Consider the following 114,656-nt stretch of genomic DNA (forward strand, 5'->3'; position numbering starts at 1 on the left):
TAGCGACAGCACAGGAGCCCGTACAACCGCACTGGAGCCCAGAGCACACGAAAGATGCTCTACGCCTCCGGGGAGTCGCTAACGACGCTCATATCGAAGCTCAGGAGCTGCCAACAAGTGATGTGGTTGCTCTGCCAGTGACGCGCGTTACCCGGCCCAAGAAAGTGACGATCAACAACATCGCCAAGCACGTCATGCTGGCAGACGTACAAGAAGAGTCGAGCAATGGCAGCCCCCAACAGAACTGGATTGAGGATTACGTTATGGGAGCGTGCTACACCGTCGCCGGCGCCAACAAGGGCAGGCTCAACGTGAACCCTACCCACGTCTTCGCAGCGGTCAAGATGGATGTGATCAGTACGGAGTCTGTACGCGCTGCATTCAGGAGTTCCAAGGGCGAACCACTCGGGAAAACTCAAGTGTCCCTGATCGCCCAATGCGCAAGGTTCGCCCTGACTGGGATGCAGATGCACCTTGATCGAAACCCTGCCCTGTACGACGCCTTACAGACCGAAGTGGACTTCATCACGGCATACTACGAGCCAAATCAGGCAGTTGCAGCATAACACTGTAACCTCCTGAGATCGCGTACAAGCCACGATAAGATAAAACCCACATCATGCCATACCCTCAGCACCTAAATCGCCTCCCTAGAGCCTACAGATGGCTTCCCACCCATGTCACACTTCACAGAAGAATAGAACTCAACGGAATATCGAAGATGTGGTCTAGGATGAAAATATTCTTCCAAAGCATGGTTGACAAATCAAGATTCCTGAGTATTTTAAAAAGCTCTTAATGGGTAAAAAAGGATTCTTATTAAGATCAAAAGCTTTTGATCTTGATCTTAAAGGCAGAAGCTCTTGATCCTATAAAATCAAAAGCTTGTTATTGAAGATCAAGATCAAAAGCTTTTGTGGGTGATTTCCAAATCCACAAACCCAGTGTATTTAAGATCTCAGAGATATTCCGGGACTATATAGAGACGGCAACGTCTCGGTAGTATCACAGTCGGCGTAGCCGATGGTTGAGCACGGTCAAGGCGGCAGCCTGATGGTATTACTCTTGAGATTTTGTCTTCGTTAGAAAAATAATAAAAATTACTGATAAATGTAGTTAGCAATTTATAATCTAGCACCTACCATCAAGCTTGCTTGACAATGTTATACCTATTGAACGTAGTTCAACGCTTAGCACGATGATGCAGAGCATCAGAAGCTTCATTTTAGATGTTATAGAATACTTTTAATAATTCTATTATTACTAACTAAAAATTGATCAACTTAAAGAGGTAACAGCTTACAGCTCACGCTGTAGTGTGCTAACGCCTGACTTCAGTCAGATGGGTGCTCAGCCGTGTCGGTGACGACACAGGTATATAACCTACTCAGACGCTAACAACCTGATTACAACCTGATCCCATCCAAGACAAACCCTTTCTCCATGGTAGCTTCCATGATGGAAATGCGCACCATCTGAGAAGTGAATCCCCGTATTCATTGGGCTTGAATGTCTTTGTGCTAAACCTGATGCGTTCACGCACACCAATAATCGTTTTTGTGCAAAATCGCATTTAATTGCATTCCCACTTGAAGCTACACCCTGAAACTTTTGATTCGTGCAACCACTTCTTCAATAAAGTGACGAAAAGCGTACTCAACGCAACCTTAACGATTCGTAGACGAACGTCAGCAATATGTTATGATGACCCAATCACGAACGATGACAGAGGGCGAACGATGAAACAGGTAGTGGCGTATGCACGGGTTAGCACAGACGATCAGTCACTTTCTGTTGCTGGTCAGTTTGCTGCTATCAAGATCGCCGCTGAGGCCAACGGATGGGAGATTGTTGCCGAGTTCACTGATCAAGGTGTATCAGGCAGCATCGACCCCCTAGAGCGTCCACAGTGCAAACTTGCCTTAGCCATGGCGAAAGGGCTGGGTTGTCCAATCATCGTTCACCGCCTCGACCGTCTTGGCCGTGACCACGCGCACTTCATCACCCTGCAAAAGAAATTCAAGTTCATCGAAGCCGAAGACGTACATGGCAGCGGTCTGGTGCGAAATATCAAATCTCTGCTAGCTGAAGAAGAACTGATGAAGATTCGCCAACGTACCAAGGATGGCCTTGCAGAGCTGAAGAAGGACGCGGCCAACGGCGATATTGAAGCTCAAGCCAAGATTGCACGCCGTGATGCCGGACGTGCAAAGGCATGGGCCATTGGTAACGGTGCTGCTGTGCAGGCTAAGGCAATCAACGCCAACAACCGTGCAAAGTCATTGGAATCTGAGCTGAAGGCTTGTTTGTACGATGGTCAACCAACATTCGCCGCCATCGCCAAATGCCTGAATGCCAAAGGCCTCACCACTGAACGGGGAAGCGTATTCCAACCCATGACAGTGAAGCGCCTGATGGAGCGATTGAACCTGTCTCTTGTATGATCCCAAGCCCATTCAGGAGGCTGTACATCGCTCGTGGTAGCGCGTTCACACCTACAGCAGTACGTCGCCTCATGCTCGCTTTCAACGTCTCCTCCTGAAGCTGTAGACGCCTCAGAGCCGACCAACTTATTTTGCTTTTCCGCAGGTTTCTATTTGAGCCAGTCGTGCAGTGTTAAGCACCTACCGTGCTCAACTTATTTTCCCCTGTCCTGTATCAGAACTCTCCGGAGCGAGTCACTTATTTTTGGCGGCGGATTTGGGAAATCGTATAGGAGTGCTTAGGCCGCTCCGGCGCCGGAGTTTGGTTTTGCGTGGAAAGAGTCAGAGCTTATTTTTCTGGCCGGAAACTCTGAACCGCTGGCGAAGCGCTACCCAAGATTTTACGGGCACTGGAAACTCGGCATGGAACGAGCCCACCCGGCATCTGGACAGTCATCACATCACACTGACACCATAAGGCCCCCTCACCCTTCAAGGATTGAATCTTGTCAGCCAAAAGAACTATCGGAATCGTGCTCGCGGTCGGCCTCGCCTACATTGTTATTAAAGGTGTGATCAATGCACCAACCAAACCTACAAGCTCGACCGGGGGCACCTACGCAGCTTCTGCTACCGTCACCGAGTACCCTGAAAGCACAGCAACTTACAACCAAGTGAACGCGGAAATAGGATGCAAAAGCACCTACAGCGATCAGAAGAAAGACGACATATTTAATGCGAAGTACAAAAATCACTGGATGACTTGGAAGGGAGAAGTCGTCTTGCTGGAATCTGAAGAGGCTTCCTTGAACGTGGATGGCGTAGGGACTCAAGACCTAAAGGTCGACTTCGCAGACAAGCAGGCCGGGTATGACCTCTCAAAAGGAAGCCAGCTCAAGGTGCGCTTCCTGATGAAGAGGGCTGGTGGGTGCTTCCTTCCTTTCAGCGGTCAAGATGCGACCGTGGTTCGATAGCCGCTCTTGATGATCAGGGTAATTCTACCCAAGCGTTTACCACCCAACTTGATAGTGGCAGAGTGACCACTTCTCAACCACGCAAGGAGCATAGGTAATGAAAGACATTGTTATCACCGTAGTGAATTTCTTCGCTTGGATTGGAATCATCGTTGCAACGGTCGTGGGTTACTTCGCAATGAAAGGTAACTATGAGTACATCGGTGCCCTGATTGGTTTCGCCGTTGGATGCCTAGGCTCTGGAGTGTGGTTTGTGCTATCTGCAATCCACCAGAATATCCAAACCATCCGAGATATAGCCGTCAAGCAGTCTCAAGCCTGAACAATACGGCGGCTAAAAAATCAGCCGCCAATCCCTCAGCCAGCCAGTGCAATTGCCCCAATCCATGCCTTCATGATGATTCTCTCGTCGTGTAGTGGCACGATGTTATCGGGCTCCGGGGCTTGATGCCAGTTAGCCTAACGTTCGCCTGCATTTACGCCAGCTATGATGTGATCGAAGGCACCGAAACAGCACGGTAGGTATTTGTAGCAGTAATTGAAGAAGTGTTGCTCCAGCTATCTGTAAAATTCCGCTTCTTTGTAGGAGCGAGCTTGCTCGCGAAGAACTAAAGGGCACCGCGTTTATCCAGGCTACGTGCGTTATCGTTAACGTCTTTCGCGAGCAAGCTCGCTCCTACAGGGACCACGCCATGGTTAGCCGGTTACTCGCGTATAGCTGCCTGCTCGCAGTGACCGTTGGCCTCTCGGGTTGCGCGTCCTGGTTCGCCGATGACACGCCGCCACCGCAGATCCATCTGGTCAAGGTCGAGTTGGTGCGCGCCAAGCTGCTGGAGCAGAAATTCAAACTGCACTTTCGTGTGGATAACCGCAGTGACTCGGACCTGACCGTGCGCGGCCTGATCTACAAGATCAGCCTGGCCGATGTGGAACTGACCGAAGGCGAGTCCAACGAATGGCTGACCATTGCGCCCCATGGCCGGGTTTTTTTCAAAGTCACGGTGCGCACCAACCTGTGGCCGCAGGTGCGGGAAATCGCCGACCTGCTGAAAAATCCGGATCGTCCCATCCCCTATCGCCTGGAAGGTGAGTTGAAAACCGGATTATTCATCGGTAACGACGTGCACGTGATGCGCAATGACGAGATAATCCCCGGCGATTTTATTCCGGAGCGACACCAATGACTCAGCAACCCCATGTCCATGGTCCTGACTGCAACCACGATCACGATCACCACGATCACGACCATGGTCATGTCCACGGCCCGAACTGCGGCCATGCCCACCAGGAACCCGTGCGCAATGCCCTGAAGGATGTGGGCCGCAACGACCCATGCCCATGCGGCAGCGCCAAGAAGTTCAAGAAGTGCCACGGCGTCTGATACGCCCCACGGAGCCGGCTTGCCGGCTCCTACAGTTCTATCGATAGACCCAAATATTTCATTGAATTTTCGGTAGTCGAACATTACCTATACCTACAGGCACATCATCGGGCGTCCTGCCCGTTCAAGCATCACCAATCCTGGAGAGCTTCATGATCGACCTGTATTACTGGACCACACCCAACGGTCACAAGATTTCGTTGTTCCTGGAAGAAGCCGGCCTGCCCTACGAGGTGCACCCGATCAACATTGGCCAGGGCGACCAGTTCAAGCCAGACTTCCTGAAGATCGCGCCCAACAACCGTATTCCCGCCATTGTCGATCAGCAGCCCAGCGACGGTGGTGCACCGATTTCCCTGTTTGAATCCGGTGCCATCCTGTTGTACCTCGCAGAAAAGACCGGCCAGTTCCTGCCCAGGGACCTGCGCGGTCGCCAGGAAGCCCTGCAATGGCTGTTCTGGCAAATGGGCGGCCTGGGCCCGATGGCCGGGCAGAATCACCATTTCAGCCAGTTCGCCCCGGAAAAAATCCCCTACGCCATCAAACGCTACGTCGATGAAACCGCCCGCCTCTATGGCGTACTGGACCGACGCCTGGCCGATCGCAGCTTCGTCGCCGGCGAGGCCTACAGCATTGCCGATATGGCGATCTACCCGTGGATCGTTTCCCACAAATGGCAGAGCCAGCGCCTGGAAGATTTTCCCCACCTGCATCGCTGGTTCAACCTGATCAAGGAGCGTCCGGCGACGGTGCGGGCCTATGATTTGGTGCAGAAGGTCAACCCGCCAAAATCCTGATTAGCGCAACTCCCTGTGGGAGCTGTCGAGCCCCAGCGAGGCTGCGATGACGGCGGCACAGGCGCCAGAGGGGTTGCCTGATCCACCGCTATCGCAGCCTCGCCAGGGTTCGACAGCTCCCACATTTGATCTTGGTCCAGGTCACGCGCGCCCTGACACGCCACCAACACCAACATTTACTCAATCAAATCCTGAAAATTAGCATCGCCTCCCGCTTGCGTCGGTTCGCCGCGCTCACTAACGTAGCGCCTTTACTGACGTTACCCCCCGCAGGAGCTTTGCCATGGCCTCGCCAGCCCTCTCACGTTTTCTTCCCCGGTTCGGCGTTGCCGCGGCAGTGGCCAGTGCCTTGGGCCTGGCCGGTTGCCAGTCACTGAACAGCCAGGACACCCTGCCTCCCGTTTCCGGCGTACAGCCGCTCAAGGGCCTGGCGCAAAATGTCTCCGTGCGGCGCAACAGCCAGGGTATGCCGCTGATTGAGAGCAGCACGTTCCACGATGCGCTGTTCACCCTCGGTTATGTGCACGCCAGCGACCGGATCAGCCAGATGGTCACCCTGCGCCTGCTGGCCCAGGGCCGCCTGGCGGAAATGTCCGGGCCGGATGTGCTGGATGTCGACCGTTTCATGCGTGCAGTCAACCTGAAGAAAAGCGCCAGCGAGCTGTACAACGCCTCGTCACCGCGCCTCAAGCGCTTCTTCGAAGTGTATGCACGCGGGGTCAACGCCTACCTGTTCCGCTACCGCGACAAGCTGCCGGCAGACCTGGCCCAGACCGGCTATAAGCCCGAATACTGGAAGCCGGAGGATTCGGCGCTGCTGTTCTGCCTGCTCAACTTCAGTGAGTCGGCCAACCTGCAGGAAGAACTGTCCGCCCTGGTACTGGCGCAAAAAATCGGCGCCGACAAACTCGCCTGGCTGACCCCAAGCTACCCAGATGAACCGCTGCCTACGGCGGAGTCCGACAAGCTCAAGGGCGTCAACCTCGGGCAGATTCCCGGTCTCGCCACGCTCACCAGCATCAATGAGCGCCTGGGCAGTCTCAACACCCTCGGGGTTTCCACCTCCAGCAACTGGGCCATCGCCCCGCAACGCAGCCGCAGTGGCCGCAGCCTGCTGGCGAACGACCTGTCGACGCCAATGCAGGCGCCGTCCTTGTGGACTTTCGTACAAATCCGCGCGCCGAAATACCAGGCGGCCGGGGTGTCGATGGCCGGGATTCCTACCCTGCTGTCGGGCTTCAACGGCAAGGTGGCCTGGAGCATGAGCCAGGTGTCCGGTGATACCCAGGACCTGTTCCTGGAGAAGGTCAAACGCCAGGGCAGCGCGCTGTACTACGAACACAATGGCAAATGGCTGCCGACCATCGTGCGCAACGAGACCTTCTTCGCCAAGGGCCAGCGACCGATTCGCGAGGCCGTGTACGAAACCCGTCACGGGCCGCTGCTCAACAGCGCCCAGTCGCTGACCAGCGGTTATGGCCTGGCCCTGCAAACCGCCGACTTCAAGGATGACAAGAGCCTGGATGCGTTTTTCGACCTGTCCCGGGCGCAGAACGTGGAAAAAGCCTCGGACGCCAGCCGCGAGATTCGTGCGATCCCCCTGAACATGGTGTTTGCCGACGCCAGCAATATCGGCTGGCAGGTCACCGGGCGCTTCCCCAACCGCCGCGAAGGCGAAGGCCTGCTGCCGTCGCCTGGCTGGGACGGGCGCTTTGACTGGGATGGCTACGCGGACGCGATGCTGCACCCCTATGACCAGGACCCGCCACAAGGTTGGGTCGGCACGGCCAGCCAGCGCACCGTACCCCACGGCTATGGCATGCAACTGTCCAACTCCTGGGCCGCGCCGGAGCGCAGCGAACGCCTGGCGCAACTGGCAGGCAACGGCAAGCACGACAGCCGTAGCGTAATCGCCATGCAGTACGACCAGACCACGCTGTTCGCTGCCAAGCTCAAAGGCATGTTCCAGGCGCCGGGTATGGCCCAGCCACTGAAACAGGCGATCGATGCCCTGCCTGCCGCCGATCGGGCCAAGGCGCAGGAGGCCCTGGGCCGCCTGATGGCGTTCGACGGGCGCCTGGCCGCCACGTCGAGCGATGCTGCGATCTACCAACTGTTCCTGCAGGAAAGCGCCAAGCAGATTTTCCTCGATGAACTGGGCCCGCAAACCAGTGCCACCTGGAAAGCCTTTGTGAGCAACGCCAACCTGTCCTACGCCGCCCAGGCTGATCATCTGTTGGGGCGCGAAGACAGCCCATTCTGGGACGACCTGCGCACTGCGCAAAAAGAAGACAAACCGGTGATCCTCGCCCGCAGCCTGGCCGCTGCGATCACCGCCGGCGACAGCCTGCTGGGCGCAGATCACAAGGCCTGGCAATGGGGCAAATTGCACAGCTACACCTGGAAGAACACCAGCAGCCAGACCCTGCGTGGTCCGGTGGCGGCAGGTGGCGATCACACCACCTTGAATGCATCGCCCTACAACTGGGGGCAGGACTTCGCCACCACTCAGGTCCAGGCCCTGCGCATGATTGTGGATTTCGGCCAGGTGGAACCGATGATGGGCCAGGGCGGTATCGGCCAATCCGGCAACCCCGCCAGCCCGAACTACGTCAATGGCATCGATCCGTGGCTCAAGGCGCAATACTTGAGTTTCCCGATGCAACCGCAGAACTTTGACAAGGTGTACGGCAAGACTCGATTGACTCTGGTCCCTGGGAAATAACCCCATATAGGAGCTGACGAGCCAGCTCCTGCAGTTCGTGACCCGCCTGCACTGCAATGGTGCTGAAGATCTGTAGCGCCCGATATCGGGCGCTTACCACGTTGCCCTTCGCGTAATCCTGCCAATTTAAAAGACTGTTCAGAACTATGGTGCAGAAATTGCTACCTGGGATACGTCTGACACCGTTCAGTAACAGTCCTAATCGCGCCACAAGCGCTTATCTTGGTTTCCAGGGATTACTTAATGAAAAAAGCATTGCTGACCCTTTCTGCACTCGCGCTGTGCATGGCCGCCGGTACCGCCTTGGCCAAGGAATACAAAGAATTGCGTTTTGGTGTGGACCCTTCCTACGCGCCGTTTGAATCCAAGGCCGCCGACGGCAGCCTGGTGGGTTTCGATATCGACCTGGGCAATGCCATTTGTGCGGAGCTGAAGGTCAAGTGCAAGTGGGTGGAAAGCGACTTCGACGGCATGATCCCAGGCCTGAAAGCCAAGAAGTTCGACGGTGTGATTTCCTCCATGACCGTGACCCCGGCCCGCGAAAAAGTCATCGACTTTTCCAATGAGCTGTTTTCCGGGCCCACCTCCTATGTCTTCAAAAAAGGTTCGGGCCTGAGCGAAGACACCGCATCCCTCAAAGGCAAGACGGTGGGGTATGAGCAAGGCACCATCCAGGAAGCCTACGCCAAGGCCGTGCTGGATAAGGCCGGGGTGAAAACCCAGGCCTATCAGAACCAGGACCAGGTCTATGCCGACCTGACTTCGGGCCGCCTCGATGCATCGATCCAGGACATGCTGCAAGCCGAACTGGGCTTTTTGAAGTCGCCACAAGGCGCGGACTACGAAGTCAGCAAGCCGGTGGACAGCGAACTGCTGCCCTCCAAGACCGCCGTGGGCATCGCAAAAGGTAACAAAGAGCTGAAAGCCCTTCTGGATAAAGGTATCAAAGCGTTACACGATGATGGCACCTACGCCACCATCCAGAAAAAGCACTTTGGCGATCTGAACCTGTTCAGCGGCAAGTAATGCTGCGGTGCCCGCTCCGGCAAGGAGCGGGCGCACGACCGATGGCCAAAGGCATACCCTATGTTTGAAGACCTGTTGCAGACCCTCGGGCTTGGCGCGTTCAGCCTGAAAGGGTTTGGCCCGCTGTTGCTGCAAGGTACCTGGATGACCATCAAGTTGTCGGTGCTGTCCCTGGCCGTCAGCGTCGTACTGGGGCTGATCGGTGCCAGCGCCAAGCTGTCCAGCCTGGCGTTATTGCGCATTCCAGCACAGCTCTACACCACCTTGATTCGCGGGGTGCCGGACCTGGTGCTGATGCTGCTGATTTTCTACAGCCTGCAAACCTGGCTGACCGGGTTCACCGACTACATGGAATGGGAGTACATCGAGATCAACCCGTTCGGCGCCGGGGTGATTACCCTGGGCTTTATCTACGGCGCCTATTTCACCGAGACCTTTCGTGGTGCGATCCTCGCCGTACCCCGTGGCCAGTTGGAAGCCGCCACCGCCTATGGCCTCAAGCGCGGGCAGCGCTTTCGCTACGTGACCTTCCCGCAAATGATGCGCTTCGCCCTGCCGGGCATCGGCAATAACTGGATGGTGATGCTCAAGGCCACGGCGCTGGTATCAATCATCGGCCTGGCCGACGTGGTCAAGGCCGCACAGGACGCCGGCAAGAGCACTTACCAACTGTTCTTTTTCCTGGTGGTCGCGGCCTTGATCTACCTGGTCATCACCAGCGTCTCCAACCTCGTCCTGCGCTGGCTGGAAAGCCGTTACTCCGCAGGCGTACGGGAGGCGGTGCGATGATCGAACTGCTGCAGGAATACTGGCGGCCCTTCCTCTACAGCGACGGTAGCCACATCACCGGCCTGGCCATGACGCTGTGGCTGCTCACGGCCTCGCTCGGCATTGGCTTCGTGGTGTCGATCCCGCTGTCCATCGCCCGCGTCTCGCCCAGCCGCTGGGTGCGCTGGCCGGTGCAGTTCTACACCTATCTGTTTCGCGGCACACCGCTCTATATCCAGTTGCTGATTTGCTACACCGGCATCTACAGCCTTGCCGCCATTCGCGCGCAACCGGTGCTGGATGCGTTCTTTCGCGACGCAATGAACTGCACCCTGCTCGCCTTCGCCCTCAACACCTGCTCCTACACCACCGAGATATTCGCCGGCGCCATTCGCAGCATGGCCCACGGCGAAGTCGAGGCGGCCAAAGCCTATGGCCTGAGCGGCTGGAAACTGTACGCCTACGTGATCATGCCCTCGGCCCTGCGCCGCTCATTGCCGTACTACAGTAATGAAGTGATCCTGATGCTGCACTCGACGACGGTAGCCTTTACCGCGACGATCCCGGACATTCTCAAAGTGGCCCGGGATGCCAACTCGGCTACCTTCCTGACCTTCCAATCGTTCGGTATCGCTGCGCTGATCTACCTGACCGTGACCTTTGCCCTGGTCGGTCTGTTTCGTCTGGCGGAGCGTCGCTGGCTGGCCTTTCTCGGGCCGAGCCATTAAGGAGCCCCTATGCGGCAACAGATTCATCCCCTCCTGGCGCCCGTGCCGGGCACGGCACGGCAGATCCACAGCTTCCATTTCGGGCCCGAGCAGGCCGAAGGCAAAATCTACATCCAATCCTCGCTGCACGCCGATGAACTGCCGGGCATGCTGGTGGCCTGGCACTTAAAGGCCCGTTTGGCAGAACTGGCAGCTGCCGGGCGCCTGCGCAGCGAAATCGTGCTGGTGCCCGTGGCCAACCCGGTGGGCCTGGAGCAGGTGCTGATGGATATTCCCCTGGGCCGCTACGAACTGGAGAGCGGGCAGAACTTCAATCGCCTGTTTATCGACCTCAGCGAAGAGGTCGGCAACCAGGTCGAAGGCCTGCTGGGGGATGATCCAAGGCTTAACGTCGCATTGATCCGCGACAGTCTGCGCCAGGCTCTCGACCGCCATGCACCGGTCACGCAACTGCAATCCCTGCGCCTGGTGCTGCAACGCCTGGCCTGTGATGCCGATATGGTGCTGGACCTGCATTGCGACTTCGAAGCCGTCGCCCATCTGTACACCACACCCGAGGCCTGGCCCCAGGTCGAGCCGTTGGCCCGTTACATCGGCGCCGAAGCCAGCCTGTTGGCCACCGACTCCGGCGGGCAATCCTTCGATGAGTGTTTCACCCTGCTCTGGTGGCAGTTGCAGCAACGTTTTGGCGAACGCTTCGAGATTCCCCTCGGCAGCTTTTCCGTGACCCTGGAGTTACGCGGCCAGGGCGATGTCAATCACGGCCTGGCCAGCCTCGACTGCCAGGCGATCATCGACTACCTGATCCGCTTTGGTGCCATCAGCGGCGAGCCTGCCCTCCTGCCAGACTTGCCCTACCCCGCCACGCCACTGGCCGCCGTCGAGCCGGTAGCCACCCCGGAGGGTGGCCTGCTGGTGTTCCACGCATTGCCAGGGGAATACCTGGAAGCCGGGCAGTTAGTCGCCGAGGTCATCGACCCCATTCACGACCGCGTCACCCCCATTCACAACCGCCACGCCGGCCTGATGTATGCCCGATCGTTGCGACGCATGGCCACGGCCGGCATGGTCATTGCCCATGTCGCCGGACTTACGCCCTATCGCAGCGGCTATTTACTATCGCCTTGAGGATGCACGCCCCATGTACAAACTGACCGTTGAAGGCCTGCACAAAAGCTATGGCGACCATGAAGTGCTCAAAGGTGTTTCGCTCAAGGCCAAAAGCGGTGATGTGATCAGCCTGATCGGCGCCAGCGGCTCGGGGAAAAGCACCTTCCTGCGTTGCATCAACTTCCTTGAACAACCCAATGACGGCGCCATGAGCCTCGACGGCCAGCCGATCCGCATGGTCAGCGACCGCAACGGCATGCGCGTGGCCGACGAAGACGAGCTGCAGCGCCTGCGCACCCGCCTGGCGATGGTGTTCCAGCACTTCAACCTGTGGAGCCATATGAGCGTGCTGGAAAACATCACCATGGCCCCGCGCCGGGTCTTGGGGTGCAGCAAAAAGGACGCCGAGGCGCGTGCCCGGCGCTATCTGGACAAGGTGGGGTTGGCCGCACGGGTGGCCGACCAGTATCCGGCGTTCCTCTCGGGTGGCCAGCAGCAGCGGGTGGCTATCGCCCGCGCCCTGGCAATGGAGCCGGAAGTGATGCTGTTCGACGAGCCGACCTCAGCCCTGGACCCGGAATTGGTCGGCGAAGTGCTGAAGGTGATCCAGGGCTTGGCTGAAGAGGGGCGGACCATGATCATGGTGACCCACGAGATGAGCTTTGCACGCAAGGTATCGAGCCAGGTGCTGTTTTTGCACCAGGGCCTGGTGGAGGAGCAAGGCGCACCGGAAGACGTGCTGGGCAACCCGAGAAGCGAGCGGCTGCAACAGTTCCTGACGGGACACGTGTAGGCGTCAGGCCACAGGCGCGGGAGGTGGCTCGTCCGGCAGGGTCGGGACGCCAGGCTCGGAGGGTTGTTCCGGGGTGTCGGGGTCTGGCTGGCCTGGAATGCCGCCGGCGGCGGGGTCGGCCATCAGGGACCAGGCCAGAACACCAATCTGATTGGGTTCCAGCCGGGCGAGTTCGGCGCTGATTCGCGGGTCGATCTTCATAGGGTACTCCTCAAGCGTGGCTCGGCGCGCTGTGCACGCGCCGAGGCAGTACACCCAATAGAGTGCCTGCCCGCTGACAAATTCCCTTGATCTGTAAGACGTTTCTATCAGGTGCGTGGCAGAGTGACGCCGCGCTGGCCCTGGTACTTGCCGCCACGGTCCTTATAGGACACTTCGCACTCTTCATCGGATTCGAAGAACAGCATCTGCGCCACACCTTCATTGGCGTAGATCTTGGCGGGCAAGGTGGTGGTGTTGGAGAACTCCAGGGTCACATGACCTTCCCACTCCGGCTCAAGCGGGGTCACGTTGACGATGATGCCGCAGCGCGCGTAGGTGCTCTTGCCCAGGCAGATGGTCAGGACGTTGCGCGGAATACGGAAGAACTCGACGGTGCGCGCCAGGGCAAAGGAGTTTGGCGGGATGATGCACACGTCGCTCTTCACATCGACGAAGCTCTTCTCGTCGAAGTTTTTCGGATCGACGGTGGCCGAGTTGATGTTGGTGAAGACCTTGAACTCATCGGCGCAACGCACATCGTAGCCGTAGCTGGAAACCCCGAACGAGATCAGGCGCTCGGTGCCTTCACCGCGCATCTGGCGCTCGACGAAGGGTTCGATCATGCCGTGCTCTTGCGCCATGCGGCGAATCCACTTGTCCGATTTGATGCTCATGGCGGGTGTCCTGAATAGCGAGGTGGAAAATTCTGTTGGGCATCTTACCGGGGCTGGCCTCGCGGTTCAAAGGACGCGGGGGTTTTTCTTGATTAAGTTGCGCCCGGTCACTGTCAGCCGTGTAGACCGGGCCCTGGCCCTGAATTGACGGCACGCGGGCCTGTAAAGGGCACCGCCAGTCACGAAAATAGAGAAACCTTCGGAAATACCATTGGCACGTTCCGGAAAAAGGGTTAAGGTGGCGCCACTGTGCTGCTTGTGTCACTGAGAATCTCTACACGATGTTGAATTTCGATCCAACCATCTCCAAGAATTTTTCCTGCTCTTTGCACTCAGTCTCGGCCAGGGCTTTTCCTGAGTCGCAGTTAACTTTGTCCAAGGAGATACACCATGTCTAATCGCCAAACTGGTACCGTTAAGTGGTTCAACGATGAAAAAGGCTTCGGCTTCATCACTCCACAATCCGGTGACGACCTGTTCGTTCACTTCAAAGCTATCCAATCCGACGGCTTCAAAAGCCTGAAAGAAGGCCAACAGGTTTCTTTCATCGCTACCCGCGGTCAGAAAGGCATGCAAGCTGAAGAAGTTCAAGTTATCTAACTTGTACTGACTTAGTCGAAAGAACCCCGCCCTTAAAAGCGGGGTTTTTTTATGCCTGTCATTCGACCGTTATGGTCGAGCATAAAAAATGTGGGAGCGGGCTTGCTCGCGAATGCGCTGGATCAGTCGGTACATCTGTCGACTGATACGCCGCGTTCGCGAGCAAGCCCGCTCCCACATTGGGTCAAGCGTCGTTATTGAAACAACGACTCACTCGACAAGCCATTCTTCTCCAGGATCTCCCGCAAGCGCTTGAGACCCTCCACCTGGATCTGCCGCACCCGCTCACGGGTCAGGCCGATTTCCAGGCCAACATCTTCCAGGGTACTGCTTTCATGGCCGCGCAACCCGAAGCGGCGAATCACCACCTCACGCTGCTTGTCCGTCAGCTCTGAAAGCCACTGGTCGATACTTTGCGACAGATCATCGTCCTGCAACAGCTCACATGGATCTGTTGGACGATCATCCGTCAGGGTGTCCAGCAGGGTTTTATCCGAATCCGGACCCAGCGAGACATCGACCGAAGACACACGCTCATTGAGACCCAGCATGCGCTTGACCTCGCCCACTGGTTTTTCCAGCAGGTTGGCGATCTCTTCAGGCGAAGGTTCATGATCAAGTTTCTGGGTAAGCTCACGCGCTGCCCGCAGGTAGACGTTAAGCTCCTTGACGACATGAATCGGCAACCGGATGGTCCGGGTCTGATTCATGATTGCCCGTTCGATGGTCTGGCGAATCCACCACGTCGCGTAGGTCGAGAAGCGGAAACCCCGCTCAGGGTCGAACTTCTCGACTGCCCGGATCAAGCCGAGGTTGCCCTCTTCGATCAGGTCCAACAGGGAAAGCCCACGATTGACGTAGCGTCGGGCGATTTTCACCACCAGCCGCAAGTTGCTTTCAATCATGCGCTTGCGCCCAGCCGGATCGCCCTTCTGCGACAAGCGCGCAAAAAAGACTTCTTCTTCGGGAGTGAGCAAGGGGGAAAAGCCGATTTCATTGAGGTACAACTGGGTCGCATCAAGCGCCCGGGTGTAGTCAATATACTTATGCTGTTTTAACGCTGTGGAGTTTTTGGACTTGGTGCGAACTGAAGGTACAGCGGGTCCCTCATTCGACATCGATTCCGTCCCGATGCCGGTCTCCATAAGGAGAACCTCATCGTCGATGTCAAACTCCGGCGCTTCTTTACTGAGAGCCATTGTTATAGTCCTTTGGTGAGTTCGACCTCAAGCTCAAGCGACGCCTTTATCCTTGGCAACGCTGGAGCCTGTTCCTTCTACGTGAGGGAACAGGCTGGCAACACATCAACGACGGGGTAGGAATTGCAGCGGATCTACAGGTTTCCCTTGGCGGCGAATCTCAAAGTGCAGTTTCACCCGGTCTGTACCAGTTGACCCCATTTCGGCAATTGTCTGTCCGACTTTGACCTGCTGCCCCTCCCGAACCAACAACCTGCGGTTATGACCGTAGGCACTGACGTAGGTATCGCTGTGTTTGATGATGACTAATTCGCCGTAGCCCCGTAAACCACTCCCGGCGTATACAACCGTCCCATCAGACGCAGCTAAAACAGGCTGTCCCAAATCCCCGGCGATATCAATGCCTTTATTCAAACTACCGTTTGAGGAGAATTTCCCAATAAGGATGCCATTTGAGGGCCATCCCCAACCCTTCGGTGCAGGCCCTGCAGGTGGCAACGGCGCGGGTGCTGGCTTGCTCGCAGCGGCCGGCGCAGCAGTGCCGGCGGGCCGTGTAAAGACCGTGGTCTTGCTCGAGGAAGAGGGCGAGGAACCGGATTTTGTCACAACTGCCGTGGGTGCCGAACCCGTGCGACCATCGAAGCGAATGGTCTGCCCAGGATGTATCGTATAAGGCACAGGAATGTTGTTACGTGCGGCGAGCGCCTTGTAGTCCCAGCCATACCGGAAGGCGATCGAGAACATCGTATCGCCCTTGCGCACCACGTATTGCCCGGTGGTCACTGTAGGCCGCTGCGGTGCCGCATTATTGCGGTCGACGACCCGAGCCCCGCTGCCCGTGCTGGAGCAGGCGGCCAACAAGGAACTCAAGACAAGGCCAATCACCAGTCGCTGAAAGCTCGTTTTACTCATACGCTGCGCAATGACTGTGAGACTCACCCGCCGCTCCCTTTGTGGTGGCTGAAACATGAACGCCTGTATCAGGCTTGAAATATGTTGCAAGTATAACTGGCTGCCGGACTTTAACCGGCAACAAGGTAGAAACGAAAAATTCATCCCGTTTAATAACTACCCAACTTGATGTTGACTCAATGAACCCCGCTGTAAGACACATACCCGAGGATAGAATTCAGTATGCCGTCATAAATGATCAGGCCAAGGGGCCATTGAGTAACGGAACGAAACGCACCGCCCCCAGAACATGCCGGGAAAAACCTTCTTCTTCACGCACGATCAACATCAACTGTTGCACTTCGCCCGACCCCACCGGAATCACCAGGCGCCCGCCCGGAGCCAATTGGTCGAGGAGCGCCTGGGGTACATCGGTGGCTACGGCCGTCACGATAATACCGTTGTAAGGCGCCAATGCCGGCCAGCCTTCCCAGCCGTCACCCCAGCGAAAGACCACATTGCGCAGGTTCAGCTCCACCAGGCGCTCCTTGGCCCGATCCTGCAGAACCTTGATCCGCTCGACGGAAAACACCCGCTCGACCAATTGCGAGAGCACGGCGGTCTGGTAGCCGGAGCCCGTACCAATCTCCAGCACTTTGTCCAATGGACCCGCGGCCAACAGCAGCTCGCTCATCCGCGCCACCATATAGGGCTGGGAGATGGTCTGGTTATGGCCAATGGGCAACGCGGTGTCTTCGTAGGCACGATGGGCCAGGGCCTCATCGACAAACAGATGGCGCGGGGTTCGACGGATGACTTCCAATACCTGGGCGTTGGACAGGCCCTCTTCGTAGAGCCGCTGGATCAAGCGTTCACGGGTGCGTTGGGAGGTCATGCCGATACCCCGGCGCAACAGGTCGTCCTGTTCACGAGCCATCAGCGCAGCCCCTCCAGCCAAGGGTCGAGACCACCGAAGGCATCATTGAAGGTGCGATCAAGTTGTAACGGGGTAATCGAAACATAACCTTGCATCACCGCATGAAAGTCCGTGCCCGGCCCACCATCCTCGGCGTCGCCCGCTGCGGCAATCCAGTAGCCCTCCCTGCCACGGGGATCGACCACCTTCAACGGTGCCGCCGCGCGCGCGCGATGGCCCAGGCGGGTCAACTGGATGCCGCGAATATGGTCTAGGGGCAGATTGGGGATATTGACGTTGAGCACCGTACGCGGCGGCAACACCAGAGTGCCGTGGGCCTCGACCAGCTTGCGCGCGAAATACGCAGCCGTCGCCAGGTTATCCACCTGCCGCGACGCCAGCGAAAAGGCGAATGCCGTGCGTCCCAGGAAGCGCCCTTCAAGGGCCGCCGCCACGGTGCCGGAATACAGCACGTCATCGCCCAGGTTGGCGCCCAGGTTGATCCCGGAAACCACCAGGTCCGGCTCATCGGCCAGCAAGCTGTTGATCGCCAGGTGCACGCAATCGGTCGGCGTGCCATTAACGCTGATAAAGCCGTTGGCCAGCGTCTGCGGGTGCAAAGGACGGTCGAGCGTCAGCGAGCTGCTGGCGCCGCTTTTGTCCTGGTCGGGGGCAACCACCACGCACTCGGCGTAATCCGCCAGCGCAGCATGAAGCGCGGCAAGGCCGGGTGCGGTGACCCCGTCGTCGTTAGATATCAGAATACGCATGGGCTGTCCGTCTGCCCCACCGGCACCAGATCAACAAGCTCGCGCACCAAGACAGTGGCGAAGCATCCGGCCGGCAGGACGAATTCCAATTGCAGAATGTCCAGCGAGGGATAATGCCACGTCAACCCGCCAATGGGCAGCCGCAGAATGCGACGTTCCTGGCTCATGCCGGCTTTGGCCAGCCAATCGCACAGGTCCGCCTCGCTCGCGGCGACGGCTTGCTCCAGTTCATGGGTGGCGCCAGTGGCGGGCGAAGCGCCTTCACCCCATTGCGGGCCGGTGGGATGCAGGTCGAGGATCGCCAGGCGTGGATCGCTGCACTCCGCCTCTGCGGCCGGGAAGAAACTGCGGCTGTCGGTGAATGCCAGCAGGTCACCGACCTGGGCCCGCTGCCACGAACCATCGGCAACCCGCGCCGCCAGCACTTTATTGAACACAAAACTGCGCGCCGTCGACAGCAGGCGCGAACGCACATTGCGCTGCTCCGGCAAGGCCTTGCGGGCCGCCCAGTCGCGGGCATCGACGACGTTGCCGCCGTTGTGGCCAAAGCGCTGGGAGCCGAAATAGTTGGGGATACCGTGCTTGGCGATCAATTGCAGGCGCGCATCAATCGCGGCCTGGTCGCCCGACAGTTGGGTCAGGCGCAGGGTAAAACCATTGGCCGAATGCGCACCGCGCTGCAACTTGCGCTTGTGGCGGGCGATCTTGAGGATCTTCAGGGTGTCGTTTTCCGCACCACTGAGGTCTGGATCGGCCTTGCCCGGCAGTTGCACGCTGAACCACTGGCGCGTCAGCGCCTGGCGATCCTTGAGGCCGGCATAGCTCACCGTGCGCAAAGGCACGCCGGCAGCCTTGGCAATGCGTCGCGCAGCCTCTTCGGTGTTCAGGCCACGCTTTTCCACCCATAACCACAGGTGTTCACCCTCGCCGGTCAGCGGGATATCCAGCACTTCATCCACCTGGAAGTCTTCGGCCGTTGCCTTGAGCACCGCACTGCCCAGTGCCTCGCCATAGGCCCGCGGGCCCAACAGTTGCGTCTCGTTCATGCGCGCAGCAACAAGGCGACGGAGTGCACCGCAATGCCCTCTTCACGACCGGTAAACCCGAGCTTTTCGGTAGTGGTGGCTTTCACGTTGACTTGATCCAGTTCTATTTGCAGGTCAGCGGCAATCAGTGCGCGCATCGATTCGATATGCGGGGCCATTTTCGGCGCCTGGGCAACAATGGTGTTATCGACATTGCCGACCTTCCAGCCCTTGGCATGGATCAGGCCGACCACATGGCGCAGCAGCACGCGGCTGTCCGCCCCCTTGAAAGTGGGGTCAGTGTCCGGAAAGTGTTTGCCGATATCCCCCAACGCCGCTGCGCCAAGCAAGGCATCGCTCAAGGCATGCAGCACAACGTCGCCGTCGGAATGAGCCAGCAACCCATGGTGGTGTGCAATACGCACGCCGCCCAGGGTGATGAAGTCGCCTTCGGCGAAACGGTGCACATCATAGCCGTGGCCAATACGCATAAAAAAACGCCCCGATTTAATTCAGGGCGTGATTCTACCTACTTTTGCCGGACATTAACCGAGCAAAGCACGTCCATGATGACGCAAGTGGTCCTCGATGAAGCTGGCGATAAAGAAGTAGCTGTGGTCATAGCCCGGTTGCAGGCGCAACTCCAGCGGGTGGCCCGCCGTCTTGGCGGCCTGCAGCAAGGCCTCGGGCTTGAGCTGGTTGGCCAGGAAGTCGTCGCGATCGCCCTGGTCCACCAGCAATGGCAGTTTTTCCGAGGCTTCGCTGATCAACACACAGGCGTCCCATTCGCGCCACTTGGAGCGCTCTTCGCCCAGGTAGCGAGAAAAGGCTTTTTGGCCCCAAGGGCAATCCATCGGGTTATTGATCGGCGAAAATGCCGACACCGACTGATAACGCCCCGGGTTGCGCAAGGCACACACCAGTGCGCCATGGCCGCCCATGGAGTGGCCACTGATACCACGCTTGTCGGAAGCCGGGAAATGCGCCTCAACCAATGCCGGCAATTCCTGCACTACATAATCATGCATCCGATAATGCTTGCTCCAAGGTTCCTGCGTGGCATTCAGGTAGAACCCGGCACCCAGGCCAAAATCCCAGGCGTTGTCCGGGTCACCCGGCACACCCGGCCCACGAGGGCTGGTATCCGGCGCGACGATGATCAACCCCAGTTCGGCAGCCATGCGCTGCGCGCCGGCCTTCTGCATGAAGTTCTCATCGGTGCAGGTCAGCCCCGACAGCCAGTACAACACCGGCAGCTTGCCGCCCTGCTCCGCCTGGGGCGGCAGGTAGACGGCGAAGGTCATGTCGCAGTCCAGCACCTCGGAATGATGCTTGTAACGCTTGTGCCAGCCGCCGAAGCTCTTCTGGCATGACAGATTTTCCAGACTCATGGCCGACCTCAGAAATGAATGACGGTACGAATGCTCTTGCCTTCATGCATCAGGTCGAACGCCTTATTGATATCTTCCAGGCCCATGGTGTGGGTGATGAAGGTATCCAACGGGATTTCGCCGGTCTGGGCCATCGCCACGTAGCTTGGCAACTCGCTGCGGCCACGCACGCCACCGAATGCCGAACCACGCCAGACGCGGCCGGTTACCAGTTGGAACGGACGGGTGGCAATTTCCTGGCCGGCCCCGGCGACACCAATGATCACCGACTCGCCCCAGCCCTTGTGGCAGCACTCAAGCGCTGCGCGCATCAGTTGCACATTGCCGATGCACTCGAAGGAAAAGTCCACGCCGCCGTCGGTCAAATCGACAATCACATCCTGGATCGGACGATCGTAGTCTTTCGGGTTGATGCAGTCGGTGGCACCCAGTTGCCTGGCGATCTCGAACTTGGCCGGGTTGATATCGATGGCGATGATACGACCGGCCTTGGCTTTCACCGCACCGATCACAGCCGACAAGCCAATCCCGCCCAGGCCGAAGATAGCCACGGTATCGCCCGGCTTGACCTTGGCGGTGTTGATCACTGCACCGATCCCGGTGGTGACGCCACAGCCCAGCAGGCAGACTTTTTCCAGCGGCGCTTCTTTAGGAATCTTGGCCACGGAGATTTCCGGCAGCACGGTGTACTCGGAAAAGGTCGAAGTCCCCATGTAGTGGAAAATCGGCTGCCCCTTGTAGGAGAAACGTGTGGTGCCGTCTGGCATCAGGCCTTTGCCCTGGGTCGCACGAATGGCCTGGCACAGGTTGGTCTTGCCCGACAGGCAGAATTTGCACTTGCCGCATTCCGGGGTGTACAGCGGGATCACGTGGTCACCCACCGCTACCGAGGTCACACCCTCGCCAATCGCTTCGACCACTGCGCCGCCTTCATGACCGAGGATCGACGGGAAGATGCCTTCCGGATCCGCACCCGACAGGGTGTAGGCATCGGTATGGCAAACCCCGGAAGCGACCACCCGCAGCAGGACTTCGCCAGCCTTGGGCATGGCGACATCCACTTCCACGATCTCCAGCGGTTTCTTGGCTTCAAAGGCGACAGCAGCGCGTGACTTGATCATCCGGGTTTCTCCAGGGGCTTGAAAAGTGAGAGAGGCAGTGTAAAACATGGCCCATTGATTAATAATCCAGGCAAAAGCAAAACATTATTGCCGTACAGGGATAATCAACATGCTGGAGAACCGCTGGGAAGGCATCGATGAATTCGTCGCCGTGGCCGAATGCAGCCAATTCACCGCCGCTGCCGAGCGCCTTGGGGTGTCCTCATCCCATATCAGCCGCCAGGTGGCACGCCTGGAAGAACGCCTGCAAACCCGCTTGCTCTATCGCAGTACCCGGCGCGTGACGCTGACCGAGGCCGGGCAAACCTTCCTGCAGCATTGCCAACGCCTGCAAGACGGGCGCGAAGAAGCCCTGCGCGCCGTGGGCGACCTGACCAGCGAACCCAAAGGCATGTTGCGCATGACCTGCGCCGTGGCTTATGGCGAACGCTTCATCGTGCCGCTGGTCACCCGCTTCATGGGGTTGTATCCGCAATTGCGGGTGGACATCGAACTGAGCAATCGCCCGCTCGACCTGGTGCATGAAGGCCTGGACCTGGCGATTCGCCTGGGCCGCCTGCAGGATTCGCGGATGGTCGCCAGCCGCCTGGCACCCCGGCGCATGTATCTGTGCGCGTCGCCGTCCTACCTGGAGCGGTATGGACGCCCACATAGCTTGTCGGAGCTAAGCCGGCATAACTGCCTGATCGGCAGCTCGGACATTTGGCAGTTGGCCCAGGATGGGCGCGAGTTTTCCCAAAGGGTGCAGGGAAACTGGCGCTGCAACAGTGGGCAGGCGGTGTTGGATGCGGCGTTGCAGGGGGTGGGGTTGTGCCAGCTGCCGGATTATTACGTGCTGGAACACTTGCACAATGGGGCACTGGTTTCACTGCTTGAGGCCCATCAACCGCCGAATACGGCGGTGTGGGCACTGTATCCGCAGCAGCGGCATTTGTCGCCGAAGGTGCGCAAGTTGGTGGATTACCTGAAGGAAGGGTTGGCTGGACGACCGGAGTATGGCGGGTGATCTGGGGTGTCAGGCCCGGCCTCATCGCAGGCAAGCCAGCTCCCACAAGTGTGGGAGCTGGCTTGCCTGCGATAGAGTCAACTCGGTGTAACTGACTAGCGACGATTCGCCCACCGCAACCTGAGCCACTCCAGATCTTCCGGCCGGGTCACCTTGATATTGTCCGCTCGCCCTTCAATCAGACGTGGCGCCTGGCCGGACCATTCCATGGCCGAGGCTTCGTCGGTGATGACCGCATCGGCCACGAGGCTATCGGCCAAGGCACGGTGCAAGGCCCCAAGGCGAAACATCTGCGGCGTATAGGCTTGCCAGATCAGGCTGCGGTCAATGGTTTCCACGACCCGCCCGAGCTTGTCGACACGCTTGAGGGTGTCGCGGGCCGGTACGGCCAGCAAACCACCGACTGGATCGTCCGCCAGCTCCGCCAGCAACTTGTCGAGATCCTCGCGACTCAGGTTCGGCCGTGCAGCATCATGCACCAACACCCAGTCGTCATCGCTGGCGCCCAGGGCATTAAGTTGCAGCAACGCATTGAGTACCGAGCCTGAACGCTGCGAACCACCGTCTGCGCGCTGGATACGCGGGTCGCCAGCACATGCCAGGCTTGGCCAGTAAGGGTCATCGACAGCCAGGCTGACTACCAGGCCCTTGAGGCTCGGATGGTCGAGAAAACAGCCAAGGCTGTGTTCGAGAATAGTGCGCCCGCCCAGTTGCAGATATTGCTTGGGACGGTCAGCAGCCATACGGGCACCAACGCCCGCGGCAGGAATCACGGCCCAGAAGGCCGGCAAACAGAAACTCATTGGGCCAACTGGTAGAGGGTTTCGCCCTCCTTGACCATGCCCAATTCATGACGAGCCCGTTCTTCAACGGTCTCCATGCCTTTTTTCAACTCAAGCACTTCGGCATCGAGCACACGGTTGCGCTCCAGCAACACCTCGTTCTCGGCGTGCTGCGCGGCAATTTGCTGGGTCAGGTCGGTTACCTGCGCCAGGCTGCCATTGCCCACCCAAAGGCGGTACTGCAGGCCAGCCAACAGCAAGAGCAAGACGAGGAACAACCAATTGGGACTGCGCATCGAATATCGGGTATCCAGTGAAAAAAGACAGCCATGCAAAACTTTTGAAACAACTGATAGCACGAAGCCTGGAAGAACCAGGCTTGTGCTTGATAGGCATCAGATTAGTGCGCAAATTCACTCTACAGTGAGTTTTGCGACACAATCTGTTGTCTTTTTACCATCAACTACTCAGCCGCGAAACTCACCGCGACCGTTGTATTTGGCTTTACCGCCCAATTGCTCTTCGATACGCAGCAGTTGGTTGTACTTGGAAACGCGGTCGGAACGGCACAGCGAACCGGTTTTGATCTGGCCCGCCGAGGTGCCCACGGCCAGGTCGGCAATGGTCGAATCTTCGGTTTCGCCGGAGCGGTGCGAGATCACAGCCGTGTAGCCGGCAGCCTTGGCCATCTGGATGGCTTCCAGGGTTTCGGTCAGGGTGCCGATCTGGTTGAACTTGATCAGGATCGAGTTGGCGATCTTCTTGTCGATGCCTTCTTTCAGGATCTTGGTGTTGGTCACGAACAGGTCGTCGCCCACCAGTTGGACTTTCTCGCCGATCTTGTCGGTGAGGATCTTCCAGCCGTCCCAGTCGGACTCGTCCAGGCCATCTTCAATGGAGATGATCGGGTAACGTTCGCTCAAGCCTTTGAGGTAGTCAGCAAAACCTTCGGCGGTGAACACCTGGCCTTCGCCGGACAGGTTGTACTTGCCATCTTCGTAGAACTCGCTGGCCGCGCAGTCCAGGGCCAGGGTCACGTCGGTGCCCAGCTTGTAGCCAGCGTTGGCCACGGCTTCGGAGATCACTTTCAGTGCATCTTCGTTGGACGCCAGGTTCGGTGCGAAACCACCTTCGTCGCCTACGGCAGTGCTCAGGCCACGGGCCTTCAGCACAGCTTTCAAGTGATGGAAAATCTCGGTGCCCATGCGCAGGCCTTCGGAGAAGGTCTTGGCGCCAACCGGCTGTACCATGAATTCCTGGATATCGACGTTGTTATCCGCATGCTCGCCACCGTTGATGATGTTCATCATCGGGACCGGCATCGAGTAGACACCCGGAGTACCGTTCAGGTTGGCAATGTGCGCGTACAACGGCAGGTCCTGATCCTGTGCAGCCGCCTTGGCAGCCGCCAGGGACACAGCAAGGATCGCATTGGCGCCGAGGCTGCCTTTGTTTTCAGTGCCGTCGAGCTTGATCATCGCGTGGTCCAGGGCTTTCTGGTCCAGCGGGTCCTTGCCCAGCAACAGGTCGCGGATCGGACCGTTGATGTTGGCTACTGCCTTGAGGACACCCTTGCCCAGGTAACGGCTCTTGTCGCCATCACGCAGTTCCAGCGCTTCGCGCGAACCTGTGGAAGCACCGGACGGCGCGCAGGCGCTGCCGATGATGCCGTTATCGAGAAGCACGTCGGCTTCGACGGTGGGGTTGCCACGGGAGTCGAGAACTTCACGACCTTTGATGTCGACGATTTTTGCCATTGTTGTAAACACTCCAAAGTTGACGAAAACGACGCAGCTGAAGGAAATCTTTTGACCGACCGCAAGGGTGGAACAACGGGGCAGGCTTGCAGGCGACAAGGCCCAGGCCCTGGGACCTGAGCATAAAGCGCGGAAAGTTTACCGGAGAAACGCGGGTTACGCGGTTTCTACTGTCGGAAAACTCTTGACCAGTTCGTCCAACTGCTTGAGCTGGGCCAGGAATGGCTCAAGCTTGTCCAGGCGCAGGGCGCATGGGCCGTCGCATTTGGCGTTGTCCGGGTCCGGGTGGGCTTCCAGGAACAGGCCGGCCAGGGACTGGCTGATGCCGGCCTTGGCCAGGTCCAGCACCTGGGCACGTCGCCCACCGGCAGAATCTGCGCGACCACCGGGCATTTGCAGCGCGTGGGTCACGTCGAAGAATACCGGGTACTCGAACTGTTTCATGATGCCGAAACCGAGCATGTCCACCACGAGGTTGTTGTAGCCGAAGCTCGAACCACGTTCGCAGAGGATCAACTGGTCGTTACCCGCTTCCACGCACTTATTCAGGATGTGTTTCATTTCCTGGGGCGCGAGGAACTGGGCTTTCTTGATATTGATCACAGCGCCGGTCTTGGCCATCGCGACCACCAGGTCGGTCTGGCGCGACAGAAAGGCCGGCAACTGGATGATGTCGCACACCTCGGCGACCACGGCCGCCTGCTCAGGCTCGTGGACGTCGGTGATGATCGGCACGCCGAAGGCTTGCTTGATGTCCTGGAAGATCCGCATGCCTTCTTCAAGGCCCGGGCCGCGATAGGAGGTCACGGACGAACGGTTGGCCTTGTCGAAGCTGGCCTTGAATACGTAGGGGATACCCAGTTTCTCGGTAACCTTGACGTACTCTTCACAGACCTGCATCGCCATGTCGCGGCTTTCCAGCACGTTCATGCCGCCAAACAGCACCATGGGCTTGTCGTTGGCAATCTCGATGTCGCCTACGCGAATGATCTTCTGGGCCATCAGGTTTACGCCTTCTTCTGATGTTGCGTCAGTGCAGCCTTGACGAAGCCGCTGAACAACGGGTGACCGTCGCGTGGAGTCGAGGTGAACTCAGGGTGGAACTGGCACGCGACGAACCATGGATGATCCGGTGCCTCGACCACTTCAACCAGCTTGCCATCACCGGAGCGACCGGAGATTTTCAGGCCGGCTTCCTTGATCTGCGGCAGCAGGTTGTTGTTCACCTCATAACGGTGACGGTGACGCTCGACGATCACATCCTTGCCATAGCAGTCGTGCACCAGCGAACCGGACTCCAGCAGGCAATCCTGTGCTCCCAGGCGCATGGTGCCGCCCAGGTCGGAGGTTTCGGTACGGGTTTCAACAGCGCCGGTGGCATCTTCCCACTCGGTGATCAGGCCCACGACCGGGTGGCCGCTGGTGTGATCGAACTCGGTGGAGTTGGCGTCTTTCCAGCCCAGCACGTTACGGGCGAACTCGATAACGGCCACTTGCATGCCCAGGCAGATACCCAGGTACGGCACTTTGTTCTCGCGAGCGTACTGCACGGCGGTGATCTTGCCTTCCACGCCACGCAGGCCGAAACCGCCTGGAACGAGGATCGCGTCAACGCCTTCGAGCAGCGCGGTGCCCTGGTTCTCGATATCTTCAGAATCGATGTAGCGCAGGTTGACCTTGGTCCGGTTGCTGATGCCGGCGTGGCTCATCGCTTCGATCAGCGACTTGTACGCGTCCAGCAGTTCCATGTACTTGCCGACCATGGCGATGGTCACTTCGTGCTCAGGGTTGAGCTTGGCGTCAACCACCGCTTCCCACTCGGACAGGTCCGCGCCATTGCACTGCAAGCCGAAACGCTCGACCACAAAATCATCCAGGCCTTGGGAATGCAGGATGCCCGGGATCTTGTAGATGGTGTCGGCGTCTTCCAGGGCAATCACCGCACGCTCTTCAACGTTGGTGAACTGGGCGATCTTGCGACGCGAGGAAATGTCGATCGGGTGATCGGAGCGGCACACCAGCACGTCCGGCTGCAGGCCGATGGAACGCAGTTCCTTGACCGAATGCTGGGTTGGCTTGGTTTTGGTTTCGCCGGCAGTGGCGATGTACGGCACCAGCGTCAGGTGCATCAGCATCGCGCGCTTGGCGCCGACTTCGAAACGCAACTGGCGGATGGCTTCGAGGAACGGTTGCGATTCGATGTCACCCACGGTGCCACCGATCTCGACCATCGCCACGTCGGCATCGCCTGCGCCCTTGATGATGCGGCGCTTGATTTCGTCGGTGATGTGCGGGATCACCTGGATGGTTGCACCCAGGTAGTCACCACGGCGCTCTTTGCGCAGCACGTGCTCGTAGACACGGCCAGTGGTGAAGTTGTTGTTCTGGGTCATGGTCGTGCGGATGAACCGCTCGTAGTGGCCCAGGTCCAGGTCGGTCTCGGCGCCGTCGTGGGTGACGAACACTTCACCGTGCTGGAACGGGCTCATGGTGCCCGGGTCGACGTTGATGTACGGGTCCAGCTTGAGCATGGTGACCTTAAGTCCCCGCGCCTCCAGGATGGCCGCCAACGAAGCGGAGGCAATGCCTTTCCCCAATGAAGAAACAACACCGCCCGTGACGAATATGTAGCGCGTCATGAAAAACCCTAGAAGTCTGCGTTAAAGCGGTCGGAGCCGCCGGGGAAAGCGAAGGAAGGCCGAAGCCCCCGATCACCTGCATTAATCACAGTGCACCTTTCAAAAAAACCGCCGCGTTGTGACAGACCAGCAATGGAACACCGGTACGTTGATCGCTACACATTTTTTGGAATCGCCCAGCAAAGACTGCTTGGTAATCGGCAACGACTGTGTTTCAGGAGAATCCACAGAAGTTGTATCAAGAAGGGAGCGTAGTCTACCGGAAAGGCGCTATCAGCTCAAACCTTGATCGCAGGTTGGTGGCGTCCAATGTAATTGCCAGTCATCCCCCTGCCCTGTCGAGGCCCTGGCCAGGTTGGCCACAGCCAGCAAACGGGAACCCTGGTACAGCAGCGGCAATCTGCCACGGACAAAGCCCGGCACCGCACTTTCGTTGAGCAAACGCTTGAGGTCACGACGGCCACGGCCTGGCACTTCCATGACTTCACCGCCCAGGCGGTAAGCAATGTTCAAAGGCCCATCAGGGACACATCCGCTGAAATGCAGTTGGCCGTTGCCGGGTAACTGTAGTGGGTTTTGCGGGTGCGACCAGCTCAATGGACTGTCGGAAAACTCTGACCACTGGGTAGGCAACCACCAAATGCGATCGTTGCAACGGTGCAATTGGCCGTCGGCCAAACGCCAAATGGGTTGTGCATCCGCCTTGGCATCACGTAAGGCACTCCAGCCAACCCAGTGCTCGCTATCGGGCAAGCGTGTCAAAGGCGCCAGCCAGTACCGCAAGGCGTTGCGCTGCCGGGCGTCGGAAAGAGTACGCAACGGTGCAATGCTCAACGATGGCAGCGCCAGCCACGAAAGCCCGGACGGCTGGTTGGCGGCCTGTACATCCAGTTGCGCCAACTCATCGAGCAGCCCCTGGGCCTCTGCCAAATGCCCGGCGGTACGCGCCAGGGCATTCACGGCCTGGGGCCAGCGTGCGGTGAGCAGCGGGAACAGTTGATGGCGCAGGTAATTGCGCGAGAAGCGTGGATCGCTGTTGGACGGGTCTTCGATCCAGGTCAGTTGATGGTCGCGGGCGTAGGCTTCCAACTCGGTTCGCGATACGTCCAGCAACGGCCGCGCCAGCGCCCCCGCGCCCAAGGCACGCTGCGTCGGCATGCCGGCCAGACCGCGCACCCCAGCGCCCCGCAGCAGGCGGAACAACAGGGTTTCAGCCTGATCATCACGGTGCTGGCCTGTGAGTAGCAACTCCCCTGGGCCGATCGCCTCGGCGAACGCCTGGTAGCGCGCATCACGAGCCGCACGCTCAAGACTTGCGCCAGGCAGCACTTGCACATGCATGACTCGCAGCGCCACCCCTGCGGCATCACAGACCGCCTGGCAATGGGCTGGCCACGCGTCAGCCGCAGCCTGAAGGCCATGATGAACATGGATAGCCCGCAGTGCAGGCAGGGGTTGGGTTTTTGCCAGGTCGACGAGCAGGTGCAGCAGGACAGTGGAGTCGAGTCCACCGGAGTAGGCGATATGCCAGGCCGGAGCGTTGCGCCAGGGGGCGAGGGATTGCAGGAGTTTGGCGGTGAGATCCGGTTTGAAGGGCTTCATCGAGGATTACCGTCCGAACAGAATCAAACTGTAGGAGCCGGCTTGCCGGCTCCTACAGGGTCCTGCGTTTAGAGGCCGTAGCTCATCAAGCGCTCGTAGCGACGAGCCAGCAGCGCTTCGCTGTCGAACTTCTTGAGCATATCCAGTTGCTCGCAGAGTTCGGCACGAATGGTTGCGGAAACGGCAGCCGGGTCGCGGTGAGCGCCGCCCAGTGGTTCGGCAATCACTTTGTCGACAATGCCCAGGCCTTTGAGGCGATCAGCGGTGATACCCATGGCTTCGGCAGCATCCGGGGCCTTTTCTGCGGTTTTCCACAGAATCGAGGCGCAGCCTTCCGGCGAAATCACCGCGTAGGTGGAGTATTGCAGCATGTTCAACTGGTCGCAGACGCCAATGGCCAGCGCACCACCGGAACCGCCTTCACCGATCACGGTCGCGATGATCGGGGTTTTCAGGCGCGCCATCACCCGCAGGTTCCAGGCAATCGCTTCGCTCTGGTTACGCTCTTCCGCGTCGATGCCTGGGTAGGCGCCCGGGGTGTCGATAAAGGTCAGGATCGGCATTTTGAAGCGTTCGGCCATTTCCATCAGGCGACAGGCCTTACGGTAGCCTTCCGGACGCGGCATACCGAAGTTGCGACGGACTTTCTCGCGCACTTCGCGGCCTTTCTGGTGACCGATCACCATCACGGGCTGGTCGTCGAGGCGGGCAATACCGCCGACAATCGCCGCGTCATCGGAGAAGTGACGGTCGCCGTGCAACTCGTCAAACTCGGTGAAGATGTGATCGATGTAGTCCAGGGTGTACGGACGGCGTGGGTGGCGGGCCAGGCGCGCGATCTGCCAGCTGGTCAGCTTGCCGAAGATGTCTTCGGTCAGCGTCTTGCTCTTGTCTTGCAGGCGCAAGATTTCATCGCCGATATTCAGCGAATTGTCATTGCCGACCAGGCGCAGCTCTTCGATCTTGGCTTGCAGGTCAGCGATCGGCTGTTCGAAATCAAGAAAATTCGGGTTCATAAGCGTCCGTCTTGGGTCGACGGCCAGGGAGTGCCAGGCCTGCCGGTGGTCTATTCGCGCCCTACCTTAAGGGAGAGGCGCGTCAAGGTCGAGATTAAATGTTGAGTCGAGGTCAGGGGCAAAACAATGGCCCTGACCGTCAACGGTATTGGAGGAAGACGTTGTCACGCCCGAACTGGTCACGCAATGCTTGAATCAAGCCATCGGCCGGGTCAATTCGCCACGTCTCGCCAAACTGCAACATCGCCTTGGCATCGCTGCCGGTGTACTCCATGGTCACCGGGCACGCGCCACGGTGGCGCTTGAGCAGATCCCCCAGCCAGCGTAGCTGATCGCCCTTGAGCGCTTCGGTTTTGACCTTCAGGCGCAGGCTTTCGGCCAGGTTGGTACGGGCATCTTCCATGCTCATCACCCGCTTGATGCGCAGGCGCAGGCCGCCGGAGAAGTCATCGTTGCTGACCTCCCCCTCCACCACCACCATTGCATCGGTCTGCAACAGCGACTGCGCGGAGTGGAAGGCGTCGGCAAACAGCGACGCTTCGATACGCCCGGAGCGGTCGTCGAGGGTGATGAAACCCATCTTGTCGCCCTTTTTGTTCTTCATCACCCGCAGGGCAATGATCATCCCGGCGACAGTCTGGGTATCGCGCGCCGGCTTCAGGTCGATGATGCGCTGGCGGGCAAAACGGCGGATCTCGCCTTCATATTCGTCAATCGGGTGACCGGTGAGGTACAGGCCCAGGGTGTCTTTTTCACCCTTGAGCCGCTCCTTGAGGGTCAGCTCCTTGGCCTTGCGGTGATTGGCGTACACATCGGCATCTTCTTCGACAAACAGCCCGCCAAACAGGTCGGCATGCCCACTGTCGTGGGTCCGGGCGGTTTGTTCGGCAGCCTTGATCGCTTCTTCCATGGCGGTCAGCAGCACCGCGCGATTACGGTCGATATTGGCCTGGTAGGCCTTCGGCTCGTCATGGAAATACGGCCCGAGGCGATCCAGGGCACCGCTGCGGATCAGGCCATCGAGGGTACGTTTGTTGATGCGTTTGAGATCGACCCGAGCGCAGAAATCAAACAGATCCTTGAACGGGCCGTCCTGGCGCGCCTCGGTGATCGCCTCGACCGGGCCCTCGCCCACGCCCTTGATCGCGCCCAGGCCATAGATGATGCGGCCTTCGTCGTTCACCGTGAACTTGAACTCCGAGGCGTTCACATCCGGCGCGTCGAGGCGCAGTTTCATGGTCCGCACTTCTTCGATCAAGGTCACGACCTTGTCGGTGTTGTGCATATCCGCCGAAAGTACCGCCGCCATGAACGGCGCCGGATAGTGGGCTTTCAGCCAGGCAGTCTGGTACGACACCAGGCCATAGGCGGCGGAGTGGGATTTGTTGAAGCCATAACCGGCGAATTTTTCCACCAGGTCAAAGATGTTACCGGCCAGGTCAGCGTCGATGTTGTTGGTGGCGCAGCCTTCAATGAAACCGCCGCGCTGCTTGGCCATTTCCTCGGGCTTTTTCTTACCCATGGCGCGACGCAGCATGTCTGCACCGCCGAGGGTGTAGCCGGCCATGACCTGGGCGATCTGCATCACCTGTTCCTGATACAGGATGATGCCGTAGGTCGGTGCCAGTACTGGCTTGAGGCCCTCGTACTGGTAATCGGAGTGCGGGTAGGCCAGTTCGGCGCGCCCGTGCTTACGGTTGATAAAGTCATCAACCATGCCCGATTGCAGCGGGCCCGGACGGAACAGGGCCACCAGTGCGATCAAGTCTTCCAGGCAGTCGGGCTTGAGCTTTTTGATCAGCTCCTTCATGCCGCGCGATTCAAGCTGGAACACCGCGGTGGTCTCGGCTTTTTGCAGCAGGGCGTAGGTTGGCTTGTCGTCCAGCGGGATAAACGCGATGTCCAGCGGCGCCTCATCGACCTTGGCCCGCTCGCGGTTGATCGTCTTGAGCGCCCAATCGATGATCGTCAGGGTCCGCAGGCCGAGGAAGTCGAACTTCACCAGGCCGGCCGCCTCCACGTCATCCTTGTCGAACTGGGTTACCAGGCCACCGCCTTCTTCGTCGCAATAGATCGGCGAAAAGTCTGTCAGCTTGGTCGGCGCGATGACTACACCACCGGCGTGTTTACCGACGTTACGTACCACGCCTTCGAGCTTGCGGGCCATGTCCCAGATTTCGGCAGCTTCTTCATCGATCTTGATGAAGTCGCGCAGGATTTCTTCCTGCTCGTAGGCCTTTTCCAAGGTCATGCCGACTTCAAAGGGAATCATCTTCGACAAACGGTCCGCCAGGCCGTAGGACTTGCCCTGCACCCGCGCCACGTCGCGGATGACCGCCTTGGCCGCCATGGAACCGAAGGTAATGATCTGGCTTACCGCGTTACGCCCGTATTTCTCGGCCACGTACTCGATCACCCGGTCACGACCATCCATGCAGAAGTCGACGTCGAAGTCGGGCATCGATACCCGTTCCGGGTTCAGGAAGCGTTCAAACAGCAGGTCATATTCCAGCGGATCAAGGTCGGTGATCTTCTGTACATAGGCCACCAGCGACCCGGCACCCGACCCCCGGCCAGGCCCCACCGGCACGCCGTTGCTTTTGGCCCACTGGATAAAGTCCATTACGATCAGGAAGTAACCGGGGAACCCCATTTGGATGATGATATCCAGCTCGAAATTCAGCCGGTCGACATACACCTGGCGCTTGGCTTCGTAATCTTCAGTGGTGTCCTTGGGCAGCAGAACGGAGAGACGCTCGTCCAGGCCATCAAAGGACACCTTGCGGAAATACTCATCGATGGTCATGCCATCGGGAATCGGGAAGTTGGGCAAGAAGTGCTTGCCCAGCTTCACTTCAATATTGCAGCGTTTGGCAATTTCGACGGAGTTTTCCAGCGCCTCGGGCAGGTCACTGAACAGCTCGGCCATTTCCTCGGCACTTTTGAGGTATTGCTCTTCGCTGTAGTTTTTCGAGCGACGCGGATCGTCCAGTGCCCGGCCCTCACCGATGCAGACGCGGGTTTCGTGGGCCTCGAAGTCTTCTTTCTTGATAAAGCGCACATCGTTGGTGGCCACCAGCGGCGCACCCAGCTTTTCGGCCAGGGCCACGGCGGCATGCAAGTGTTCTTCGTCGTTGGGACGGTTGGTGCGCTGCACTTCCAGGTAGAAGCGGCCCGGGAAGACCTGCATCCACTCGCTCGCCAGTACCTCTGCCTCGTGCGGATTACCGCCGAGCAGCGCGATCCCGATCTCGCCCTCTTTAGCCGCCGACAGCATGATCAGGCCTTCGCTGGCCTCGGCAACCCATTCACGCTCGATGATGATCGAGCCATTGCGCTGGCCGTCGATGAAACCACGGGAAATCAGTTCAGTCAGGTTGCGATAACCCACGCCATTCATCGCCAACAGGCTGATACGGCTCAGGGCGTTGTCCGGGTCTTTGTTGGACAACCACAGGTCGGCACCGCAGATCGGCTTGATCCCGGCGCCCATAGCATTTTTGTAGAACTTGACCAGGGAACACATGTTGTTCTGGTCAGTGACCGCAACGGCAGGCATGTTCATGCCCACCAGGGTTTTGACCAGCGGTTTGATCCGTACCAGGCCGTCGACCAGGGAATATTCAGTGTGCAGGCGCAGGTGAACGAATGAAGCCGGCATAGTGATCCTGTCTAGATACGTGTGAAAACAACAAGGCCCGGATTGTACCGGGCCTTGAGTAAAACATCAGCCTGCGCCTAACGCTCGGCCAGGTTTTCGCGCGCCTCATAAGCCAGGCGTACCGGGGCAAACGAGCGTCGGTGGATCGGTGTCGGGCCCAATCGGGCCAGGGCTTCCAGATGAACGGGCGTCGGGTAGCCTTTATGGCCGCCAATGCCGTAGCCCGGATAGATCAATTCGAACGCCGCCATTTCACGGTCACGACTGACCTTGGCCAGGATCGAGGCGGCGGCAATCGCCGGAACCTTGCTATCACCCTTGACCACCGCTTCGGCCGGCATCGCCAGCCTCGGGCAGCGATTACCGTCGATCATCGCCAGTTTCGGGGTGATGTGCAGCCCCTCGACGGCGCGCTGCATGGCCAGCATCGTGGCGTGCAGGATATTCAGCTCGTCGATTTCCTCGACTTCGGCCCTGGCGATATGCCAACTGAGGGCCTTTTCGCAAATTTCGTCAAACAGCTTTTCCCGACGGGCCTCGGTCAGTTTCTTCGAGTCGTTGAGGCCGAGGATCGGACGATTCGGGTCCAGAATCACCGCCGCCGTGACCACCGCGCCGCACAGCGGGCCACGCCCTACTTCATCGACACCGGCGACCAGTTCGTGGGTTTGGGCAACCAGGCTGAAATCCAGGCCGATTTGCGTCTTCATAGGGTTTCCTGCTGGCGGCCAATCAAGGTCAACACGGCATCTGCTGCCTGGTTCGACGCATCACGGCGCAAGGTACGGTGAATTTCGTCAAACCCACGGGTCTGCTCTTCGCCACCGTCGATCAACGGCGCAATGGTCTGGGCCAATGCTTCGGGTGTTGCCGCGTCCTGCAACAACTCCGGCACCAACAAACGCTGGGCCAGCAGGTTGGGCAAGGAGATGTAGGGACTTTTGACCATGCGCTTGAGAATCCAGTAGGTCAGCGGCGCCAGGCGATAAGCCACGACCATCGGGCGTTTATAGAGCAAGGCCTCAAGCGTGGCGGTACCGGAAGCGATCAACACCGCATCGCAGGCGGCCAGGGCCAGGTGCGAGTTACCGTCGAGCAGTGTCAACGGCAGGTCGCGCCCCACCAACAAAGCCTCGATTTGTGCGCGCCGCTGCGGGCTGGAGCACGGCAACACAAAACGCACCCCAGGCTTCAGGGCCTGCAGGCGCTCAGCCGCATCAAAGAACAGTGCGCCCAGACGTCCGACCTCACCGCCACGACTGCCGGGCATCAACGCCACCAGCGGCCCCTCGGGCAAGCCCAACTCGGCGCGGGCTGCGGCACGATCGGCCTGCAACGGGATGGTATCGGCCAGGGTGTGGCCGACAAACCTTACCGGCACGCCCTTTTCTTCATAGAACCGTGCCTCGAAAGGCAGCAGGGTCAACATCAGGTCGCAGCCTTCACGGATCTTCAAGACCCGCTTCTGTCGCCACGCCCACACGGACGGGCTGACGTAATGCACGGTCTTGATCCCAGCCTGACGCAGCTTGAGTTCGATATTGAGGGTGAAGTCCGGTGCATCGATACCGATAAAGACGTCCGGTTTCTCTGCAATCAGGGTCTGGATCAGCAGTTTGCGTCGAGCGAGCAGCTCGCGCAGGCGCCCGAGCACTTCCACCAGCCCCATGACCGACAAACGCTCCATGGGAAAGTAGGAAGCCAGGCCTTCGGCCTGCATCAGCGGGCCGCCGACACCAATGAATTCAACCGCTGGATGCTGCGCCTTGAGCGCGCGCATCAGGCCAGCGCCCAATATATCGCCGGAAGCTTCTCCGGCCACCAATGCAATACGCAGTGTGGCCATGATCAGCGGGTGATGCCGCGAGTCGATGCCTGGATCGAATCACGGAATATGGCAACTTCAGGAAACAACGCCGCCGGCTCAGCCAGCTCTGCCAGCGCCTGGTCAACCGTCAGGCCCTGGCGATACACCACCTTGTAGGCGCGACGCAGGGCGTGGATTGCATCTTCGCTGAAACCCCGGCGGCGCATGCCTTCGAAGTTCATGCTGCGGGCTTCGGCGGGGTTGCCAAATACCGTGACGAACGCCGGTACATCCTTGCCAATAGCAGTACCCATGCCGGAAAAGCTGTGGGCGCCGATATGGCAATACTGATGCACCAGGGTGAAACCGGACAGGATCGCCCAGTCGTCAACATGTACATGGCCGGCCAACGCAGTGTTGTTGACCAGGATGCAGTGGTTGCCAATCACGCTGTCATGGCCGATGTGCGCATAGGCCATCACCAGATTGTGATCGCCCAGGGTGGTTTCTGCCCGGTCCTGCACAGTGCCACGGTGAATGGTCACGCCTTCACGAATGATGTTGTGATCACCGATTACCAGGCGGGTTTCTTCACCCTTGTACTTCATGTCCGGCGTATCTTCGCCTACCGAGGAAAACTGGTAGATACGATTGTGTTTGCCGATGCGGGTCGGACCCTTGAGGATCACGTGCGGCCCGATGACTGTCCCCTCGCCGATTTCCACACCTGCGCCGATGATCGACCACGGGCCGACCTCAACGTCGGCGGCCAGCACGGCCGTCGGATCGATGATTGCGCGAGGGTCAATCAAACTCATAGTTTGCGTTCCGCGCAAATGATTTCGGCGGAGCACACAGGTTTGCCGTCAACCGACGCCTGGCACTCGAATTTCCAGATCTGGCGCTTGCAGCTCACGAACTTGGCTTCCAGGATCAACTGGTCACCTGGGGTAACCGGGTTGCGGAAACGCAGTTTGTCGGAGCCCACGAAATAGTAAAGCGTGCCATCGGCAGGCTTCAGGTCGAGCATTTTAAAACCCAGGATACCAGCAGCCTGCGCCATTGCTTCGATGATCAACACGCCCGGCATGATCGGATGCGCCGGGAAGTGGCCATTGAAGAAGGGTTCGTTGATGCTGACATTCTTGTAGGCACGAATGCGCTTTTCCTCAACATTGAGCTCCACTACACGGTCCACCAGCAGGAACGGGTAACGGTGAGGCAGGTATTCGCGAATCTCGTTGATGTCCATCATTTCGGGGGGAAGCCTGTAATAAAGATTGGGAGCGCGCGGACTAAGGCACGCCCCTCTAGCAAATCAAGAAGGCAGTCTAGCTGCTGTGCACACTTGATATGGAAATGGTATCAGCCATCTGATGAAACATTACTGCCAGGGGTCACGTCCCCAACACGCTTTTCCAGATGTTTCAGGCGCCGCGCCATGTCGTCGAGCTGCCTTAAACGGGCCGCGCTCTTGCGCCACTCGGCCGCGGGTTGCATCGCCGTGCCGGAAGAATAGGCCCCAGGCTCGGTAATCGAATGGGTCACCATGGTCATGCCGGTAATGAAAACGTTGTCACACACCTCGATATGGCCCACCAGCCCGACACCGCCAGCCAGCATGCAATGCTTGCCGATCTTGGTGCTGCCGGAAATGCCGACGCACGCGGCCATGGCCGTGTGATCGCCAATCTGTACGTTGTGGGCGATCTGGATCTGGTTGTCGAGCTTCACACCATTGCCAATCACGGTATCGGCCAAAGCCCCGCGATCGACAGCAGTGTTGACGCCAATCTCCACATCGTCACCGATCAGCACACCGCCAACCTGGGCAATCTTCTGCCAGATACCCTTCTCATTGGCGAAGCCGAAGCCTTCGCCGCCGATCACGGCGCCCGACTGAATCACCACACGTTGCCCGATACGCACATCGTGATAGAGGGTCACACGTGGCGCTAGCCAACCGCCTGCACCGATTTCACTGCGCGCACCGATAAAGCAATGAGCCCCTACCGTTACACCGGCGCCAATGCGCGCACCACTCTCGATCACCGCAAAAGCACCGATGCTCGCCGCAGGATCTACCTGTGCGTCATCGGCGATGACCGCAGAAGGATGAATGCCTGGAGCGGCCTTGGGTTTCGGGTCAAACAGGTGGGACACCCGCGCGTAAGCCGCATAAGGATCTGCCACCACCAGCGCATCCCCGGCAAACGTCTCGGCGTCAGCGGCCTTCAGCAATACGGCTGCGGCCTGGCTGTCGCCCAGGTATTTACGGTATTGGGGGTTTGCGAGGAAGCTCAACTGAGCTGGGCCAGCCTCCTGCAAGGTGGCTAGCCCAGTGATTTCTTTCTCCTTGGAGCCACGTAAGGTGGCCCCCAGGAACTCGGCCAACTCGCCGAGTTTGATAGTCGCTGTCATGGTTTACTTCAGCTGGTTCATGCGCTCGATCACCTGGCGGGTGATGTCGTATTGAGGCTTGACGTCGATCACGGCGCCACGCTCGAAGACCAGGTCAAAGGCACCTTTCTTGATGACTTCTTCCACAGCGCTGTCGAGTTTTGGCTTCAGTTGCTTGAGCATTTCACGGTCAGCAACAGCCTTGGCCTCATTCAGCTCCTTGGACTGGAACTGATAGTCACGGGCCTTTTGCTTGAATTCAAGCTCCAGACGCTCGCGCTCGCCTTGTTGCATTTTATCGCCACCGGCGACCAGACGATCCTGAATACCCTTGGCACTGCTTTCCAGTGTCTTGAGCTTGGTCAGTTGCGGACCGAATTTTTTTTCGGCATCCACGGCGTACTTCTTGGCCGCGTCGGATTCCAGCAGGGCCATCTGATAGTTCAGGACAGCGATTTTCATTTCGGCAAACGCCGGGGTTGCGACCAGCACGGTTGCCAGAAGAACCAATTGAGTCAACTTACGCACGATGCACTCCTACAGAATCCGTTGTCGTTATCTTGGGTCGGACGCTTAGAACGTCTGGCCGAGGGAAAATTGGAAAATCTGGGTTTCAGCGTTATCCGGTTTCTTGATCGGCATCGCCAAGGCGAAGCTCAATGGACCCAGGGCAGTAATCCAGGTCACCCCTACACCCACGGAACTGGCCAGGTTACTCAGACTGACATCATTGCACTGAGTGTTGGACTTGATACCCGATGGGTTCCGGACCTGCTCGCACTTGGAGTCGAATACGTTACCCACATCCCAGAAGACCGAAGTACGCAGGGAACGCTGGTCCTTGACGAATGGCAGCGGGAACAGAATTTCCGCACCACCTTGAATCAATACGTTACCACCGAACGGCAGTGGATCGTTGTCGGAGTCAGCTACAGTGCCGGTATTACCGGTAACACCAACACCACGGCTCGGCGTACCACGAGGGCCGAGGGTGCTGTCCTTGAAACCACGTACCGAGTTGAAGCCACCCGCGTAGTAGTTCTCGTAGAACGGCAGGCCATCAGTCGAACCATAGCCATCACCATAGCCCAATTCCGTGTGCAGGCGCATGGTGTAGTTATCGCTCAACGGCGTGAACAATTGGCCACGGTAGTCGAGTTTGAAGAACGACAGGTCGCTACCTGGGGTGGTGGCTTCCAGGGTCAGGCTCTGGGAATGACCACGGGTGGCCAGCACGCCTTTGTTCAGGGTGGACTCGGACCAACCGGCCGAGGCCTTGAAGTTGAGGAACTTGTCACCTTCACGGCGGGTGAAGTCGAAGATCTCGTCCACGGTGTAGACACCGGTCTTGATTTCATCCTGCTGCGCAGTCAGGCCGAAGGTCAGACGCGAGGTCTCACTGATCGGGTAGCCCACGTTGACACCGGCACCCAGGCTGTCGATCGCATAGCTTGCAACGTCGACGTCGAGGTCTTTGTAGTCGGTGGTGCGGTAGAAGGCGTTGTAGCCCAGGCTCACACCGTCAGCAGTCCAGTAGGGGTCCACATAACCGAAGTTGTAGCGGCTCTGGTATTCGCTGCGGGTCAGGCCGATGGAAACCTTGTTACCGGTACCCAGGAAGTTGTTCTGGGTAATCGAGCCACCGAGGATCAGGCCGGCACTCTGTGCAAAACCGACGCTGGCGGTGATCGAACCGGACGCTTGCTCTTCCACGGCGTAGTTCACGTCAACCTGGTCATCCACACCCGGTACGGCCGGGGTCTCGACGTTGACTTCCTTGAAGAAGCCCAGACGCTCAAGACGGGTCTTGGACTGGTCGATCAGGTAGGTCGAAGCCCAGCCACCTTCCATCTGGCGCATTTCACGACGCAGCACTTCATCCTCGGACTTGGTGTTGCCACGGAAGTTGATGCGGTTGACGTAGGCACGCTTGCCCGGATCGACGACAAAGGTGATGTCCACGGTGTGGTCATCATCATGGGGGGTCGGCACGCCGTTGACGTTGGCGAAGGTATAGCCTTCGTTGCCCAGGCGACGGGTGATCAGTTCGGAGGTGGTGGTCATCAGCTTGCGCGAGAACACCTGGTCCTTCTCGACCAGCAGCAGGGACTTGACCTGGTCTTCAGGCACTTTCAGGTCGCCGCTGAGCTTCACGTCACGTACGCGGTATTTCTCGCCTTCGTTGACGTTGACGGTGATGTAGACGTGTTTCTTGTCCGGCGTGATGGACACCTGGGTCGAAGCGATATCCATGTTGATATAGCCACGGTCCAGGTAGTAGGAGCGCAGACGCTCCAGGTCACCGGAAAGTTTTTCACGAGCATACTTGTCGTCGTTCTTGAAGAACGACAGCCAGTTGGTGGTCTTGAGTTCGAACAGGTCGATCAGGTCTTCGTCGGCGAACTTGGTGTTGCCCACCACGTTGATGTGCTGGATCGCCGCCACGGTGCCTTCGTTGATGTTGACCTTCAGACCGACACGGTTGCGCGGCTGCGGTACCACTTCGGTTTCCACGGAAGCGGAGTAACGGCCCTGGGCAACATACTGACGTTGCAGCTCGTTACGTACGCCTTCGAGGGTGGCACGCTGGAAGATCTCGCCTTCGGCCAGGCCGGATTGCTTGAGACCCTTCATCAAGTCTTCAGTGGAGATCGCCTTGTTGCCTTCGATCTCGATACTGGCGACAGAAGGCCGCTCCACGACAGTGATGACCAGGACGTTGCCTTCACGACCCAGTTGGATATCTTGAAAGAAGCCGGTTTTGAACAGCGCACGAGTGGATTCCACCAGGCGACGGTCGTCAGCCTGTTCCCCAACGTTCAACGGCAAGGCGCCAAACACGCTACCCGCGGAAACCCGCTGGAGGCCGTTGACGCGAATATCGGAGATGGTGAAGGACTCGGCGTGAACTTCGGCGATCATCAATACGGTGAGAACCGCAGTTAGCAGCAGACGTTTCATGAAGTCCTTTCTTATTCCAACTGGCAATAAACAAACTGCCGCAAAATGCGGCAGATTCGCAATTCAGCGAAGCGTTACAGTCGTCCCAGATCGTTGACCAAGGCTAACAACATCACCCCGACCACCAAACTGATACCGATCTGTATCCCCCAACCCTGCACCCGATCCGACAAGGGGCGACCACGCACCCACTCGACGAGATAAAACAACAGATGCCCCCCATCCAATACTGGAATGGGCAACAAATTCAGAACCCCAAGGCTAATACTCAGATAAGCCAGGAAATTCAGGAAATCAGCAACACCCGACTGGGCAGAAGCGCCCGCCACTTTAGCAATGGTTATCGGTCCACTCAAGTTTTTTACCGAGAGCTCGCCGAACAACATTTTCTTCAGGGAATCGAGGGTCAGCACACTCATGGTCCAAGTGCGTCGTGCGCCCTCGCCAATGGCTGCCAACGGCCCGAAACTGACCTCCCTCACCATCGATGGCGGCCATTCGACACCTTTGACCCCGGCGCCCAGATACCCACCGGCCGCTTTGGCCTCCCCGCGCACCGCAAGCGTGACAGGGACGTCGATTTGAGCACCGTCGCGCTCAACTTTCAGCACAATTTTCGTATCAGGACGTACACGAACCAGATCGACCACTTGCTGCCAGTCACCCAGTGCCTGGCCATCCAGGGCCAGCAAACGGTCGCCGGTCTTCAGGCCGGCAGCCTGGGCCGGGCCCTTGGGATCGAGTTCTGCCAATACCGGCGGCAGTGCCGGGCGCCACGGACGAATGCCCAGGGACTTGATCGGATCAGGCTCGTCGGCGCCCTTGAGCCACTTGTCCAACACCAGCTCACGCGGTGTCTCGGCTGTCGAGTCCTGCTCGCGCACCACCAGTTGCACCGTGCCACTTTCGCCCAGGCGCCGGACCAATTGCAGGTTGACCGCGCCCCAACCCGTGGTTGGCTCACCATCAATGGCAACGATTTCCTGGCCGGCGCTCAATCCGGCCTTGGCGGCAATACTGCCCGCCTCGACCGCACCGATGACCGGGCGCACCTGCTGGCTGCCCAGCATTGCCAGGACCCAGAAGAACACCATGGCCAGCAGGAAGTTGGCGATCGGGCCAGCCGCCACGATGGCGATACGCTGACGGACGGTCTTGCGGTTAAAGGATTGATCCAGTTGATCAGCCGGCACTTCGCCTTCGCGCTCGTCGAGCATCTTGACGTAGCCGCCCAGGGGAATGGCTGCAATCACGAATTCGGTGCCGCGCCGGTCATGCCAGCGCAGCAGCGGCATACCAAAGCCCACGGAGAAGCGCAGGACCTTGACGCCACAACGGCGAGCCACCCAGAAATGACCAAATTCGTGGAAAGTGACCAGCACACCCAGAGCAACCAGGGTGCCGACAATCATATAGAGCGCACTCATCTAATCTCTCCGCATTCCAATCCAGCGCCTGGCGACTAACCCGCGTGACGCTTCAACCATTGCTCGGCCAAGACCCGGGCCTTGGCATCTGCCTCGAACACGGCGCCCAAATCATTCACGGCAACCACGGGCTCCAGGCTCAAAATTTCCTCGATGATACGCGCGATCTGTGGAAAACAGATGCGTCGATCCAGAAACGCGGCAACCGCCACCTCATTTGCCGCGTTAAGCATCGCCGGCGCGCTGTTGCCCGCCTCTGCCGCCTCACGCGCCAGGCGCAGGCAAGGGAAGCGCTGCTCATCCGGCGCTTCGAAATCCAGGCGCGCAATGGCAAACAGGTCCAGGGGCGCAACACCGGAGTCGATACGCTCGGGCCAGGCCAGGGCATTGGCGATAGGCGTGCGCATGTCGGGGTTACCCAACTGGGCCAGGACCGAACCATCCACATAGTCGACCAGGGAATGAATCACGCTTTGCGGATGAATCACCACCTCGACCTGTTCAGCCCGGGCATCGAACAACCAGCAAGCCTCGATCAGCTCCAGGCCCTTGTTCATCATGCTCGCCGAATCCACCGAAATCTTGCGCCCCATCGACCAATTGGGATGAGCACAGGCCTGATCCGGAGAAACGTGCTCCAGTTCAGCCAACGGTGTCTGACGGAACGGGCCGCCGGAGGCGGTCAGCAGAATACGGCGCACGCCCACCTGGCTCAGGCCACGGGCGAAATCGCCTGGCATGCATTGAAAAATCGCATTGTGCTCGCTGTCCAACGGCAACAGCACGGCACCGCTCTTGCGCACGGCCTGCATAAACAGCGCGCCGGACATGACCAATGCTTCTTTATTGGCCAACAGGATCTTCTTGCCAGCATCGACCGCCGCAAGGGTTGGACGCAAGCCGGCGGCGCCGACAATGGCCGCGACCACGGTATCCACTTCAGAAGCGGCAGACACCTGGCACAAGCCTTCCTCGCCGACCAGCACCTGGGTCGACAACCCTGCTGCCCGCAGATCATCCTGCAAGCCACGGGCAGCAACGGCATCCGGTACCACCGCGTACTGCGGCACATGCCGAACGCACAGCGCCAACAGCTCGCTCAAGCGACTGAAGCCGGTCAGGGCAAACACCTGATAGCGCTCTGGGTGACGGGCAATCACATCCAGCGTGCTCAACCCGACCGAGCCAGTGGCCCCCAGCACGGTAACCTGCTGCAAGCGGCTCACGAGGCAGCCATCCACAACAGCACGGCAAACACCGGGATTGCCGCCGTGAGGCTATCAATGCGATCCAGTACGCCGCCATGGCCGGGCAGCAGGTTGCTGCTGTCCTTGATACCCGCCTGGCGCTTGAACATGCTTTCGGTGAGGTCGCCGACCACCGAGATCAGCACCACCACCGCCGCCGCAATCAACGCCAGAAGTATCTGCTTGACGCTCCAATCACGCACGACGCCGACAACGGCGGTAATCACCAGTGTCAGCACCAGCCCGCCGTACACCCCTTCCCAGCTCTTGCCGGGACTGACTGCCGGGGCCAGTTTGCGCTTGCCAAAGGCACGGCCGGAGAAGTACGCGCCAATATCCGCGCCCCAGACCAACACCATCACCGCCATGATCAACCAGTTCCCCAGGGCCATGTGCTTGATATAGACCAGCCCTTGCCAGGCCGGCAGTAGAATCAGCAGACCGATCACCAGCTTGCAGGCGACGCTGGACCACTGGCCGCTGGTACGCGGGTAGGTCAACACCAGGAATGTCGCCAACGCCCACCACAGCACCGCTGCCCCCAGCACCCAAGGGGCGACATCCGGCAGGATGTACATCAGGAACAGCAATAGCGCGACAATGGCGGCGTACACCACACGCGGCAATTGCTCGGCAAACCCTGCCAGGCGCGCCCATTCCCAGGCGCCCAAGGTCACGACCAGGCCGATGAACAATGCAAAGCCTGCACCTTCGAGCAGGAAAAACCCGCACAGGGCGATTGGCAGCAGGATCAGTGCCGTGATGATTCGTTGTTTAAGCATTAAACCCGGGCTCCAGCTTCGATCTGCTCGCTCGTTTTACCGAAGCGACGCTGACGGGAAGCGAAATCGGCCAGCGCATTGCGCATGGCATCGTGTTTGAAGTCCGGCCAGAACAGGTCGGAGAAGTACAGCTCGGTATAGGCCAACTGCCACAACAGGAAGTTGCTGATGCGGTGTTCGCCACCGGTACGGATGCACAGGTCCGGCAACGGCAGGTCGCCGGTCACCAGGCAGGTTTGCAACAACTCGGGCGTGATGTCTTCCGGGCGCAGATGGCCGGCCTGCACTTCACGCGCCAGGCGCTGTGCAGCCTGGGCGATATCCCATTGGCCACCATAATTGGCGGCGATTTGCAGGACGAAGCGGTTGCTGCCAGCCGTGATTGCCTCGGCTTCACGCATGGCCGCCTGCAGTTCCGGATGGAACCGCGAGCGGTCGCCGATGATGCGCAGGCTGATGTTGTTGTCGTTCAGGCGCTTGGCCTCGCGACGCAAAGCCTTGAAGAACAGGTCCATCAAGGCGCTGACTTCGTCGGCCGGCCGCTGCCAGTTTTCACTGGAGAAGGCAAACAAGGTCAAGACCTCGACCTTGGCCTCGGCACACACCTCGATCACGGCCCGTACCGCATCGACACCCGCTTTATGCCCGGCAACACCTGGCATAAAGCGTTTCTTCGCCCAGCGATTATTCCCATCCATGATGATCGCGACATGGCGCGGCACCACAGAGGGTACAGTCTGCTTGGTCTTTTCCATGAAGGCGTCCTGACCCCTTATACGGCCATCAGGTCCTTTTCTTTCTCTTCCGTGGCCTTGGTGATCTGGGCCTCGGCGTCCTTGGTCAGCTTGTCGATATCGGCGACGGCGCGGCGCTCTTCGTCTTCGCTGATTTCCTTGTCCTTGACCAGTTTCTTCAGGTCACCCAGGGCATCACGACGGATGTTGCGCACGGCAACACGGGCATCTTCAGCCGCGCTGCGCGCCTGCTTGGTGAAGCCCTTGCGGGTTTCTTCAGTCAGGGCAGGCATGGAGATCAGCAGCAACTCACCCAGGTTGGTTGGGTTGAGGTTCAGGCCAGCGCTCTGGATCGCCTTGTCGACAGCGGCCAGCATGTTGCGCTCGAACGCCACGACCTGCAGGGTCCGGGAGTCCTTGACGGTCACGTTGGCAACGCCGCTCAGCGGGGTATCGGAGCCGTAGTAAGGCACCATCACGCTACCCAGGATGCTTGGGTGGGCCTTGCCGGTACGAATCTGGCCGAATGCGTGGGCCAGAGACTCCAGGGATTTTTGCATACGCGCCTGGGCGTCTTTCTTGATTTCGTTGATCATTGTTCGCCTTCCTCGATCAGAGTCCCTTCTGCGCCGCCGTGTACGATATTCAGCAGGGCGCCGGGCTTGTTCATGTTAAATACGCGCAGCGGCATCTTGTGGTCGCGGCACAGGCAGATTGCCGTCAGATCCATCACGCCCAGCTTGCGATCCAGCACTTCATCATAAGTCAGATGATCGAACTTCTCGGCATGCGGGTCCTTGAATGGATCAGCGGTGTAGACACCATCAACCTTGGTGGCCTTGAGCACTACGTCGGCATCGATTTCGATGGCGCGCAGGCAGGCAGCAGAGTCGGTGGTAAAGAACGGGTTGCCGGTGCCGGCAGCAAAGATCACCACCTCTTTGGCGTTCAGGTGGCGCATGGCTTTGCGACGATCGTAATGATCGGTCACACCAACCATGGAAATGGCCGACATCACGATGGCCGAGATATTGGCACGCTCCAGGGCGTCGCGCATGGCCAGGGCGTTCATCACAGTGGCCAGCATGCCCATGTGGTCGCCGGTGACCCGATCCATGCCAGCAGCACTGAGCGCTGCGCCACGGAACAGGTTGCCACCCCCAATCACCAGGCCGACCTGGACACCGATGCCGACCAGTTGGCCGACTTCCAGTGCCATGCGGTCAAGCACCTTGGGATCGATCCCGAACTCTTCCGAGCCCATCAGGGCCTCGCCGCTAAGCTTGAGTAGAATGCGTTTATAGCGAGCCTGATAACCACTGCCCTGCTGAGCCATTGCGAATCTCTCCTGCGGCGTATTTTTAAAAAATTCTTGGCGAGCCGTTTACGGCTTGCGTTCACTCTAGCTGGACGCTGTCACAGCGCCATCGGAACACGGCTTTGTAAGCCAGTTCCAAAGGGAAGCCAAATAAAATTGAACATCCCATTTGAAAAGAGGCTGCGCGCGTGAGCGGGCAGCCTCTCTTGGGCGACAGTTGAAAACTGTCTTACTGCTTGGCGGCAGCCAGCTGGGCAGCAACTTCTTCAGCGAAGTTGTCGACCGGCTTCTCGATGCCGTCGCCTACTTTGAAGTAGGTGAAGGAAACGATTTCAGCACCGGCTTTCTTGGCCAGTTCGCCAACCTTGATTTCAGGGTTCTTGACGAACGCCTGCTCAACCAGGCTTGCTTCGGCCAGGAACTTGCTGATACGGCCTTTGACCATGTTCTCAACAATGTTTTCTGGCTTGCCTTTGATTTTTTCTTCGTTCAGCTGCAGGAACACAGCTTTTTCGCGCTCGATCGCTTCGGCAGAAACTTCCGAAGGCAGCAGGAACTCAGGGTTGCTGGCCGCTACGTGCATAGCGATGTCTTTGGCCAGCTCAACGTTGCCGCCCTTGAGGACAACTGCAACACCGATCTTGTTACCGTGCAGGTAACCACCAACAACATCACCTTCAACACGTACCAGGCGACGGATGTTGACGTTTTCGCCAACCTTGCCGACCAGAACCAGGCGATCGGCTTCTTGAGCGGCGATCAGCGGAGCGGCGTCAGTCAGTTTGTCGGCGAACGCTTTTTCAACGCTAGCAGCAACAAATGCCTTGAAGTCGTCCTGCAGGGCCAGGAAGTCGGTCTGCGAGTTCACTTCCAGCAGAACGGCGGACTTGCCGTCTTCTTTCAGAGCGATAGCGCCTTCAGCAGCGACGTTGCCTGCTTTCTTGGCAGCCTTGATCGCGCCCGAAGCACGCATGTCATCAATGGCTTTTTCGATGTCGCCGTCAGCCTTTTCCAGGGCTTTCTTGCAATCCATCATGCCTTCGCCAGTACGCTCACGCAGTTCTTTAACCAACGCTGCAGTAATTGCTGCCATTTTCAAATTCCTCTTGGATAGGTTTTCAACCATTCCACCCGACTTGTACGGGCGTTCAATTCTTCCCGAACCACCCTTGTTAACCGCTGCACGTTACAGATGCTGTAGCTGTGCCGCTCACAAATGGTTTTCGAGGTGGCAAAAAGGGGGCCAAGCCCCCTTTTTGCTTACTGAGTCAACGCCAGGGCGTCAATTACTCAGCTGCAGCGACCGGTGCTTCTTCAGCAGCGAACTCTACGGTGCCGCCGCCAACATTGTTGCGGCCACGGATTACAGCGTCAGCCATCGAACCCATGTACAGCTGGATAGCGCGGATTGCGTCATCGTTGCCTGGGATGATGTAGTCAACGCCTTCCGGGCTGCTGTTGGTATCGACTACGCCGATAACCGGGATGCCCAGCTTGTTGGCTTCGGTGATCGCGATGCGCTCGTGATCAACGTCGATAACGAACAGTGCGTCAGGCAGACCGCCCATGTCCTTGATACCACCCAGGGAACGATCGAGCTTTTCCAGGTCACGGGAGCGCATCAGCGCTTCTTTCTTGGTCAGCTTGGCGAAAGTACCGTCTTCGGCTTGCACTTCAAGGTCACGCAGACGCTTGATGGAAGCACGGATGGTTTTGAAGTTGGTCAGCATGCCGCCCAACCAGCGGTGATCGACGTACGGCGAACCGCAACGTGCTGCTTCTTCAGCAACGATCTTGCCAGCGGAACGCTTGGTGCCGACGAACAGAATCTTGTTTTTGCCCTGGGCCAGGCGCTCTACGAAAGTCAGAGCTTCGTTGAACATTGGCAGGGTTTTTTCAAGGTTGATAATGTGGATCTTGTTACGCGCGCCGAAAATGTACTTACCCATTTTCGGGTTCCAGTAACGGGTCTGGTGACCGAAGTGCACACCGGCCTTCAGCATATCGCGCATGTTGACTTGGGACATGATAGTTCCTTAATAAGTCGGGTTTGGCCTCCACGTATCCCAATGACCAACCAGCGGCTTCAAGGCCTCCGGCACCCAGGTCATCGTGTCGACACGTGTGTGGATTTAAGCTTTGCGGGGTATCCCCGGAAAGCGGCGCATTTTATACCACAGCAACGACAAAAACGAAACCCGCAATCGCACTTACCTCCCGTCGTCGCCACCCAAGCCATTGAATCGGGTGTAAATACCCACACCTAATAGAGAGAAGCGATAGCCAGACACTCATGGTTTGCACCTTGCGTCTGTTAGAATCGCGTTTTTTGGGCTTGTGCGAACGCTGCACCTTTTTGTCGCACGCCCGTAAACCGTACTGATTTCAGCGCGTCGCGCTAGAGAGAGCCTGTATGACCGTTACCCTGAAAACCGCCGAAGACATCGCAGGCATGCGCGTTGCCGGCAAACTGGCTGCCGACGTTCTGGAAATGATTGCCGAACATGTCAAACCCGGCGTGACCACCGAAGCCCTGGACCGCATCTGCCACGACTATATTGTCGACGTGCAGAAAGCCATCCCCGCGCCACTGAACTACAAAGGCTTCCCCAAGTCGATCTGCACCTCGATCAACCACGTGGTCTGCCACGGGATCCCGGGCGACAAGCCGCTGAAAGACGGCGACACCCTGAACATCGACGTCACCGTGATCAAGGACGGCTACCACGGCGATACCAGCCGCATGTTCCACGTCGGCAACGTGCCGGTCTGGGCCGAACGCCTGTCCCAGGTCACCCAGGAATGCATGTACAAGGCCATTGAGCTGGTCAAGCCGGGCTGCCGCCTGGGCGATATCGGCGAAGTGATCCAGAAACATGCCGAAAAGAACGGTTTCTCGGTGGTCCGCGAATTCTGCGGGCATGGCATCGGCAAGGTGTTCCACGAAGAACCACAGATCCTGCACTACGGCCGCGCCGGCACCGGCATGGAGCTCAAGGCGGGCATGACCTTTACCATCGAACCGATGATCAACCAGGGCAAGGCCGACACCAAGGTACTGGGCGATGGCTGGACCGCCATCACCAAGGACCGCAAGCTCTCGGCGCAGTGGGAACACACCCTGCTGGTCACCGAGACAGGCTACGAGATCTTCACCCTGCGCGCCGATGACACGATTCCCCGCGTTTCGGCCTGATGCTTGCAGCGGGCTTTCCAGATAGCAACGCTGTGACCTCCAGATAGATAGAAAGGAAAGCCGATCGATGCCCCAGGTGGATCCCGAACTCTTCGACCGTGGCCAGTTCCAGGCGGAACTGGCACTGAAGGCAAGCCCGATTGCCGCCTTCAAGAAGGCCATCCGCCAGGCCCGCGAGGTACTCGACGAGCGCTTTCGCAGCGGCCGGGACATCCGCCGGCTGATCGAGGATCGCGCCTGGTTCGTCGATAACATTCTGCAAAAGGCCTGGGAACAGTTCGACTGGAGCGAGGACGCCGATATTGCCCTGGTGGCCGTCGGCGGCTATGGCCGGGGCGAACTGCACCCCTACTCCGATATCGACCTGCTGATCCTGCTGGACAGTGCCGACCACGAGATCTTTCGCGATTCCATCGAGCGTTTTCTGACGCTGTTGTGGGATATCGGCCTGGAAGTTGGCCAGAGCGTTCGCTCGGTGGATGAATGCGCCGAAGAAGCCCGCGCCGACCTGACGGTGGTCACCAACCTGATGGAAAGCCGCACCATCTGCGGCCCCGAGCGCCTGCGCCAGCGCATGCTGGAAGTCACCAGCACCGCGCATATGTGGCCGAGCAAGGAGTTCTTCCTAGCCAAGCGCGCCGAGCAGAAAGCCCGACATCACAAGTACAACGACACCGAGTACAACCTGGAACCCAACGTCAAGGGCTCGCCTGGCGGGCTGCGGGACATCCAGACCATCTTGTGGGTGGCCCGTCGCCAGTACGGCACCCTGAACCTGCGTGCCCTGGCCGGCGAAGGCTTTTTGGTAGAGAGCGAAAACACCCTGCTGGCCTCGTCCCAGGAGTTCCTGTGGAAAGTGCGTTATGCCCTGCATATGCTGGCCGGACGCTCCGAAGATCGCTTGCTGTTCGACCACCAGCGCTCCATCGCCGCCCTACTGGGCTTCGAGGGCGAGGACGCGAAGACCAGCATCGAAAGCTTCATGCAGCAGTACTACCGGGTGGTCATGAGCATCGCCCAGCTCAGCGACCTGATCATCCAGCACTTTGAAGAAGTGATCCTGGCCCCCGAGGACGAAGCGCCGCCGCAACCGATCAACGCGCGCTTCCAACTGCACGACGGCTATATCGAGGCGCGTAACGACTACGTGTTCAAGCGTACGCCATTTGCCATGCTGGAAATCTTCGTGCTGATGGCCCAGCAACCGGAAATCAAGGGCGTGCGCGCCGATACCATCCGCTTGCTGCGGGAAAACCGCCATCTGATCGATGACGAGTTCCGCCACGACATCCGCAATACCAGCCTGTTTATCGAACTGTTCAAGTGCAAGATCGGCATCCACCGCAACCTGCGCCGCATGAACCGCTACGGCATCCTTGGGCGCTATCTGCCGGAGTTCGGTTTTATCGTCGGGCAGATGCAACACGACCTGTTCCACATCTATACGGTCGACGCCCACACCCTGAACCTGATCAAGCACCTGCGTAAGCTGCAATACACCCAGGTGTCAGAGAAATTCCCGCTAGCCAGCAAGTTGATGGCCAAGCTGCCCAAGCCTGAGCTGATCTACCTGGCCGGCCTGTACCACGATATCGGCAAGGGCCGGCATGGCGACCATTCGGAAATCGGCGCAGTGGACGCTGAAGCCTTCTGCCAGCGCCACCAACTGCCGCAGTGGGACAGCCGCCTGATCGTGTGGCTGGTGCAGAACCACCTGGTGATGTCCACCACCGCACAGCGCAAGGACTTGTCCGACCCGCAGGTCATCCACGACTTTGCACAGATCGTCGGCGACGAAACCCGTCTTGACTACCTGTACGTGCTGACCGTCTCCGACATCAATGCCACCAACCCGACCCTTTGGAACTCATGGCGCGCCAGCCTGTTGCGCCAGCTTTATACCGAGACCAAGCGCGCGCTGCGCCGGGGCCTGGAAAACCCGGTGGATCGCGAAGAGCAGATCCGCCGCACCCAGAGCGCGGCCCTGGATATCCTGGTACGCGGCGGCAATGACCCGGATGATGTCGAACAGCTCTGGTCCCAACTGGGCGATGACTATTTCCTGCGTCACACCGCCGGCGACGTGGCCTGGCATACCGATGCCATCCTCCAGCAACCGGCCGACGGCGGCCCGCTGGTGTTGATCAAGGAAACCACCCAGCGCGAATTCGAAGGCGGTACGCAGATCTTCATCTATGCCCCGGACCAGCATGACTTCTTCGCCGTGACCGTGGCCGCAATGGACCAGCTCAACCTGAACATTCATGATGCACGGGTCATTACCTCCAGCAGCCAGTTCACCCTCGACACCTATATCGTGCTCGACACCGAAGGCGAGTCCATCGGCGACAACCCCGAGCGCGTGAAAAAGATCCGTGAAGGCCTGACCGAAGCCCTGCGCAACCCCGACGACTACCCGACCATTATCCAGCGACGGGTGCCGCGCCAGCTCAAGCACTTCGCCTTTGCGCCACAGGTGACCATCCACAACGACGCCCAGCGCCCCGTGACGGTACTGGAGCTCAGCGCACCGGATCGCCCTGGCCTGCTGGCACGGATCGGCGGGATTTTCCTGGAGTTCGACCTGTCGCTGCAGAACGCCAAGATTGCCACCTTGGGCGAGCGGGTCGAAGACGTGTTCTTTATTACCGACGCCGACAACCAACCCCTGTCCGACCCTGAATTGTGCCGCCGCTTGCAGGACGCCATCGTCGCGCAATTGAGCGTGAACCAGGAACCCGGAGTCGAGCTGACGCGCCTGACCCTATGAACACCCGGCCAGTCCAGTGGAACCTGGCTTATGTGGGAGCGGGCTTGCTCGCGAATGCGGTGATTCAGTCAATGAAGCATCGACTGACACTCTGCTTTCGCGAGCAAGCCCGCTCCCACATTTGAATGGCTTTGCCTGGCAAGCCGCATGCTTTCAACCGAATTGAACGAGATTTGCGATGAACAACGCCCTGAACCAGCTGCAACCCTACCCGTTCGAGAAACTGCGTGCCCTGCTGGGTAGCGTCACGCCGAACCCGGACAAGCGCCCGATTGCCCTGTCCATCGGCGAACCCAAGCACAAATCCCCGGATTTCGTTGCCCAGGCCCTGGCCACCAACCTCGACCAGATGGCGGTGTACCCGACCACCCTGGGCATTCCCGCATTGCGCGAGGCGATTGGTGCCTGGTGCGAACGTCGTTTCAATGTGCCCAAGGGCTGGCTGGACCCGGCGCGCAATATCCTGCCGGTCAATGGCACCCGTGAAGCGCTGTTCGCCTTCACTCAGACCGTGGTCAACCGTGGCGACGATGCCCTGGTGGTCAGCCCGAACCCGTTCTACCAGATCTACGAAGGCGCAGCGTTCCTCGCCGGGGCCAAGCCGCATTACCTGCCGTGCCTGGATGAGAACGGCTTCAACCCAGATTTCGATGCGGTGACGCCGGATATCTGGAAACGCTGCCAGATCCTGTTCCTGTGCTCCCCAGGCAACCCGACCGGTGCCCTGATCCCCGTTGCAGTCCTGAAAAAACTGATCGCCCTGGCCGACCAATACGACTTCGTGATCGCCGCCGACGAGTGCTACAGCGAGCTGTACTTCGACGAACAGACGCCGCCGCCAGGCCTGCTCAGCGCCTGCGTGGAACTGGGTCGCCAGGATTTCAAGCGCTGCGTGGTGTTCCATAGCCTGTCCAAGCGCTCCAACCTGCCAGGCCTGCGTTCCGGGTTTGTGGCCGGCGATGCCGAGATCCTCAAGGCCTTCCTGCTGTACCGCACCTACCACGGCTGTGCGATGCCGGTGCAAACCCAACTGGCGAGCATTGCCGCGTGGCAGGACGAGGCCCATGTACTGGCCAACCGTGATCTGTACCGGGAAAAATTCGCGGCCGTCCTGGCGATTCTCAAGCCGGTGCTGGACGTACAGAACCCTGACGGTGGTTTCTACCTGTGGCCGAACGTCGAGGGTGACGACACCACATTCTGCCGCGACCTGTTCGTGGAGGAGCACGTGACGGTGGTGCCGGGCTCGTACCTGTCACGGGAAGTGGACGGTTTCAATCCAGGTGCCGGCCGAGTGCGCCTGGCACTGGTTGCGCCACTGGCCGAGTGTGTTGAAGCCGCAGAGCGGATTCGCAACTTCATCCAGCGCCGCCGCTGATGACCCTAGGCCGCTCCTGCACGGGAGCGGCCAACATCTGCATACCTTTGAGTTGGAACACAAAAGCTTGAAGCCCCACCAATGGCTAACTGTTTTCAGCTGCTTGGTGCACGCTCATGACAATTACTATCTCGCCCGTCACGCCCTCCCAACAACCTCTCGGCGAACAATCGCAACTCACCGAGCCCCATCTCACCAGAAACAAGCGCAGCGTCGCCAGCCTGGACAGAACGTGGCCGCAACATTCAGTGCTGAAGATCTCTTTGCTGAACATGACTGCAGAACAGAAGCAGGTCATCAAGGACAACATCAAAAAATGGGCGCCGCACACCAACCTGTTCTTCAAGTTCACCGACAAGCCCGACGGCGATATACGAATCACTGCCGACAATAAAACCAAAGCCGCATGGTCACGGGTCGGTACCGATGCACAGCGCGTACCCGTACCAGAACCGACCATGAGCATTGGTTTTGCCAGGTCGCCAGCCTCAGTGGCCGCCACGATACAGCACGAGTTCGGCCACGCCCTAGGCTTGAGGCATGAGCACCAACACCCTGACCGCACGCTGGATCTCAATAAAGCGCAGATTTACAAAGAGTATGAGTCACTAGGAAAAAAACGGCACGAGGCTAATCACAACATCATCAGGCCGTTCCCACGCAGTGAGGTCAAGCTTTCCACCTACGACCAAGACTCCATCATGCATTACGGTTTTCCCAAGTCGTTAGTCAACGACGAAAAAGCGATTTCCAAGCCCACCCAACTGTCTGAGGGCGATAAAGACTTTATCCAGTCGGTTTATCCAGCAGATAACTCATTGCTGGGCAAGCTGCTGAATACCGCCATCAGGAAACTGGTGAACTCCTGACTCAATTGATATGCCCCACTTTTAACTCCCCCCCAACAACCCTGCGGCGAGTAAAGAGCATGAGCCTGATAACCCCGCTATCTCCCAACATTCCCATCCGCCACCCTGCCCGCCTCAGCGACAACACAGCTCCCGAACGTGCAGAACGAAAGAAAAGAGGCGTCGCAGACACCTCCAAACGCTGGCCGGCCGGCACCATTACAGTAGCGTTGGATTTGAAAGATAAAAAAAGCAAAGCCCTGGTAGTCGATGCACTCAAGGAATGGGCCCATCACACGCCCGGCTTGCGCTTTGAAGTCGTCGACGGGAAACAGGGGGATATTCGTGTCTCGGATGACGAGAACATAAAAGGCAACTGGTCCGCCATCGGTACAGACGCTTTATGGCGAGATGAAAACGAGCCCACCCTGCACCTGGAAAGAACGGAAAACTCGAAGCTATTTCGCGCGAATGCCTTGCATGAGTTCGGCCATGCCCTAGGCTTGCTGCATGAGCATCAACACCCGCAAAACACCCTGCAATGGAACAAACAAGCGGTGCATGACTATTTTGTCAGCGACGCCTACCCCGAAGAGATCGTTCAGGGGCAAATACTCGACCCCGTTTCCGGTCCCGACTTGCAGATCACGCCTTACGACCCCAAGTCAGTGATGCACTATGCCTTCCCTGCACAATTGACCGAGAACGGGCATGCAGGCTCTGAGAACATATCCCTCTCCAAAGGCGACCAGGAGGCGATCAGAAGACTGTACACCCCCCGAATAACCGGGGCGAATTGAACAAGGCCTCTCGTGACTATTTCTGAGCGCCCAGATTGGCCTCACTCATATCCAGGTCCGCCAATACTTCACGCAGCACGTCATCACCAATCTGGTGATGACGGCTCAGGCTATACAGTTCCAAACGCTGCGCCCGCAGGGCCTTGAGCCGCAATTTGCGTTCCAGTTGGTCCATCTGCAGCGCCAGCGCCTGGGCTTCGGCCGAGTCGTTGAACACGTCAAGTTGATGGCGGTATTCCGACATGATCCGCGCCTTGAGTTCGGCAGCCAATGCGGCCTGGGCAGCATCCTGGGGCTCGCTGGCTTCTTCGGCCTCCAGCGCATGAATAGCAGCCTCGGCGGTTTTTTTCCAGGCATCACGGATCTCGCCGCGGCGCTTGTCGTCCGGGCTTTTTTCAATACCTTGCAGCAACAGTGGCAATGCAATGCAGGCCGCCACCAGTGACAGCAGAATCACCCCGGCTGCGATGAAAATCAGCAGATCGCGCTCCGGAAAAACCTCGCCTGGCGCCAGCAGCAACGGCACCGACATCACACCGGCCAGGGTCACCGCCCCACGCACGCCGCCCACGGTCAACAGCCAGCAGGAACGCGCCGTCGGCACCAACGTCAACTCGCTTTTACCACGCAGGCGTCGCAGCAGGCCCGACAGGCGCCAGATGCTCTGCACCCAGATAAACCGCAACACCAGCAGCACCAGGAAGATTGCGACCACATCCAGGCAGCGATAGAGCAAGGTCGGCCACAGGGTTGGCTCGTGGCTGACCACCGCCTTGATGATGTCCGGCAATTGCAGGCCCAACAGCAGGAAGATCAAACCGTTGAAGGCAAACTCCAGCAGCGACCAGACACTGCGGTTGAGCAAACGTGTACTGGTCTGGCGGGGCAGCAGGTCCAGCCAGCTTTGCATCATGCCCGCCGCGACGGCCGACAGAATCCCCGAAGCGCCCAAACGCTCCGCCAGCACATAAGCGGCAAATGGCAACAGCAACATGAACACCACATGTGTTGCCGGGTCATCCCAGCCCCGGGCAATCATCCAGGCCCGCAGGCGACCGACCAGCCAGCTCAACGCCACGCCCACCGCCAGGCCACCCACCGCCACCAACACAAAGGTCAGGCTGGCATCGGCCAGGGAAAACACCCCGGTCAACGCTGCTGCAAGGGCAAACTTGAACGTCACCAGGCCCGACGCATCATTCATCAAGGCCTCGCCTTGAAGCATATGCATCAGGGGCGTGGGCAAACGGTTCTGGGAAATAGCCGACACCGCCACGGCATCCGTCGGTGACAATACGGCCGCCAGGGCGAAGGCCACCGGCAAAGGGATGCTCGGCAGCAGCCAATGAATGAAGTAACCGGCGCCCACCACAGTAAACAGTACCAACCCCACCGCCAACGTCAGGATCGGCCCGCGCAGGCGCCACAGTTCGCGCTTGGGCATGCGCCAGCCATCGGAAAACAGCAGCGGTGGCAGGAACAGGAACAGAAACAATTCGGGGTCCAGGGCCACATGCAACCCCAGGGTCGGCCAGGCCAGCAAGGCACCGGCGACAATCTGCACCAACGGCAACGGCAGTGGGATAACACGCCCGACCAGACGCGAAACGCTGACCAGCATCAGCAGGATAAGAACGGTGTAGGCGGTTTGCATAACGCGGAGTTCCCGGGCAATCGACTTACTACGACACACATCAGGCAACAGCGCGCCTTTGAAGTGCCATATTAGCCGCCTATGCTGCCGGCTGGCCGTTGCACATAAGTCGCACCCGATCACGTAAGGCGTGACGAGCGGCACCGAAACCCTTCGGTCATGGCATAATCCGTGATCCTACGTTTCCATCAGCCCAAAGGGGGCAGTTCCTTGACCGATTCAAGTAAAACCTTGCACCTTTTCGGCATCAAAGCCTGCGACACCATGAAAAAGGCGCGCACCTGGCTTGATGAACACGCTGTCAACTATGAGTTTCATGACTACAAGACGGCCGGTATCGACCGCGAACACTTGACCCAATGGTGCAACGAGCACGGTTGGCAGGTGGTTTTGAACCGTGCAGGCACGACCTTTCGCAAACTCGAAGACGAACGCAAAGCCGATCTCGACCAGGCGAAAGCTATTGAACTGATGCTCGCACAACCCTCGATGATCAAGCGCCCGGTGCTCGATCTCGGTGACAGAACCCTGATTGGCTTCAAGCCAGATAGTTATTCGGCGGCCCTCAAGTAGGCCAGCCATTTCATTTTTGTAGAGGTAACAACATGTCCAATTCCCTGTTCAGCCTGGGCTTCGGCGTCGGCACCCAGAACCGCCAAGGTGCTTGGCTGGAAGTGTTTTACGCGCAACCGTTGCTCAATCCTTCGGCTGAAATCGTGGCCGCCATCGCGCCGATCCTCGGCTATAGCGAAGGCAACCAGGCCATCACTTTCACCATTGCCCAAGCCTCGCAACTGGCTGACGCCCTGAAAAATGTAGATGCCACCCAAGCCGCCCTGCTGACGCGCCTGGCCGAAAGCCACAAGCCGTTGGTCGCCACGCTGCTGGCCGAAGATGCCGCGCTGACCTCTACCCCAGAGGCCTACCTCAAGCTGCATCTGCTGTCCCACCGCCTGGTCAAGCCCCACGGCCTGAGCCTGGCCGGTGTGTTCCCGCAACTGCCGAACGTGGCCTGGACCAGCCAGGGTGCGATCGACATCGGCGAACTGGCCGAGCGTCAACTGGAAGCACGCCTGCGTGGCGAGCTGCTGGAAGTGTTCTCGGTGGACAAGTTCCCGAAAATGACTGACTACGTGGTACCGGCTGGCGTGCGTATCGCCGATGCCGCACGCCTGCGCCTGGGCGCTTACGTGGGTGAAGGCACCACCGTGATGCACGAAGGTTTCATCAACTTCAACGCCGGTACCGAAGGCCCGGGCATGATCGAAGGCCGTGTATCGGCCGGCGTATTTGTCGGCAAGGGTTCGGACCTGGGCGGCGGTTGCTCCACCATGGGCACCCTGTCGGGTGGCGGCAATATCGTGATCAAGGTGGGCGAAGGCTGCCTGATCGGCGCCAACGCCGGTATCGGCATCCCGTTGGGCGATCGCAACACCGTGGAGTCCGGCCTGTACGTGACTGCCGGCACTAAAGTGGCGTTGCTCGATGAGCAGAACCAACTGGTCAAGGTGGTCAAGGCCCGCGAATTGGCCGGTCAACCAGACCTGCTGTTCCGTCGTAACTCCGAGACCGGTGCCGTGGAGTGCAAAACCCACAAGTCGGCCATCGAACTGAACGCAGCGCTGCACGCTCACAACTAAGCAGCGACTCGATGCCACCGGAACAGGCCGCGCTCGAAAACGCGGCCTGTTCATATGAGTCTTGAAACCATGCTTGTGCCCTCGCCTTGGCGCGCCGACTTCCCGGCTATCGCTACCTTGCAACGGCAAGACCAGACCTACCTGGACAACGCCGCCACCACGCAAAAACCTCAAGCCCTGCTGGACGCCCTGAACCATTACTACGCCAATGGCGCAGCCAATGTGCATCGCGCCCAGCATCTGCCGGGCGCCCATGCGACTCAAGGGTTCGAGGACAGTCGCAGCAAAGTGGCGCAATGGCTCAACGTCGGTGACAGCGGGCAGATCATATTTACCCACGGCGCGACATCTGCGCTGAACCTCCTGGCCTATGGCCTTGAGCCCCTTTTCAACCCGGGCGATGAGATTGTCATCAGCGCCCTGGAGCACCACGCCAACCTGCTGCCCTGGCAGCAACTGGCCAAGCGTCGCGAGCTGAAGCTGGTGGTGCTGCCCCTCGATGACGAGGGTTTGATCGACCTGCAAGCCGCGGCCCAGCTTATCGGCCCGCGGACCCGCTTGCTGGCGGTGAGCCAACTGTCCAATGTACTGGGCGTCTGGCAGCCCCTGCCGCAACTGCTGGCGCTGGCCAAGGCCCACGATGCACTGACCGTGATCGATGGCGCCCAGGGCATTGTCCACGGGCGCCACGACGTACAGGCACTGGGCTGTGATTTCTATGTGTTTTCCAGCCATAAGCTCTATGGCCCGGATGGCGTCGGCGTGCTCTACGGTCGCACCGAAGCCCTGCATTTGCTCCGCCACTGGCAGTTTGGTGGCGAGATGGTGCAACAGGCGGATTACCAGAGTGCCAGCTTCCGTCCCGCCCCCCTGGGTTTCGAAGCCGGTACGCCGCCGATTGCCGGGGTGATTGGCCTGGGCGCCACCCTGGATTACCTGAGTTCCCTGGATCAATCGGCGGTGATCGCCCATGAAGCGGCTCTGCACGACTATCTGCTGCGCGGTTTGCGGGCACGCAATGGCGTGCGCCTGCTGGGTGCGCCTCAAGTGGCCCTGGCCAGCTTCGTCGTCGAGGGCGTACACAATGCCGACCTCGCCCACTTGCTGACCGAGCAAGGCATCGCCGTGCGCGCCGGCCATCACTGTGCGATGCCGCTGCTCAAACGCCTACAGCTCTCGGGGGCGATCCGGGTTTCCCTGGCGCTGTACAACGATTCCGATGACCTGGAGCGCTTCTTTGAAGCGCTGGATCAGGCCCTGGACATGCTGCGATGAGCTTGCCAGTGGATGCACTGGCCGCGCTGCAAGCCTTTCAGGCCGTTGGCAGTTGGGAACAACGCGCACGAATGCTGATGCAATGGGGTGAGCGACTGCCGGCATTGGCTGATGCCGATAAGGTCGACGTCAATCTGGTACAAGGCTGTGAAAGCCTGGTGTGGCTGGTGGGGCGACTGCACGACGGCCATTGGCAGTTTGCTGCCAGCAGCGAAGCGCGCTTGATTCGCGGGTTGGTGGCCTTGCTGCTGGCGCGGGTCAATGGGCTGTCGGCGGACGAGTTACAGGCGGTCGACCTGCCCGACTGGTTCAACCAACTGGGGCTTTCCCGCCAGTTGTCGCCGTCGCGCAGCAATGGCCTGAACGCAGTCCTGCAACGCATGCGCGACTTGAGCCATACACAACACTAAATGTGGGAGCGAGCAAGCCCGCTCCCACATTTTTGGTTGGCGCAAGGCCGTGAGTTTTATGCAGGCTTGACCCGTTCCGAAGGCCTGCGCACCCCGGCCACAATCTTGTCCACCGCCTTGGTCGCCGCGACCATGCCGAACGTCGCGGTGACCATCATCACCGCGCCAAATCCGCCGGCGCAGTCCAACTTCACGCCATCACCGACAAAACTCTTCTGCAAACAGATGCTGCCGTCCGGCTTGGGGTAGCGCAGCTGTTCGGTGGAAAACACACACGGCACGCTGTAATGGCGGGTCACGGTGCGCGAGAACCCATAGTCGCGGCGCAATGTGGAACGCACTTTCGAAGCCAACGGGTCATTGAAGGTACGGTTCAGGTCGCACACCTGAATCAGCGTCGGATCAATCTGCCCGCCCGCGCCGCCGGTGGTGATGATCTGGATCTTGCGGCGCTTGCACCAGGCAATCAGCGCCGCCTTGGCGTTGACCGCATCGATGCAGTCGATCACGCAATCAATGCCAGGCGTGATGTACTCGGCCATGGTGTCGCGGGTCACGAAGTCTGCCACCGCATGCACGGTGCAATCGGGATTGATCGCGCGCAGGCGTTCGGCCATTACCTCGACCTTGGGCTTGCCCACCGTACTGTCCAGGGCATGCAACTGACGATTGCTGTTGCTGACGCATACATCGTCCAGGTCAAACAGCGAAATTTCGCCCACACCGCAACGGGCCATGGCTTCCGCCGCCCACGAGCCGACACCGCCCACGCCGACGATGGCCACATGGGCCGCTTTCAAACGTTCCAGGCCTTCAATGCCATAGAGACGGGCGACGCCTGCAAACCGTGGATCTTCTGTACTCATGACCATTACCCCAAAAACCGGCGCGCATTATAGGGCTACGCAGCGATAAGTTCTAAGCTACAAGCTATAAGTAAAGAACTTACTAGTGCTTTCGCTGCCCAATGCCCGGTTTTTCCCGGCTTGCTGTACGGTCAGGGAAGGGCCGGTGTAGGATGCGCGCCGTTCGACACCTTCATTCGTTCCACACCCTTTGGAACCCGAAACAGCTATGTCATCGCGTAAATTTGGACTCAACCTGGTGGTAGTGCTGGCGATTGCCGCGCTGTTCACTGGTTTCTGGGCGCTGATCAACCGCCCGGTCACCACCCCCAACTGGCCACAGCAAATCTCCGGTTTTTCCTACTCGCCGTTCCAGCAAGGCCAGTACCCGCAGAAAGACCAGTACCCGACCGACGAGCAGATGCGTCAGGACCTTGCGATCATGAGCAAGCTGACGGACAACATCCGGACCTATTCGGTCGACGGCCCGCTGGGGAATATCCCCAAGCTGGCGGAAGAATTCGGCCTGCGGGTGACCCTGGGGATCTGGATCAGCCCGGACCTTGAGCGCAACGAGCGGGAAATCCAGCGCGCCATCGAGATTGCCAACAGCTCGCGTAGCGTGGTCCGCGTGGTGGTAGGTAACGAGGCGATCTTCCGCAAGGAGATCACCCCCGAAGAGCTGATTGTCCTGCTGGACCGGGTGCGCGCCGCCGTCAAAGTACCCGTGACCACCTCCGAGCAGTGGCACATCTGGGAACACAACCCGCAACTGGGCAAGCATGTCGACCTGATCGCCGCGCACGTCCTGCCGTATTGGGAACATGTGCCGATGGCCCAGGCCGGGCAATTCGTCCTCGACCGCGCCAAGGATCTGAAGAAAACCTTCCCGAAAAAGCCGCTGCTGCTGTCGGAAGTCGGCTGGCCGAGCAATGGCCGCATGCGCGGTGGCGCGGACGCGTCCCCTGCCGACCAGGCGATCTACCTGCGTACCCTGGTGAACAAGCTGAATCGCCAGGGCTACAACTACTTCGTGATCGAAGCCTTCGACCAACCCTGGAAAGCCAGTGATGAAGGCTCGGTCGGCGCCTATTGGGGCGTGTTCAACGCCGCGCGCCAGCAGAAATTCAACTTCGAAGGCCCGGTGGTGGCGATTCCGCAATGGCGGGTGCTGGCCATCGGCTCGGTGGTGCTGGCGCTGTTGTCGCTGACCTTGCTGATGATCGACGGCTCGGCCCTGCGCCAGCGTGGCCGCACCTTCCTGACCTTTATCGCGTTCCTGTGTGGCTCGGTGCTGGTATGGATCGGCTACGACTACAGCCAGCAATACAGCACCTGGTTCAGCCTGACGGTGGGTTTCCTCCTGGCACTTGGTGCGCTCGGGGTGTTTATCGTGCTGCTGACCGAGGCTCATGAGTTGGCGGAAGCGGTCTGGACCCACAAACGCCGGCGTGAATTCCTGCCGGTTGAGGGGGATTCGGACTACCGCCCGAAAGTGTCGATCCATGTGCCCTGCTACAACGAGCCCCCCGAGATGGTCAAACAGACCCTCGACGCCCTGGCCTCCCTCGATTACCCGGACTACGAAGTCCTGATCATCGACAACAACACCAAGGACCCTGCCGTGTGGGAACCGGTGCGCGACTACTGTGAGACGCTAGGCCCGCGCTTCAAGTTCTTCCACGTCGCGCCCCTGGCCGGTTTCAAGGGCGGCGCGCTGAACTACCTGATCCCGCATACCGCCAAGGATGCCGAAGTGATCGCGGTGATCGATTCGGACTACTGCGTATCGCCGAACTGGCTCAAACACATGGTGCCGCACTTCGCCGACCCGAAAATCGCCGTGGTGCAATCGCCCCAGGATTATCGCGACCAGAACGAAAGCACCTTCAAGAAGCTGTGCTACGCCGAATACAAGGGCTTCTTCCATATCGGCATGGTCACGCGCAACGACCGTGACGCGATCATCCAGCACGGCACCATGACCATGACCCGGCGCTCGGTGCTCGAAGAACTGGGCTGGGCCGACTGGTGCATCTGTGAGGACGCCGAGCTGGGCCTACGGGTATTCGAGAAAGGTCTGTCGGCTGCGTACTACCACACCAGCTATGGCAAGGGCCTGATGCCCGATACCTTTATCGACTTCAAGAAACAGCGCTTCCGCTGGGCTTATGGCGCGATTCAGATCATCAAGCGCCACACCGCCAGCCTGCTGCGCGGCAAGGACACCGAACTGACTCGTGGCCAGCGCTATCACTTCCTCGCGGGCTGGCTGCCGTGGGTGGCCGATGGCATGAACATCTTCTTCACCGTCGGTGCCCTGTTGTGGTCGGCGGCGATGATCATTGTGCCAACGCGGGTTGATCCGCCGTTGCTGATTTTCGCGATCCCGCCGTTGGCATTGTTCGTGTTCAAGGTCGGCAAGATCATCTTCCTCTACCGTCGCGCCGTTGGCGTGAACCTCAAGGATGCGTTCTGCGCGGCCCTGGCCGGATTGGCGTTGTCCCATACCATTGCCAAGGCGGTGCTGTATGGTTTCTTCACCACCAGTATTCCGTTCTTTCGCACACCGAAAAACGCGGATAACCACGGCTTCTGGGTCGCGATTTCCGAAGCCCGCGAAGAAATGTTCATCATGCTGCTGCTGTGGGGCGCGGCGCTGGGGATTTACCTGGTGCAAGGCCTACCGAGCAATGACATGCGCTTCTGGGTGGTGATGCTGCTGGTGCAGTCGCTGCCGTATGTCGCCGCGCTGATCATGGCGTTCCTGTCGTCGCTGCCTAAACCGGCAGCGGTGGTGGAGCCCGCCCCAGCGGCGTAAAAACTTGCGCAATCCACTAAACGGCGGCCTCTGGTCGCCGTTTTGCTATAAGATAACGGCCCTTTTGCAGAGCATGGCTCAGGCCCTGCTTTATGTGGGAGCGGGCTTGCTCGCGAATACGGTGTGCCAGTCAGTACATGTATTGGCTGACACACCGTATTCGCGAGCAAGCCCGCTCCCACATTGGATTTGCGCCGCTTTACCACATTCGTCCTGCGCCCATAACACGCTTTCGGAGCTTCCCCATGACGGCCCACGCCGACCTTTCGCCGACCCTCCAACTCGCTATCGACCTGATCCGTCGCCCGTCGGTGACGCCTGTCGACGCTGATTGCCAGAAGCTGATGATGCAGCGCCTGGGCGACGCCGGCTTTGCGCTTGAGCCGATGCGTATCGAAGATGTGGATAACTTCTGGGCCACCCACGGCAAGCATGAAGGCCCGGTACTGTGCTTCGCCGGCCACACCGACGTGGTCCCGACCGGCCCGGTGCAGGCCTGGCAGAATGACCCGTTCGACGCGCTGATCGACGAGCACGGTATGCTCTGTGGACGTGGCGCCGCCGACATGAAAGGCAGCCTGGCCGCAATGCTCGTCGCCTCCGAGCGCTTCGTGAAGGACTACCCGGATCACAAGGGCTCGGTAGCTTTCCTGATCACCAGCGACGAAGAAGGCCCGGCACACCACGGCACCAAGGCCGTGATCGAGCGCCTGGCCGCGCGCAAGGAGCGCCTGGACTGGTGCATCGTTGGCGAGCCGTCGAGCACCACCCTGGTGGGCGACGTGGTGAAGAACGGTCGTCGTGGCTCTCTCGGCGCCACCCTGACCGTACGCGGCGTACAAGGCCATGTGGCCTATCCGCACCTGGCCAAGAACCCGATCCACCTGGCCGCCCCGGCCCTGGCCGAACTGGCCGCCGAGCACTGGGACGACGGCAACACCTTCTTCCCGCCGACCAGTTTCCAGATCTCCAACCTCAATTCCGGCACCGGCGCGACCAACGTGATCCCCGGCGACCTGACGGCGGTGTTCAACTTCCGGTTCTCCACCGAGTCCACCGTCGAAGGCCTGCAACAGCGGGTCGCGGCGATTCTCGACAAACATGGCCTGGACTGGCATGTGGAGTGGGCGCTGTCGGGCCTGCCGTTCCTCACCGAGCCGGGCGCGTTGCTCGACGCGGTGTCGGCCAGCATCAAGGCCATCACCGGGCGCGAGACCAAGGCGTCTACCAGTGGCGGCACCTCCGACGGGCGCTTTATCGCGACCCTCGGCACCCAAGTGGTGGAGCTGGGCCCGGTCAACGCGACGATCCATCAGGTCAACGAACGCATTCTGGCCAGCGACCTCGATGTGCTGACCGAAATCTACTACCAGACCCTGATCAAGTTGCTCGCCTGATGCTCGCTTGCCCCATTTGCAGCGCGCCACTCAATGAAGTGGACAACGGCGTGGCCTGCCCGGCCGGGCATCGTTTCGACCGGGCTCGCCAGGGTTACCTGAACCTGTTGCCGGTGCAGCACAAGAACAGTCGTGACCCAGGCGATAACCTGGCGATGGTTGAAGCGCGCCGCGACTTTCTCAATGCCGGGCATTACGCCCCCGTGGCCAAACGCCTGGCGGCACTTGCCGCCGAGCGCAAGCCCCAGCGCTGGCTGGATATCGGCTGTGGCGAAGGTTATTACACCGCGCAAATCGCCGACGCCCTGCTGCGCGCCGATGGTTATGCCCTGGATATCTCCAAGGAAGCGGTCAAGCGCGCCTGCAAGCGCAACCCGACACTGACCTGGCTGATCGCCAGCATGGCCCGTGTGCCGTTGGCCGATGCCAGCTGCCAATTCCTCGCCAGTGTGTTCAGCCCGCTAGACTGGCAAGAAGCCAAACGCCTGCTCAGCCCGGGCGGCGGCTTGATGAAGGTCGGCCCGACCAGCGGCCACCTGATGGAGTTGCGCGAACGCCTGTACGACGAAGTGCGCGAATACACCGACGACAAGCATTTGGCCCTGGTGCCGGATGGCATGAGCCTGCAACACAGCGAGGTCCTGGAGTTCCAGCTCAGCCTGGCCGAGCCCAGGGACCGCGCCAACCTACTGGCGATGACGCCCCACGGCTGGCGTGCCAGTGCCGAGCGCCGCGCCCAGGTGATCGAGCAGGACGAACCGCTGCTGGTCACCGTATCCATGCGCTACGACTATTTCGTGCTTCAATAACCGACTTTCCGGGCATTCAATGCCCAACCTGAATCCGCGAATGGATTTTCGAATCCCGCAACGAGGAACATCCATGCGCCAACCCGATATCGAGATTTACCTCAAGGACGCCGACGTCGACTACAAGGCCATCGCTGCCTGGCTCGGCGCCGCCCTGGGGCCGTGTACCGACTGGGTCCAGAAGGGCCAGACCTACAAGTGCAAGGCCGGCAACGTGCCCGTGACCTGGCTGCCCAAAGCCGTGGGCAAATGGAACAGCCTGTACCTGGAAAGCGACCAGACCCCGTGGGACGACGACATCGCCTGCGCGCGCGCCGCCTTTGCCGCGCTGAACGTTGAAGTGCGCTGCGCGCCGGGGACGTGGGTCGAGGAAGAAGGCGAAGAAAGCGCTGATACCTGGATCCGCATCAGCACCGACGGTGAAGAACAGATCACCTGGAAGACAGCTTAAAAACAGCTACAAGCGGCAAGCTACAAGACAAACCCACTTGCAGCTTGCCGCTTGAAACTTACCGCTCGGCCTACAGGCCCACCACATCCTCCGCCTGCAAGCCCTTCTCGCCGGTCACCACGGCGTATTCCACCTGCTGGCCTTCTGCCAGTGAGCGGTGACCATCACCACGAATGGCGCGGTAGTGTACAAACACATCCTTGCCATCTTCACGCTGGATAAAGCCATAACCCTTGGCGTCGTTGAACCACTTCACATTACCGGTTTCGCGCGTTGTCATCTGTTTACTCCCACATGCTTTTTATTGTTGAGTCGCTCGCATTGAACTGCCGAGTATAAGACAGGCTCAAAAACGATCAACTCAAGTTTACATCGCTGCTTTTTTGCCGATTTTCGGCGAATACGGCACACTACCCGCCCGAGCGCCTGCTCGGTTTTTTCCACTCAAAGCAGCACGCCTATGACCCGCTCCCCGTTCCGCCGTCTGGTATTTGGCACCTTGCGCCGACTGCTGTACCTCTGGGTTCGCTCCGAGACGATCAACCAGTCGTCCCTCACCCTTAACCTGGACCGCAGCCGGCCGGTGTTCTACGTCCTGCAATCGCCCTCCCTGACCGAACTGGCCGTGGTGGATGCCGAGTGCACCAAGGCCGGCTTGCCACGCCCGGTGCTGCCGGTGTCCGTTGGCCCATTGATGGAGCCGGCGGCATTCTTTTACCTGACCCCCGACCCGGACTGGCTCGGCCGCCAGGACAAGCGCGGCGCACCGCCGACCCTGACGCGCCTGGTCAATACCTTGACCGAACATGCCGAAGAAAATGCGCAGATCATCCCGGTCAGCGTGTTCTGGGGCCAGTCGCCAGCCAGTGAGTCGAGCCCCTGGAAACTGCTGTTCGCCGACAGCTGGGCCGTCACCGGGCGCCTGCGCCGTCTGTTGAGCATCCTGATCCTGGGACGCAAGACTCGGGTGCAATTCTCCGCGCCAATCAACCTGCGTGAATTGATCGAGCACAATAAAGGCCACGAACGCACAGTGCGCATGGCCCAACGGATCCTGCGGGTACACTTTCGCAACCTGAAAACGGCGGTGATCGGCCCCGATTTGTCCCACCGGCGCAACCTGGTCAAGGGCCTGGTGAACATGCCGCTGGTACGCCAGGCGATCCTCGACGAAGCCGAGCGCGAGAACATCACGGCCGAAAAAGCCAAGGCCCAGGCCCTGCGCTATGGCAACGAGATCGCCTCGGACTACACCTACACCGCGATCCGCTTCCTCGAAGTGGTCCTGAGCTGGTTCTGGAACAAGATCTACGACGGCATCAAGGTCAACAATATCGAAGGTGTGCAAAAGGTCGCCCAGGGTTACGAAGTGATCTACGTGCCCTGCCACCGCAGCCATATCGACTACTTGCTGCTGTCGTACCTGCTGTTCAAGAACGGCCTGACCCCGCCGCACATTGCCGCCGGGATCAACCTCAATATGCCGGTGATCGGCAGCCTGCTGCGCCGTGGCGGGGCGTTTTTCATGCGCCGTACGTTCAAGGGCAACCCGCTGTACACCTCGGTGTTCAACGAATACCTGCACACCCTGTTCACCAAGGGCTTTCCGGTGGAGTACTTCGTCGAGGGCGGACGTTCACGGACCGGGCGCATGCTGCAACCCAAGACCGGGATGCTGGCGATCACCCTGCGCAGCTTTTTGCGTTCCTCACGCATGCCGATTGTGTTTGTACCGGTGTATATCGGCTACGAGCGGGTGCTGGAAGGCCGTACCTACCTGGGCGAGCTGCGTGGCGCGACGAAAAAGAAAGAGTCGATCTTCGATATCTTCAAGGTCATTGGCGCCTTGAAACAGCGTTTTGGCCAAGTGGCGGTCAACTTTGGCGAGCCGATCAAGCTGGCTGAGTTCCTCGACCAGGAACAACCGGACTGGCGCGCCCAGGAACTGGCACCGAACTACAAGCCGGCCTGGCTCAATGAAACCACCAACCGCCTCGGCGAACGCGTGGCCCAGCACCTCAACGAGGCCGCCGCGATCAACCCGGTCAACCTGGTGGCGCTGGCGCTGTTGTCTACCAGCCGCCTGGCCCTAGACGACCAGGCCATGGCGCGGGTGCTGGACTTGTACCTGGCGCTGCTGCGCCGGGTGCCCTACTCGCCCCACACCACGCTGCCCGAGGGCGATGGCCAGGCGCTGATCAAGCACGTCAAGGACATGGACCTGCTGTCTGAACAGAGCGACGCCCTGGGCAAGATCCTGTATCTGGACGAGCAAAACGCCGTCCTGATGACCTATTACCGCAACAACGTGCTGCATATCTTCGCCCTGCCAGCGCTGCTCGCCAGTTTCTTCCAGAGCAGCTCGCGCATGAGCCGCGAACAGATCCTGCGCTACACCCGCGCGCTCTACCCGTACCTGCAGTCGGAACTGTTTATCCGCTGGTCCCTGGACGAGTTGGACGCCGTGGTCGATCAATGGCTCCAAGCCCTCGTAGAACAAGGCCTGCTGCGTTTTGAAAACAACATCTACCTGCGCCCGGCACCCAGCTCACGCAACTTTGTACTGCTGACCCTGCTGTCCAAGAGCATTGCCCAGACCCTGCAACGCTTCTACATGGCCATTTCGCTGCTACTCAACAGTGGCCAGAACAGCATCAGCGCCGAAGAGCTGGAAGACTTGTGCACGGTCATGGCCCAACGCCTGTCGATCCTGCATGGTTTGAATGCCCCGGAGTTCTTCGATAAGAGCCTTTTCCGACATTTCATTCAGACGTTGCTGGAGCAAGATGTGCTGCGCCGCGATGAAGCCGGTAAGTTGAGTTACCACGACCTGCTCGGCGAGTTGGCCGAAGGCGCGGCCAAACGGGTGTTGCCGGCGGAAATTCGCCTGTCGATTCGCCAGGTGGCGTTGCACCGCAACGAGGAAGCGCCCGCGCCGGACGCCGAGCCGGTCGAAACCCGCTAGATTTACCCAGGCGCCAGGGTGTTTCTGGCGCCGTTGACAAGGAGCTGTACCATGAAAAAAATCATTCTCCTGGGCCTGACCGCCCTGCTGGGAGCCTGTCACTCGATGAACCCTGCCCCTAAAGCCAGCCTTGATGGCGAAGTGTTCTACCTGCAACGTATCGCCCTGCCACCTACCGCGACCCTGAGCGTGAGCCTGCAAGATGTATCGCTGGCCGATGCACCGGCCGTCACCCTGGCCGAGCAAAAAGGCCCGGTCAATGGCAAGCAGGTACCGCTGCCCTTCCACCTGAGCTACGACCCTGCACAGGTCAAGCCTGGCCACAGCTATTCGGTCAGCGCTCGCATCGAGCTGGATGGCAAGCTAATGTTTATCACCACCGAGCGCCATTCGGTGCAGTTGAACGGCCAGGATCCGCAGCCGCTTCGCCTGCGCGTTGACGCCGTTGCCCACTGATCCCGTCGACTAAAAGGAAGCGCCCATGCTCCGTACCTCTCTTCGCCTCACCACCTTGTGTGCCGGCCTGCTGCTAGGCGCCAACGCCATGGCCCTGTCCCTGGGCGATCTGTCCCAGGGCGACGCAACCGGCGGCCTCAAGGACGCACTGACCCAGGGCGCGCAGATTGCCGTCAAGCAACTGGGGGCTCCTGGTGGTTTCAGCAATAACCCAGAGGTCAAGATCGGCTTGCCCGGCAAGTTGGAAAAAGCCTCCGGCGCGCTGAAAATGCTCGGCATGGGCGATCAGATCACCCAACTTGAAGCCAGCATGAACAAAGCGGCCGAATCCGCCGTGACCCAGGCCCAGCCGATTCTGGTGAATGCCGTGAAAAACATGAGCGTAAGCGACGCCAAGGGCATCCTCAGCGGCGGCCAGGACTCGGCGACCCAGTACCTGGACAAAAGCAGCCGTGAGCAAATCCGCGCCAAGTTCCTGCCGATCGTCAAGCAATCCACAGACAAGGTCGGTGTCGCCCAGCAGTACAACGCGCTCGCCAAAAAAGCCCCAATGGGCTTGCTCGGTGGCAAGGCCGACAGCGTCGAAAACTACGTGACTGAACAAGCGCTGGACGGTTTGTTCAAGATGATTGCCCAACAGGAAGAAAGCATTCGCCAGAACCCGGCAGCCGCCGCGACCAGCCTGGCGAAGAAAGTGTTTGGCGCGCTGTAAGTACGCTGCACCCAGCCCGCCAGACACAAAACACAAATGCCCCGAATAATCGGGGCATTTGTGTTACTGCACGAGGGGTATGCACCAGGCCATCATCAGCCGTAGGTGACTTTGCCCTCAAACTTGACGCTATTAGAGAACGGCGGTTGAGGAGGGTGGTGATTGTGGTGGTTGTGGCAGGGCGGGGGCTTGCATTTGGATTTGCCCTTGCCCTTGCCGAAACCTTTCCCCATTGTTATGCCCATCATCGGCATCATACCGATACCGATACCTATCCCACCCATCGCAAATAAGCCCATAGGTAACTCCTCACTTTAATAGAACCTAGTCCTGTGGCAACTCCGTCACCCGGAAAAAGGCACCTGTATCCCAGGTTTCCCCTGAGTGGCAGCCCCACAAGAAACAGTTCCTAACCCTGTAGCCGATTTACGCAGCTTTATGCCGACTTCGGCTTGACCCGGAACCACGCCGCATACAACGCCGGCAAAAACAGCAGGGTCAACGCCGTCGCCACAATCAACCCGCCCATGATCGCCACCGCCATCGGCCCGAAAAACACGCTGCGCGACAACGGGATCATCGCCAGCACCGCCGCCAGCGCCGTCAGCACAATCGGTCGGAAGCGCCGCACGGTGGCCTCGATAATTGCCTGCCACGGATCCAGGCCAGCCTTGATGTCTTGCTCGATCTGATCCACCAGGATCACCGAGTTACGCATGATCATTCCCGACAGCGCGATAGTCCCCAGCATGGCCACAAAGCCGAACGGCTGGCGGAACACCAGCAGGAACAGCGTCACACCGATCAGCCCCAGCGGCGCGGTAAGGAACACCATGGCCGTGCGCGAGAAGCTGCGCAGTTGCAGCATCAGCAAGGTCAGTACGACCACGATGAACAGCGGCACACCAGCCTTCACCGAGTTCTGCCCACGGGCGGAGTCCTCGACGGTGCCGCCTACGTCCAGCAGGTAACCGTCCGGCAGTTCGGCACGCACCTCGGCCAGGGTCGGCAGGATCTGCTGGACCAGGGTCGCGGGTTGCTCCTTGCCGTAAATATCGGCGCGCACAGTCACCGTCGGCAGGCGATTGCGGTGCCAGATAATGCCTTCCTCGAAACCATATTCGAGGGTGGCAATCTGCGACAGCGCCACGCTGGTGCCATTGTCGGTCGGTACCGCCAGGCTCGGCAGCAGCGACAACTCGGTGCGCTCATGCACGGTGCCGCGCAGGAGGATCTCGATCAACTCGTTGTCCTCCCGGTATTGGCTGACGCTGGAACCGGTCAGGGAACTCTGGAGGAATTTCGACAGGTTGGCCGTGCTCACGCCCAGGGCACGGGCACGGTCCTGGTCGATATTGAGGTAAACGATCTTGCTCGGTTCCTCCCAATCCAGATGCACGTTGACCACATGGGTATTCTCACGGACCTTGGCCGCAACTTTACGCGCCAGGGCACGGACCTCTTCGATGTGTTCCCCGGTCACACGAAACTGCACCGGATAACCAACTGGTGGGCCGTTTTCCAGGCGGGTGACCCGCGAGCGCACATCGGGGAATTGCTCGTTAAGGGTCTCGATCAACCAGGTGCGCAGGCTTTCGCGTTCCTCAATGGTCTTGGCCAACACCACAAACTGGGCAAAGCTGGCCGCTGGCAGTTGCTGGTCCAACGGCAGGTAGAAACGCGGTGAGCCGGTGCCGACATAGGCCACATAGTTGTCGATCCCCGCATGTTCCTTGAGCAAACCTTCGAGGCGCTTGACCTGCTCGGCGGTATTGCTCAGGGAGGTGCCTTCAGCCAGTTTCAGGTCAACCATCAGCTCCAGGCGCCCGGAGGCCGGGAAGAACTGTTGCGGGACAAAGCGGAACAGCGCCACCGAACCGATAAACAGCAGCACCGTCAGCACGATCACGGTTTTGCGGCGGCGCACGCACCATTCCACCCAGCGCCGTACGCGCTGATAGAACGGCGTGCCGTAGGGATCCGGGCCATCGGTGCCGTGCTTGGCTGCATGAATCTTCGCCAGATCCGGCAGGAGTTTTTCCCCAAGGTAGGGCACAAACACCACGGCAGCCACCCACGAGGCCAGCAGCGCAATGGTCACTACCTGAAAGATCGACCGGGTGTATTCACCGGTACTCGATTGCGCGGTCGCAATTGGCAGGAAGCCGGCCGCTGTGATCAACGTGCCGGTCAGCATCGGAAACGCCGTACTGGTCCAGGCGAAACTGGCGGCTTTGAGCCGGTCGTAGCCCTGCTCCATCTTGATCGCCATCATTTCCACGGCGATGATCGCGTCATCCACCAACAAGCCCAGGGCCAGGACCAAGGCGCCCAGGGAAATCTTGTGCAGGCCGATCCCCAGGTAATACATGCAGGCAAAGGTCATCGCCAACACCAGCGGAATCGCCAGGGCCACGACCATGCCGGTACGCACACCAAGGGAGAAGAAACTCACCAGCAACACAATCGCCAACGCTTCGGCCAGCACCTGGACGAATTCGCCCACACTGGTCTTCACCGCCGCGGGCTGATCCGACACCTTGCGCAGTTCCATGCCGGCCGGAAGGTTCTTCTGCAGGCGTGCGAATTCACCTTCCAGAGCCTTACCCAGCACCAGGATGTCACCGCCATCGCGCATGGCCACGGCCAGACCGATTGCGTCGTCCCCCATATAGCGCATACGCGGCGCGGGAGGATCGTTGAAACCACGGTGAATCTCGGCCACATCGCCAATGCGGAAGGTGCGATCACCTACGCGGATCGGGAAATTACGGATTTCTTCGACCGTCTTGAAGTTACCCGACACCCGCAGTTGCACGCGCTCGCTCGGGGTTTCAAAGAAGCCGGCGGTGGACACCGCGTTCTGCTCCTGCAACGCCTGCTGCACAGCCACCAGGGGCAGGCCGAGAGTGGCGAGCTTGAGGTTGGACAGTTCGATCCAGATCTTCTCGTCTTGCAACCCGAGCAACTCGACCTTGCCTACATCCGGCACCCGCTGCAGCTGGATCTGGATGCGGTCGGCGTAGTCCTTGAGCACTGCGTAGTCGAAACCCTCGCCCGTCAAGGCGTAGATATTGCCGAAGGTGGTGCCGAACTCATCATTGAAAAACGGGCCCTGGATATCCGGCGGCAGGGTCTGGCGGATATCGCTGATCTTCTTGCGCACCTGGTACCAGAGGTCAGGAATCTGCGCCGAGTGCATCGAGTCCCGGGCTATGAACGTAACCTGGGATTCGCCCGGGCGGGAGAACGAGACAATGCGCTCGTACTCGCCGGTTTCCATCAATTTCTTTTCAATGCGCTCGGTGACCTGGCGCGAGACTTCCTGGGCTGTAGCACCGGGCCAGTTGGTCTTGATCACCATGGCTTTGAAGGTGAACGGCGGGTCTTCACTTTGCCCCAGTTTGGTGTAGGACAACGTACCGACAACCGCCAGCAACAGCATCAGGAACAGCACGATCTGGCGATTTCGCAACGCCCATTCGGAAAGATTGAAACCCATCGGGGACTACTCCTTGTTGGCCGCCAGATTCACCACCCGGTTGGAGCGATCCACCGGGCGCACCTGCTGGCCCTCATGGAGCACATGGACACCGGCGGCAATCACCCAGTCGGACGGGCTCAGGCCTTCCAGCACCGGCACGTTTTTCTCACCGAACGCGCCGATACGCACGGCTGTGCGCTTGAGGGTGTTGTCCGGCTTTACCAGCCAGACGTAGGACGCACCGTTCTCTGCACTGAGGGCAGACAACGGAACCGAGAGGGGAATGACACCGTCGGCCTGTATGAAGACCCGCGCGCTTTGCCCCAGCTCTGCCGGAACTTTGCCGGCGTTGAAGGCCACACGGGCGGCAAAGGTGCGCGATTTGGGATCCGCCGCTGGCGACAGCTCGCGAATGCGCCCCTCGAAACGCTGTTCGGGCTGGCTCCACAGCTCCACCGAGACCGGCTGGCCCACCTTGAAGCGGCCGAAGCTTTGTTCCGGGAAACTGATCAGTACTTCACGCTCGCCATCGGTGGCCAGGGTGAACACGGTTTGCCCGGCAGACACTACCTGCCCGACTTCCACCGCACGCTTGGCCACCACTCCGTCCTGGGGCGCGCGCAGCACGGCATACCCGGCCTGGTTGTTGGCCACGTCGAATTCGGCCTTGATCTGCTGCAAGCGCGCGACACCTGCGCGGTAGAGGTTTTCGGAATTATCGTACTGGGAACGACTGACCATCTGACGGTCCATCAGGGTCTTGTAGCGATCACGCTCGGCCCGCACCAGGCTCAGGTTGGCCTCGGCTGCCGTGACCTGGGCCCGCGTGGCCTGCAGCTGCAAGCGCACATCCTGGGGATCGAGTTCTGCCAGCGGTTGGTTGGCCTTGACGCGCTCGCCCTCCTCCACCAGCCGTCGGCTGACTTTGCCACCTATGCGAAAGGCCAGGTCCGGCTCATAACGGGCACGCACCTCGCCAGGATAGCTGTCCATCGCCAGCGCCGAGGGCTGCGGCTGCACCACCATCGCCGGGCGCACGGTGGTTGGGGGCGCTTCTTCATGGCCGCAGGCAGCCAATAAAAAAGCCAGGCTGACAGGCAACGCGAGGGGCAGGAAAGTGCTGCGCATGCTGAAGGACCTTTCGCAAATGGTGCTTGGAGTAATTATACTGGCCGGTATGTTATTAATACCAAACTCACCAGTCCAGTATTAAAGTGAAAATGTCCGACAATCCTGTAAACACCAATAGTCCCGGGCGTCCCAAGGACATGGCAAAACGCCAGGCAATCCTCGACGCAGCAAAAATCCTGTTTTTGAGCAATGGTTACGCAAGTACCAGCATGGATGCCGTGGCCCTTGAGGCTGGCGTGTCGAAACTGACGGTCTACAGCCACTTCACCGACAAAGAGACACTGTTCACCGCCGCCGTCGAGGCCAAGTGCGAAGAACAACTGCCGGTGATGTATTTCGAGCTGCCAGACGGCGTGCCGGTGGAGAAGGTGCTGCTGAACATCGCCCGTGGCTTTCACCTGCTGATCAACAGCGATGAATCAGTGAACCTGCATCGCCTGATGATGACGTCGGGCAATCAGGATCCGAAGCTGTCGCAGATTTTCTTCGAAGCCGGCCCCATGCGGATGTTGCAGGGGATGGAGCGCTTGCTGAGCAAGATCAACCAGAGCGGGGCGCTGAATATCGACAAACCGTTTACCGCTGCCGAGCACTTCTTTTGCCTGCTCAAGGGCACGGCGAATTTCTGCTTGCTGTATGGCTGTGGCGAACGCTTGAGTGAAGCGGCCGCCGAGGAGCACGTGCAGGAAGTGGTGGGGTTGTTTATGCGGGCCTATAGGGCTGACGCAGCGGCAAGCGTTTAGCGACAAGCGGCCAGTGCTTGTCGCTTAATTCTTGAGCGCTTTTTTAGGATAAATATCGTACCGGCTGGATTTGCCATCCAGCGCGTGGCTCGGCTTGGGCCCATCGATGCAAGGTGCCTTGCGCGGGCGCTTGACTACCACCCGGTGGCTGGCCAGGGCCAATGCCGCGGCCAGCAGCGCCGGAGCATCCGGGTCGTCGCCCACCAGCGGGCGAAACAGGCGCATTTCCTTCTTCACCAAAGCGGTTTTCTCACGATGGGGAAACATCGGGTCCAGGTAGATCACTTGCGGCGGCTCACCTTCCCAGTTGCGCATGACCTCGATGGAGTTGCCCTTGAGCAAGGTCATCCGCGCCACAATCGGCGCCACTTCAAAATCATCTGCCGCGCGCGCCAAGCCATCCTCAAGCAAGGCACCAATCAACGGCTGACGCTCAATCAGGCTCATCTCGCAGCCCAGGCTGGCCAGTACAAACGCGTCCTTGCCCAGGCCGGCCGTGGCATCCAGTACTCGCGGGCGCACGCCTTGAGCCACCCCCACGGCCTTGGCGATCATCTGCCCACTGCCTCCGCCATAGAGCCGGCGATGTGCCGCGCCACCTTCGACAAAGTCCACCCGCACCGCACCCGGGGCCTCAGGCCCCAACTGTTGCAGTTGCAAGCCATGCTCCCCTACTTGCAGGGCAAAATCGGCGTCTGCCAACTGTAAAGGCAGACCCAACTGCTCGGCCCAGTGCTGGGCACGGGCCTGGAAACCGTCGGCCAAGGCCTCGACCCGAATGCGGCTGGCCGCGGGTTGTTCGCTCATCGTTTACTACGCTCAAAAATATTAAGGATCGGCAGAAAGCGGCCGATAAAAAAGGATCAGGCATTTTGCCAGACCCTGAGCGTCGACCGAGAGAAATGTCAGACATTCATTCCCTATTCACCGGTGTACTGCCGACCCACAACCACTTCGGCCTGCGCAATACCCAAGCGCTGGCCGGCGTCAGTCATGTGTGGCAGGACTTCTTCGCCCGGGCGTTGGCCGAGCAACTTGGCCAGGAGCCAGGTGCGCAGGTGGCCGCAGATCCGGTGCCGGTGGATGCTTCGGTCGAACCCAGCGCCGGCAGCGACCTGCTGACGCAAATAGTTACCCAGCGCCATTGCGATGTTCAGGACACCGAGATCGCCCCGCCTGAACCGCTGTTCCTGCCGATTGCCGAGTTCGAACTGCAATTGCTGCCACCGGCGGCCGTGCCGTTCCCCGAGGACGAAATCGTCGCCCAGCAGCGCCAGCAGAACTTCGAAAGTGGCTGGGTGCGGCCAATCGTGCTGACTGCCGGCCAGCCACTGCCCGAGCCCGGCCCTGCGCCGCAACCCAAGCCGCTGTTTCTGCCGATTGCCGAATTCGAACTGGACCTGCTGCCACCTGCGGCCGAACCGTACCCGCAAGAAGAACGGGTGCAGCAGCAAAAGGCCCTGGACTTCGATTGCGGATGGGCGCGCCCGCTGATCCTGCAGAACCTGCGCCTGGCGGCTTGATCCCGCGCCAGTACACAAATCCCGGTTCACTTGCTCGCGAAATATTTGAGGGCACCGTGCTCATTCAGAATGCGCGCGTTATCGTTCACGTTTTTCGCGAGCAAGCTCGCTCCTACAGTAACCCCAACTGCTCCACAGTGGGTTCCCGGTGCAGTTGCGCCAACGCCGGCAACCCCGGCAAACGCGCCATCAATTGCTGATGAAAGCGCATCGCCAACTGGGCGGCCAGGCGATTATCCGAGGTGTGCAGGAACACGTAGGGCGTTCGCCCCTCCTCGATCCAACCCGCAACTTTCTCAACCCACGGCACCAGGAACGGATCGTTGGCCTCCAACTCTGGATGGCCGATAAAACGCACCTGGGGAAGCTGCGTCAACGCGGCCGGACGCGGTGGCACCTTGGGCTTTTTCGATTGGGCATGGAGCACGGCGGCCGAGGTTGAAGTGCAACTGAACAAGGCCCGAGGGTCCAGGCAGATGCGCTCCACTCCACGGTCACGCAGCAGGCGGTTGAGGCTGCGCTCGGCGTCGCCCTTGGCAAAGAAGTCGCGGTGACGCACTTCCACCGCCAGCGGGCGCTCCAGGCCGTCGATAAAGCCTGCCAACTCACCCAGGCGCTGTGGGGTGAAGCTGGCCGGCAGTTGCAGCCACAGCGGTGAAACCCGCTCGCCCAGCGGGCTCATCAAGCCGAGGAAGCTTTCGGCAGCGGGTAGTTGTTCGCGCAGGTCAGCGCTGTGGCTGATATCACCGGGAAACTTGGCGGTAAACCGAAAGTGCGCGGGCATGATCTCGGCCCAGCGCTGCACCGTCGCGACCGAAGGCCGCGCATAGAACGTGGTGTTGCCTTCGCAGGCATTGAACACCTGGCAATACAGGTCGAGAAAATCCGTGGTGCGGGCGTCCTGTGGGTACAGGTACTCGCGCCAGGCGTTTTCACTCCAGGACGGGCAACCGAGGAAATAAGGCAGCAACATCAGATGTGGATATCGAGCCCCAGCACTTCCATATCCCATTCGACAAAGCCGGCTGTGGTCAGGTAGCTGGCCAGGGCCGTGGCGACGTTCTTGCTCATGGAGCGCGGGAAGATCATGTCTTGCTGGCGGGCCGGAACGCCGCCTATACGCGCACCGCTGGCCCCTTGGGAACGTGCGGAAAGCGCCGCGCCCTGGGATGTTTCGGGCTGGACTTCAATAAAGTCAGGGGATTCTTCGACGGACTCATCTACCGTCACGTTCGCCTTGCGTGGCTTGCGCTTGAGGGGGTAGGACTGGGAGGAAAAGCCGTCTATACGCATGCATGCAGATCCGCGATCAATGATGGCAATTTAGCGGCACTTTCCTTGGCACGCAAATGCTCTGGTGATAACTAGAACACATAAATGAAGAAAGGTTTAAACACCCGGCCAAATTCTGACGATTGGTGAAATTCGCCGCTAAATCCCCGTTTTTTTGACGTCAAACAATCCCACGTTCGGCCTTGGTCTGCGCCACTTTATCGCGCAGGTATACCGGGGCGGCCTGGTCGGCTGGAATCGCCTCGCCGCGTTCCCAGGCAAAACGCGCCAGGGTCAGCAGGTCTTCGGCATGGGGCAGCATCGCGGCATCCTGGCCGACCGTGGGTACGGCGATGCGCTCGCCATAACCCCAACCTGTGCCGGCGCCAAACCAGTCACCCGTGGCCTCGGCCGGCAAGGCAGCGGCCTCGGGTGACTGCACGGCTTCGATACCCACCAGGCGCATCTCGCCGGCGGTCTCGCGGTAGCAGCCCCAATAGACCTCATCCATCCGCGCATCAATGGCTGCCGCGACTTGCTGCGCGCCATGCTCGCGCTGCGCGCGCTGGGCCAGCACGGCCAGGTTGGACACCGGCAATACCGGCCGCTCCAGGGCGAACGCCAGGCCCTGCACCACACCAATGGCGATACGCACACCGGTGAACGCACCCGGGCCACGGCCAAAAGCGATGGCGTCCACCGCCGACAAGGTGGTGCCAGCATCCAGCAATAACTGCTTGATCATCGGCAACAGCTTTTGCGCGTGCAGGCGCGGGATCACCTCATAGTGGCTCGTGACCTTGCCGTCATGCAGCAGGGCAACGGAGCAAGCTTCAGTCGCGGTGTCCAGGGCCAGCAGGGTGCTCATGGGTGTGGGTGTCCAAATCGAAAAAAAGTTCGCCAGTATAAACAACAACGGCCCGCAAGCGGGCCGTTGAACATCAAGCCAATCGTCAGATCAGCTCAACGCTTGCATCACCTTGGCAGTGATGGCTTCAACCGAGCCCACGCCTGGGATGTGGCTGTACTTCGGCTTGCCTTGGGCTGCCGACAGCTTCTGGTAGAAATCCACCAGTGGCTTGGTCTGGGAGTGGTAGACCGACAGGCGATGACGCACGGTTTCTTCGGTGTCGTCTTTGCGCTGCACCAGGTCGTCACCGGTCACATCATCCTTGCCAGCCACTTTTGGCGGGTTGTAGACGATGTGGTAAACACGGCCCGAGGCTTCATGAACGCGACGACCAGCGATACGCTGGACGATCTCTTCATCTTCAACCGCGATTTCGATCACGGCATCCAGCTCAACACCGGCTTTCACCAAGGCTTCGGCCTGGGGAATGGTGCGTGGGAAACCGTCGAACAGGAAACCGTTCTTGCAGTCTTCCTGGCTGATGCGTTCCTTGACCAGGTTGATGATCAGGTCGTCGGAGACCAGGCCACCGCTGTCCATCACGCTCTTGGCGATCAGGCCCAGCTCGGTGCCAGCCTTGACGGCTGCGCGCAGCATGTCGCCAGTGGAGATTTGTGGAATGCCGAACTTTTCAGTGATGAACTTTGCCTGAGTACCTTTACCGGCCCCGGGAGCTCCCAGCAGAATGACGCGCATCGATGTGCTCCTCAATTTTTTATAGAGATGACGCTCGGATTCGCCGCATGGGGCCAATCTCGTAGAATATGCTCGTAAAAATACGAATCCAGGCCGCCCAAACGGCCAAAGGCTGATCAAGATACACAGCGAGCCCTAACCACACAAGCCGCCAAAAGTCGGAAGAACCCGCACCACACAAGCCTTTTGGTCGCGGTATCCCTTGGTGCAACCCCGACACAAAACCGCCGGCACAGCCCTTTCGGGTCAGCCGGCGGTTTTGTCTGCAAGCCCTTGAGAACACGCGACAAATGTCAGCCGGTGTTACGCAGCCCGGCGGCAATACCGGCCACGGACACCAGCAGCGCCTGTTCCAGAGGGCTGTCCTGTGTCGCTTCCTGTTGGCGGGACCGGGCCAGCAGCTCGGCCTGCAACAGGTGCAACGGGTCGAGGTAGGTGTTGCGCAGGCGGATGAACTCCAGGGTATCGGGACTGTGGGCCAGCAACTGCGACTGGCCGGTCAGGCCAAGCACCACGGCGCACGCCTGCGACAATAGGTCGCGTAAATGCGCACCCAATGGCAGCAGGTCGGGCTGTACCAGACGCTCGTCATACAGCCGGGCGATATCCGCGTCAGCCTTGGCCAGGACCATTTCCAGCATGTCGATACGGGTGCGAAAGAACGGCCATTGTTCACGCATCTGCCCCAGCAACTCACCTTCGCCCCGCTCCAGCGCCTTGCTCAACGCCGCTTCCCAGCCCAGCCAGGCCGGCAGCATCAAGCGGGTCTGGGTCCAGCCGAAAATCCACGGGATCGCCCGCAGGCTCTCGATCCCCCCGGCACGGCGCTTGGCCGGACGACTGCCCAGGGGCAGGCGACCCAGTTCCTGCTCGGGCGTGGACTGGCGGAAGTACTCGACGAACTGCGGATTTTCCCTCACCACGGCGCGATAGGCGCTGACGCCATCGGCCGCCAATTCATCCATCAAATGCCGCCAGGCCGGCTCAGGTGGCGGTGGCGGCAATAAGGTCGCCTCCAGCACCGCTGCCAGGTACAGATTAAGATTCTGCTCGGCGATATCCGGCAAGCCGAACTTGAAGCGAATCATCTCGCCCTGCTCGGTGGTGCGGAAACGCCCTGCCACCGAACCCGGCGGCTGCGACAGAATCGCTGCGTGGGCCGGGCCGCCGCCACGGCCAACGGTGCCGCCGCGACCATGGAACAACAGCAGTTCCACTTGCTGCTCGCGGCAGATATCCACCAGGCGCTCCTGGGCGCGGTATTGCGCCCAGGCCGCAGCGGTGGTGCCGGCGTCCTTGGCCGAGTCGGAGTAACCGATCATCACCTCCTGCGGACCTTGCAACCGCGCACGGTAGCCAGGCAACAGCAGCAGGCGTTCGATCACCGGGCCGGCGTTGTCCAGGTCGGCCAGGGTCTCGAACAACGGCACCACGCGCATTGGCCGCTGCACCCCGGACTCCTTGAGCAACAACTGCACCGCCAGCACATCGGACGCCGCGCCCGCCATGGAGATGACATAGGAGCCAAGGGAGGCCGCCGGCGCGGCGGCAATTTCCTTACAGGTATTGAGCACTTCAGCGGTATCGGCCGAAGGCTTGAAATAGCCCGGCAACAAGGGGCGGCGGTTGGCCAGCTCCTTCATCAGGAAGGTGATGCGCGCATCCTCGTCCCAGTCTTCATAGCGACCCAGGCCCAGGTAATCGGTGATCTCGGTCATCGCCGCCGAATGCCGGCTGGAATCCTGGCGCACATCCAGGCGCACAAGGAACAGACCGAACGTTACAGCGCGACGTAGGCAATCAAGCAGCGGGCCGTCGGCAATTACCCCCATGCCGCAGGCGTGCAAGGACTGATAGCACAGCTCCAGCGGCTCCAGCAGGTCGCGATTGTTTTGCAGTACATCGGTCGACGCCGGGGTGCTGCTGGTCAACGCCGCATGCGCCCAATTGCGCGTGGCACGCAGGCGTTCGCGCAATTGCTTGAGCAACGCCCGGTAAGGCTCGACGCTATCACCGACCTTGGCCTGCAACTCGGGGCTGGCCCGCTGCATCGACAATTCGGACGCCAGGTGATCGATATCACGCAAATACAGATCTGCCGCCATCCAGCGCGCCAGCAGCAGCACTTCGCGGGTGACCGGTGCGGTCACGTTGGGGTTGCCGTCACGGTCGCCGCCCATCCACGAAGCGAAACGGATCGGGGCCGCCTCCAGGGGCAGGCGCAAGCCAGTGGCGGCATGCAAGGCTTGATCGGCCTTGCGCAGATAGTTGGGGATCGCATGCCACAGCGAATGCTCGATTACCGCAAACCCCCACTTGGCCTCGTCCACCGGCGTGGGCCGGGTACGACGGATTTCTTCGGTGTGCCAGGCTTCTGCGATCAGGCGTTGCAGGCGTTGGCGAATCTGCTCGCGCTCGGCGCAGGTCAAGTCACGGTGGTCCTGCAGGGCCAATTGTGCGGCGATAGCGTCGTATTTCTGGATCAGGGTACGGCGCGCAACTTCGGTGGGGTGGGCGGTGAGCACCAGTTCGATGTCCAGGCGCGCCAACTGCCGGGCCAGGGACTCACTGCTGTGGCCTTCACGCTGCAAACGCGCCAGCAACTCGGGCAGCACCCGCGATTCGAACGGCGCCGGCTGGGACTCATCGCGCCGATGAATCAGTTGGTACTGTTCGGCGATATTGGCCAGGTTAAGGAACTGGTTGAACGCACGCGCCACCGGCAGCAGTTCGTCTTCCTGCAACTGATTGAGGCTGGCGCTGAGTTCTTCGCCAGCTGCCGCCTCCGTTGCCCCGCCGCGGCGATCGGCCTTGGCGCCCTTGCGAATCTGCTCGATCTTGTCGAGAAACTCATCACCGTATTGCTCTCGAATCGTATTGCCCAGCAGCTCACCCAGCAGGTGAACATCTTCACGCAAACGTGCATCGATATCGCTCATCAGCCAATCTCCAGCCAGGAATCCGGGATGCTTTGATGCTCAAGAGTGCCGATCAAGGCGCGGTCTTACAAGCAATGTTCGGCAAGCCGGCTCCGACAACTTTGTGGGTTGCAGCTAGTCTCAAGGTTACGTCGTCGCGTTATCCACGCCGCGACCGGTCACTCATCACCGCCCGCTACCCTGGGCTTTACTGAGGTTGCCATGAAAATCCGAGAACTGGCCCAGCAATGGGAAGAGACCGCCAAGGGTCGATTGACCAAGACCGAATATGCCATCCACCTGGATGTAGAGGCCGCCGCACGGCTGGCGGCCATCCGCGAGATGTACCCCAAGCGCAGCACCGAGGAATTGCTCGGCGAACTGATCGGCGCCGCCCTGGAAGAGCTGGAAGCCAGCTTTCCGTATATCCAGGGCCGGAACGTGGTGGCCACCGATGAAGAAGGTGATCCGTTGTATGAAGACGTAGGCCCGACGCCGCGTTTCCTGTCGCTGTCACGGCGCTATCTGCACGACATGTCGGCCATGCCTGACGATCAGAAGCACTGATAAACATCTGTTAAAACCACCAACCCCTTGAACTCCGGGCCTTTTATAGGCCCGGCATACCGCTGCACGTGGCAAAAGTTCCGTTTTTTAAACGCTGACCTCTTAGTCAGATTTGTTCAGATGTTTTTTCGGGCAAATCGCCATCTTTCGCTGAACTATTCAAAAAAGCCTCGGGTCACAGCCAGTAAGCCATCACCTGTAACAGGCGTTTGAAAAGGCATGCACAGGTTCATCGCCAAACCGCAAACGCTGACCACCGAAGATGGATTTGATGTTTTTCTGGAGTATCCAATGGAGTTGAAGACGATGAAGACCAGCACTGCCAAATCCTCGTTTAACCATCTGCGCGGGCTCAAATTGGCCGCGTTGGCAATCGGCACCAGCTTCGTCCTCGCGGGCTGTGCCGGCAACCCGCCGACCGAGCAGTACGCCGTGACCCAATCGGCCGTGAACAGCGCCGTGAGCGCTGGCGGTACCGAATACGCGGCCGTGGAAATGAAGGCTGCCCAGGACAAGCTCAAGCAAGCCGAGCTGGCCATGCATGACAAGAAGTACGACGAAGCCCGTCGTCTGGCCGAACAGGCTGAATGGGATGCGCGCGTTGCAGAGCGCAAGGCCCAGGCGGCCAAGGCCGAGCTGTCGGTGAAGGATTCCCAGAAGGCTGTCCAGGAGCTGCGTAACGAAGGCATGCGCCCTGCTGTGATCCAGCAGAAGTAAGCACCGCCCTTGTTTGCATCGCACCCGAAATCGAATTGAAAGGACGACACCACTATGCGTAAACAATTGATGATCCCTGCCCTGCTGGCGATGAGCGTTGCCCTGGCGGCTTGCTCCACCCCGCCGAACGCGAACCTGGAAAATGCACGGACCAACTTCTCGGCCCTGCAAGCCAACCCGCAAGCGACCAAAATCGCCGCCCTGGAAACCAAGGACGCCAGCGAATGGCTGGACAAGGCCGACAAGGCCTACCGCGACAAGGAAGACGAGAAGAAGGTCGACCAACTGGCCTACCTGACCAACCAGCGTGTTGAAGTAGCCAAGGACACCATCGCCCTGCGCGAGTCCGAAGCCAAACTGAAAAACGCCGGCGACGAACGTGCCCGTGCCCTGCTCGAAGCCCGCGATGCGCAGATCAAGCAACTGCAAAACAGCTTGAATGCCAAGCAGACTGAACGCGGTACCCTGGTAACTTTCGGTGATGTGCTGTTCGCCACCAACAAGGCCGACCTGAAATCCAGCGGTCTGGTGAACATCAACAAACTGGCGCAGTTCCTCCAGGAAAACCCGGATCGCAAAGTGATTGTTGAAGGTTACACCGACAGCACCGGCAGCGCGGCCTACAACCAGACCCTGTCTGAGCGCCGTGCTACTTCGGTACAGGTCGCGCTGATCAAGATGGGCGTTAATCCAAGCCGCATCGTGACCGCCGGCTATGGCAAGGAATACCCGGTTGCCGATAACGCCAGCGTTTCGGGCCGTGCCATGAACCGCCGCGTTGAAGTGACCATCTCCAACGACAACCAGCCGGTCAAGCCACGTTCTTCGGTGCAATAACCGACTGACGTAGACCGGTATCAAAGCCCTGCCTGTACTCCAGGCAGGGCTTTTTTTTTGCAAAAAATACCTGACGGCAAGTTTCTTCCGATTAACCGAAGTTGACCTGATTGTTGTTCTCTTGGGGCATCTGCATGCCTTGCTGTCCCTCGCCATTCATCTGCTTGCGCATAGGGTCTTGATCACCCTCGTCGCCGCCACTACTGCCGCTACTGCCGCCACTGCCCTGGGATCCGCCTGCGCCACCCGCACCGCCCAACAGTTGCGCCAGGAGTTTTTTCAGCGCTTCAGGGTCCATACCGCCCTGCTGCCCCCCCTCGGCGCCCTTGCCGACCATGTTGCCGGAATCACCCATGCCGGCGCCGCCGAAGTTGCCAAACCCACTACCACCACCTACGCCACCAATACTCATAGTGATACTCCACTGAATTAAAGGGTTACTTGTCAGCAACGCTGACAACCCAATCAGTGGCGTCATACGCAATATGGTTCCAAAAACTACCGGCCGGCTTACTGCTGCAGTTGCGGGGTTTCCTGGCCCATGCAACGCACCGCCTGCTTCTTGTTGTTCACCAGCACGCCCGTCAGGCCTTTTTGCTCGGTGTCGAACAGCACCAGCACACCGTCAACACACTGCGCCACCTGGGGAGCCGGCGTGAGGGAGACTTTATAGTCCTCGCCAGGAACGGTCTTGAGCATGGTGAAGTCGCTGAGCAGCAACGCATCCTCGGGCTTGGCGAAGTGCAGGTAGCCGTAGTACCACAGGCAGCCGACGGTGCCGATGATAGTGCCGATGCCGGTGAGGATCAGGGGGATCATGTTGCGTTCTTCGCTCATTGCGGGCTCTCTGATGATTCAATGTTGGAATTGGGCGCTGCCGGGTAATTGGGAATTTCCCCCAGGCGGCGCAGGCCATTGAAATGCTGCGGGTCGTCAAGATAACGCAGCATCACGGTTTGCCAGGTCTTGTCGGCAAAAGTCTGCACATGCCCACCCCGGGTCAGTTGCAGCACCCTGGGCGGCGGCGCAGCTTGATACAGGCGGATGCCGTTGGAAAGCGGCACGATCGGGTCATCCAGACTGTGGAACAGCAGTTTCGGCACGCCAACCAGGTGTGGCATGGCGTGAATCGCACTGTCGGTGTCTGGTACCAGCCACGACAACGGCACCTGAAACGGCCATGTTAACCAGGAAGTACTCAGGGCGAATTGCCCTACATCACGATAACTGGCGGGTACACCGTCCAACACCAGCGCCTTGAGCCGAGGCTGGCGCTCGGGATGGGCTGCCAGGTAATGCACGGCCAACGCCCCGCCCAGGCTCTGGCCGAGGACTATCAGCGGCTGGCCCTGGGTTGCGGGGGCCTGGTCGAGCCATTGGAAGGCCGCGTCCAGGTCCAGGTAGATGGCCGGCAACGAAGGTTTTCCTTCTGATACGCCATAGCCGCGATAGTCCAGCATCAGCACTTGATAGCCCTGGGCTGGCAGCCACCAACTGCCACCCAGGTGCCCGGACAGGTTGCCACCGTTGCCGTGCAGGTGCAGCACTGTGCCCTTGAGCGGCACGCCAGGCTTGGCCGGCAACCACCAGGCCCGCAGTTTCAAGCCATCGGCGGTGGTCAGGGTGATGTCACGGTATTCCAGGCGCGCCTGCTGCGGGGTGAATGGCAGGCCAGGCTCTGGGTAGAACAGCAGCGAGCTGCAACCGTTGAGGGTCAGGAGCAGGCATAGAATGCCGAGGAGTCTCATCCGTTGAAACCTCGCAAATGGGGTTGGAAATCGACAGGCCGATGAAGATCAAAAAATGTGGGAGCGGGCTTGCTCGCTCCCACATTTTGGCTTGGCCTCCTTCAGGGATATTGCTTAGAGGATATTGGAGTAATCCGCCTCGATCCGGTCCAGGCTCAGGTGGTTGAGGAAGTTGGAGAAGCACATCCACGCCGACAGCGCGTTCATATCGCGGAACTGGTCCGGCAGGTATTTGGGCGGGACCACCAGGCCTTCGTCCACCAACTGGCGCAAGGTGCGCATGTCTTCCAGGGTGGTCTTGCCGCAGAACAACAGCGGCACTTGCTCCAGCTTGCCTTTGCGCACGGCCAGCTGGATGTAGTTGTAGACCATGATAAAGCCCTTGAGATAGGACAAATCCTTGGTAAACGGCAGGCCCGTCGGCGTCGAGCCACGGAACACCCGGCTGGCGTTGCCATAGCTCTCGGCCATTTCAAAACCCTGCTCGCGAAAGAACTCGAACACCTGCAAGAAGTCCGCGCCCTCTTCCACCATATGGATCGCGCGGGTGCGATTGGTCAGCTTGCGCAGGCGGCTGGGGTAGGAGGCAAAGGTGATGATCTCCATCAGGATCGCCAGGCCTTCCTGGGTCACGGTCGAGGACGGCGGGCCCTTGGACAGGAAGGTGCAGATCGGCTGGTTCTGGCCATTGAGCGTGGTGCCGACGTGGACCAGGCCTTCGTGGACTTCCAGGGCCCGCACATCGCGCTCGTTGAACATCGCATCGGCGCGGATCTTGATGTAGTCGGCACCCGCCGCCGCATCCGCGACGATACCGTCGGACTCAAATACGCGGATGGTCTCCTCGGCCTCGCCAAACACCTTGTTCAAGCGGCTTTGCAGCAGGCTCACGGCATCCTTGGCAGTCAGGGTCTTGGCTTCGTCCTTGAGATCGCCACGGCCGTCGATGTTGTTCAGGTAATCGGAAAGCATCAGGCCCAGGTCGGCCAGGGTCGGGTCGCCGGCATGGAATGCATCGGACGCGGCGCCGTAGAGCTCCTGGGAAATCAGGCCGAAGTCCTCGGTGCCACGGGCTTCGAGCATGCGCACCACCATGCGGTATTCCTTGCACATGCGCCGCATGATTTGCCCGACCGGGTTGAACTGGCCCAACTGGCGAGTGATATCGCGCTCGATGTTCTGGAACTCCAGCTTCACCTTGCTCGAATCGAACGACAATGGCCGGTTCAGGTAATAGTCGCGATCCACCGCTGGCATGTGCTTGCCTTTGCCCTGGAGGAAGCCTTTGCGAATGTTGTCGTCCCACTTCACGGCGTCGAGGACGCGAATCGGTGTTTGCGCCAGCACAATGCGATCGGACAAGGTGCGTATCGTCTGCTGGTAATCGTCCACCCGGTGCTTCCTCTTTAAACGTTATTTGCCCACGCGCTGATAGCGCACGGCTTCGACAAACACATCGGCGTTGGCCGGATCGTCCAGGTAAGCCAGGACCTGGTTCATGGGGCTGTCGATCAATATCCCATCACCCTCGGCGGTTTCCACGCTGCTGCCCATCAGGATTTTCTGCGCGATGGCCTGGTTGACCGCCTCGGGATCGAGGTTATAGACCACCAGTTCGCGGGCATCATTCAACTCGAAGCCCGCGAGGATAAAATGCCCGCCCAGCTTGTCTGGCAGCGGCGCCGACAAGTACCAGCGGCTGCCATGGCGGGACACGCTGAACTCATACTCATCGCGTTTGACCGGCTTGGCCTGCGAGGTGCTCACCGCCTTGTAGCGATGCTCGCCCGCGCGGCTGATCTGCAGGTTGAGCGGTTCGCCCCAGGCGTTCTTGCTGGCCCACTTGCCCAACAGCGCCTCAGGCGCAGCCTCGCTGGCCGGCAAGGGCTCCTTGAAGGTCACCAGGCAGCCACTGAGCAACAGGAACGACATTGCGACTACCAGTACACGCCAAGCTTTCATCGGACACTCCAGCAATGAGCGATCTTCTGTAGGAGCGAGCTTGCTCGCGAAAAGCCTGAGGGCAACGCGGGGAGTCAGGTTCCCCGCGTTATCGTTAACGCCCTTCGCGAGCAAGCTCGCTCCTACATGGGCAGGTCCATAGTGCTGCAAAAACCTCAGACCGAAGCCAGCACCAAGTGCATGTAGCGCTTGAGAATTTCCAGCATCTCTTCACCAGTCAGCGCCTCTGGTTCGAACAGCAGGCCCTGATATTCCATCCGACTGATAATCGCCGTCAACACTTTGGCATCTTGCTGAGGTTCGCGGGAGCCCAGGACCTGGAAAAACTGGCAAGTGCCCTGCAACAAAATCTGCTGGTGAGAGCGCACCAACTCGCCCAGGCGCGGGTTCAACAAAGCCTCCTGGCGAAACGCCTGTTCGGCCATCAGGTACTCGCGGCGGTTGAGCAGTTGGCGCAGGACGTAATCGGCGGTCAGGCGTGCAATATCATCAGCCAGTTGCGAGCGCGACTCGGCACTGCCATCACCGTAGGCCACCATCTCGCGCAACAGGCCCTCGTTGCGCACCCACAACTTGCCCATGAACGCCGCACTGCGCTCCACATACTGGGCAAAGGTGTCGGTAAGCAGGTCGTCGATGTCCTTGAAGTAGTAGGTGGTGGCCGACAACGGCACGCCAGCCTCCGCCGCCACTGCCCGATGGCGCACCGCCCGTACGCCATCGCGCACGACAATGCGCATGGCCGCGTCGAGAATATCCTGGCGACGCTGCTCACTGCCCTGGCGGCTGGCCTTGCGCCCCTGGTACTGAACACTTTCAGCCACGGCAGCCGCAATGCCAGCGGCGCCTTCTTGAGCCATTACGCGCTTCACGAAAGATCGTCCTCTCACTCAACAATAGTCTGACGCCGTACGCTTGACGTTAGTACAGGCCACACAAAAAAGCCGCCTTAGAAAAGGCGGCTTCGGGATTCGCTAGGGTTACGCTTGCGGCCGCATGTGCGGGAACAAGATCACATCGCGGATCGATGGGGAGTTGGTCAGCAACATCACCAGGCGGTCGATACCGATGCCCTCACCGGCTGTCGGCGGCATGCCGTACTCCAGCGCCCGCACGAAGTCGGCGTCGTAGTGCATGGCTTCGTCGTCACCCGCGTCCTTGTCGGCCACCTGGGCCATGAAGCGCTCGGCCTGGTCTTCCGCGTCATTCAACTCGGAATAGGCGTTGGCGATTTCGCGACCACCGATAAACAGCTCGAAACGGTCGGTGACGTTCGGGTTGTCATCGTTGCGACGGGCCAGCGGCGAGACTTCGAACGGGTACTGGGTAATGAAGTGCGGCTGTTCCAGCTTGTGCTCCACCAGCTCTTCGAAAATCATCACCTGCAACTTACCCAGGCCTTCGAAGCCCAGCACCTTGGCGCCGGCTTTCTTGGCGATGGCACGGGCCTTGTCGATGTCGTTCAGGTCGTCAGCGGTCAGCTCAGGGTTGTACTTGAGGATCGAGTCGAACACCGACAGGCGTACGAACGGCTCGCCGAAGTGGAACACCTTGTCGCCGTACGGCACGTCGGTGCTGCCCAGGACCAACTGCGCCAGCTCGCGGAACAGTTCTTCGGTCAAGTCCATGTTGTCTTCGTAGTCGGCGTAGGCCTGGTAGAACTCCAACATGGTGAATTCTGGGTTGTGACGGGTCGAGACACCTTCATTACGGAAGTTGCGGTTGATCTCGAACACCTTTTCAAAGCCGCCAACCACCAGGCGCTTGAGGTACAGCTCCGGCGCGATACGCAGGAACATTTCCAGGTCCAGTGCGTTGTGGTGGGTTTCAAATGGCTTGGCTGCCGCGCCGCCCGGAATGGTCTGCAACATCGGGGTTTCGACTTCAAGGAAGTCGCGCGCCATCAGGAAGCTGCGGATGTGCGCGATCACTTGCGAACGCACACGGAAAGTCTGGCGCACTTCTTCGTTGACGATCAGGTCGACGTAGCGCTGGCGATAACGCTGCTCGGTGTCGGTCAGGCCGTGGTGCTTGTCCGGCAGCGGGCGCAGCGACTTGGTCAGCAGGCGCACGTTGGTCATTTCCACGTACAGGTCGCCCTTGCCGGAACGGGCCAGGGTGCCTTCGGCGGCAATGATGTCGCCCATGTCCCAGGTTTTCACCGAGGCCAGGGTTTCTTCCGAAAGGGTCTTGCGGTTGACGTAGACCTGGATGCGCCCGGTCATGTCCTGGATCACCATGAACGAGCCACGGTTGAGCATGATGCGACCCGCCACCTTGACCGGGATCGCAGCCTCTGCCAGCTCTTCCTTGGTCTTGTCCGCGTATTGCTTCTGCAAGGCATCGCAGTAGTTTTCGCGGCGGAAGTCGTTGGGGAAGGCGTTACCCTTGGCGCGCTCGGCAGCAAGCTTTTCCTTGCGCAGGGCGATCAGGGAGTTTTCTTCCTGTTGCAGGGCTTGCGGATCGAGTTGTTGGTCGCTCATGTCTTTAAATTTTCCATCAGGTTCGTTGTCCCCGGCGTAGGCCGGGGATCGCCTACAATCTTTTTACAGGCCGGATTTCAGGCTGGCTTCCAGGTATTCGTCGATGTCGCCGTCGAGCACCTTGTCGCAATCGCTGCGTTCGATGTTAGTGCGCAGATCCTTGATCCGCGATGCATCAAGCACATACGAACGGATCTGGTGCCCCCAGCCGATATCCGACTTGGTGTCTTCCAGCGCCTGGGAAGCGGCGTTGCGCTTCTGCATTTCCTGCTCGTACAACTTGGCCCGCAGCATTTTCATGGCGGTGTCTTTGTTCGCGTGCTGGGAACGTTCGTTCTGGCAGCTGACCACGGTGTTGGTCGGTACGTGGGTGATACGTACGGCCGAGTCGGTGGTGTTTACGTGCTGGCCACCGGCACCGGAGGAGCGGTAGGTGTCGATGCGCAGGTCGGCCGGGTTGATCTCGATTTCCACCTTGTCGTCGATCTCTGGCGAGACGAAAACGGCGGAGAACGAGGTGTGGCGACGGTTGCCGGAATCGAACGGGCTCTTGCGCACCAGGCGGTGTACGCCGATTTCGGTGCGCAGCCAGCCAAAGGCGTATTCACCCTTGATGTGCACGGTCGCACCCTTGATACCGGCGACTTCACCGGCCGACAGTTCCATGATGGTTGCTTCGAAACCGCGCTTGTCAGCCCAGCGCAGGTACATGCGCAGCAGGATGTTGGCCCAGTCCTGGGCTTCGGTGCCACCGGAACCGGCCTGGATATCCAGGTAGGCGTTGTTCGGGTCCATTTCGTGGCTGAACATGCGGCGGAATTCGAGTTTGGCGAGGTTGTCCTCGAGACGGGCCAGCTCGGCGACGACATCGCCCACTGCGCCTTCGTCGTTTTCTTCGACGGCCATGTCCAGCAGGTCGCGGCAATCGCCCAGACCGGTGTTCAATTCGTCGAGGGTATCCACGATCTGCGCCAGCGCAGCGCGCTCGCGGCCCAGTTCCTGGGCGTATTCAGGTTTGTTCCAGACAGCCGGATCTTCAAGCTCGCGATTGACTTCGGTCAGACGCTCATGCTTTTGATCGTAGTCAAAGATACCCCCGAATAGTTTCGGAGCGCTCGGACAGGTCCTTGATGGTGTTAAGGATCGGGTTGATTTCCATGGCGGGCAGCACTCGTTGGCGAACTTTTGAAAGCCGGCGAGTATAACGGCAAAAGGCCGAAAACGGCAGTCCGCTTGGCCGAAAAGGCTGGGTTTGTGCGATATCTACAGACTGATAAAGACCCAATGTGGGAGCTGGCTTGCCTGCTCCTACATTGGGTTGGCGGTGTTCTGTGGGTTATTCAATCCCCACCTGGTTGCGCCCATTGTGCTTGGCCAGGTACAACCCCTTGTCCGCCGCCGAGATCAACTGCCGGCAATCGGTCCCCAACAGCGGCGTCATGGTCGCCAAACCAATGCTGATGGTCAGGCTCGCACCATCGGCCGGGGCTATGTGCGGGATCTTCAGGGCCGCGACGGCCTGACGCAGTTTCTCGGCCACCAGTCGCGCACCGCCAGGCGAGGTATTGGGCAGCACCAGGGCAAACTCCTCGCCCCCGTAGCGCGCCGGCAGGTCCGAAGGACGGCTGCTGGCATCGCGAATGGTCGCCGCTACCTTGCGCAATGCTTCGTCACCTTCCAGGTGGCCAAAGCTGTCGTTGTAGGTCTTGAAGAAGTCCACGTCGATCATCAGCAACGACAACTGGGTCTGGTCACGCATGGCGCGCCGCCATTCCAGCTCCAGGTACTCGTCGAAGTGCCGGCGGTTGGACAGCCCGGTCAAACCGTCGGAGTTCATCAACCGTTGCAGCACCAGGTTGGTGTCCAGCAACTGTTGCTGGCTGACCCGCAGCGCGCGATAGGCCGCGTCCCGCTGCAGCAGGGTCATGTACGAGCGCGAGTGGTAGCGGATGCGCGCCACCAGTTCGATATTGTCCGGCAGCTTGACCAGATAGTCATTGGCCCCGGCGGCAAACGCGGCACTCTTGATCAGCGGGTCTTCCTTGGTGGAAAGCACGATGATCGGGATGTTCTGGGTCGCCGGGTGGTTACGGTATTCGCGCACCAGGGTCAGGCCGTCCAGCCCGGGCATGACCAGGTCCTGCAGGATCACCGTCGGCTTGATGCGGATCGCCTGGGAGATGGCCTGGTGGGGATCGGCACAAAAGTGGAAGTCGATATTCTCCTCTTGGGCCAGACCGCGCCGCACGGCTTCGCCGATCATCGCCTGGTCGTCGACCAGCAACACCATGGCGGCGTTTTCGTCGGTCTTGAAGTCGTCGAGCTGTAAATCATTCATTTGCAGTCACCTGAATTACTACGTGCAGGCCAGGACAGCGAGTTATATCGGTCATTTTGCGAATACCTCCAGCAATCGTGGCGCAATTCTGTCCAATGGGCGAATCTCAACAGCGGCATCAATCGCCGCCGCCGCTTTGGGCATGCCGTAAACTGCACAGCTCTGCTGATCCTGAGCGATGGTCAGATAGCCCTGCTGACGCATCAATTTGAGTCCCTGGGCCCCGTCGCGTCCCATGCCGGTCAGCAATACGCCGATGGCATCGCCGTTCCAATGGCTGGCGACGCTCTCGAAAAACACGTCGATGGACGGCCGATAAATCTCGTTCACGGGCTCCGCCGTGTAGGCCAGCGTGCCATTTTTCAGCAGCCGGATATGATGATTGGTGCCGGCCAGCAATACCACGCCGCTTTGGGGTGGCTCTCCCTCACGCGCCAGACGCACCGGCAGGCCCGAGGCGCTGCTCAGCCACTCGGCCATGCCGGCGGCGAACACCTGATCCACATGCTGCACCAGCACAATGGCTGCCGCAAAGTCCCGAGGCAAGCCCTTGAGAAGGATTTCCAGCGCCGCCGGCCCGCCTGCCGAAGAGCCTATGGCCACCAGGCTGCGGCGCTTGCCCGTACTTCGCGGATGCACCGGCTCGGCCCGCACCCGGCTGCCGCGCTGGCCAATCAGCCAGCCAATGTTGAGGATCTTGCGCAGCAAGGGGGCTGCCGCCTCCTTGGCATCACCAACGCCCAGCGCCGGGGTGTCCACCACATCCAGCGCGCCATGCCCCATGGCTTCGAACACGCGGCTGACATTCTGCTGGCGATCCACGGTAACGATAACAATAGCGCATGGCGTCTCGGCCATGATCTGCCGGGTCGCCTCCACGCCATCCATCACCGGCATGATCAGGTCCATCAGGATCAGATCCGGGGTCAACTCGGCGCAGCGTTGCACAGCTTCCAGGCCATTGGTGGCAACCCACACCACTTCATGGGCCGGCTCGAAGCTCAAGGCCCGACGCAGAGCCTCGACCGCCAGGGGCATGTCATTGACGATGGCGATCTTCATGCCCGGGCGCCTCCAATCAACTCCACCACTGCGTCCAGCAGGGCGTCGTCATGGAAGCTGGCCTTGGCCAGGTAATAATCGGCACCGGCATCCAGGCCACGACGCCGGTCTTCTTCACGATCCTTGTAGGACACCACCATCACCGGCAGCGATTGCAGGCGAGTGTCACGGCGCAACAGAGTGACCAATTCAATACCGTCCATACGAGGCATATCAATGTCAGTAATCAGCAGGTCGAAGTCTTCGGAACGCAGAGCATTCCAGCCATCCATGCCATCGACGGCGACCGCTACGTCATATCCACGGTTAAGTAATAGCTTGCGCTGCAATTCGCGCACGGTCAGCGAGTCATCCACTACCAGAATGCGCTTGCGCGCGGCCTCGACCGTTTGCTGGGCGCGACGTGCAATGCGCTCCAGGCGACCGGTGTTGAGCAACTTGTCCACCGAACGCAGCATGTCCTCGACATCGACGATCAACACCACCGAGCCGTCATCGAGCAGCGCGCCGGCAGAAATGTCCTGCACTTTGCCCAGCCGATCGTCCAACGGCAGCACCACCAGCGTGCGCTCACCGATAAACCGCTCCACGGCAATCCCGTACACCGCATCCCGCTCGCGGATCACCACGACCTTGAGGGTGTCCTGAGTGTTTTGCCCCGGCGGGCGCTGCAACAACTGGCTGGCTGCGACCAGGCCGACATGCCGGCCCTCATGCCAGAAATGCTGGCGGCCTTCCAATTGCACGATTTCGTCGGGTTCCAGGTCACACATGCGCTCGATATGGGCCAGGGGAAAGGCGTAGGCTTCTTCGCCGACTTCAACCACCAGGCTGCGCACCACCGACAAGGTCAGCGGCACTTCCAGGTGAAAGCGGCTGCCCTGCCCCGCCGCCTGCTCCAGCACCACTGCACCGCGCAATTGGCGGACCATGTGCTGCACCGCATCCAGGCCGACGCCGCGCCCGGAGACCTCAGTAACCTTGTCGCGCAGGCTGAAGCCCGGCAGGAACAGGAACGTCAGCAGTTCCTCCTCGCTCAAGCGCAAGGCGGTTTCCAGCGGCGAGAGGTTGCGTTCGACAATACTGGCGCGCAGGCGTTCCAGGTCGACACCGTTGCCGTCATCGCTCAACTCCAGCACCAGCAGTCCCGCCTGGTGCGAGGCGCGCAGGCGGATCAGGCCCTCGGCCGGCTTGCCCGCCAGCAGGCGCTGCTCGGGCATCTCGATGCCGTGATCGACGGCATTGCGCAACAAATGGGTCAGCGGCGCTTCAAGTTTTTCCAGTACATCGCGGTCAACCTGGGTCTTCTCGCCTTCGATTTCCAGGCGCACCTGCTTGCCCAGGCTGCGGCCGAGGTCGCGCACCATGCGCACCTGCCCCGCCAGCACATCGGCAAACGGCCGCATCCGGCACGCCAGCGCCGTGTCATACAGCACCTGGGCGCGTTGCCCGGCCTGCCAGCCAAACTCATCGAGCTCGGCGGTCTTTTCTGCCAGCAGCAACTGCGCTTCGCTCAGCAGGCGGCGGGCGTCGGCCAGGGCTTCCTGGGCTTCGAGGTTCAAGTCGAGAGTCTTGAGCTGCCCATCGAGGTTGTCCAGGGCCCGGGCGCCGTTGCTTTGGATACGCTTGAGGCGTTGCAGGCTGGACAGGTACGGCTTGAGCCGCTGGGTTTCCACCAGGGATTTGCTGGACAGGTCCAACAGACTGTTCAAACGCTCGGCAGTAACCCGCAAGACGCGCTCGCCACCTTCGGTCATGCGTTTGCTCTGGCGCGGCGCATCACTGTGGATGGGCGCAACGACCTCCGGTTCCAGGGGCAGTAACAGCGATTCCTCAAGGGGCGGCAGCGGTTGCGGAATAGGCACGGGCGCAGGCGCAACCTTGGCGGTCGGCTGTGACGGATCGAGCAAGCGCTCCATCAGCGCCACATATGCCTCGATATCGGCCGGGCCCACGGTATTGCCCGGCGTGGCGATGCGCATCAGCAGGTCAGTGCCCTGCAACAATGCGTCGATATGTTCGGGTTGCAGGTAGAGCCGGCTCTCCTGGGCGCTGACCAGGCAGTCTTCCATCACATGGGCCACGCTGACGCCGGCGTCGACCCCGACAATCCGCGCCGCGCCCTTGAGCGAATGCGCCGCACGCATGCAGGCTTCAAGCTGGTCGGCCTGGGTCGGGTTGCGTTCCAGGGCCAGCAGGCCGGCGCTGAGCACCTGGGTCTGGGCATCGGCTTCCAGGCTGAACAGCTCCAGCAGCGAGGCATCGCGCATCTGGTCGGGGGTCATGTGAGGCTCCGGGTCACGGCAGACAACAGTTGCGCCTCGTCCAGCCAGCGCAGGCTGCGGCCCTTGAACTGCAACACGCCCTGGGTATAGCGCGCACTGGCCTGGGTACCGGAGGCAGACGCCGCTTTCAAGGTGTGCTCGTCAATGGCATGGATGCCATCCACTTCATCCACCGGCACCACCACCGGCCCATCCTGCGCGGCGATGATCAACATACGCGGCATGATCCGCCCCCCACTGGGGCCGCCGGCGGTGCTGTCGAGCCCGAGCAACTCTACCAGGGACAGGCAGGCCACCAGTGCTCCGCGCACATTGGCAACCCCGAGCAGCGCCCGGGAGCGCTGGTGGGGCAAGGAGTGGATCGGCTGCAACGGCGCCACTTCCACCAGGCAGCGGGTGGCGATGCCCAGCCACTCTTCGCCCAGGCGGAACATCAGCAATGAACGGGTGGCGATCTCATCGTCGGCTTCTGTGCTGGCGTTGGGGTGACGGTCTTCCTGCTGCAAGGCGTAACGATCCAGCAGGCGAGTGGCCGCTGCGGAATACACCGCGCAGTTGCGGCAGTGGATATGCTCGGCCAGCAACGGGCAGGATTTATCACCATGGATCCCAATGCGGTTCCAGCAATCGTCGATGGCCTGGGTATCGGCTACCGTCAGGTCCAGGTCGGTGTCCGGGGATGCGGAGCTACTCATCGTTTACGCTCACTGTCAGCGGCTCGCTCGCTACGGGCGGCACGGGCTTGCAAGCGCCGTGCCCCCGCCGTATCGCCCTGGGACTCCAGCAACGCGGCCAGGTGCATCAAGGCCTGCGGATGCTGGGGTTCCAGGTACAAGGCTTTTCGATAATACCCCTGGGCTTCCAGGGCGCTACCCGCCACATCACTGAGCAAGCCCAGCCAGTAGAACACCTGGGCCGCCGGTGGATGGTTCTGCAGGTAGCGCTCGCAGGCAGCACGGGCCTCAAGGCTTTTGCCTTCATTGGCCAGGGTCGCGATCTGACCAAGCAGATCGGCGGCATCCGAGTGCTCGGGCGCAGGCTTGATCGGTACCACCGGCGCCGCGAATGCACTGAACGGTCGGGGTTTGGTGGGGATCGGTGCAGCACTGCGCTGGGGTACCGGAGGCGGTATGGGGGCAAAGACCGGCTCAGGCGCGACTTCGGCATGACGACTGAAGGCAAACGACTGCGGCACACCAATCGAGCGCATGCCCAGGCGCCCCAGCAAGCTGCCTTCGGCTGGGCCGATAAACAGCACACCCTCAACGTGAGTCAGGCCCTTGAGCACTTCAAACACCTGCTTCTGGGTTGGCTGGTCGAAGTAGATCAACAGGTTGCGGCAAAACACGAAATCATAGGTCGGCTCATTGGCCAGCAATTGCGGGTCCAGCAGGTTACCCACTTGCAGCCGCACCTGTTCACGCACCCGGTCGGCAACGTGGTAGCCGTCCTCCTCAGCGCGAAAGTGCCGCTCACGAAACTCAAGGTCCTGGCCACGAAAGGAATTCTTGCCATACACCCCGCGCCGCGCCCGCTCCACCGACAGGGGGCTGACGTCCATGCCTTGCACCTTGAACTGGTGGGGCGAAAGGCCTGCATCGAGCAGGGCCATGGCGATGGAATAGGGTTCCTCGCCGGTCGAGCACGGCAGGCTGAGAATGCGCAGGGCGCGCATGTGCTTGATCTCGCCCAGCCGCGTCAGCGCCAGCCGCGCCAGGGTGGCAAAGGACTCGGGATAACGGAAAAACCAGGTCTCGGGGACGATGACCGCTTCGATCAGCGCCTGCTGTTCCTCACCGCTGGTTTGCAGGCGTTGCCAGTACTGATCGGCACTCAGCCCCTGCAACGCCTGGCTGCGCTGGCGCACGGCGCGCTCGATAATCGCTTCGCCCACCGAGGCGACGTCCAGGCCGATGCGTTCCTTGAGGAAGTCGAAAAAACGTTGGTCATTGCTCATCCCGCCGCCCCAACGTTCAGGTCGGGGGCAAACAGCAAGGCGCGGACCTCGGCGCTGAGCAAGTCACCCACCCCGATCCACTGCATCAACCCCCGTTCGTCTTCGCGCACCGGCCCCAGGTAGGGCGCCTGGCGATTATCCAGGCCATAGGCCTGGAAATCCGCCGGATCGCAGCGCAGGGTGTCAGTGGCCTGTTCGAGGATCAGCCCCAGCCAGCGCGACTCCAGCCAGGTTTCAGGCTGATAGTTGACCAGCACCAGCCGCGTACTGGTGCGGGCCTGGGCCAGCGTGCCAAAGGTCAGGGCGCTGAGGTCGATCACCGGCACCATTTTGCCGCGATGGGCAAAGATCCCGGCGACCCACATCGGCGCATGGGCGATAGGCTTGAGCGGCAGGCGCGGCAACACCTCGGCCACTTCCGTGGCCTTGAGGGCGTAGCGCTCGCTGCCGATATGAAACACCAGGAACAAGGCTTTTTTGGCTGCCGTCACGGCGCCGCGTTTCGCCGCTGGATCACTCATCAGACTTTGAAACGCGACACGCCGCTGCGCAGACCGACCGCAACCTGGCTCAATTCATCAATGGCAAAGCTGGCCTGGCGCAGGGACTCCACGGTCTGGCTGCTGGCATCGCCCAATTGCACCAGCGCATGGTTGATCTGCTCGGCACCGGTGGCCTGGGCCTGCATGCCCTCGTTGACCATCAGCACGCGCGGCGCCAGGGCCTGCACCTGGTGGATGATCTGCGACAGTTGCTCGCCCACTTGCTGCACTTCGAACATGCCGCGACGCACTTCTTCGGAGAATTTGTCCATGCCCATCACGCCGGCCGATACCGCCGACTGGATCTCGCGCACCATCTGCTCGATATCGTAGGTCGCCACGGCGGTCTGGTCGGCCAGGCGCCGCACTTCGGTGGCAACCACGGCAAAGCCGCGCCCGTACTCACCGGCCTTCTCGGCCTCGATGGCAGCGTTGAGGGACAACAGGTTGGTCTGGTCGGCCACTTTGACGATAGTGACCACCACTTGGTTGATGTTGCCGGCCTTCTCATTGAGGATCGCCAGCTTGGCATTGACCAGATCGGCGGCGCCCATCACCGAGTGCATGGTTTCTTCCATGCGGGCCAGGCCTTGCTGGCCGGAACCGGCGGCCACCGAGGCCTGGTCGGCGGCGGTGGACACTTCGGTCATGGTGCGCACCAGGTCCTTGGACGTGGCGGCGATTTCCCGCGAAGTGGCGCCGATTTCGGTGGTGGTGGCCGCCGTTTCGGTGGCGGTCGCCTGTTGCTGCTTGGAGGTGGCGGCAATTTCGGTCACCGAGGTGGTGACCTGCACCGACGAACGCTGGGCCTGGGATACCAGGGCAGTCAGCTCGGTCATCATGTCGTTGAAGCCGGTCTCGACGGCGCCGAATTCGTCCTTGCGCTCCAGGTTCAGACGCTTGCTCAGGTCGCCGGTGCGCATGGTTTCGAGGATATCGACGATGCGTTTCATCGGCGCCATGATCGCGCGCATCAGCAGCAGCCCACACAGGGCGGCGGCGAGGATTGCCAGGAGCAGCGAAACGCCCATGCTGATTTTCGCCGCGGCCACGGCGTCATCGATGGCGGTAGTGGCTTCATCGGCGATCTTTTTGTTCTCGTTGATGATGTCGTTGAGCTTCAAGCGCCCTGCGGTCCAGGCCGGGGTCAGTTGCTCGTCGAACATCTTGACGGCCTCGGCTTCCTTATTGGCCATGTGCAATTCCAGCACCTGGGCCAGCACCTTGTTGTAGTTCTGGTGCAGGGCTTCGAAGGCATCGAACTCGGTGCGATCCTGATCGAGATTGATCGTGCTGACGTAGCTGGCCATGTGCTGCTCAAGGCGCTGCTCAAACGACTTGTATTCCTGCTTGTCGGCTTCAGAAACCCCCAGGTGCTCACGCAACCCGATCAGCTCCTGAGTCTGCAGGTAGCTGTCGACCCAGGCGCTGCGGATCATCGAGCTGAAAAACACCCCTGGCACTGCGTCGTCGCGCACCTGGTTTTCACTCGTTTCGATCTTCAGCAACCGTGAGTACGAGACCACAACCATCAGCAGCATGATGGCGATAATGACCGCAAAGCTCGCCAAGATGCGTTGGCGCAAGGTCCAGTTCTTCACAGTATTTCCTCAAGGGCCGATCAAATGCCGAGGAGTATAGCTGAGGCAGTGCCATCATTTATCAATGGGTTGTGGGCCACGTCTCAAGGAATACAAAAACACCCCGCAGCGCAGGCGCATACGGGGTGTCGGTAGAGCATGCTGCCGTTCACACGGTGGCTTGGCGCACCTGTTTTTCCAGCTCGGCCTTGAGGCCGGGTTCCAGCTTGAGCTGGCGGGCCAGTTCGTCGAGGTAGGACTTCTCCATGAAGTTCTCTTCATCCACCAGCATGACGCTGGCGATGTACATTTCGGCGGCCATTTCCGGCGTGCTCGCGGCGCGGGCCACATCCGTGGGGTCCAGGGGTTTGTTGAGTTCGGCATGCAGCCAGTGCTGCAGTTCCTGGTCATTGTCCAGCTTGACGAACTCACCTTCGATCAAGGCGCGCTCGCGCTCGTCCACATGACCATCGGCCTTGGCGGCAGCCACCAGGGCCTTGAGGATGGCCTGGCTATGCAGCTCGACCTGGGCCGGTGGCAGGCGGTCGAGGGTTTGCGGCTCGCCTTTGGGCGCGCCGGCCTGCTGGGCCTGCCAGTTGCCGTAGGCCTTGTAGGCAATCACGCCTAATGCTGCAAGACCACCATAGGTGAGGGCTTTACCGCCAAACTTGCGGGCTTTTTTATTGCCCAGCAACAGGCCCATGGCCCCGGCAGCCAATGCCCCGCCACCCGCGCCGCCCAACAGGCTGCCAAGGCCGCCACCACCGAGCAGGCCGCCGAGTGCACCTTTGTCATCGCCTTTACGTTGACCGCCAGCCTTGTTTTGCAGCATGTCCTGGCCGGACTTGAGCAACTGATCAAGCAATCCACGGGTATTCATTCATAGCCTCCAGAGACTTGGGTTCATAGGATCAATAGGCTCTCAGCGTAAAACTAAGTGCCAATATTCCTGGATATAGAGTGCTTCCAGATGTAACTCAACTGGGGTTGGGGTTGGGTACATATCCCCCTCCCCCCCTGCTGACACGTCTTGTTTCATATGCAACGCCATCATCCCGCTATCAATCAATTTTCCTTCCCCACCGAACCCCTTAAGCTATCTGGTATCTGTTTAAAGTCCGCTGTGTTTGGCCGAAGGCATGTCCGAACCGTTATTTCTGATCCAGCACGCGCCAGGAACGGCACGGGATTGCTCACCACAGGTTGTATTTATGCACCGCAGGAATTTGCTCAAAGCGTCCATGGCCATCGCGGCCTACACCGGGCTGTCGGCCAGTGGCCTGTTGGCCGCCCAGGCCTGGGCCGGTAATCGTGCAGCCGATGGCGACGCCAAGGCGTTCGACTTCGATTGGCTGAAGAGCCAGGCCAAGCAACTGGCCGGCAAACAGTACCAGGACACCAAGCAGGTACTGCCGCCCACCCTGGCGACCATGACCCCACAAAATTTCAATGCCATCGGCTACGACGGTAATCATTCGTTGTGGAAAGATCTCAAGGGCCAATTGGACGTGCAGTTTTTCCACGTCGGCATGGGCTTCAAGACCCCGGTGCGCATGCACAGTGTCGACCCCAAGACCCGCCAGGCGCGGGAGGTGCATTTCCGTCCGTCGCTGTTCAACTATGAAAAAACCACAGTCGATACCCAGCAGCTCAAGGGCGACCTGGGTTTTTCCGGTTTCAAGCTGTTCAAGGCCCCGGAGCTGGATCGTCACGATGTGGTGTCTTTCCTTGGCGCCAGTTATTTCCGCGCGGTGGATAACACCGGCCAGTACGGCCTTTCGGCCCGTGGCCTGGCCATCGACACCTACGCCAGCAAACGCGAAGAGTTCCCCGATTTCACCCAGTTCTGGTTCGAGACGCCGGACAAGGACAGCACCCGTTTCGTGGTCTACGCCCTGCTCGACTCGCCCAGCGCCACCGGCGCTTACCGCTTCGACATCGACTGCCAGGCCACGCAGGTGGTGATGGCCATCGACGCCCATATCAATGCGCGTACCGCCATCCAGCAGATGGGCATCGCGCCGATGACCAGCATGTTCAGTTGCGGCACCCATGAACGGCGCATGTGCGACACCATCCACCCACAGATCCACGACTCCGACCGCCTGGCAATGTGGCGTGGCAACGGTGAGTGGGTCTGCCGCCCGCTGAACAACCCGGCAAAGCTGCAATTCAATGCCTTCGCCGATAAAGACCCGAAAGGTTTCGGCCTGGTGCAGACCGACCATGAGTTCGCCAGTTACCAGGACACCGTCGACTGGTACAGCAAGCGCCCCAGCCTGTGGGTAGAACCGACCACCGCGTGGGGCGAAGGCTCTGTCGACCTGTTGGAAATCCCTACCACCGGCGAGACCATGGACAACATCGTCGCCTTCTGGACCCCAAAGAAACCGGTGGCCGCCGGCGACTCCCTGACCTTTGGCTACAAGCTCTACTGGAGCGCCCTGCCCCCGGTCAGCACACCGCTGGCACAGGTCAATGCCACCCGTTCCGGCATGGGCGGCTTCACCGAAGGCTGGGCGCCGGGCGAGCATTACCCGCCGGTCTGGGCCCGCCGCTTTGCCGTGGACTTCAAGGGTGGCGGCCTCGATCGCCTGCCCGCAGGCACCGGGATCGAGCCGGTAGTCACCTGTTCCCATGGTGAAGTGAAAGACTTCAGCGTGCTGGTACTCGACGACATCAAGGGCTATCGCATTCTCTTTGACTGGTACCCGACCAGCGACAGCGTGGAGCCGGTGGAAATGCGCCTGTTCATTCGTACCAATGACCGGACCTTGAGTGAAACCTGGTTGTACCAGTACTTCCCGCCTGCACCGGACAAGCGCAAGTACAGCTGATGCCAAACGTTCCCACGCACATTGCGGCGTGGGAACGCCCTTGGCGGTTCAAAAGCGCGACACACTCTTCATCGCGCCAATCAGATAGCGCATTGCAACTTGATCGTTTTCGGTCAAGGCACGGTACTGCTCAAGCAGTTGCGCCTCATCCGAGCTCAGCCGGCGGCCATGCAATGACAATTTGCGGCTGAAAAAAAGCGCCAGAACCCCTGCGACACCAATGGACTTGGCCATGGAATGTTTCTCCGTTTAATAAACAACAACTCCCGCCCCACAACTCTGTCCGCGAAGTGCAATGCCTCAGCGAGCAAACTGACTGACTTCCTGGGCCAGAAGCCGTCTTACTTCAAGCGTAGAAACTATCCAGACGCTTGTGAGATTTTTTTAGAGCATTCACTTAAATAATTGCCTTGAAGCAAAAAGCTTGCAGAAAATTCTTACACCTCATAAATTGAGTGACCACTCAATTAATTAATGAGACCCAGCGTGCGCACCATTGATCCCCAGCAACGCGAAAGCAAACGCATGGCCCTCCTGGACGCCGCGTCCCAGTGTTTTGCCGAGGCGGGTTTTGTCGCCACGCGTACCGCTGACATCTGTGCCCTGGCCGGCATGAGCGCCGGCAATCTGTTCCACTATTTCGCCAGCAAGCACGAGGTGTTGCTGGCGCTGGTGGCCCGCGAAGGTGAAGAAATCCAACAGGCCATGGCACCGCTGGCCAAGGCGGCGGATCCAATGGCGCAGTTGCTGGCCTTCCTTGATCAGGTCTGCCAACTGGCCTGCGACCGTCACTACGCAGGCCTGGCGCTGGAGATCTCGGCCCTGGGGCATCGCGACGAAGCCGTGGCGCGCCTGGTGAAGGCCAATGACCGCGCCTTGCGTGACGGCCTGCAAGCATTGGTACTGGCGGCTGACAAGGCCGGGCAATTGCAAACCTCGTTGAGCGCGCCAGAAGCCGCCAATTGGCTGGCCGCCCTGATCGACGGCATGTTCGCTCGCGTGGCTGCCGACCCGGACTTCCACCCCGCGCAACAGACCACGGTCCTGCAAGGCTTGGTGGTTCACCTGCTACAGGGGCGTTGAACATGCCATCAGTAACCAATGCACGCTTGATACAAGTCGACGCGTTACGCGGGTTTGCCTTGCTGGGCATTCTCAGCGTCAATATCTGGGCCTTTGCCGATCCCTATTACGCCTCGTTCTCCAGCAACCCGGCCTACACCAGTTCACTCGATCACGGGGTGCGCCTGCTGGTGGCCTTGCTGTTCGAAACCAAGTTCTACCTGCTGTTCTCCTTTCTGTTTGGCTACAGCTTCACCCTGCAAATGTCTGCCGCCGAGCGCGCCGAGGCTGCATTTGTGCCACGTATGCTGCGCCGGCAACTGGCACTGTTGGCACTGGGCCTGGCCCATGGCGCCCTGCTGTACTACGGGGAGATTCTCTCCACTTATGCGCTGCTGGGCCTGGTGCTGCTGGCCGCGCGCAACCTGTCACCGGCCCGCGCCCGACGATGGGCGATCAGGCTGGTGATAGTCGCCTGTTCGACCTGGATGATCCTGGGTGTTTTGCAGGGATTGGCGGGCGAGGCCAGCAGCGCCACCAACGGTGACGCCTCGGACAAACTGGCAGCCTTTTCCGGCAGTGCCTGGCAGACCTTGCAGTTTCATAGCCTGCACCTGTGGGAAACGTTGCCGGCGTTGTGGCTGCTGCAAGGGCCGAGCGCCCTGGCGATGTTCCTGTTCGGCTATGCCGCCGGACGGCAACAGTGGCTCGCCTCGCCGCCTGCCTGGAAGCTGCAACGCTTGCTGAAAATCACTGCTCCCATGGGCCTGTTCGGCGCCTTGATCTACGCCCTGGCAGCCGCCTACGCACCCGGCGGCGGCCTGGAAACCTTTGCCTTCGGCCTCGGCCAACTGACCGCCCCGTTGCTCACCGCCACGTATTGCTTGTTGATGCTCGCACTGTTCAACACGCCTCGCGGCGCGCGACTGTGCACACTGCTGGCCCCCCTGGGCAAGATGGCCTTGAGCAATTACCTCCTGCAGTCAGCCGTGCTGGGGCTGCTATTCACCGGTTATGGCGCAGGCTGGATCAACCAAATCGAGCCATGGCTGCTGCTGCCAATCGCCGGTGTGATTTTTATCGGGCAAATGTGGCTGAGTGCGCGCTGGCTGCGCCGCCACCCCTACGGACCATTCGAATGGTTGTTGCGAGCAGTGACTTTGCTGGCCTGGCCGAGCTGGCGGCGCAGCGAATAAACCTCAGGGGAGCGGGCGATGACAGGCAAGAAAAAACCCACCGCGATCAACGGTGGGTTTGGCTGATAAACGCAAAAAAGTCAGTCGCGCAAGTCAGACTCATGGATCGGCTGGTCGCGGTGGGTGGCCCGCTGGTATTGCGCCGGCCAAATCGCCTTGCGCCCGCCCAGGTCGTCATCGGCATGCAGCGGCCAGTACGGGTCACGCAACAGTTCCCGGGCAAGGAAAATAATATCGGCCTGGCAGGTGCGCAGAATATGTTCGGCCTGGGCCGGCTCGGTAATCATGCCCACGGTGCCCGTGGCCATGCCCGACTCCTTGCGCACGCGTTCAGCGAAGCGCGTTTGATAACCAGGCCCGATAGGAATTTCTGCATTGGCCGCCGTGCCACCGGAGGACACGTCGATCAGGTCGACGCCCAAGTCTTTCAGGCGGCGCGCCAGCTCTACGGTTTCGTCCGGGTTCCAGCCATCCTCCACCCAGTCGGTGGCCGAGACACGCACAAACAGCGGCAGCTCTTGTGGCCACACCCCGCGCACAGCCTCGGTGACTTGCAGCACCAGGCGGATGCGGTTTGCAAAGGAGCCACCGTATTGATCCTGCCTCTGATTGCTCAGGGGCGAGAGAAACTGATGCAGCAGGTAGCCATGAGCCGCATGGATTTCCACCACTTTGAACCCGGCGCTCAAGGCACGCTTGGCGGCGGCCACGAAGTCAGCAATCACCTGTTGGATTTGCCCTTCATCAAGCTGTTTCGGCGCCGTGTGCTGCGGGTCGAAGGCTATCGGCGAGGGCCCAACGGGTACCCAGCCACCCTCTTCGGGCTTGACGCTGCCGTGCTTGCCGAGCCACGGCCGATGGGTGCTGGCCTTGCGCCCGGCGTGGGCCAGTTGAATGCCCGCCACCGCCCCTTGGGCGCTGATAAAGCGGGTAATGCGTTGCAGGGGTTCAATCTGGGCATCGTTCCACAGCCCCAGGTCCTGGGCGGTGATCCGGCCATCGGCGGTCACGGCGATCGCTTCGCTGAAAACCAACCCGGCGCCCCCGACAGCGCGGCTGCCCAGGTGTACCAGGTGCCAGTCATTGGCCAGGCCATCGACGGCGGAGTACTGGCACATCGGCGACACGGCAATGCGGTTGAGCAGGGTCAATTGGCGCAGGGTATAGGGTTCAAGCAACAGACTCATGGGGCACCTCTTCTCGTATCCGGTGGGCATTGGCTCCAGGGTTCTGTCTGACCGGTGCGCGTGACGAGAAGATGAAAGGCCCGTCCCCTTCGGGCTAAAAACAGACGAGGTCACCAGACCAATCACACAGTGCTTAGAGACTAGTCGACAACCGGGGATTGCACAGGGTTCAGCGTGGTTCGATGTGGGCAATCATCAATTGCACGGTTTCCTGGCCACGGAATTCATTCACATCGAGCTTGTAGGCCAGCTCTACCCAGCGAATGGTCGGGTTCGGCCAGACTTCGCGGTCGATACCAAAGGCAATGCCATCGAGTTTCACCGCGCCACACTCGCTCTTGAGCACCACCTTGAGGTGACGCTCACCCACCACCCGCTGCTCCACCAGTTGAAACACCCCGTGAAACAGCGGCTCGGGAAAATGCTGGCCCCAAGGCCCGGCATTGCGCAGGGCGCGAGCCAGCTCCAGGTGAAACTCCTCCACCGCCAGGGTGCCATCGGACAACAAGCGCCCGGTAAGGTCTTCTTCACGCAGTTGCCGGCGTACTTCGGCGTCGAAGGCTTCGGCGAACAGCGGGAAGTTCGCCTCAGGCAAGGTCAGGCCCGCCGCCATGGCGTGGCCGCCGTATTTGGCGATCAGGTTCGGGTGCTGGCTGGCCACCACCGCCAGCGCGTCGCGGATATGGAACCCCGGCACCGAACGCCCGGAGCCCTTGAGCAGACCGTCACCAGCATCGGCAAAGGCGATGGTCGGACGGAAATAGCGCTCTTTCATACGCGAGGCCAGAATCCCGATCACGCCCTGGTGCCACTCCGGGTCGAACAGGCACAGGCCGAATGGCATCGACTCCACCGGCAAGTCCTTGAGCTGGGCCAGGGCTTCGCGCTGCATGCCCTGCTCGATGGCCTTGCGGTCCTGGTTCATGCCGTCCAGTTGCGCGGCCATTTCCCGGGCCTGGGCAAAGTCGCTGGTGAGCAGGCATTCGATGCCCAGGCTCATGTCATCCAGGCGCCCGGCCGCATTGAGTCGTGGGCCAAGAATAAAACCCAGGTCGGTGGAGGTGATACGTGCGTGGTCACGCTTGGCCACTTCGAGGATCGCCTTGATGCCTGGCCGTGCACGCCCGGCGCGGATACGCTCCAGGCCCTGATAGACCAGAATGCGGTTGTTGGCATCCAGCGGTACCACGTCGGCCACGCTGCCCAGGGCCACCAGGTCGAGCAACTCGCCAATATTGGGCTGCGGCTGTTTGTCGTACCAACCCAGGCTGCGCAAGCGCGCGCGCAAGGCCATCAGCACGTAGAAAATCACCCCCACGCCGGCCAGGGCCTTGCTGGGGAACGTGCATCCAGGCTGGTTCGGGTTGACGATGGCATCGGCCGCCGGCAGCTCATCGCCGGGCAAGTGGTGGTCGGTGACCAGCACCTTGAGCCCCGCCGCCTTCGCCGCCGCCACGCCTTCGACACTGGAGATGCCGTTGTCCACAGTGATCAGCAACTGCGGCTCACGCTGCAAGGCCACGGCAACGATTTCCGGGGTCAGGCCGTAGCCGTATTCGAAGCGGTTGGGCACCAGGTAATCGACATGGGCAGCGCCGAGCAAGCGCAGGCCAAGGGTGCCCACGGTGCTGGCGGTGGCGCCGTCGGCGTCGAAGTCGCCGACGATCAGGATGCGCTGGCGCTGTTCCAGGGCCGTCACCAGCAAGTCCACGGCAGCCTCGATCCCCTTGAGCTGCTGATACGGAATCAGTCGCGCCAGGCTTTTATCCAGCTCATCCTGCGAGGTCACGCCACGGGCGGCGTAAAGACGGGTCAGCAACGGTGGCAATTCACCGAGGAACGGCAGGACGGCGGGCAGTGGGCGGGGATCGATACGCATGGGGTGATGGGGGCTTCTCTAGCTATAGATAAAAATGCTCACCCTGTAGGAGCGAGCTTGCTCGCGAAAAACGCATGGGCACCGCAATAATTCTGAATGCCCGCGTTATCGTGGACGCCCCTCGCGAGCAAGCTCGCGCCTACAGAGGGCGGTGTTGAGTACTAGCCGCGTTCGCCGACCAACCACTGCAGCTGCACTTCGTGCTGGCCGCGGTCATCGGTGACGAAGATCGTGCCTTCGCTGATCATCACGTCCCACTTGATCACCCGCGGCATGTCCTTGGCCAGGGTTTCCAGGATTTCCTGAGGCACCGCAGCGATGTGTACGTTCTTCAGGTTATTGGCCACCGGCACCACCTTGCCTTCCCACACTCGCAGGCTGCCATAAGCCAGCAGGCTGGTACGCTCGGTGCGACGCGAACACCAGGTCAGGCGGTCAGCATCGGGCTGGCCGACTTCGATCCAGTGCAAAACCCGATCATCCAGACTTTTTTCCCACAGGGCTGGTTCGTCTACATCTGACAGTCCGCGACCAAACGACAACTGCTCGTTGTACCAAAGGGCGTAGGCCAGCAAACGCACGGTCATGCGTTCTTCGGTTTCCGAGGGGTGACGGGCGATGGTTTGCTTGACGCTCTCGTACACCGAACGATCGAGGTCGGTCAGGTTGAGTTCAAACTTGTAGGTCGTGGACGGCTGGGCCATGAACGGGCTTCTAGAGACAGGAAAAGGCGGCCAGTCTAACCGATGGCGAGGTCATTCAACGAATCCTGCGCTGTATCATCCTTATCCCTGCACCGCTCGCCTATGTTAAAAGGCAATACACACCTGCCCTGCGCTTGTAAGGATCCTCATGTCGTTTACCGCCAAACCGCTTGCCGGCCTGAAAGTCATCGAACTGGGCACTTTGATCGCCGGCCCGTTCGCTTCGCGCATTTGCGCCGAGTTCGGCGCTGAAGTGATCAAGGTCGAATCGCCCGACGGCGGCGACCCGCTACGCAAATGGCGCAAGTTGTATGAAGGCACGTCACTGTGGTGGTTTGTGCAGGCGCGCAATAAAAAGTCCCTGACCCTGAACCTCAAGCACCCGGACGGCCTGGCGATTCTCAAGCAACTGCTGGCAGATGCCGACATCCTGATCGAGAACTTCCGCCCCGGCGTGCTGGAAAAGCTCGGCCTGGACTGGAACACCCTGCACGCCCTGAATCCCAAGCTGGTGATGGTACGGCTCTCGGGTTTTGGCCAGACCGGGCCGATGAAGGATCAACCGGGGTTCGGCGCGGTCGGTGAATCCATGGGCGGCCTGCGCTACATCACCGGTTTCGAGGACCGCCCGCCGGTGCGCACCGGGATTTCCATCGGCGACTCCATCGCCGCGCTGTGGGCGGTGATCGGCGCACTCATGGCCTTGCGCCATCGCGAGGTCAACGGCGGCCTCGGCCAAGTGGTGGATGTGGCGCTGTATGAAGCCATCTTCGCGATGATGGAAAGCATGATCCCCGAGTTCGATGTGTTCGGGTTTATCCGCGAGCGCACCGGCAACATCATGCCGGGGATCACCCCGTCATCGATCCATACCACCGCCGATGGCAAGCATGTGCAAATTGGCGCCAATGGCGATGCGATCTTCAAGCGTTTCATGCAGGCCATCGGCCGTGAGGACCTGGCCAATGACCCGCAACTGGCCAGCAACGATGGTCGCGACAGCCGGCGTGACGAGTTGTATGGCGTGATCGACCGCTGGGTCAACGGCTTGCCACTGGCGCAGGTGGTGGAACAGTTGAACCTGGCCGAAGTACCTGCCAGCCGGATCTACAGCGCCGAAGACATGCTCGGCGACCCGCAATACCTTGCCCGGGAAATGTTCCTCAAGGCCCAGTTGCCCGACGGCAAGGATTTCAAGATGCCCGGCATCGTGCCCAAGCTTTCGGATACACCCGGCAGTTGCGAGTGGGTCGGGCCGGAACTGGGCGAGCACAACGGCGTGATCCTTCAATCATTGGGCTACGACAGTACCGCCGTGGCCCGTTTGCGCAAGGATGGCGCGATCTGATGCAGTTCGGAGCACGCTCAAGATAATGGCCGGCCGCTTCATCAGGGCGCTGCGGCGCTTGTGGCTCATCGCCCCGCTGCTCGGGGCCTGGCCGCTATCGAGCCTGGCACAGGAGACGTTGACCTGGGTGGTGCGCGACCTGCCGCCGATGACCATTTTCGAGGGCCCGAAACAAGGCCAGGGCAGCGTGGACAAACTGCTGCCGTTGTTGATCGAACGTCTGCCGCAGTACCACCACCAGATCCAGCACGTCAACCGCGCCCGTGGCATGCAAATGCTCCACGCGCCCTCCCTCACCTGTGATCCGTCGTTGCTGTGGACACCGGCGCGGGCCAAGACCATCGTCTTTTCCACCCCGGCCTTCGCCGTGTTGAGCAATGGCATTGCCATTCGCCGTAGCCAACTGGATGCCATGGCGCCGTATGTGGCTGGCGGCACGTTCGATCTGGCGAAATTTCTTGATGGGCAGCAGACCCGTCTTGGGGTGATCGCCGAACGCAGCTACGGCTCCGGCATTGACGAGCAGTTGAGCCGCGCCGCACCGCTCAAGGTGACGCCCCACTACGGCAACGAGGCCCTCGGCAGTCTGTTGCAGATGCAGCGCCTGGGTCGGTTGGAGGCCGTGCTGGGGTACTGGACGGAAATCCGTTATCAGGCTGCACAACAGGGCCTTGATCCCCAGGACCTGCTGTTTTATCCCATCAGCGGCACGCCGCGCTATCAGCGCATCCATATCGCTTGCTCTAACTCCCCGCTGGGGCGTCAGGCCATGAGCCATATCAACCGTGAATTACAGAATATTCCACAGGAACCGTTGCTCCAGTCCTACGCCAACGGGCTGGACCCGCTAATGCGCGAGCAATACCTCAGGGACAACCCGAGGTTTTTCAACGAAACGTCGCAGCCTTGATAAATCCCAGGCAAAAAGAAACCCCGAGCAGTGGGGAGACAACTCGGGGTTAAACGTGGCCTACAAAGACCAGTACAACAAGCTACAAGCACCGGAGCACAATGCTTGATCTTGTTGTTACATCGTCTGACTCACCCTCCTGTAGGAAGGTTCCAAAGATAAAAACTTCTTCATGCCTGGGCGGTGATGCGCGTCTGGGCAGCGTTGCGCAAGGCCGCAATCACCGAGGGTTCCAGGCGCCCTTCAGCGATTTTCAGGTCGCGGTGCAGGCAGTCCACCACGTCCACCAGGGCGCGTTTGTCGCTCAATTGTGCGCGATCCACTTCGCGCTCGACCACGATAGCCCCCGTAGGGTTCTTCACTGTCACCAGACACTCGCCGTGAACACCCGAGGCAGTCAGCGTGACCTGATAAGGGCTCAGCGCTTCACCGAGCAATAGGCTGATACTTTCCATCTCGATCACCACTCAATCATGGGAGAAATAAATAACCACTACTGTAGGAGCGAGCTCGCTCGCGAAAGATTCAACAATAATGCGGGCGTCTTGAATGAACGCGGTGTGTTTGAGTTTTTCGCGAGCAAGCTCGCTCCTACAGGTAAATGACCGTCGTGCGAAGCACAAAATTCGCCTTCGAGCTGAGCCTATCGAGCATGCATGGCAAAGATGACAGAGAGAAAACAGCCGCCGACAGGCTAGAATCCCCTGATTATTGCCGGAGTCCACCGTGAGAGACGCGTCTGAACAGCCCTTGCGCATTATCATCGCCGACGATCATCCGATTTTCCTGATTGGTTTACGTGCAGTGCTCGAACGCGACGCGCAGGTGCGCATCGTCGGCGAGGCCAACTCGCCCCAGGCCCTTGCCGCCCTGCTGCAACACTGCCCCTGCGATGTACTGGTCACCGATTTCATGATGCCCGCCGAACCCCAGGCCGATGGCCTGCGCCTGATCGAACACCTGCGCCGGCATTACCCGGACCTGCCTATCGTGGTCGTGACCATGCTCAACAACGCCGGCCTGTTTCACTCGATCCTGGAGCTGGGGGTCATGGGCCTGTTGAGCAAGGCCAGCCTGGCCGATGAGCTGCCCGATGCCATCGCTCAGGTGCGCCAACAGCGGCCTTATGTCGCGCGCACGATCAATCAGGCGCTAGCCCTGGCCGGCCAGGTGGGAGCTGATCGCCTGCACTCACAGCAGCAGTTGTCGCCTCGGGAACTGGAAGTGATCCGCCTGTTGGCGGGTGGCAAGACGGTGGGCGAGATTGCCGCCCATCTCAATCGCAGCAAACAGACCGTCAGCACGCAGAAAGTCAGTGCCATGCGCAAGCTGGGGCTGATCAGCGATGCCGCATTGTTCATCTACGTGCAGGAACACGGGCTGGCCTGAGATCAAAACATCACGGTAGGCGCCGCCGATTGCGCAACCCACGGTTGCAGCGCCTGTGCGCTCATTGGCCGGGCGATCAGGCAACCTTGCAGCCAGGCCGGCCCCAGTGCACATACCGCGTCACGGTCGGCAAGGGTTTCAATGCCGGTCACTACCACCCCCACCCCCAAGTGCCCGGCCATGCTCATGGCCCCGGCGACCACCGCACACTTGCGCTCGTCGCCGGCCATCCCGCTGGCAAATGCCGGGGGGATTTTCAACTCGGTGAATGGCAACTCCAGCAAGCGTTGCAGGCTGGTGCCACCGATGC

At 60.0% G+C, this 114,656-nt stretch carries 109 protein-coding genes (1 of these 109 running past the window's edge); 42 read left to right on the forward strand and 67 right to left on the reverse strand.

Features of this window, described 5'->3' with window-relative positions; all coding sequences use genetic code 11:
• The 13 genes from KL786_RS11885 to KL786_RS11945 all read left to right on the forward strand — a co-directional run.
• On the forward strand, window positions 1–566 hold a 566-nt coding region (locus tag KL786_RS11885), incomplete at its 5' end, for a hypothetical protein (protein ID WP_215517715.1).
• 1,173 nt (window positions 567–1,739) lie between these two features.
• Window positions 1,740–2,444, forward strand: a complete 705-nt coding sequence (locus tag KL786_RS11890) for a recombinase family protein (RefSeq protein WP_215517716.1) — start codon at window positions 1,740–1,742, stop codon at window positions 2,442–2,444.
• Between the two features lie 485 nt (window positions 2,445–2,929).
• Window positions 2,930–3,397 carry a hypothetical protein gene (locus KL786_RS11895; protein ID WP_170045294.1) on the forward strand — a complete coding sequence of 156 codons (468 nt, stop codon included), beginning with the start codon at window positions 2,930–2,932 and terminating at the stop codon, window positions 3,395–3,397.
• A 97-nt stretch (window positions 3,398–3,494) separates the two neighbouring features.
• Window positions 3,495–3,719: a hypothetical protein gene (locus KL786_RS11900; RefSeq protein ID WP_060540037.1), complete on the forward strand. Its 225-nt coding sequence runs from the start codon at window positions 3,495–3,497 to the stop codon at window positions 3,717–3,719.
• A 370-nt stretch (window positions 3,720–4,089) separates the two neighbouring features.
• On the forward strand, window positions 4,090–4,581 hold the full coding sequence (locus KL786_RS11905) for an LEA/WHy family protein (protein ID WP_215517717.1): 492 nt from the start codon (window positions 4,090–4,092) through the stop codon (window positions 4,579–4,581).
• The gene (locus KL786_RS11910) at window positions 4,578–4,778 is read left to right on the forward strand and encodes an SEC-C metal-binding domain-containing protein (RefSeq protein ID WP_032858122.1); all 201 of its coding nucleotides are present in this window, start codon (window positions 4,578–4,580) and stop codon (window positions 4,776–4,778) included. The genes KL786_RS11905 and KL786_RS11910 overlap by 4 nt, the downstream gene beginning before the upstream one ends.
• A 152-nt stretch (window positions 4,779–4,930) precedes the next feature.
• Window positions 4,931–5,575 (forward strand): glutathione S-transferase N-terminal domain-containing protein, encoded by a 645-nt coding sequence (locus tag KL786_RS11915; RefSeq protein WP_215517718.1) that lies wholly within the window; start codon window positions 4,931–4,933, stop codon window positions 5,573–5,575.
• A 283-nt stretch (window positions 5,576–5,858) separates the two neighbouring features.
• Window positions 5,859–8,300 (forward strand): penicillin acylase family protein, encoded by a 2,442-nt coding sequence (locus KL786_RS11920; protein WP_215517719.1) that lies wholly within the window; start codon window positions 5,859–5,861, stop codon window positions 8,298–8,300.
• A 243-nt stretch (window positions 8,301–8,543) separates the two neighbouring features.
• Entirely contained in the window at window positions 8,544–9,326 is a 783-nt protein-coding gene (locus KL786_RS11925) for a transporter substrate-binding domain-containing protein (protein ID WP_215517720.1), read from the forward strand.
• A gap of 60 nt (window positions 9,327–9,386) precedes the next feature.
• Window positions 9,387–10,115 (forward strand): ABC transporter permease, encoded by a 729-nt coding sequence (locus KL786_RS11930; protein WP_215517721.1) that lies wholly within the window; start codon window positions 9,387–9,389, stop codon window positions 10,113–10,115.
• Window positions 10,112–10,822: an ABC transporter permease gene (locus tag KL786_RS11935; RefSeq protein WP_215517722.1), complete on the forward strand. Its 711-nt coding sequence runs from the start codon at window positions 10,112–10,114 to the stop codon at window positions 10,820–10,822. The genes KL786_RS11930 and KL786_RS11935 overlap by 4 nt, the downstream gene beginning before the upstream one ends.
• Window positions 10,823–10,831: 9 nt before the next feature.
• A complete protein-coding gene (locus KL786_RS11940) occupies window positions 10,832–11,950 on the forward strand; it encodes a succinylglutamate desuccinylase/aspartoacylase family protein (protein ID WP_215517723.1) in 1,119 nt (372 codons plus the stop codon).
• Window positions 11,951–11,963: 13 nt separating this feature from the next.
• Window positions 11,964–12,725, forward strand: a complete 762-nt coding sequence (locus KL786_RS11945; RefSeq protein ID WP_215517724.1) for an ABC transporter ATP-binding protein — start codon at window positions 11,964–11,966, stop codon at window positions 12,723–12,725.
• A 3-nt stretch (window positions 12,726–12,728) separates the two neighbouring features.
• On the opposite strand, the gene KL786_RS11950 is transcribed toward KL786_RS11945, so the two are convergent.
• Together KL786_RS11950 and dcd are read right to left on the reverse strand one after the other, a co-directional pair.
• On the reverse strand, window positions 12,729–12,926 hold the full coding sequence (locus KL786_RS11950) for a hypothetical protein (protein WP_032858134.1): 198 nt from the start codon (window positions 12,924–12,926) through the stop codon (window positions 12,729–12,731).
• 107 nt (window positions 12,927–13,033) lie between these two features.
• Window positions 13,034–13,600, reverse strand: a complete 567-nt coding sequence (dcd, locus tag KL786_RS11955) for a dCTP deaminase (RefSeq protein ID WP_093412595.1) — start codon at window positions 13,598–13,600, stop codon at window positions 13,034–13,036.
• Between the two features lie 390 nt (window positions 13,601–13,990).
• Here dcd and KL786_RS11960 point away from each other — a divergent pair, with 390 nt between their 5' ends.
• Window positions 13,991–14,200: a cold-shock protein gene (locus KL786_RS11960; RefSeq protein WP_002554837.1), complete on the forward strand. Its 210-nt coding sequence runs from the start codon at window positions 13,991–13,993 to the stop codon at window positions 14,198–14,200.
• Between the two features lie 194 nt (window positions 14,201–14,394).
• Here KL786_RS11960 and rpoS read toward each other — a convergent pair whose 3' ends face one another.
• The 8 genes from rpoS to KL786_RS12000 form a co-directional block, all read right to left on the reverse strand.
• Window positions 14,395–15,399 (reverse strand): RNA polymerase sigma factor RpoS, encoded by a 1,005-nt coding sequence (gene rpoS / locus KL786_RS11965; protein WP_032858137.1) that lies wholly within the window; start codon window positions 15,397–15,399, stop codon window positions 14,395–14,397.
• Between the two features lie 105 nt (window positions 15,400–15,504).
• Window positions 15,505–16,338, reverse strand: a complete 834-nt coding sequence (locus KL786_RS11970) for a peptidoglycan DD-metalloendopeptidase family protein (protein WP_215517725.1) — start codon at window positions 16,336–16,338, stop codon at window positions 15,505–15,507.
• A 211-nt stretch (window positions 16,339–16,549) separates the two neighbouring features.
• Window positions 16,550–17,185, reverse strand: a complete 636-nt coding sequence (locus tag KL786_RS11975) for a protein-L-isoaspartate(D-aspartate) O-methyltransferase (protein WP_169865481.1) — start codon at window positions 17,183–17,185, stop codon at window positions 16,550–16,552.
• A 41-nt stretch (window positions 17,186–17,226) separates the two neighbouring features.
• Complete coding sequence (gene surE, locus KL786_RS11980; protein WP_029297237.1) at window positions 17,227–17,976, reverse strand: 5'/3'-nucleotidase SurE; 750 nt, start codon at window positions 17,974–17,976, stop codon at window positions 17,227–17,229.
• A complete protein-coding gene (truD, locus tag KL786_RS11985) occupies window positions 17,964–19,022 on the reverse strand; it encodes a tRNA pseudouridine(13) synthase TruD (RefSeq protein WP_215517726.1) in 1,059 nt (352 codons plus the stop codon). Before truD ends, surE begins: the two co-directional genes overlap by 13 nt.
• The gene (gene ispF, locus KL786_RS11990; protein WP_012722614.1) at window positions 19,019–19,492 is read right to left on the reverse strand and encodes a 2-C-methyl-D-erythritol 2,4-cyclodiphosphate synthase; all 474 of its coding nucleotides are present in this window, start codon (window positions 19,490–19,492) and stop codon (window positions 19,019–19,021) included. The genes truD and ispF overlap by 4 nt, the downstream gene beginning before the upstream one ends.
• A gap of 54 nt (window positions 19,493–19,546) precedes the next feature.
• Complete coding sequence (gene fghA / locus KL786_RS11995) at window positions 19,547–20,392, reverse strand: S-formylglutathione hydrolase (RefSeq protein WP_215517727.1); 846 nt, start codon at window positions 20,390–20,392, stop codon at window positions 19,547–19,549.
• An 8-nt stretch (window positions 20,393–20,400) separates the two neighbouring features.
• Entirely contained in the window at window positions 20,401–21,513 is a 1,113-nt protein-coding gene (locus KL786_RS12000) for an S-(hydroxymethyl)glutathione dehydrogenase/class III alcohol dehydrogenase (protein WP_032858146.1), read from the reverse strand.
• Window positions 21,514–21,622: 109 nt separating this feature from the next.
• Here KL786_RS12000 and KL786_RS12005 point away from each other — a divergent pair, with 109 nt between their 5' ends.
• Window positions 21,623–22,519: a LysR substrate-binding domain-containing protein gene (locus KL786_RS12005; protein WP_029297247.1), complete on the forward strand. Its 897-nt coding sequence runs from the start codon at window positions 21,623–21,625 to the stop codon at window positions 22,517–22,519.
• A 95-nt stretch (window positions 22,520–22,614) separates the two neighbouring features.
• On the opposite strand, the gene ispD is transcribed toward KL786_RS12005, so the two are convergent.
• The 23 genes from ispD to rpsB form a co-directional block, all read right to left on the reverse strand.
• Window positions 22,615–23,322, reverse strand: a complete 708-nt coding sequence (gene ispD, locus KL786_RS12010) for a 2-C-methyl-D-erythritol 4-phosphate cytidylyltransferase (protein ID WP_215517728.1) — start codon at window positions 23,320–23,322, stop codon at window positions 22,615–22,617.
• On the reverse strand, window positions 23,319–23,597 hold the full coding sequence (ftsB, locus tag KL786_RS12015; RefSeq protein ID WP_029297251.1) for a cell division protein FtsB: 279 nt from the start codon (window positions 23,595–23,597) through the stop codon (window positions 23,319–23,321). Before ftsB ends, ispD begins: the two co-directional genes overlap by 4 nt.
• A gap of 171 nt (window positions 23,598–23,768) precedes the next feature.
• Window positions 23,769–25,058, reverse strand: coding sequence for a phosphopyruvate hydratase (eno, locus tag KL786_RS12020; protein WP_032858151.1), 1,290 nt, complete (start codon window positions 25,056–25,058; stop codon window positions 23,769–23,771).
• Between the two features lie 156 nt (window positions 25,059–25,214).
• A complete protein-coding gene (gene kdsA / locus KL786_RS12025; RefSeq protein WP_010212442.1) occupies window positions 25,215–26,060 on the reverse strand; it encodes a 3-deoxy-8-phosphooctulonate synthase in 846 nt (281 codons plus the stop codon).
• Window positions 26,061–26,065: 5 nt separating this feature from the next.
• Complete coding sequence (gene pyrG, locus KL786_RS12030) at window positions 26,066–27,697, reverse strand: CTP synthase (protein ID WP_029297256.1); 1,632 nt, start codon at window positions 27,695–27,697, stop codon at window positions 26,066–26,068.
• 273 nt (window positions 27,698–27,970) lie between these two features.
• Window positions 27,971–29,299 (reverse strand): tRNA lysidine(34) synthetase TilS, encoded by a 1,329-nt coding sequence (gene tilS, locus KL786_RS12035; RefSeq protein WP_215517729.1) that lies wholly within the window; start codon window positions 29,297–29,299, stop codon window positions 27,971–27,973.
• 68 nt (window positions 29,300–29,367) lie between these two features.
• A complete protein-coding gene (locus KL786_RS12040) occupies window positions 29,368–30,315 on the reverse strand; it encodes an acetyl-CoA carboxylase carboxyltransferase subunit alpha (protein WP_215517730.1) in 948 nt (315 codons plus the stop codon).
• A 139-nt stretch (window positions 30,316–30,454) separates the two neighbouring features.
• The gene (gene dnaE, locus KL786_RS12045) at window positions 30,455–33,976 is read right to left on the reverse strand and encodes a DNA polymerase III subunit alpha (RefSeq protein ID WP_215517731.1); all 3,522 of its coding nucleotides are present in this window, start codon (window positions 33,974–33,976) and stop codon (window positions 30,455–30,457) included.
• Window positions 33,977–34,053: 77 nt separating this feature from the next.
• The gene (gene rnhB / locus KL786_RS12050; protein ID WP_215517732.1) at window positions 34,054–34,686 is read right to left on the reverse strand and encodes a ribonuclease HII; all 633 of its coding nucleotides are present in this window, start codon (window positions 34,684–34,686) and stop codon (window positions 34,054–34,056) included.
• The gene (lpxB, locus tag KL786_RS12055) at window positions 34,683–35,822 is read right to left on the reverse strand and encodes a lipid-A-disaccharide synthase (RefSeq protein WP_215517733.1); all 1,140 of its coding nucleotides are present in this window, start codon (window positions 35,820–35,822) and stop codon (window positions 34,683–34,685) included. Before lpxB ends, rnhB begins: the two co-directional genes overlap by 4 nt.
• A 2-nt stretch (window positions 35,823–35,824) precedes the next feature.
• Entirely contained in the window at window positions 35,825–36,601 is a 777-nt protein-coding gene (gene lpxA, locus KL786_RS12060) for an acyl-ACP--UDP-N-acetylglucosamine O-acyltransferase (protein WP_032858160.1), read from the reverse strand.
• Window positions 36,598–37,038, reverse strand: a complete 441-nt coding sequence (gene fabZ / locus KL786_RS12065; protein ID WP_029297270.1) for a 3-hydroxyacyl-ACP dehydratase FabZ — start codon at window positions 37,036–37,038, stop codon at window positions 36,598–36,600. The genes lpxA and fabZ overlap by 4 nt, the downstream gene beginning before the upstream one ends.
• Window positions 37,039–37,148: 110 nt before the next feature.
• Entirely contained in the window at window positions 37,149–38,204 is a 1,056-nt protein-coding gene (lpxD, locus tag KL786_RS12070; protein WP_215517734.1) for a UDP-3-O-(3-hydroxymyristoyl)glucosamine N-acyltransferase, read from the reverse strand.
• Between the two features lie 3 nt (window positions 38,205–38,207).
• Complete coding sequence (locus tag KL786_RS12075; RefSeq protein WP_003219314.1) at window positions 38,208–38,711, reverse strand: OmpH/Skp family outer membrane protein; 504 nt, start codon at window positions 38,709–38,711, stop codon at window positions 38,208–38,210.
• Window positions 38,712–38,756: 45 nt separating this feature from the next.
• Complete coding sequence (gene bamA, locus KL786_RS12080; RefSeq protein WP_215517735.1) at window positions 38,757–41,144, reverse strand: outer membrane protein assembly factor BamA; 2,388 nt, start codon at window positions 41,142–41,144, stop codon at window positions 38,757–38,759.
• 74 nt (window positions 41,145–41,218) lie between these two features.
• Window positions 41,219–42,571, reverse strand: a complete 1,353-nt coding sequence (gene rseP, locus KL786_RS12085; RefSeq protein ID WP_029297276.1) for a sigma E protease regulator RseP — start codon at window positions 42,569–42,571, stop codon at window positions 41,219–41,221.
• 35 nt (window positions 42,572–42,606) lie between these two features.
• Window positions 42,607–43,797: a 1-deoxy-D-xylulose-5-phosphate reductoisomerase gene (gene ispC, locus KL786_RS12090; RefSeq protein WP_215517736.1), complete on the reverse strand. Its 1,191-nt coding sequence runs from the start codon at window positions 43,795–43,797 to the stop codon at window positions 42,607–42,609.
• Window positions 43,794–44,600, reverse strand: a complete 807-nt coding sequence (locus tag KL786_RS12095) for a phosphatidate cytidylyltransferase (protein ID WP_215517737.1) — start codon at window positions 44,598–44,600, stop codon at window positions 43,794–43,796. The genes ispC and KL786_RS12095 overlap by 4 nt, the downstream gene beginning before the upstream one ends.
• Window positions 44,600–45,355: a polyprenyl diphosphate synthase gene (gene uppS / locus KL786_RS12100; protein ID WP_029297283.1), complete on the reverse strand. Its 756-nt coding sequence runs from the start codon at window positions 45,353–45,355 to the stop codon at window positions 44,600–44,602. Before uppS ends, KL786_RS12095 begins: the two co-directional genes overlap by 1 nt.
• Before the next feature lie 17 nt (window positions 45,356–45,372).
• The gene (gene frr / locus KL786_RS12105; protein ID WP_032858165.1) at window positions 45,373–45,930 is read right to left on the reverse strand and encodes a ribosome recycling factor; all 558 of its coding nucleotides are present in this window, start codon (window positions 45,928–45,930) and stop codon (window positions 45,373–45,375) included.
• Window positions 45,927–46,670: a UMP kinase gene (pyrH, locus tag KL786_RS12110; protein WP_019692086.1), complete on the reverse strand. Its 744-nt coding sequence runs from the start codon at window positions 46,668–46,670 to the stop codon at window positions 45,927–45,929. Before pyrH ends, frr begins: the two co-directional genes overlap by 4 nt.
• A 211-nt stretch (window positions 46,671–46,881) precedes the next feature.
• Window positions 46,882–47,745, reverse strand: a complete 864-nt coding sequence (gene tsf / locus KL786_RS12115) for a translation elongation factor Ts (protein ID WP_003172264.1) — start codon at window positions 47,743–47,745, stop codon at window positions 46,882–46,884.
• A 193-nt stretch (window positions 47,746–47,938) separates the two neighbouring features.
• On the reverse strand, window positions 47,939–48,679 hold the full coding sequence (gene rpsB, locus KL786_RS12120; protein ID WP_029297291.1) for a 30S ribosomal protein S2: 741 nt from the start codon (window positions 48,677–48,679) through the stop codon (window positions 47,939–47,941).
• A gap of 386 nt (window positions 48,680–49,065) precedes the next feature.
• Here rpsB and map point away from each other — a divergent pair, with 386 nt between their 5' ends.
• The 5 genes from map (at window position 49,066) to KL786_RS12145 (ending at window position 55,644) form a co-directional block, all read left to right on the forward strand.
• Entirely contained in the window at window positions 49,066–49,848 is a 783-nt protein-coding gene (gene map / locus KL786_RS12125) for a type I methionyl aminopeptidase (RefSeq protein ID WP_032858167.1), read from the forward strand.
• 67 nt (window positions 49,849–49,915) lie between these two features.
• On the forward strand, window positions 49,916–52,618 hold the full coding sequence (locus KL786_RS12130; RefSeq protein ID WP_215517738.1) for a [protein-PII] uridylyltransferase: 2,703 nt from the start codon (window positions 49,916–49,918) through the stop codon (window positions 52,616–52,618).
• 178 nt (window positions 52,619–52,796) lie between these two features.
• On the forward strand, window positions 52,797–53,996 hold the full coding sequence (dapC, locus tag KL786_RS12135; protein WP_215517739.1) for a succinyldiaminopimelate transaminase: 1,200 nt from the start codon (window positions 52,797–52,799) through the stop codon (window positions 53,994–53,996).
• A 116-nt stretch (window positions 53,997–54,112) separates the two neighbouring features.
• Complete coding sequence (locus tag KL786_RS12140) at window positions 54,113–54,865, forward strand: M12 family metallopeptidase (RefSeq protein WP_215517740.1); 753 nt, start codon at window positions 54,113–54,115, stop codon at window positions 54,863–54,865.
• A 59-nt stretch (window positions 54,866–54,924) separates the two neighbouring features.
• Entirely contained in the window at window positions 54,925–55,644 is a 720-nt protein-coding gene (locus KL786_RS12145) for a M12 family metallopeptidase (protein ID WP_215517741.1), read from the forward strand.
• 16 nt (window positions 55,645–55,660) lie between these two features.
• Here KL786_RS12145 and KL786_RS12150 read toward each other — a convergent pair whose 3' ends face one another.
• Window positions 55,661–57,298 carry a Na+/H+ antiporter gene (locus tag KL786_RS12150; RefSeq protein ID WP_215517742.1) on the reverse strand — a complete coding sequence of 546 codons (1,638 nt, stop codon included), beginning with the start codon at window positions 57,296–57,298 and terminating at the stop codon, window positions 55,661–55,663.
• Between the two features lie 264 nt (window positions 57,299–57,562).
• Between KL786_RS12150 and KL786_RS12155 the strand changes: the two genes are divergently transcribed.
• The 4 genes from KL786_RS12155 to KL786_RS12170 all read left to right on the forward strand — a co-directional run bounded on the left by KL786_RS12155 (window position 57,563) and on the right by KL786_RS12170 (window position 60,623).
• Window positions 57,563–57,871: an arsenate reductase gene (locus KL786_RS12155; RefSeq protein WP_229689212.1), complete on the forward strand. Its 309-nt coding sequence runs from the start codon at window positions 57,563–57,565 to the stop codon at window positions 57,869–57,871.
• 32 nt (window positions 57,872–57,903) lie between these two features.
• Window positions 57,904–58,938, forward strand: coding sequence for a 2,3,4,5-tetrahydropyridine-2,6-dicarboxylate N-succinyltransferase (gene dapD, locus KL786_RS12160; protein ID WP_215517743.1), 1,035 nt, complete (start codon window positions 57,904–57,906; stop codon window positions 58,936–58,938).
• A 69-nt stretch (window positions 58,939–59,007) separates the two neighbouring features.
• Window positions 59,008–60,213, forward strand: coding sequence for an aminotransferase class V-fold PLP-dependent enzyme (locus KL786_RS12165; RefSeq protein ID WP_215517744.1), 1,206 nt, complete (start codon window positions 59,008–59,010; stop codon window positions 60,211–60,213).
• Window positions 60,210–60,623 (forward strand): SufE family protein, encoded by a 414-nt coding sequence (locus tag KL786_RS12170; RefSeq protein WP_215517745.1) that lies wholly within the window; start codon window positions 60,210–60,212, stop codon window positions 60,621–60,623. Before KL786_RS12165 ends, KL786_RS12170 begins: the two co-directional genes overlap by 4 nt.
• A gap of 56 nt (window positions 60,624–60,679) precedes the next feature.
• Here KL786_RS12170 and tcdA read toward each other — a convergent pair whose 3' ends face one another.
• Window positions 60,680–61,495: a tRNA cyclic N6-threonylcarbamoyladenosine(37) synthase TcdA gene (tcdA, locus tag KL786_RS12175; RefSeq protein ID WP_215517746.1), complete on the reverse strand. Its 816-nt coding sequence runs from the start codon at window positions 61,493–61,495 to the stop codon at window positions 60,680–60,682.
• A 202-nt stretch (window positions 61,496–61,697) separates the two neighbouring features.
• Between tcdA and KL786_RS12180 the strand changes: the two genes are divergently transcribed.
• From KL786_RS12180 to KL786_RS12195, 4 genes are all read left to right on the forward strand, one after another.
• Window positions 61,698–64,289 (forward strand): glycosyltransferase, encoded by a 2,592-nt coding sequence (locus KL786_RS12180; RefSeq protein ID WP_215517747.1) that lies wholly within the window; start codon window positions 61,698–61,700, stop codon window positions 64,287–64,289.
• A 245-nt stretch (window positions 64,290–64,534) separates the two neighbouring features.
• Window positions 64,535–65,686: a succinyl-diaminopimelate desuccinylase gene (dapE, locus tag KL786_RS12185; RefSeq protein WP_029300128.1), complete on the forward strand. Its 1,152-nt coding sequence runs from the start codon at window positions 64,535–64,537 to the stop codon at window positions 65,684–65,686.
• Entirely contained in the window at window positions 65,686–66,495 is an 810-nt protein-coding gene (locus KL786_RS12190; protein ID WP_032858179.1) for a putative RNA methyltransferase, read from the forward strand. Before dapE ends, KL786_RS12190 begins: the two co-directional genes overlap by 1 nt.
• Window positions 66,496–66,568: 73 nt before the next feature.
• Window positions 66,569–66,946 (forward strand): hypothetical protein, encoded by a 378-nt coding sequence (locus KL786_RS12195; RefSeq protein ID WP_215517748.1) that lies wholly within the window; start codon window positions 66,569–66,571, stop codon window positions 66,944–66,946.
• A gap of 70 nt (window positions 66,947–67,016) precedes the next feature.
• On the opposite strand, the gene KL786_RS12200 is transcribed toward KL786_RS12195, so the two are convergent.
• A complete protein-coding gene (locus KL786_RS12200; protein WP_065886074.1) occupies window positions 67,017–67,226 on the reverse strand; it encodes a cold-shock protein in 210 nt (69 codons plus the stop codon).
• A gap of 180 nt (window positions 67,227–67,406) precedes the next feature.
• Here KL786_RS12200 and plsB point away from each other — a divergent pair, with 180 nt between their 5' ends.
• Genes plsB through KL786_RS12215 form a run of 3 tightly spaced genes read left to right on the forward strand, consistent with a single transcriptional unit; the run spans window position 67,407 to window position 71,079 of the window.
• Window positions 67,407–69,911 carry a glycerol-3-phosphate 1-O-acyltransferase PlsB gene (plsB, locus tag KL786_RS12205; protein WP_215517749.1) on the forward strand — a complete coding sequence of 835 codons (2,505 nt, stop codon included), beginning with the start codon at window positions 67,407–67,409 and terminating at the stop codon, window positions 69,909–69,911.
• A 51-nt stretch (window positions 69,912–69,962) separates the two neighbouring features.
• Window positions 69,963–70,367: a YbaY family lipoprotein gene (locus KL786_RS12210; RefSeq protein WP_029300136.1), complete on the forward strand. Its 405-nt coding sequence runs from the start codon at window positions 69,963–69,965 to the stop codon at window positions 70,365–70,367.
• Between the two features lie 25 nt (window positions 70,368–70,392).
• A complete protein-coding gene (locus tag KL786_RS12215) occupies window positions 70,393–71,079 on the forward strand; it encodes a DUF4197 domain-containing protein (RefSeq protein WP_032858183.1) in 687 nt (228 codons plus the stop codon).
• A 95-nt stretch (window positions 71,080–71,174) separates the two neighbouring features.
• Here the strand turns inward: KL786_RS12215 and KL786_RS12220 are convergent, their stop codons facing one another.
• The 3 genes from KL786_RS12220 to KL786_RS12230 form a co-directional block, all read right to left on the reverse strand.
• A complete protein-coding gene (locus tag KL786_RS12220) occupies window positions 71,175–71,378 on the reverse strand; it encodes a hypothetical protein (protein ID WP_215517750.1) in 204 nt (67 codons plus the stop codon).
• A gap of 137 nt (window positions 71,379–71,515) precedes the next feature.
• Window positions 71,516–74,581, reverse strand: a complete 3,066-nt coding sequence (locus KL786_RS12225) for an efflux RND transporter permease subunit (RefSeq protein ID WP_215517751.1) — start codon at window positions 74,579–74,581, stop codon at window positions 71,516–71,518.
• Window positions 74,582–74,587: 6 nt separating this feature from the next.
• Window positions 74,588–75,691 carry an efflux RND transporter periplasmic adaptor subunit gene (locus KL786_RS12230; protein WP_215517752.1) on the reverse strand — a complete coding sequence of 368 codons (1,104 nt, stop codon included), beginning with the start codon at window positions 75,689–75,691 and terminating at the stop codon, window positions 74,588–74,590.
• 92 nt (window positions 75,692–75,783) lie between these two features.
• On the opposite strand from KL786_RS12230, the gene KL786_RS12235 reads away from it, so the two are divergent.
• Window positions 75,784–76,437, forward strand: coding sequence for a TetR/AcrR family transcriptional regulator (locus KL786_RS12235; protein ID WP_215517753.1), 654 nt, complete (start codon window positions 75,784–75,786; stop codon window positions 76,435–76,437).
• Between the two features lie 24 nt (window positions 76,438–76,461).
• Here the strand turns inward: KL786_RS12235 and KL786_RS12240 are convergent, their stop codons facing one another.
• On the reverse strand, window positions 76,462–77,244 hold the full coding sequence (locus KL786_RS12240; protein ID WP_215517754.1) for a class I SAM-dependent methyltransferase: 783 nt from the start codon (window positions 77,242–77,244) through the stop codon (window positions 76,462–76,464).
• Between the two features lie 95 nt (window positions 77,245–77,339).
• Here KL786_RS12240 and KL786_RS12245 point away from each other — a divergent pair, with 95 nt between their 5' ends.
• Window positions 77,340–77,960, forward strand: a complete 621-nt coding sequence (locus tag KL786_RS12245; RefSeq protein WP_215517755.1) for an energy transducer TonB — start codon at window positions 77,340–77,342, stop codon at window positions 77,958–77,960.
• Between the two features lie 112 nt (window positions 77,961–78,072).
• Here KL786_RS12245 and KL786_RS12250 read toward each other — a convergent pair whose 3' ends face one another.
• The 5 genes from KL786_RS12250 to ppc all read right to left on the reverse strand — a co-directional run bounded on the left by KL786_RS12250 (window position 78,073) and on the right by ppc (window position 83,777).
• Window positions 78,073–78,933 (reverse strand): DUF72 domain-containing protein, encoded by an 861-nt coding sequence (locus KL786_RS12250; protein WP_215517756.1) that lies wholly within the window; start codon window positions 78,931–78,933, stop codon window positions 78,073–78,075.
• A complete protein-coding gene (locus KL786_RS12255) occupies window positions 78,933–79,253 on the reverse strand; it encodes a hypothetical protein (protein WP_215517757.1) in 321 nt (106 codons plus the stop codon). The genes KL786_RS12250 and KL786_RS12255 overlap by 1 nt, the downstream gene beginning before the upstream one ends.
• A gap of 160 nt (window positions 79,254–79,413) precedes the next feature.
• Entirely contained in the window at window positions 79,414–80,100 is a 687-nt protein-coding gene (tsaB, locus tag KL786_RS12260) for a tRNA (adenosine(37)-N6)-threonylcarbamoyltransferase complex dimerization subunit type 1 TsaB (RefSeq protein ID WP_215517758.1), read from the reverse strand.
• Between the two features lie 90 nt (window positions 80,101–80,190).
• The gene (gene adk / locus KL786_RS12265; protein ID WP_215517759.1) at window positions 80,191–80,838 is read right to left on the reverse strand and encodes an adenylate kinase; all 648 of its coding nucleotides are present in this window, start codon (window positions 80,836–80,838) and stop codon (window positions 80,191–80,193) included.
• A gap of 293 nt (window positions 80,839–81,131) precedes the next feature.
• Window positions 81,132–83,777: a phosphoenolpyruvate carboxylase gene (gene ppc, locus KL786_RS12270; RefSeq protein WP_215517760.1), complete on the reverse strand. Its 2,646-nt coding sequence runs from the start codon at window positions 83,775–83,777 to the stop codon at window positions 81,132–81,134.
• 201 nt (window positions 83,778–83,978) lie between these two features.
• On the opposite strand from ppc, the gene KL786_RS12275 reads away from it, so the two are divergent.
• The 3 genes from KL786_RS12275 (at window position 83,979) to lptF (ending at window position 85,877) form a co-directional block, all read left to right on the forward strand.
• Window positions 83,979–84,323 carry a hypothetical protein gene (locus tag KL786_RS12275; RefSeq protein ID WP_032858198.1) on the forward strand — a complete coding sequence of 115 codons (345 nt, stop codon included), beginning with the start codon at window positions 83,979–83,981 and terminating at the stop codon, window positions 84,321–84,323.
• A gap of 291 nt (window positions 84,324–84,614) precedes the next feature.
• Window positions 84,615–85,040 carry a DUF4398 domain-containing protein gene (locus tag KL786_RS12280; RefSeq protein WP_090293058.1) on the forward strand — a complete coding sequence of 142 codons (426 nt, stop codon included), beginning with the start codon at window positions 84,615–84,617 and terminating at the stop codon, window positions 85,038–85,040.
• A gap of 54 nt (window positions 85,041–85,094) precedes the next feature.
• On the forward strand, window positions 85,095–85,877 hold the full coding sequence (gene lptF / locus KL786_RS12285; RefSeq protein ID WP_090290568.1) for a lipotoxin F family OmpA-related lipoprotein LptF: 783 nt from the start codon (window positions 85,095–85,097) through the stop codon (window positions 85,875–85,877).
• Between the two features lie 91 nt (window positions 85,878–85,968).
• On the opposite strand, the gene KL786_RS29860 is transcribed toward lptF, so the two are convergent.
• The 16 genes from KL786_RS29860 to KL786_RS12365 form a co-directional block, all read right to left on the reverse strand.
• A complete protein-coding gene (locus tag KL786_RS29860) occupies window positions 85,969–86,289 on the reverse strand; it encodes a hypothetical protein (protein ID WP_286675719.1) in 321 nt (106 codons plus the stop codon).
• Between the two features lie 98 nt (window positions 86,290–86,387).
• Window positions 86,388–86,714 carry a PA3694 family proteiin gene (locus tag KL786_RS12295; RefSeq protein ID WP_215517761.1) on the reverse strand — a complete coding sequence of 109 codons (327 nt, stop codon included), beginning with the start codon at window positions 86,712–86,714 and terminating at the stop codon, window positions 86,388–86,390.
• Window positions 86,711–87,625 (reverse strand): alpha/beta hydrolase, encoded by a 915-nt coding sequence (locus KL786_RS12300; RefSeq protein ID WP_215517762.1) that lies wholly within the window; start codon window positions 87,623–87,625, stop codon window positions 86,711–86,713. Before KL786_RS12300 ends, KL786_RS12295 begins: the two co-directional genes overlap by 4 nt.
• A gap of 114 nt (window positions 87,626–87,739) precedes the next feature.
• Entirely contained in the window at window positions 87,740–89,017 is a 1,278-nt protein-coding gene (locus KL786_RS12305; RefSeq protein ID WP_029300170.1) for a flavohemoglobin expression-modulating QEGLA motif protein, read from the reverse strand.
• Window positions 89,018–89,038: 21 nt separating this feature from the next.
• The gene (locus KL786_RS12310; RefSeq protein WP_215517763.1) at window positions 89,039–89,587 is read right to left on the reverse strand and encodes a hypothetical protein; all 549 of its coding nucleotides are present in this window, start codon (window positions 89,585–89,587) and stop codon (window positions 89,039–89,041) included.
• A 155-nt stretch (window positions 89,588–89,742) separates the two neighbouring features.
• Window positions 89,743–90,459, reverse strand: a complete 717-nt coding sequence (locus KL786_RS12315; protein WP_029300174.1) for a TetR/AcrR family transcriptional regulator — start codon at window positions 90,457–90,459, stop codon at window positions 89,743–89,745.
• 108 nt (window positions 90,460–90,567) lie between these two features.
• Entirely contained in the window at window positions 90,568–92,070 is a 1,503-nt protein-coding gene (lysS, locus tag KL786_RS12320) for a lysine--tRNA ligase (protein ID WP_032858210.1), read from the reverse strand.
• 63 nt (window positions 92,071–92,133) lie between these two features.
• Window positions 92,134–93,229 (reverse strand): peptide chain release factor 2 gene (gene prfB / locus KL786_RS12325; protein WP_104911704.1). Its coding sequence is split into 2 segments (ribosomal slippage): window positions 92,134–93,156 and window positions 93,158–93,229, totalling 1,095 coding nucleotides; the frame shifts between segments, so codons are not numbered across the junction.
• 177 nt (window positions 93,230–93,406) lie between these two features.
• Window positions 93,407–94,408, reverse strand: coding sequence for a diguanylate cyclase domain-containing protein (locus KL786_RS12330; RefSeq protein WP_215517764.1), 1,002 nt, complete (start codon window positions 94,406–94,408; stop codon window positions 93,407–93,409).
• 51 nt (window positions 94,409–94,459) lie between these two features.
• On the reverse strand, window positions 94,460–95,470 hold the full coding sequence (locus KL786_RS12335) for a chemotaxis response regulator protein-glutamate methylesterase (RefSeq protein WP_215517765.1): 1,011 nt from the start codon (window positions 95,468–95,470) through the stop codon (window positions 94,460–94,462).
• Window positions 95,467–97,755, reverse strand: coding sequence for a hybrid sensor histidine kinase/response regulator (locus KL786_RS12340; protein ID WP_215517766.1), 2,289 nt, complete (start codon window positions 97,753–97,755; stop codon window positions 95,467–95,469). Before KL786_RS12340 ends, KL786_RS12335 begins: the two co-directional genes overlap by 4 nt.
• Window positions 97,752–98,450 carry a chemotaxis protein CheW gene (locus KL786_RS12345; RefSeq protein WP_215517767.1) on the reverse strand — a complete coding sequence of 233 codons (699 nt, stop codon included), beginning with the start codon at window positions 98,448–98,450 and terminating at the stop codon, window positions 97,752–97,754. The genes KL786_RS12340 and KL786_RS12345 overlap by 4 nt, the downstream gene beginning before the upstream one ends.
• Window positions 98,447–99,712: a CheR family methyltransferase gene (locus tag KL786_RS12350; protein ID WP_215517768.1), complete on the reverse strand. Its 1,266-nt coding sequence runs from the start codon at window positions 99,710–99,712 to the stop codon at window positions 98,447–98,449. Before KL786_RS12350 ends, KL786_RS12345 begins: the two co-directional genes overlap by 4 nt.
• Window positions 99,709–100,233, reverse strand: a complete 525-nt coding sequence (locus tag KL786_RS12355; protein WP_215517769.1) for a chemotaxis protein CheW — start codon at window positions 100,231–100,233, stop codon at window positions 99,709–99,711. Before KL786_RS12355 ends, KL786_RS12350 begins: the two co-directional genes overlap by 4 nt.
• The gene (locus KL786_RS12360; protein ID WP_215517770.1) at window positions 100,233–101,855 is read right to left on the reverse strand and encodes a methyl-accepting chemotaxis protein; all 1,623 of its coding nucleotides are present in this window, start codon (window positions 101,853–101,855) and stop codon (window positions 100,233–100,235) included. The genes KL786_RS12355 and KL786_RS12360 overlap by 1 nt, the downstream gene beginning before the upstream one ends.
• A 148-nt stretch (window positions 101,856–102,003) precedes the next feature.
• A complete protein-coding gene (locus KL786_RS12365; protein ID WP_032858220.1) occupies window positions 102,004–102,714 on the reverse strand; it encodes a tellurite resistance TerB family protein in 711 nt (236 codons plus the stop codon).
• Window positions 102,715–103,045: 331 nt separating this feature from the next.
• On the opposite strand from KL786_RS12365, the gene KL786_RS12370 reads away from it, so the two are divergent.
• Window positions 103,046–104,671, forward strand: coding sequence for a glucan biosynthesis protein D (locus tag KL786_RS12370; RefSeq protein ID WP_215517771.1), 1,626 nt, complete (start codon window positions 103,046–103,048; stop codon window positions 104,669–104,671).
• 48 nt (window positions 104,672–104,719) lie between these two features.
• On the opposite strand, the gene KL786_RS12375 is transcribed toward KL786_RS12370, so the two are convergent.
• Window positions 104,720–104,905 (reverse strand): hypothetical protein, encoded by a 186-nt coding sequence (locus KL786_RS12375; protein WP_215517772.1) that lies wholly within the window; start codon window positions 104,903–104,905, stop codon window positions 104,720–104,722.
• Between the two features lie 252 nt (window positions 104,906–105,157).
• On the opposite strand from KL786_RS12375, the gene KL786_RS12380 reads away from it, so the two are divergent.
• Complete coding sequence (locus tag KL786_RS12380) at window positions 105,158–105,754, forward strand: TetR/AcrR family transcriptional regulator (RefSeq protein WP_215517773.1); 597 nt, start codon at window positions 105,158–105,160, stop codon at window positions 105,752–105,754.
• A 2-nt stretch (window positions 105,755–105,756) separates the two neighbouring features.
• The gene (locus tag KL786_RS12385; RefSeq protein WP_215517774.1) at window positions 105,757–106,929 is read left to right on the forward strand and encodes a DUF418 domain-containing protein; all 1,173 of its coding nucleotides are present in this window, start codon (window positions 105,757–105,759) and stop codon (window positions 106,927–106,929) included.
• 80 nt (window positions 106,930–107,009) lie between these two features.
• On the opposite strand, the gene KL786_RS12390 is transcribed toward KL786_RS12385, so the two are convergent.
• The 3 genes from KL786_RS12390 to KL786_RS12400 all read right to left on the reverse strand — a co-directional run bounded on the left by KL786_RS12390 (window position 107,010) and on the right by KL786_RS12400 (window position 110,699).
• Window positions 107,010–108,116, reverse strand: a complete 1,107-nt coding sequence (locus KL786_RS12390) for an NADH:flavin oxidoreductase/NADH oxidase (protein WP_215517775.1) — start codon at window positions 108,114–108,116, stop codon at window positions 107,010–107,012.
• 169 nt (window positions 108,117–108,285) lie between these two features.
• A complete protein-coding gene (gene recJ / locus KL786_RS12395; RefSeq protein ID WP_065943330.1) occupies window positions 108,286–109,995 on the reverse strand; it encodes a single-stranded-DNA-specific exonuclease RecJ in 1,710 nt (569 codons plus the stop codon).
• Window positions 109,996–110,156: 161 nt separating this feature from the next.
• Window positions 110,157–110,699, reverse strand: a complete 543-nt coding sequence (locus KL786_RS12400; protein ID WP_057438005.1) for a YaeQ family protein — start codon at window positions 110,697–110,699, stop codon at window positions 110,157–110,159.
• Between the two features lie 148 nt (window positions 110,700–110,847).
• On the opposite strand from KL786_RS12400, the gene KL786_RS12405 reads away from it, so the two are divergent.
• Together KL786_RS12405 and KL786_RS12410 are read left to right on the forward strand one after the other, a co-directional pair.
• Window positions 110,848–112,047, forward strand: coding sequence for a CaiB/BaiF CoA transferase family protein (locus KL786_RS12405; RefSeq protein ID WP_032858232.1), 1,200 nt, complete (start codon window positions 110,848–110,850; stop codon window positions 112,045–112,047).
• A 25-nt stretch (window positions 112,048–112,072) separates the two neighbouring features.
• Window positions 112,073–112,957: a TIGR02285 family protein gene (locus KL786_RS12410; protein WP_215517776.1), complete on the forward strand. Its 885-nt coding sequence runs from the start codon at window positions 112,073–112,075 to the stop codon at window positions 112,955–112,957.
• 170 nt (window positions 112,958–113,127) lie between these two features.
• Here the strand turns inward: KL786_RS12410 and KL786_RS12415 are convergent, their stop codons facing one another.
• Entirely contained in the window at window positions 113,128–113,412 is a 285-nt protein-coding gene (locus tag KL786_RS12415) for a DUF3509 domain-containing protein (RefSeq protein ID WP_032858347.1), read from the reverse strand.
• A 271-nt stretch (window positions 113,413–113,683) separates the two neighbouring features.
• Between KL786_RS12415 and KL786_RS12420 the strand changes: the two genes are divergently transcribed.
• Window positions 113,684–114,346, forward strand: coding sequence for a response regulator (locus KL786_RS12420; protein WP_215517777.1), 663 nt, complete (start codon window positions 113,684–113,686; stop codon window positions 114,344–114,346).
• A gap of 2 nt (window positions 114,347–114,348) precedes the next feature.
• Here the strand turns inward: KL786_RS12420 and KL786_RS12425 are convergent, their stop codons facing one another.
• Window positions 114,349–114,656, reverse strand: the 3' end of a protein-coding gene (locus tag KL786_RS12425) for an EAL domain-containing response regulator (protein ID WP_215517778.1). Its footprint extends 928 nt past the window's final position; the window shows 308 of its 1,236 coding nt (coding positions 929–1,236); the start codon falls outside the window, past its right edge; the stop codon is at window positions 114,349–114,351.

The organism is Pseudomonas sp. TAE6080, from assembly GCF_018732265.1.
Taxonomy (GTDB): Bacteria; Pseudomonadota; Gammaproteobacteria; order Pseudomonadales; family Pseudomonadaceae; genus Aquipseudomonas; species Aquipseudomonas brenneri.

Coding starts and splice junctions, on each gene's coding strand:
- KL786_RS11890 (WP_215517716.1), top strand. CDS start 1,740: ATGAAACAGGTAGTGGCGTATGCACGGGTTAGCACAGACGATCAGTCA.
- KL786_RS11900 (WP_060540037.1), top strand. CDS start 3,495: ATGAAAGACATTGTTATCACCGTAGTGAATTTCTTCGCTTGGATTGGA.
- KL786_RS11905 (WP_215517717.1), top strand. CDS start 4,090: ATGGTTAGCCGGTTACTCGCGTATAGCTGCCTGCTCGCAGTGACCGTT.
- KL786_RS11910 (WP_032858122.1), top strand. CDS start 4,578: ATGACTCAGCAACCCCATGTCCATGGTCCTGACTGCAACCACGATCAC.
- KL786_RS11915 (WP_215517718.1), top strand. CDS start 4,931: ATGATCGACCTGTATTACTGGACCACACCCAACGGTCACAAGATTTCG.
- KL786_RS11920 (WP_215517719.1), top strand. CDS start 5,859: ATGGCCTCGCCAGCCCTCTCACGTTTTCTTCCCCGGTTCGGCGTTGCC.
- KL786_RS11925 (WP_215517720.1), top strand. CDS start 8,544: ATGAAAAAAGCATTGCTGACCCTTTCTGCACTCGCGCTGTGCATGGCC.
- KL786_RS11930 (WP_215517721.1), top strand. CDS start 9,387: ATGTTTGAAGACCTGTTGCAGACCCTCGGGCTTGGCGCGTTCAGCCTG.
- KL786_RS11935 (WP_215517722.1), top strand. CDS start 10,112: ATGATCGAACTGCTGCAGGAATACTGGCGGCCCTTCCTCTACAGCGAC.
- KL786_RS11940 (WP_215517723.1), top strand. CDS start 10,832: ATGCGGCAACAGATTCATCCCCTCCTGGCGCCCGTGCCGGGCACGGCA.
- KL786_RS11945 (WP_215517724.1), top strand. CDS start 11,964: ATGTACAAACTGACCGTTGAAGGCCTGCACAAAAGCTATGGCGACCAT.
- KL786_RS11950 (WP_032858134.1), bottom strand. CDS start 12,926: ATGAAGATCGACCCGCGAATCAGCGCCGAACTCGCCCGGCTGGAACCC.
- dcd (WP_093412595.1), bottom strand. CDS start 13,600: ATGAGCATCAAATCGGACAAGTGGATTCGCCGCATGGCGCAAGAGCAC.
- KL786_RS11960 (WP_002554837.1), top strand. CDS start 13,991: ATGTCTAATCGCCAAACTGGTACCGTTAAGTGGTTCAACGATGAAAAA.
- rpoS (WP_032858137.1), bottom strand. CDS start 15,399: ATGGCTCTCAGTAAAGAAGCGCCGGAGTTTGACATCGACGATGAGGTT.
- KL786_RS11975 (WP_169865481.1), bottom strand. CDS start 17,185: ATGACCTCCCAACGCACCCGTGAACGCTTGATCCAGCGGCTCTACGAA.
- surE (WP_029297237.1), bottom strand. CDS start 17,976: ATGCGTATTCTGATATCTAACGACGACGGGGTCACCGCACCCGGCCTT.
- truD (WP_215517726.1), bottom strand. CDS start 19,022: ATGAACGAGACGCAACTGTTGGGCCCGCGGGCCTATGGCGAGGCACTG.
- ispF (WP_012722614.1), bottom strand. CDS start 19,492: ATGCGTATTGGCCACGGCTATGATGTGCACCGTTTCGCCGAAGGCGAC.
- fghA (WP_215517727.1), bottom strand. CDS start 20,392: ATGAGTCTGGAAAATCTGTCATGCCAGAAGAGCTTCGGCGGCTGGCAC.
- KL786_RS12000 (WP_032858146.1), bottom strand. CDS start 21,513: ATGATCAAGTCACGCGCTGCTGTCGCCTTTGAAGCCAAGAAACCGCTG.
- KL786_RS12005 (WP_029297247.1), top strand. CDS start 21,623: ATGCTGGAGAACCGCTGGGAAGGCATCGATGAATTCGTCGCCGTGGCC.
- ispD (WP_215517728.1), bottom strand. CDS start 23,322: ATGAGTTTCTGTTTGCCGGCCTTCTGGGCCGTGATTCCTGCCGCGGGC.
- ftsB (WP_029297251.1), bottom strand. CDS start 23,597: ATGCGCAGTCCCAATTGGTTGTTCCTCGTCTTGCTCTTGCTGTTGGCT.
- eno (WP_032858151.1), bottom strand. CDS start 25,058: ATGGCAAAAATCGTCGACATCAAAGGTCGTGAAGTTCTCGACTCCCGT.
- kdsA (WP_010212442.1), bottom strand. CDS start 26,060: ATGGCCCAGAAGATCATTCGCGTAGGCGACATCGAGATTGCCAACGAC.
- pyrG (WP_029297256.1), bottom strand. CDS start 27,697: ATGACGCGCTACATATTCGTCACGGGCGGTGTTGTTTCTTCATTGGGG.
- tilS (WP_215517729.1), bottom strand. CDS start 29,299: ATGAAGCCCTTCAAACCGGATCTCACCGCCAAACTCCTGCAATCCCTC.
- KL786_RS12040 (WP_215517730.1), bottom strand. CDS start 30,315: ATGAACCCGAATTTTCTTGATTTCGAACAGCCGATCGCTGACCTGCAA.
- dnaE (WP_215517731.1), bottom strand. CDS start 33,976: ATGCCGGCTTCATTCGTTCACCTGCGCCTGCACACTGAATATTCCCTG.
- rnhB (WP_215517732.1), bottom strand. CDS start 34,686: ATGAAGACGCAAATCGGCCTGGATTTCAGCCTGGTTGCCCAAACCCAC.
- lpxB (WP_215517733.1), bottom strand. CDS start 35,822: ATGGCCACACTGCGTATTGCATTGGTGGCCGGAGAAGCTTCCGGCGAT.
- lpxA (WP_032858160.1), bottom strand. CDS start 36,601: ATGAGTTTGATTGACCCTCGCGCAATCATCGATCCGACGGCCGTGCTG.
- fabZ (WP_029297270.1), bottom strand. CDS start 37,038: ATGATGGACATCAACGAGATTCGCGAATACCTGCCTCACCGTTACCCG.
- lpxD (WP_215517734.1), bottom strand. CDS start 38,204: ATGACAGCGACTATCAAACTCGGCGAGTTGGCCGAGTTCCTGGGGGCC.
- bamA (WP_215517735.1), bottom strand. CDS start 41,144: ATGAAACGTCTGCTGCTAACTGCGGTTCTCACCGTATTGATGATCGCC.
- rseP (WP_029297276.1), bottom strand. CDS start 42,571: ATGAGTGCGCTCTATATGATTGTCGGCACCCTGGTTGCTCTGGGTGTG.
- KL786_RS12095 (WP_215517737.1), bottom strand. CDS start 44,600: ATGCTTAAACAACGAATCATCACGGCACTGATCCTGCTGCCAATCGCC.
- uppS (WP_029297283.1), bottom strand. CDS start 45,355: ATGGAAAAGACCAAGCAGACTGTACCCTCTGTGGTGCCGCGCCATGTC.
- frr (WP_032858165.1), bottom strand. CDS start 45,930: ATGATCAACGAAATCAAGAAAGACGCCCAGGCGCGTATGCAAAAATCC.
- pyrH (WP_019692086.1), bottom strand. CDS start 46,670: ATGGCTCAGCAGGGCAGTGGTTATCAGGCTCGCTATAAACGCATTCTA.
- tsf (WP_003172264.1), bottom strand. CDS start 47,745: ATGGCAGCAATTACTGCAGCGTTGGTTAAAGAACTGCGTGAGCGTACT.
- rpsB (WP_029297291.1), bottom strand. CDS start 48,679: ATGTCCCAAGTCAACATGCGCGATATGCTGAAGGCCGGTGTGCACTTC.
- map (WP_032858167.1), top strand. CDS start 49,066: ATGACCGTTACCCTGAAAACCGCCGAAGACATCGCAGGCATGCGCGTT.
- KL786_RS12130 (WP_215517738.1), top strand. CDS start 49,916: ATGCCCCAGGTGGATCCCGAACTCTTCGACCGTGGCCAGTTCCAGGCG.
- dapC (WP_215517739.1), top strand. CDS start 52,797: ATGAACAACGCCCTGAACCAGCTGCAACCCTACCCGTTCGAGAAACTG.
- KL786_RS12140 (WP_215517740.1), top strand. CDS start 54,113: ATGACAATTACTATCTCGCCCGTCACGCCCTCCCAACAACCTCTCGGC.
- KL786_RS12145 (WP_215517741.1), top strand. CDS start 54,925: ATGAGCCTGATAACCCCGCTATCTCCCAACATTCCCATCCGCCACCCT.
- KL786_RS12150 (WP_215517742.1), bottom strand. CDS start 57,298: ATGCAAACCGCCTACACCGTTCTTATCCTGCTGATGCTGGTCAGCGTT.
- KL786_RS12155 (WP_229689212.1), top strand. CDS start 57,563: ATGAAAAAGGCGCGCACCTGGCTTGATGAACACGCTGTCAACTATGAG.
- dapD (WP_215517743.1), top strand. CDS start 57,904: ATGTCCAATTCCCTGTTCAGCCTGGGCTTCGGCGTCGGCACCCAGAAC.
- KL786_RS12165 (WP_215517744.1), top strand. CDS start 59,008: ATGCTTGTGCCCTCGCCTTGGCGCGCCGACTTCCCGGCTATCGCTACC.
- KL786_RS12170 (WP_215517745.1), top strand. CDS start 60,210: ATGAGCTTGCCAGTGGATGCACTGGCCGCGCTGCAAGCCTTTCAGGCC.
- tcdA (WP_215517746.1), bottom strand. CDS start 61,495: ATGGTCATGAGTACAGAAGATCCACGGTTTGCAGGCGTCGCCCGTCTC.
- KL786_RS12180 (WP_215517747.1), top strand. CDS start 61,698: ATGTCATCGCGTAAATTTGGACTCAACCTGGTGGTAGTGCTGGCGATT.
- dapE (WP_029300128.1), top strand. CDS start 64,535: ATGACGGCCCACGCCGACCTTTCGCCGACCCTCCAACTCGCTATCGAC.
- KL786_RS12190 (WP_032858179.1), top strand. CDS start 65,686: ATGCTCGCTTGCCCCATTTGCAGCGCGCCACTCAATGAAGTGGACAAC.
- KL786_RS12195 (WP_215517748.1), top strand. CDS start 66,569: ATGCGCCAACCCGATATCGAGATTTACCTCAAGGACGCCGACGTCGAC.
- KL786_RS12200 (WP_065886074.1), bottom strand. CDS start 67,226: ATGACAACGCGCGAAACCGGTAATGTGAAGTGGTTCAACGACGCCAAG.
- plsB (WP_215517749.1), top strand. CDS start 67,407: ATGACCCGCTCCCCGTTCCGCCGTCTGGTATTTGGCACCTTGCGCCGA.
- KL786_RS12210 (WP_029300136.1), top strand. CDS start 69,963: ATGAAAAAAATCATTCTCCTGGGCCTGACCGCCCTGCTGGGAGCCTGT.
- KL786_RS12215 (WP_032858183.1), top strand. CDS start 70,393: ATGCTCCGTACCTCTCTTCGCCTCACCACCTTGTGTGCCGGCCTGCTG.
- KL786_RS12220 (WP_215517750.1), bottom strand. CDS start 71,378: ATGGGCTTATTTGCGATGGGTGGGATAGGTATCGGTATCGGTATGATG.
- KL786_RS12225 (WP_215517751.1), bottom strand. CDS start 74,581: ATGGGTTTCAATCTTTCCGAATGGGCGTTGCGAAATCGCCAGATCGTG.
- KL786_RS12230 (WP_215517752.1), bottom strand. CDS start 75,691: ATGCGCAGCACTTTCCTGCCCCTCGCGTTGCCTGTCAGCCTGGCTTTT.
- KL786_RS12235 (WP_215517753.1), top strand. CDS start 75,784: ATGTCCGACAATCCTGTAAACACCAATAGTCCCGGGCGTCCCAAGGAC.
- KL786_RS12240 (WP_215517754.1), bottom strand. CDS start 77,244: ATGAGCGAACAACCCGCGGCCAGCCGCATTCGGGTCGAGGCCTTGGCC.
- KL786_RS12245 (WP_215517755.1), top strand. CDS start 77,340: ATGTCAGACATTCATTCCCTATTCACCGGTGTACTGCCGACCCACAAC.
- KL786_RS12250 (WP_215517756.1), bottom strand. CDS start 78,933: ATGTTGCTGCCTTATTTCCTCGGTTGCCCGTCCTGGAGTGAAAACGCC.
- KL786_RS12255 (WP_215517757.1), bottom strand. CDS start 79,253: ATGCGTATAGACGGCTTTTCCTCCCAGTCCTACCCCCTCAAGCGCAAG.
- tsaB (WP_215517758.1), bottom strand. CDS start 80,100: ATGAGCACCCTGCTGGCCCTGGACACCGCGACTGAAGCTTGCTCCGTT.
- adk (WP_215517759.1), bottom strand. CDS start 80,838: ATGCGCGTCATTCTGCTGGGAGCTCCCGGGGCCGGTAAAGGTACTCAG.
- ppc (WP_215517760.1), bottom strand. CDS start 83,777: ATGAGCGATATCGATGCACGTTTGCGTGAAGATGTTCACCTGCTGGGT.
- KL786_RS12275 (WP_032858198.1), top strand. CDS start 83,979: ATGAAAATCCGAGAACTGGCCCAGCAATGGGAAGAGACCGCCAAGGGT.
- KL786_RS12280 (WP_090293058.1), top strand. CDS start 84,615: ATGGAGTTGAAGACGATGAAGACCAGCACTGCCAAATCCTCGTTTAAC.
- lptF (WP_090290568.1), top strand. CDS start 85,095: ATGCGTAAACAATTGATGATCCCTGCCCTGCTGGCGATGAGCGTTGCC.
- KL786_RS29860 (WP_286675719.1), bottom strand. CDS start 86,289: ATGAGTATTGGTGGCGTAGGTGGTGGTAGTGGGTTTGGCAACTTCGGC.
- KL786_RS12295 (WP_215517761.1), bottom strand. CDS start 86,714: ATGAGCGAAGAACGCAACATGATCCCCCTGATCCTCACCGGCATCGGC.
- KL786_RS12300 (WP_215517762.1), bottom strand. CDS start 87,625: ATGAGACTCCTCGGCATTCTATGCCTGCTCCTGACCCTCAACGGTTGC.
- KL786_RS12310 (WP_215517763.1), bottom strand. CDS start 89,587: ATGAAAGCTTGGCGTGTACTGGTAGTCGCAATGTCGTTCCTGTTGCTC.
- lysS (WP_032858210.1), bottom strand. CDS start 92,070: ATGAGCGACCAACAACTCGATCCGCAAGCCCTGCAACAGGAAGAAAAC.
- KL786_RS12330 (WP_215517764.1), bottom strand. CDS start 94,408: ATGAATGATTTACAGCTCGACGACTTCAAGACCGACGAAAACGCCGCC.
- KL786_RS12335 (WP_215517765.1), bottom strand. CDS start 95,470: ATGAAGATCGCCATCGTCAATGACATGCCCCTGGCGGTCGAGGCTCTG.
- KL786_RS12340 (WP_215517766.1), bottom strand. CDS start 97,755: ATGACCCCCGACCAGATGCGCGATGCCTCGCTGCTGGAGCTGTTCAGC.
- KL786_RS12345 (WP_215517767.1), bottom strand. CDS start 98,450: ATGAGTAGCTCCGCATCCCCGGACACCGACCTGGACCTGACGGTAGCC.
- KL786_RS12350 (WP_215517768.1), bottom strand. CDS start 99,712: ATGAGCAATGACCAACGTTTTTTCGACTTCCTCAAGGAACGCATCGGC.
- KL786_RS12355 (WP_215517769.1), bottom strand. CDS start 100,233: ATGAGTGATCCAGCGGCGAAACGCGGCGCCGTGACGGCAGCCAAAAAA.
- KL786_RS12365 (WP_032858220.1), bottom strand. CDS start 102,714: ATGAATACCCGTGGATTGCTTGATCAGTTGCTCAAGTCCGGCCAGGAC.
- KL786_RS12370 (WP_215517771.1), top strand. CDS start 103,046: ATGCACCGCAGGAATTTGCTCAAAGCGTCCATGGCCATCGCGGCCTAC.
- KL786_RS12375 (WP_215517772.1), bottom strand. CDS start 104,905: ATGGCCAAGTCCATTGGTGTCGCAGGGGTTCTGGCGCTTTTTTTCAGC.
- KL786_RS12385 (WP_215517774.1), top strand. CDS start 105,757: ATGCCATCAGTAACCAATGCACGCTTGATACAAGTCGACGCGTTACGC.
- KL786_RS12390 (WP_215517775.1), bottom strand. CDS start 108,116: ATGAGTCTGTTGCTTGAACCCTATACCCTGCGCCAATTGACCCTGCTC.
- recJ (WP_065943330.1), bottom strand. CDS start 109,995: ATGCGTATCGATCCCCGCCCACTGCCCGCCGTCCTGCCGTTCCTCGGT.
- KL786_RS12400 (WP_057438005.1), bottom strand. CDS start 110,699: ATGGCCCAGCCGTCCACGACCTACAAGTTTGAACTCAACCTGACCGAC.
- KL786_RS12405 (WP_032858232.1), top strand. CDS start 110,848: ATGTCGTTTACCGCCAAACCGCTTGCCGGCCTGAAAGTCATCGAACTG.
- KL786_RS12410 (WP_215517776.1), top strand. CDS start 112,073: ATGGCCGGCCGCTTCATCAGGGCGCTGCGGCGCTTGTGGCTCATCGCC.
- KL786_RS12415 (WP_032858347.1), bottom strand. CDS start 113,412: ATGGAAAGTATCAGCCTATTGCTCGGTGAAGCGCTGAGCCCTTATCAG.